The 115,343-nt window shown below is 58.9% G+C and carries 103 protein-coding genes (1 of these 103 running past the window's edge); 34 read left to right on the top strand and 69 right to left on the bottom strand.

The window, feature by feature from the left end; genetic code table 11:
* Together fghA and AC07UI_RS11250 are read right to left on the bottom strand one after the other, a co-directional pair.
* Positions 1 to 712, bottom strand: partial view of an S-formylglutathione hydrolase gene (fghA, locus tag AC07UI_RS11255; RefSeq protein WP_494992576.1) — the 5' portion only. It extends 134 nt beyond the left edge of the window; 712 of the gene's 846 nt are visible here — the first part of the coding sequence; its start codon is at positions 710 to 712; its stop codon lies off the left edge, out of view.
* Between the two features lie 8 nt (positions 713 to 720).
* On the bottom strand, positions 721 to 1,833 hold the full coding sequence (locus tag AC07UI_RS11250; protein ID WP_494992575.1) for an S-(hydroxymethyl)glutathione dehydrogenase/class III alcohol dehydrogenase: 1,113 nt from the start codon (positions 1,831 to 1,833) through the stop codon (positions 721 to 723).
* 106 nt (positions 1,834 to 1,939) lie between these two features.
* Between AC07UI_RS11250 and AC07UI_RS11245 the strand changes: the two genes are divergently transcribed.
* On the top strand, positions 1,940 to 2,836 hold the full coding sequence (locus AC07UI_RS11245) for a LysR substrate-binding domain-containing protein (RefSeq protein ID WP_494992574.1): 897 nt from the start codon (positions 1,940 to 1,942) through the stop codon (positions 2,834 to 2,836).
* A gap of 52 nt (positions 2,837 to 2,888) precedes the next feature.
* Here the strand turns inward: AC07UI_RS11245 and ispD are convergent, their stop codons facing one another.
* From ispD to rpsB, 23 genes are all read right to left on the bottom strand, one after another.
* Entirely contained in the window at positions 2,889 to 3,596 is a 708-nt protein-coding gene (gene ispD, locus AC07UI_RS11240) for a 2-C-methyl-D-erythritol 4-phosphate cytidylyltransferase (RefSeq protein ID WP_494992573.1), read from the bottom strand.
* Positions 3,593 to 3,871 (bottom strand): cell division protein FtsB, encoded by a 279-nt coding sequence (ftsB, locus tag AC07UI_RS11235; protein WP_494992572.1) that lies wholly within the window; start codon positions 3,869 to 3,871, stop codon positions 3,593 to 3,595. Before ftsB ends, ispD begins: the two co-directional genes overlap by 4 nt.
* A gap of 289 nt (positions 3,872 to 4,160) precedes the next feature.
* Positions 4,161 to 5,450 (bottom strand): phosphopyruvate hydratase, encoded by a 1,290-nt coding sequence (eno, locus tag AC07UI_RS11230; protein WP_494992571.1) that lies wholly within the window; start codon positions 5,448 to 5,450, stop codon positions 4,161 to 4,163.
* Between the two features lie 163 nt (positions 5,451 to 5,613).
* Entirely contained in the window at positions 5,614 to 6,459 is an 846-nt protein-coding gene (gene kdsA, locus AC07UI_RS11225) for a 3-deoxy-8-phosphooctulonate synthase (protein ID WP_494992570.1), read from the bottom strand.
* A gap of 17 nt (positions 6,460 to 6,476) precedes the next feature.
* Positions 6,477 to 8,108 (bottom strand): CTP synthase, encoded by a 1,632-nt coding sequence (gene pyrG / locus AC07UI_RS11220; protein WP_494992569.1) that lies wholly within the window; start codon positions 8,106 to 8,108, stop codon positions 6,477 to 6,479.
* A 273-nt stretch (positions 8,109 to 8,381) separates the two neighbouring features.
* Entirely contained in the window at positions 8,382 to 9,695 is a 1,314-nt protein-coding gene (tilS, locus tag AC07UI_RS11215) for a tRNA lysidine(34) synthetase TilS (RefSeq protein WP_494992568.1), read from the bottom strand.
* Between the two features lie 136 nt (positions 9,696 to 9,831).
* Positions 9,832 to 10,779, bottom strand: a complete 948-nt coding sequence (locus AC07UI_RS11210) for an acetyl-CoA carboxylase carboxyltransferase subunit alpha (protein WP_494992567.1) — start codon at positions 10,777 to 10,779, stop codon at positions 9,832 to 9,834.
* 151 nt (positions 10,780 to 10,930) lie between these two features.
* Positions 10,931 to 14,452, bottom strand: coding sequence for a DNA polymerase III subunit alpha (dnaE, locus tag AC07UI_RS11205; protein ID WP_494992566.1), 3,522 nt, complete (start codon positions 14,450 to 14,452; stop codon positions 10,931 to 10,933).
* 75 nt (positions 14,453 to 14,527) lie between these two features.
* The gene (gene rnhB, locus AC07UI_RS11200) at positions 14,528 to 15,154 is read right to left on the bottom strand and encodes a ribonuclease HII (protein WP_494992769.1); all 627 of its coding nucleotides are present in this window, start codon (positions 15,152 to 15,154) and stop codon (positions 14,528 to 14,530) included.
* 11 nt (positions 15,155 to 15,165) lie between these two features.
* Positions 15,166 to 16,296, bottom strand: coding sequence for a lipid-A-disaccharide synthase (gene lpxB, locus AC07UI_RS11195; protein WP_494992565.1), 1,131 nt, complete (start codon positions 16,294 to 16,296; stop codon positions 15,166 to 15,168).
* Between the two features lie 2 nt (positions 16,297 to 16,298).
* A complete protein-coding gene (gene lpxA / locus AC07UI_RS11190) occupies positions 16,299 to 17,075 on the bottom strand; it encodes an acyl-ACP--UDP-N-acetylglucosamine O-acyltransferase (protein ID WP_494992564.1) in 777 nt (258 codons plus the stop codon).
* Entirely contained in the window at positions 17,072 to 17,512 is a 441-nt protein-coding gene (fabZ, locus tag AC07UI_RS11185) for a 3-hydroxyacyl-ACP dehydratase FabZ (protein ID WP_494992563.1), read from the bottom strand. The genes lpxA and fabZ overlap by 4 nt, the downstream gene beginning before the upstream one ends.
* 109 nt (positions 17,513 to 17,621) lie before the next feature.
* Positions 17,622 to 18,677 carry a UDP-3-O-(3-hydroxymyristoyl)glucosamine N-acyltransferase gene (lpxD, locus tag AC07UI_RS11180; protein ID WP_494992562.1) on the bottom strand — a complete coding sequence of 352 codons (1,056 nt, stop codon included), beginning with the start codon at positions 18,675 to 18,677 and terminating at the stop codon, positions 17,622 to 17,624.
* 3 nt (positions 18,678 to 18,680) lie between these two features.
* Positions 18,681 to 19,184, bottom strand: coding sequence for an OmpH/Skp family outer membrane protein (locus AC07UI_RS11175; protein WP_017130863.1), 504 nt, complete (start codon positions 19,182 to 19,184; stop codon positions 18,681 to 18,683).
* A gap of 45 nt (positions 19,185 to 19,229) precedes the next feature.
* Positions 19,230 to 21,608 (bottom strand): outer membrane protein assembly factor BamA, encoded by a 2,379-nt coding sequence (gene bamA, locus AC07UI_RS11170; protein WP_494992561.1) that lies wholly within the window; start codon positions 21,606 to 21,608, stop codon positions 19,230 to 19,232.
* A gap of 74 nt (positions 21,609 to 21,682) precedes the next feature.
* Positions 21,683 to 23,035: an RIP metalloprotease RseP gene (gene rseP / locus AC07UI_RS11165; RefSeq protein WP_494992560.1), complete on the bottom strand. Its 1,353-nt coding sequence runs from the start codon at positions 23,033 to 23,035 to the stop codon at positions 21,683 to 21,685.
* Between the two features lie 54 nt (positions 23,036 to 23,089).
* Positions 23,090 to 24,280 carry a 1-deoxy-D-xylulose-5-phosphate reductoisomerase gene (ispC, locus tag AC07UI_RS11160; protein WP_494992559.1) on the bottom strand — a complete coding sequence of 397 codons (1,191 nt, stop codon included), beginning with the start codon at positions 24,278 to 24,280 and terminating at the stop codon, positions 23,090 to 23,092.
* Positions 24,277 to 25,083, bottom strand: a complete 807-nt coding sequence (locus tag AC07UI_RS11155) for a phosphatidate cytidylyltransferase (protein ID WP_494992558.1) — start codon at positions 25,081 to 25,083, stop codon at positions 24,277 to 24,279. The genes ispC and AC07UI_RS11155 overlap by 4 nt, the downstream gene beginning before the upstream one ends.
* Positions 25,083 to 25,838 carry a polyprenyl diphosphate synthase gene (uppS, locus tag AC07UI_RS11150; protein ID WP_494992557.1) on the bottom strand — a complete coding sequence of 252 codons (756 nt, stop codon included), beginning with the start codon at positions 25,836 to 25,838 and terminating at the stop codon, positions 25,083 to 25,085. Before uppS ends, AC07UI_RS11155 begins: the two co-directional genes overlap by 1 nt.
* Positions 25,839 to 25,851: 13 nt before the next feature.
* Positions 25,852 to 26,409 (bottom strand): ribosome recycling factor, encoded by a 558-nt coding sequence (gene frr / locus AC07UI_RS11145; protein WP_494992556.1) that lies wholly within the window; start codon positions 26,407 to 26,409, stop codon positions 25,852 to 25,854.
* Positions 26,406 to 27,149 (bottom strand): UMP kinase, encoded by a 744-nt coding sequence (gene pyrH, locus AC07UI_RS11140; RefSeq protein WP_003172271.1) that lies wholly within the window; start codon positions 27,147 to 27,149, stop codon positions 26,406 to 26,408. The genes frr and pyrH overlap by 4 nt, the downstream gene beginning before the upstream one ends.
* A gap of 210 nt (positions 27,150 to 27,359) precedes the next feature.
* Positions 27,360 to 28,223 (bottom strand): translation elongation factor Ts, encoded by an 864-nt coding sequence (gene tsf / locus AC07UI_RS11135; RefSeq protein ID WP_494992555.1) that lies wholly within the window; start codon positions 28,221 to 28,223, stop codon positions 27,360 to 27,362.
* Positions 28,224 to 28,426: 203 nt separating this feature from the next.
* Entirely contained in the window at positions 28,427 to 29,167 is a 741-nt protein-coding gene (rpsB, locus tag AC07UI_RS11130) for a 30S ribosomal protein S2 (protein ID WP_494992554.1), read from the bottom strand.
* Between the two features lie 381 nt (positions 29,168 to 29,548).
* Here rpsB and map point away from each other — a divergent pair, with 381 nt between their 5' ends.
* The 7 genes from map to AC07UI_RS11095 all read left to right on the top strand — a co-directional run bounded on the left by map (position 29,549) and on the right by AC07UI_RS11095 (position 37,875).
* Positions 29,549 to 30,331, top strand: a complete 783-nt coding sequence (map, locus tag AC07UI_RS11125) for a type I methionyl aminopeptidase (RefSeq protein ID WP_494992553.1) — start codon at positions 29,549 to 29,551, stop codon at positions 30,329 to 30,331.
* Between the two features lie 43 nt (positions 30,332 to 30,374).
* On the top strand, positions 30,375 to 33,077 hold the full coding sequence (locus tag AC07UI_RS11120) for a [protein-PII] uridylyltransferase (RefSeq protein WP_494992552.1): 2,703 nt from the start codon (positions 30,375 to 30,377) through the stop codon (positions 33,075 to 33,077).
* A gap of 34 nt (positions 33,078 to 33,111) precedes the next feature.
* Positions 33,112 to 34,311 carry a succinyldiaminopimelate transaminase gene (dapC, locus tag AC07UI_RS11115; RefSeq protein ID WP_494992551.1) on the top strand — a complete coding sequence of 400 codons (1,200 nt, stop codon included), beginning with the start codon at positions 33,112 to 33,114 and terminating at the stop codon, positions 34,309 to 34,311.
* A gap of 501 nt (positions 34,312 to 34,812) precedes the next feature.
* Complete coding sequence (locus AC07UI_RS11110; RefSeq protein WP_494992550.1) at positions 34,813 to 35,121, top strand: arsenate reductase; 309 nt, start codon at positions 34,813 to 34,815, stop codon at positions 35,119 to 35,121.
* A gap of 32 nt (positions 35,122 to 35,153) precedes the next feature.
* A complete protein-coding gene (gene dapD / locus AC07UI_RS11105; protein WP_494992549.1) occupies positions 35,154 to 36,188 on the top strand; it encodes a 2,3,4,5-tetrahydropyridine-2,6-dicarboxylate N-succinyltransferase in 1,035 nt (344 codons plus the stop codon).
* Positions 36,189 to 36,265: 77 nt separating this feature from the next.
* Entirely contained in the window at positions 36,266 to 37,471 is a 1,206-nt protein-coding gene (locus AC07UI_RS11100; protein WP_494992548.1) for an aminotransferase class V-fold PLP-dependent enzyme, read from the top strand.
* Entirely contained in the window at positions 37,468 to 37,875 is a 408-nt protein-coding gene (locus AC07UI_RS11095) for a SufE family protein (RefSeq protein ID WP_494992547.1), read from the top strand. The genes AC07UI_RS11100 and AC07UI_RS11095 overlap by 4 nt, the downstream gene beginning before the upstream one ends.
* Positions 37,876 to 37,974: 99 nt before the next feature.
* On the opposite strand, the gene tcdA is transcribed toward AC07UI_RS11095, so the two are convergent.
* The gene (gene tcdA, locus AC07UI_RS11090; RefSeq protein ID WP_494992546.1) at positions 37,975 to 38,784 is read right to left on the bottom strand and encodes a tRNA cyclic N6-threonylcarbamoyladenosine(37) synthase TcdA; all 810 of its coding nucleotides are present in this window, start codon (positions 38,782 to 38,784) and stop codon (positions 37,975 to 37,977) included.
* Positions 38,785 to 39,061: 277 nt separating this feature from the next.
* Here tcdA and AC07UI_RS11085 point away from each other — a divergent pair, with 277 nt between their 5' ends.
* The 4 genes from AC07UI_RS11085 to AC07UI_RS11070 all read left to right on the top strand — a co-directional run bounded on the left by AC07UI_RS11085 (position 39,062) and on the right by AC07UI_RS11070 (position 44,298).
* Positions 39,062 to 41,653 (top strand): glycosyltransferase, encoded by a 2,592-nt coding sequence (locus tag AC07UI_RS11085; protein ID WP_494992545.1) that lies wholly within the window; start codon positions 39,062 to 39,064, stop codon positions 41,651 to 41,653.
* Positions 41,654 to 41,875: 222 nt separating this feature from the next.
* A complete protein-coding gene (dapE, locus tag AC07UI_RS11080) occupies positions 41,876 to 43,027 on the top strand; it encodes a succinyl-diaminopimelate desuccinylase (RefSeq protein ID WP_494992544.1) in 1,152 nt (383 codons plus the stop codon).
* Positions 43,027 to 43,836 carry a putative RNA methyltransferase gene (locus tag AC07UI_RS11075; RefSeq protein ID WP_494992543.1) on the top strand — a complete coding sequence of 270 codons (810 nt, stop codon included), beginning with the start codon at positions 43,027 to 43,029 and terminating at the stop codon, positions 43,834 to 43,836. The genes dapE and AC07UI_RS11075 overlap by 1 nt, the downstream gene beginning before the upstream one ends.
* A gap of 84 nt (positions 43,837 to 43,920) precedes the next feature.
* The gene (locus AC07UI_RS11070; protein ID WP_494992542.1) at positions 43,921 to 44,298 is read left to right on the top strand and encodes a hypothetical protein; all 378 of its coding nucleotides are present in this window, start codon (positions 43,921 to 43,923) and stop codon (positions 44,296 to 44,298) included.
* A 58-nt stretch (positions 44,299 to 44,356) separates the two neighbouring features.
* Here the strand turns inward: AC07UI_RS11070 and AC07UI_RS11065 are convergent, their stop codons facing one another.
* The 15 genes from AC07UI_RS11065 to AC07UI_RS10995 all read right to left on the bottom strand — a co-directional run bounded on the left by AC07UI_RS11065 (position 44,357) and on the right by AC07UI_RS10995 (position 60,590).
* Positions 44,357 to 44,683 (bottom strand): PA3694 family proteiin, encoded by a 327-nt coding sequence (locus AC07UI_RS11065; protein WP_494992541.1) that lies wholly within the window; start codon positions 44,681 to 44,683, stop codon positions 44,357 to 44,359.
* Positions 44,680 to 45,594, bottom strand: a complete 915-nt coding sequence (locus AC07UI_RS11060) for an alpha/beta hydrolase (protein ID WP_494992768.1) — start codon at positions 45,592 to 45,594, stop codon at positions 44,680 to 44,682. The genes AC07UI_RS11065 and AC07UI_RS11060 overlap by 4 nt, the downstream gene beginning before the upstream one ends.
* An 83-nt stretch (positions 45,595 to 45,677) precedes the next feature.
* Positions 45,678 to 46,955, bottom strand: coding sequence for a flavohemoglobin expression-modulating QEGLA motif protein (locus tag AC07UI_RS11055; RefSeq protein ID WP_494992540.1), 1,278 nt, complete (start codon positions 46,953 to 46,955; stop codon positions 45,678 to 45,680).
* Positions 46,956 to 46,989: 34 nt separating this feature from the next.
* Positions 46,990 to 47,538, bottom strand: coding sequence for a hypothetical protein (locus AC07UI_RS11050; protein WP_494992539.1), 549 nt, complete (start codon positions 47,536 to 47,538; stop codon positions 46,990 to 46,992).
* Between the two features lie 27 nt (positions 47,539 to 47,565).
* The gene (locus AC07UI_RS11045) at positions 47,566 to 48,270 is read right to left on the bottom strand and encodes a TetR/AcrR family transcriptional regulator (protein ID WP_494992767.1); all 705 of its coding nucleotides are present in this window, start codon (positions 48,268 to 48,270) and stop codon (positions 47,566 to 47,568) included.
* A gap of 111 nt (positions 48,271 to 48,381) precedes the next feature.
* Complete coding sequence (gene lysS / locus AC07UI_RS11040) at positions 48,382 to 49,884, bottom strand: lysine--tRNA ligase (RefSeq protein ID WP_494992538.1); 1,503 nt, start codon at positions 49,882 to 49,884, stop codon at positions 48,382 to 48,384.
* A 126-nt stretch (positions 49,885 to 50,010) separates the two neighbouring features.
* Positions 50,011 to 51,106 (bottom strand): peptide chain release factor 2 gene (gene prfB, locus AC07UI_RS11035; RefSeq protein ID WP_494992537.1). Its coding sequence is split into 2 segments (ribosomal slippage): positions 50,011 to 51,033 and positions 51,035 to 51,106, totalling 1,095 coding nucleotides; the frame shifts between segments, so codons are not numbered across the junction.
* A 93-nt stretch (positions 51,107 to 51,199) separates the two neighbouring features.
* Positions 51,200 to 52,201: a diguanylate cyclase domain-containing protein gene (locus AC07UI_RS11030; RefSeq protein WP_494992536.1), complete on the bottom strand. Its 1,002-nt coding sequence runs from the start codon at positions 52,199 to 52,201 to the stop codon at positions 51,200 to 51,202.
* A gap of 48 nt (positions 52,202 to 52,249) precedes the next feature.
* On the bottom strand, positions 52,250 to 53,263 hold the full coding sequence (locus AC07UI_RS11025) for a chemotaxis response regulator protein-glutamate methylesterase (protein WP_494992535.1): 1,014 nt from the start codon (positions 53,261 to 53,263) through the stop codon (positions 52,250 to 52,252).
* On the bottom strand, positions 53,260 to 55,587 hold the full coding sequence (locus AC07UI_RS11020) for a hybrid sensor histidine kinase/response regulator (RefSeq protein WP_494992534.1): 2,328 nt from the start codon (positions 55,585 to 55,587) through the stop codon (positions 53,260 to 53,262). The genes AC07UI_RS11025 and AC07UI_RS11020 overlap by 4 nt, the downstream gene beginning before the upstream one ends.
* Positions 55,584 to 56,264: a chemotaxis protein CheW gene (locus AC07UI_RS11015; protein WP_494992533.1), complete on the bottom strand. Its 681-nt coding sequence runs from the start codon at positions 56,262 to 56,264 to the stop codon at positions 55,584 to 55,586. Before AC07UI_RS11015 ends, AC07UI_RS11020 begins: the two co-directional genes overlap by 4 nt.
* Positions 56,261 to 57,538 carry a CheR family methyltransferase gene (locus AC07UI_RS11010; RefSeq protein WP_494992532.1) on the bottom strand — a complete coding sequence of 426 codons (1,278 nt, stop codon included), beginning with the start codon at positions 57,536 to 57,538 and terminating at the stop codon, positions 56,261 to 56,263. The genes AC07UI_RS11015 and AC07UI_RS11010 overlap by 4 nt, the downstream gene beginning before the upstream one ends.
* Complete coding sequence (locus AC07UI_RS11005) at positions 57,535 to 58,071, bottom strand: chemotaxis protein CheW (protein ID WP_494992531.1); 537 nt, start codon at positions 58,069 to 58,071, stop codon at positions 57,535 to 57,537. The genes AC07UI_RS11010 and AC07UI_RS11005 overlap by 4 nt, the downstream gene beginning before the upstream one ends.
* The gene (locus tag AC07UI_RS11000) at positions 58,071 to 59,693 is read right to left on the bottom strand and encodes a methyl-accepting chemotaxis protein (protein ID WP_494992530.1); all 1,623 of its coding nucleotides are present in this window, start codon (positions 59,691 to 59,693) and stop codon (positions 58,071 to 58,073) included. Before AC07UI_RS11000 ends, AC07UI_RS11005 begins: the two co-directional genes overlap by 1 nt.
* Before the next feature lie 174 nt (positions 59,694 to 59,867).
* Positions 59,868 to 60,590, bottom strand: coding sequence for a tellurite resistance TerB family protein (locus AC07UI_RS10995; RefSeq protein ID WP_494992529.1), 723 nt, complete (start codon positions 60,588 to 60,590; stop codon positions 59,868 to 59,870).
* A 195-nt stretch (positions 60,591 to 60,785) separates the two neighbouring features.
* Between AC07UI_RS10995 and AC07UI_RS10990 the strand changes: the two genes are divergently transcribed.
* The 11 genes from AC07UI_RS10990 to AC07UI_RS10940 all read left to right on the top strand — a co-directional run bounded on the left by AC07UI_RS10990 (position 60,786) and on the right by AC07UI_RS10940 (position 73,627).
* Entirely contained in the window at positions 60,786 to 61,700 is a 915-nt protein-coding gene (locus AC07UI_RS10990; RefSeq protein ID WP_494992528.1) for a LysR family transcriptional regulator, read from the top strand.
* A 103-nt stretch (positions 61,701 to 61,803) separates the two neighbouring features.
* Entirely contained in the window at positions 61,804 to 63,294 is a 1,491-nt protein-coding gene (locus AC07UI_RS10985) for a gamma-aminobutyraldehyde dehydrogenase (RefSeq protein ID WP_494992527.1), read from the top strand.
* 87 nt (positions 63,295 to 63,381) lie between these two features.
* Positions 63,382 to 64,533, top strand: a complete 1,152-nt coding sequence (gene ydcS, locus AC07UI_RS10980; RefSeq protein ID WP_494992526.1) for a putative ABC transporter substrate-binding protein YdcS — start codon at positions 63,382 to 63,384, stop codon at positions 64,531 to 64,533.
* Between the two features lie 210 nt (positions 64,534 to 64,743).
* Positions 64,744 to 65,781, top strand: coding sequence for an ABC transporter ATP-binding protein (locus AC07UI_RS10975; protein WP_494992525.1), 1,038 nt, complete (start codon positions 64,744 to 64,746; stop codon positions 65,779 to 65,781).
* Positions 65,782 to 65,794: 13 nt separating this feature from the next.
* On the top strand, positions 65,795 to 66,727 hold the full coding sequence (locus AC07UI_RS10970; protein WP_494992524.1) for an ABC transporter permease: 933 nt from the start codon (positions 65,795 to 65,797) through the stop codon (positions 66,725 to 66,727).
* Entirely contained in the window at positions 66,717 to 67,544 is an 828-nt protein-coding gene (locus tag AC07UI_RS10965) for an ABC transporter permease (RefSeq protein WP_494992523.1), read from the top strand. The genes AC07UI_RS10970 and AC07UI_RS10965 overlap by 11 nt, the downstream gene beginning before the upstream one ends.
* A gap of 49 nt (positions 67,545 to 67,593) precedes the next feature.
* A complete protein-coding gene (locus AC07UI_RS10960) occupies positions 67,594 to 69,018 on the top strand; it encodes a gamma-aminobutyraldehyde dehydrogenase (protein WP_494992522.1) in 1,425 nt (474 codons plus the stop codon).
* A gap of 224 nt (positions 69,019 to 69,242) precedes the next feature.
* A complete protein-coding gene (locus tag AC07UI_RS10955; protein WP_494992521.1) occupies positions 69,243 to 70,727 on the top strand; it encodes an APC family permease in 1,485 nt (494 codons plus the stop codon).
* A gap of 271 nt (positions 70,728 to 70,998) precedes the next feature.
* Positions 70,999 to 71,262, top strand: a complete 264-nt coding sequence (locus AC07UI_RS10950; RefSeq protein ID WP_494992520.1) for a CopG family ribbon-helix-helix protein — start codon at positions 70,999 to 71,001, stop codon at positions 71,260 to 71,262.
* The gene (locus AC07UI_RS10945) at positions 71,225 to 71,515 is read left to right on the top strand and encodes a type II toxin-antitoxin system RelE/ParE family toxin (RefSeq protein ID WP_494992519.1); all 291 of its coding nucleotides are present in this window, start codon (positions 71,225 to 71,227) and stop codon (positions 71,513 to 71,515) included. The genes AC07UI_RS10950 and AC07UI_RS10945 overlap by 38 nt, the downstream gene beginning before the upstream one ends.
* A 492-nt stretch (positions 71,516 to 72,007) precedes the next feature.
* Positions 72,008 to 73,627 carry a glucan biosynthesis protein D gene (locus tag AC07UI_RS10940; RefSeq protein ID WP_494992518.1) on the top strand — a complete coding sequence of 540 codons (1,620 nt, stop codon included), beginning with the start codon at positions 72,008 to 72,010 and terminating at the stop codon, positions 73,625 to 73,627.
* A 192-nt stretch (positions 73,628 to 73,819) separates the two neighbouring features.
* On the opposite strand, the gene AC07UI_RS10935 is transcribed toward AC07UI_RS10940, so the two are convergent.
* The 3 genes from AC07UI_RS10935 to AC07UI_RS10925 all read right to left on the bottom strand — a co-directional run bounded on the left by AC07UI_RS10935 (position 73,820) and on the right by AC07UI_RS10925 (position 77,554).
* Positions 73,820 to 74,926: an NADH:flavin oxidoreductase/NADH oxidase gene (locus AC07UI_RS10935; protein WP_494992517.1), complete on the bottom strand. Its 1,107-nt coding sequence runs from the start codon at positions 74,924 to 74,926 to the stop codon at positions 73,820 to 73,822.
* 309 nt (positions 74,927 to 75,235) lie between these two features.
* Positions 75,236 to 76,945 carry a single-stranded-DNA-specific exonuclease RecJ gene (recJ, locus tag AC07UI_RS10930; RefSeq protein ID WP_494992516.1) on the bottom strand — a complete coding sequence of 570 codons (1,710 nt, stop codon included), beginning with the start codon at positions 76,943 to 76,945 and terminating at the stop codon, positions 75,236 to 75,238.
* 66 nt (positions 76,946 to 77,011) lie between these two features.
* Positions 77,012 to 77,554: a YaeQ family protein gene (locus AC07UI_RS10925; protein ID WP_494992515.1), complete on the bottom strand. Its 543-nt coding sequence runs from the start codon at positions 77,552 to 77,554 to the stop codon at positions 77,012 to 77,014.
* Positions 77,555 to 77,703: 149 nt separating this feature from the next.
* Here AC07UI_RS10925 and AC07UI_RS10920 point away from each other — a divergent pair, with 149 nt between their 5' ends.
* Complete coding sequence (locus AC07UI_RS10920; RefSeq protein WP_494992514.1) at positions 77,704 to 78,903, top strand: CaiB/BaiF CoA transferase family protein; 1,200 nt, start codon at positions 77,704 to 77,706, stop codon at positions 78,901 to 78,903.
* On the top strand, positions 78,884 to 79,846 hold the full coding sequence (locus AC07UI_RS10915) for a TIGR02285 family protein (RefSeq protein ID WP_494992513.1): 963 nt from the start codon (positions 78,884 to 78,886) through the stop codon (positions 79,844 to 79,846). The genes AC07UI_RS10920 and AC07UI_RS10915 overlap by 20 nt, the downstream gene beginning before the upstream one ends.
* Before the next feature lie 165 nt (positions 79,847 to 80,011).
* Here the strand turns inward: AC07UI_RS10915 and AC07UI_RS10910 are convergent, their stop codons facing one another.
* The 10 genes from AC07UI_RS10910 to ffh form a co-directional block, all read right to left on the bottom strand.
* Positions 80,012 to 80,299: a DUF3509 domain-containing protein gene (locus AC07UI_RS10910; protein WP_494992512.1), complete on the bottom strand. Its 288-nt coding sequence runs from the start codon at positions 80,297 to 80,299 to the stop codon at positions 80,012 to 80,014.
* 254 nt (positions 80,300 to 80,553) lie between these two features.
* Positions 80,554 to 81,963: a threonine synthase gene (thrC, locus tag AC07UI_RS10905; protein ID WP_494992511.1), complete on the bottom strand. Its 1,410-nt coding sequence runs from the start codon at positions 81,961 to 81,963 to the stop codon at positions 80,554 to 80,556.
* Between the two features lie 66 nt (positions 81,964 to 82,029).
* Complete coding sequence (locus tag AC07UI_RS10900; protein ID WP_494992510.1) at positions 82,030 to 83,334, bottom strand: homoserine dehydrogenase; 1,305 nt, start codon at positions 83,332 to 83,334, stop codon at positions 82,030 to 82,032.
* A gap of 136 nt (positions 83,335 to 83,470) precedes the next feature.
* On the bottom strand, positions 83,471 to 84,202 hold the full coding sequence (locus AC07UI_RS10895) for a thioredoxin fold domain-containing protein (protein WP_494992509.1): 732 nt from the start codon (positions 84,200 to 84,202) through the stop codon (positions 83,471 to 83,473).
* Between the two features lie 274 nt (positions 84,203 to 84,476).
* Complete coding sequence (gene xerD / locus AC07UI_RS10890) at positions 84,477 to 85,373, bottom strand: site-specific tyrosine recombinase XerD (RefSeq protein WP_494992508.1); 897 nt, start codon at positions 85,371 to 85,373, stop codon at positions 84,477 to 84,479.
* Positions 85,374 to 85,581: 208 nt separating this feature from the next.
* On the bottom strand, positions 85,582 to 85,932 hold the full coding sequence (gene rplS / locus AC07UI_RS10885; RefSeq protein ID WP_054593850.1) for a 50S ribosomal protein L19: 351 nt from the start codon (positions 85,930 to 85,932) through the stop codon (positions 85,582 to 85,584).
* Between the two features lie 45 nt (positions 85,933 to 85,977).
* The gene (gene trmD, locus AC07UI_RS10880; RefSeq protein ID WP_494992507.1) at positions 85,978 to 86,751 is read right to left on the bottom strand and encodes a tRNA (guanosine(37)-N1)-methyltransferase TrmD; all 774 of its coding nucleotides are present in this window, start codon (positions 86,749 to 86,751) and stop codon (positions 85,978 to 85,980) included.
* Positions 86,733 to 87,269 carry a ribosome maturation factor RimM gene (gene rimM, locus AC07UI_RS10875; RefSeq protein WP_494992506.1) on the bottom strand — a complete coding sequence of 179 codons (537 nt, stop codon included), beginning with the start codon at positions 87,267 to 87,269 and terminating at the stop codon, positions 86,733 to 86,735. The genes trmD and rimM overlap by 19 nt, the downstream gene beginning before the upstream one ends.
* A gap of 5 nt (positions 87,270 to 87,274) precedes the next feature.
* Positions 87,275 to 87,526: a 30S ribosomal protein S16 gene (rpsP, locus tag AC07UI_RS10870; protein ID WP_262114813.1), complete on the bottom strand. Its 252-nt coding sequence runs from the start codon at positions 87,524 to 87,526 to the stop codon at positions 87,275 to 87,277.
* A gap of 250 nt (positions 87,527 to 87,776) precedes the next feature.
* The gene (ffh, locus tag AC07UI_RS10865) at positions 87,777 to 89,153 is read right to left on the bottom strand and encodes a signal recognition particle protein (protein WP_494992505.1); all 1,377 of its coding nucleotides are present in this window, start codon (positions 89,151 to 89,153) and stop codon (positions 87,777 to 87,779) included.
* 210 nt (positions 89,154 to 89,363) lie between these two features.
* Here ffh and AC07UI_RS10860 point away from each other — a divergent pair, with 210 nt between their 5' ends.
* The 3 genes from AC07UI_RS10860 (at position 89,364) to AC07UI_RS10850 (ending at position 93,006) form a co-directional block, all read left to right on the top strand.
* Positions 89,364 to 90,176: a cytochrome C assembly family protein gene (locus AC07UI_RS10860; RefSeq protein ID WP_494992504.1), complete on the top strand. Its 813-nt coding sequence runs from the start codon at positions 89,364 to 89,366 to the stop codon at positions 90,174 to 90,176.
* A 12-nt stretch (positions 90,177 to 90,188) separates the two neighbouring features.
* Positions 90,189 to 91,430, top strand: a complete 1,242-nt coding sequence (locus tag AC07UI_RS10855) for a CNNM domain-containing protein (RefSeq protein ID WP_494992503.1) — start codon at positions 90,189 to 90,191, stop codon at positions 91,428 to 91,430.
* A 259-nt stretch (positions 91,431 to 91,689) separates the two neighbouring features.
* Positions 91,690 to 93,006, top strand: a complete 1,317-nt coding sequence (locus AC07UI_RS10850) for an MFS transporter (protein ID WP_494992502.1) — start codon at positions 91,690 to 91,692, stop codon at positions 93,004 to 93,006.
* Between the two features lie 86 nt (positions 93,007 to 93,092).
* On the opposite strand, the gene purT is transcribed toward AC07UI_RS10850, so the two are convergent.
* The 5 genes from purT to AC07UI_RS10825 form a co-directional block, all read right to left on the bottom strand.
* Complete coding sequence (gene purT, locus AC07UI_RS10845; RefSeq protein ID WP_494992501.1) at positions 93,093 to 94,274, bottom strand: formate-dependent phosphoribosylglycinamide formyltransferase; 1,182 nt, start codon at positions 94,272 to 94,274, stop codon at positions 93,093 to 93,095.
* Positions 94,275 to 94,373: 99 nt separating this feature from the next.
* A complete protein-coding gene (locus AC07UI_RS10840) occupies positions 94,374 to 94,841 on the bottom strand; it encodes a preQ0 transporter (protein WP_494992500.1) in 468 nt (155 codons plus the stop codon).
* A 90-nt stretch (positions 94,842 to 94,931) separates the two neighbouring features.
* Positions 94,932 to 95,147: a DUF1289 domain-containing protein gene (locus tag AC07UI_RS10835; RefSeq protein ID WP_494992499.1), complete on the bottom strand. Its 216-nt coding sequence runs from the start codon at positions 95,145 to 95,147 to the stop codon at positions 94,932 to 94,934.
* Positions 95,144 to 95,668 carry a gamma carbonic anhydrase family protein gene (locus tag AC07UI_RS10830; RefSeq protein WP_494992498.1) on the bottom strand — a complete coding sequence of 175 codons (525 nt, stop codon included), beginning with the start codon at positions 95,666 to 95,668 and terminating at the stop codon, positions 95,144 to 95,146. Before AC07UI_RS10830 ends, AC07UI_RS10835 begins: the two co-directional genes overlap by 4 nt.
* Before the next feature lie 55 nt (positions 95,669 to 95,723).
* A complete protein-coding gene (locus AC07UI_RS10825; RefSeq protein WP_494992497.1) occupies positions 95,724 to 96,323 on the bottom strand; it encodes a CoA pyrophosphatase in 600 nt (199 codons plus the stop codon).
* A 147-nt stretch (positions 96,324 to 96,470) separates the two neighbouring features.
* Between AC07UI_RS10825 and AC07UI_RS10820 the strand changes: the two genes are divergently transcribed.
* The gene (locus AC07UI_RS10820; RefSeq protein ID WP_494992496.1) at positions 96,471 to 97,028 is read left to right on the top strand and encodes an NUDIX hydrolase; all 558 of its coding nucleotides are present in this window, start codon (positions 96,471 to 96,473) and stop codon (positions 97,026 to 97,028) included.
* Positions 97,029 to 97,064: 36 nt separating this feature from the next.
* The gene (locus tag AC07UI_RS10815; RefSeq protein ID WP_494992495.1) at positions 97,065 to 97,574 is read left to right on the top strand and encodes a L,D-transpeptidase family protein; all 510 of its coding nucleotides are present in this window, start codon (positions 97,065 to 97,067) and stop codon (positions 97,572 to 97,574) included.
* Between the two features lie 162 nt (positions 97,575 to 97,736).
* Here AC07UI_RS10815 and AC07UI_RS10810 read toward each other — a convergent pair whose 3' ends face one another.
* Together AC07UI_RS10810 and purL are read right to left on the bottom strand one after the other, a co-directional pair.
* A complete protein-coding gene (locus tag AC07UI_RS10810) occupies positions 97,737 to 98,048 on the bottom strand; it encodes an NGG1p interacting factor NIF3 (RefSeq protein WP_494992494.1) in 312 nt (103 codons plus the stop codon).
* Between the two features lie 5 nt (positions 98,049 to 98,053).
* Entirely contained in the window at positions 98,054 to 101,950 is a 3,897-nt protein-coding gene (gene purL, locus AC07UI_RS10805; RefSeq protein ID WP_494992493.1) for a phosphoribosylformylglycinamidine synthase, read from the bottom strand.
* A 286-nt stretch (positions 101,951 to 102,236) separates the two neighbouring features.
* Here purL and mltF point away from each other — a divergent pair, with 286 nt between their 5' ends.
* Complete coding sequence (gene mltF / locus AC07UI_RS10800; protein ID WP_494992492.1) at positions 102,237 to 103,697, top strand: membrane-bound lytic murein transglycosylase MltF; 1,461 nt, start codon at positions 102,237 to 102,239, stop codon at positions 103,695 to 103,697.
* A gap of 69 nt (positions 103,698 to 103,766) precedes the next feature.
* On the opposite strand, the gene pdxJ is transcribed toward mltF, so the two are convergent.
* The 8 genes from pdxJ to lptF form a co-directional block, all read right to left on the bottom strand.
* On the bottom strand, positions 103,767 to 104,510 hold the full coding sequence (gene pdxJ, locus AC07UI_RS10795; RefSeq protein ID WP_494992491.1) for a pyridoxine 5'-phosphate synthase: 744 nt from the start codon (positions 104,508 to 104,510) through the stop codon (positions 103,767 to 103,769).
* A 223-nt stretch (positions 104,511 to 104,733) separates the two neighbouring features.
* Positions 104,734 to 105,423, bottom strand: coding sequence for a DNA repair protein RecO (gene recO, locus AC07UI_RS10790; protein WP_494992490.1), 690 nt, complete (start codon positions 105,421 to 105,423; stop codon positions 104,734 to 104,736).
* Positions 105,424 to 105,596: 173 nt separating this feature from the next.
* Complete coding sequence (era, locus tag AC07UI_RS10785) at positions 105,597 to 106,499, bottom strand: GTPase Era (RefSeq protein WP_494992489.1); 903 nt, start codon at positions 106,497 to 106,499, stop codon at positions 105,597 to 105,599.
* Positions 106,492 to 107,181, bottom strand: coding sequence for a ribonuclease III (gene rnc, locus AC07UI_RS10780; protein ID WP_494992488.1), 690 nt, complete (start codon positions 107,179 to 107,181; stop codon positions 106,492 to 106,494). The genes era and rnc overlap by 8 nt, the downstream gene beginning before the upstream one ends.
* 228 nt (positions 107,182 to 107,409) lie before the next feature.
* On the bottom strand, positions 107,410 to 108,264 hold the full coding sequence (gene lepB, locus AC07UI_RS10775) for a signal peptidase I (RefSeq protein ID WP_494992487.1): 855 nt from the start codon (positions 108,262 to 108,264) through the stop codon (positions 107,410 to 107,412).
* A 5-nt stretch (positions 108,265 to 108,269) separates the two neighbouring features.
* Positions 108,270 to 110,069 carry a translation elongation factor 4 gene (gene lepA, locus AC07UI_RS10770; protein WP_494992486.1) on the bottom strand — a complete coding sequence of 600 codons (1,800 nt, stop codon included), beginning with the start codon at positions 110,067 to 110,069 and terminating at the stop codon, positions 108,270 to 108,272.
* 226 nt (positions 110,070 to 110,295) lie between these two features.
* Positions 110,296 to 111,357: an LPS export ABC transporter permease LptG gene (gene lptG, locus AC07UI_RS10765; protein WP_494992485.1), complete on the bottom strand. Its 1,062-nt coding sequence runs from the start codon at positions 111,355 to 111,357 to the stop codon at positions 110,296 to 110,298.
* Positions 111,350 to 112,468: an LPS export ABC transporter permease LptF gene (gene lptF / locus AC07UI_RS10760; protein ID WP_494992484.1), complete on the bottom strand. Its 1,119-nt coding sequence runs from the start codon at positions 112,466 to 112,468 to the stop codon at positions 111,350 to 111,352. Before lptF ends, lptG begins: the two co-directional genes overlap by 8 nt.
* 322 nt (positions 112,469 to 112,790) lie before the next feature.
* On the opposite strand from lptF, the gene AC07UI_RS10755 reads away from it, so the two are divergent.
* The 3 genes from AC07UI_RS10755 to AC07UI_RS10745 are packed head-to-tail and all read left to right on the top strand — an operon-like array spanning position 112,791 to position 115,203.
* A complete protein-coding gene (locus tag AC07UI_RS10755) occupies positions 112,791 to 114,281 on the top strand; it encodes a leucyl aminopeptidase (RefSeq protein WP_494992483.1) in 1,491 nt (496 codons plus the stop codon).
* A 60-nt stretch (positions 114,282 to 114,341) separates the two neighbouring features.
* Positions 114,342 to 114,770: a DNA polymerase III subunit chi gene (locus AC07UI_RS10750; protein WP_494992482.1), complete on the top strand. Its 429-nt coding sequence runs from the start codon at positions 114,342 to 114,344 to the stop codon at positions 114,768 to 114,770.
* 7 nt (positions 114,771 to 114,777) lie between these two features.
* A complete protein-coding gene (locus AC07UI_RS10745; RefSeq protein ID WP_494992481.1) occupies positions 114,778 to 115,203 on the top strand; it encodes a DNA polymerase III subunit chi in 426 nt (141 codons plus the stop codon).
* Positions 115,204 to 115,343 lie beyond the last annotated feature (140 nt).

The following is a 115,343-nucleotide window of genomic DNA, read 5'->3' as shown; positions in this document are numbered from 1 at the left end:
GCGCTTCGGGCTTGAGCTGAGTGGCCAGAAAGTCATCTCGATCCCCCTGATCCACCAGTAACGGCAGCTTTTCACTGGCCTCGGCGATCAGCACACTGGCATCCCATTCGCGCCATTTCGAGCGCTCCTCACCCAGATAGCGGGAAAACGCCTTCTGCCCCCAAGGGCAATCCATCGGATTGTTGATCGGCGCAAAAGCCGACACCGACTGATAACGCCCGGGGTTGCGCAACGCACATACCAAGGCACCGTGGCCACCCATGGAGTGACCACTGATTCCACGCTTGTCGGACGCCGGGAAATGCGCCTCGACCAGTGCCGGCAACTCCTGCACCACGTAGTCATGCATCCGATAATGCCTGGCCCAAGGTTCCTGCGTGGCATTCAGATAAAAGCCCGCACCCAGTCCAAAATCCCAGGCGCCATCCGGATCACCCGGCACATCGACGCCGCGCGGACTGGTATCCGGTGCGACGATGATCAGACCAAGCTCGGCCGCCATGCGCATGGCACCAGCCTTGTGCATGAAGTTCTCGTCGGTGCAGGTCAATCCCGACAACCAGTACAACACCGGCAGATTGCCGCCCTGCTCCGCTTGCGGCGGCAGGTACACGGCAAACACCATGTCGCAGCCCAGTACTTCGGAATGATGTTTGTAGCGTTTATGCCAGCCACCGAAGCTCTTCTGGCATGAGAGGTTCTCCAGACTCATGACCGACCTCAGAAATGGATGACAGAGCGGATGCTTTTGCCTTCATGCATCAGGTCGAATGCCTTGTTGATGTCTTCCAGCCCCATAGTGTGGGTAATGAAAGTGTCCAACGGGATTTCGCCGCTCTGGGCCATTTCGACGTAGCTTGGCAACTCCGTGCGACCGCGCACGCCACCGAACGCCGAACCGCGCCAGACGCGGCCGGTTACCAGTTGGAACGGACGGGTGGAAATCTCTTGGCCAGCACCGGCAACGCCGATGATCACCGACTCACCCCAGCCTTTGTGGCAGCATTCCAATGCAGCGCGCATCAGCTGCACGTTGCCGATGCACTCGAAGGAAAAGTCCACACCGCCATCGGTCATGTCGACGATAACGTCCTGAATCGGGCGATCGAAGTCTTTCGGGTTCACACAATCGGTGGCGCCCAACTGCTTGGCGATTTCGAACTTGGCCGGGTTGATGTCGATGGCGATGATTCGCCCGGCTTTGGCTTTGACCGCACCGATGACCGCTGACAGGCCAATGCCACCTAGACCGAAGATTGCCACGGTGTCGCCCGGTTTGACCTTGGCGGTGTTGATGACAGCGCCGATCCCCGTGGTGACGCCACAGCCCAGCAGGCAGACTTTTTCCAGTGGTGCGTCTTTAGGGATCTTCGCGACAGAGATTTCCGGCAACACCGTGTATTCGGAGAAGGTCGACGTACCCATGTAGTGGAAAATCGGCTGACCTTTGTAGGAGAAGCGCGTGGTGCCGTCTGGCATCAGGCCTTTGCCCTGGGTCGCACGGATGGCTTGGCAGAGGTTGGTTTTGCCTGACTTGCAGAATTTGCACTGGCCGCATTCCGGTGTGTACAGCGGAATCACGTGATCGCCCACCGCTACCGAAGTCACACCCTCGCCGATGGCCTCGACAATCGCGCCACCTTCGTGGCCGAGGATCGACGGGAATATGCCTTCCGGGTCGGCACCCGACAGGGTGTAGGCGTCGGTATGGCAAACGCCGGACGCGACCACACGCAACAGGACTTCACCGGCCTTGGGCATGGCGACATCGACTTCAACGATCTCGAGGGGTTTCTTGGCCTCGAAGGCAACGGCGGCGCGCGACTTGATCATCCTGACTCTCCAGCGAATAAAAACGAGACAGGGAGTGTAAAACACCGCCAAGCGATGAATAATCCAGCCAAAAGCAAAACATTATTGCTGCACAGGGATAATCCTCATGTCCGAGAACCGCTGGGAAGGCATCGATGAGTTCGTCGCCGTCGCTGAATGCAACCAGTTCACGGCTGCCGCCGAACGCCTTGGGGTTTCGTCTTCGCACATCAGTCGACAAATCGTACGACTCGAAGAGCGCCTGCAAACCCGCCTGCTCTACCGCAGTACCCGCCGGGTGACGCTGACCGAAGCCGGGCAAACTTTCCTGCAACACTGCCAACGCTTGCAGGACGGACGCGAAGAAGCCTTACGCGCAGTCGGCGACCTGACCAGCGAGCCCAAAGGCATGCTGCGCATGACCTGCGCGGTGGCGTATGGCGAGCGCTTTATCGTGCCGCTGGTGACCAGCTTCATGGGGCTTTATCCGCAATTGCGGGTCGATATCGAATTGAGCAACCGCCCGCTCGATCTGGTGCACGAAGGTCTGGATCTGGCGATTCGGCTTGGCCGCCTGCAAGACTCACGACTGGTAGCCACGCGCCTGGCACCACGGCGCATGTACTTGTGCGCCTCGCCGTCCTATCTGGAACGTTATGGTCGTCCGCACAGTTTGTCCGAGCTGAGCCGACACAACTGTTTGATCGGCAGCTCGGACATCTGGCAACTGGAGCAGGGCGGGAGAGAGTTTTCCCAGCGGGTACAGGGCAATTGGCGCTGCAACAGTGGGCAAGCGGTGCTGGACGCTGCGCTACAAGGCGTTGGGTTGTGTCAGCTGCCGGACTATTACGTGCTGGAACACCTGAAAAGCGGCGCACTGGTGTCGTTGCTGGATGCTCATCAACCACCGAACACCGCCGTCTGGGCGTTGTATCCGCAGCAACGGCATCTGTCGCCGAAGGTGCGCAAGCTGGTGGATTATCTGAAGGAGGGACTGGCCAAACGGCCGGAGTATCTGGAGTAGTTGCAACTCCACCCGTAGCAGCAGGCTTCGCCAGCTGCTACGAAAAGCTCTTCTACCGGCGATTCGCCCAGCGCAGGCGTAGCCACTCCAGGTCTTCGGGACGGGTGACCTTGATATTGTCCGAGCGACCTTCAATCAAGCGTGGGGCCAAACCTGCCCACTCCATGGCCGAGGCCTCGTCGGTGATCACCACGTCAGCCACCAGACTGTCAGCCAAGGCCCGATGCAATGCGCCGAGACGGAACATCTGTGGTGTATAGGCTTGCCAGATCAAACTGCGATCAACGGTTTCAACCACCCGCCCCTGTTTGTCGACACGTTTCAGGGTGTCGCGCGCTGGCACAGCCAATAGCCCGCCAACAGGATCATCCGCGAGCTCAATCAGCAGCTTGTCCAAATCATCGCGAGAAAGATTCGGTCGCGCGGCATCGTGGACCAACACCCAGTCCTCGTCGGCAGCGCCTTGTGCATGCAAATGCAGCAACGCGTTGAGTACCGAGCCCGAGCGCTCCTGACCGCCATCCACCCGCTGAATTCGCGGATCATGGGCGCAAGCCAGAGTCGGCCAATAGGGGTCATCAATAGCAAGACTGACCACCAGCCCCTTCAAGGCGGGATGGTCGAGGAAACAGCCGAGGCTGTGTTCGAGAATTGTGCGCCCACCCAGTTGCAAATATTGCTTGGGGCGGTCCGCAGCCATACGGGCACCAACGCCCGCGGCAGGAATCACGGCCCAGAAGGCCGGTAGCGTCTGAATCATTGGGCCAACTGGTAGAGGGTTTCACCCTCCTTGACCATGCCCAACTCATGGCGAGCCCGCTCTTCAACGGTCTCCATACCTTTTTTCAACTCAAGGACTTCGGCATCCAGAACGCGGTTACGCTCCAGCAGTGCCTCGTTTTCGGCGTGCTGGTCAGCAATTTGCTGGGTCAGCTCGGCGACCTGCGCCAGACTGCCATTCCCCACCCACAGGCGGTACTGCAGGCCAGCCAGCAGCAAGAGCAAGACGAGGAACAACCAATTGGGACTGCGCATCGAATATCGGGTTTCCAGTGAAAAAAGACAGCCATGCCAACAATTTTGAATCGACCAATAGCACGAAGCCTGGAAGAACCAGGCTCGTACTCTAAGACGTCAGATTAGTGGCAAAAAAGCCGCTGTAGCGTTCTTTCCGACACAATCCGGTGTCTTTTTACCATCTAGTGTCTCGCCTCACAAACACGCTCATCTTTTGACGAGTGGCTGTTGTCGTCAGGCAACGCTGCATGAAGGCAACAGACGCCGTCAAAAAGGAGCAGCTATTTGCGAGGCAGGATACTTCAGCTTAGCCGCGAAACTCGCTGCGGCCGTTGTACTTGGCCTTGGCGCCCAGTTGCTCTTCGATGCGCAGCAATTGGTTGTACTTGGAAACACGGTCGGAACGGCACAGCGAACCGGTTTTGATCTGGCCAGCCGAGGTGCCCACAGCCAGGTCGGCAATGGTCGAATCTTCGGTTTCGCCGGAACGGTGCGAGATCACCGCAGTGTAACCAGCAGCCTTGGCCATCTGGATGGCTTCCAGGGTTTCGGTCAGGGTGCCGATCTGGTTGAACTTGATCAGGATCGAGTTGGCGATCTTCTTGTCGATGCCCTCTTTCAGGATCTTGGTGTTGGTCACGAACAGGTCGTCGCCGACCAGTTGAACCTTGTCGCCGATCTTGTCGGTAAGGATTTTCCAGCCATCCCAGTCGGACTCATCCAGGCCATCTTCGATGGAGATGATCGGGTAACGGCTGGCCAGACCGGCCAGGTAGTCAGCGAAACCGGCAGCATCGAACACCTGGCCTTCGCCAGCCAGATCGTACTTGCCATTTTCGTAGAACTCGCTGGCAGCGCAATCCAGAGCCAGGGTCACGTCGGTGCCCAGCTTGTAACCAGCGTTGGCCACAGCTTCGGAGATCACTTTCAAAGCGTCTTCGTTAGACGCCAGGTTCGGCGCGAAACCACCTTCGTCACCGACGGCGGTGCTCAGGCCACGAGCCTTCAGCACAGCTTTGAGGTGATGGAAAATCTCGGTGCCCATGCGCAGGCCATCGGCGAAAGTCTTGGCGCCAACCGGCTGAACCATGAATTCCTGGATGTCGACGTTGTTATCGGCGTGCTCGCCACCGTTGATGATGTTCATCATCGGAACCGGCATCGAGTAAACACCCGGGGTGCCGTTCAGGTTGGCGATGTGTGCATACAGAGGCAGGTCCTGGTCCTGTGCTGCTGCCTTGGCCGCGGCCAGGGAAACGGCGAGGATCGCATTGGCGCCCAGGGTTGCCTTGTTTTCGGTACCGTCCAGCGCGATCATCGCGCGGTCCAGTGCCTGCTGGTCAACCGGATCCTTACCCAGCAACAGGTCACGAATCGGACCGTTGATGTTGGCTACAGCCTTGAGCACACCCTTGCCCAGGTAACGGCTCTTGTCGCCATCACGCAGCTCGAGCGCTTCACGCGAGCCAGTGGAAGCACCGGACGGCGCACATGCACTGCCGATGATGCCGTTATCGAGAAGCACATCCGCTTCGACGGTGGGATTGCCACGGGAGTCGAGAACTTCACGACCTTTGATGTCGACGATTTTTGCCATTGTTGTAAACACTCCAAAGTTGACTAGAACGCTGTGGGAGCATGGCTTGCCAGCGAAGGAGCCCACAAGGACACCATCGCCGGCAAGCCGTACTCCTACAAGAGCAGTGCGGCCCGCAGGCCAGAGCGATAAATCGAGCGGTACTTTACCGGAGAAATCAGGTTTACGCGGTTTCTACTGTCGGAAAACTCTTCACTAGTTCATCCAGAGCCTTGAGCTGGGCCAGGAATGGCTCCAGCTTGTCCAGACGCAAGGCGCAAGGGCCATCGCATTTGGCGTTGTCCGGATCTGGATGCGCTTCGAGGAACAAGCCAGCCAACGACTGACTCATGCCAGCCTTGGCCAGATCAGTGACCTGGGCGCGACGACCACCGGCGGAATCGGAGCGACCGCCAGGCATTTGCAGCGCGTGGGTCACATCGAAAAATACCGGGTATTCGAACTGCTTCATGATGCCGAAGCCGAGCATGTCCACAACTAGGTTGTTGTAGCCGAAACTCGAACCGCGCTCACAGAGGATCAACTGATCGTTACCCGCCTCTACGCACTTGCTCAGAATGTGTTTCATTTCATGAGGGGCGAGAAACTGGGCTTTCTTGATGTTGATCACCGCGCCGGTCTTGGCCATGGCCACCACCAGATCGGTCTGCCGCGACAGGAAGGCTGGCAGCTGGATGATGTCGCAGACCTCGGCGACCACCGCAGCCTGTTCAGGCTCGTGGACGTCAGTAATGATCGGCACACCGAACGCCTGTTTAACGTCCTGGAAAATCCGCATCCCCTCTTCCAGGCCCGGGCCACGATAAGAGGTCACGGACGAGCGGTTAGCCTTGTCGAAGCTGGCCTTGAACACGTAAGGGATACCGAGTTTTTCGGTAACCCGCACGTACTCTTCACAGACCTGCATAGCCATGTCGCGGCTTTCCAGCACGTTCATGCCGCCGAACAGCACCATCGGCTTATCGTTGGCGATCTCGATGTTGCCTACGCGGATGATTTTCTGCGCCATGCGTTTTATCTCCGGGCTCAAGCTTTCTTCTGATGCTGAACCAAAGCAGCCTTGACGAAGCCGCTGAACAACGGGTGACCGTCGCGCGGTGTCGAGGTGAACTCAGGGTGGAACTGGCACGCGACGAACCATGGGTGATCCGGTGCTTCAACCACTTCAACCAACGCGCCATCACCAGAACGACCGGAGATTTTCAGGCCCGCTTCCATCAGGCTCGGCAGCAGCTTGTTGTTCACTTCATAACGATGACGATGACGCTCGACGATGACGTCCTTGGCATAGCAGTCATGGACCAGGGACCCGGCTTCCAGCAGGCAATCCTGAGCGCCGAGACGCATGGTGCCACCCAGATCGGAGGTTTCGGTACGGGTTTCGACTGCGCCGGTGGCGTCTTCCCACTCGGTGATCAAGCCAACGACCGGGTGACCGCTGTTGCGATCGAATTCAGTGGAGTTGGCGTCTTTCCAGCCCAGCACGTTACGAGCGAACTCGATCACGGCCACCTGCATACCGAGGCAGATACCCAGGTAAGGAATCTTGTTTTCGCGAGCGAATTGAACGGCGGTGATCTTGCCTTCCACGCCACGCAGACCGAAACCGCCTGGCACCAGAATCGCATCGACGCCATCAAGCAGCGCAGTGCCCTGGTTCTCGATGTCTTCGGAATCGATGTAACGCAGGTTGACCTTGGTGCGGTTGCTGATACCGGCGTGACTCATCGCTTCGATCAGCGACTTGTAGGCGTCCAGCAGCTCCATGTACTTGCCGACCATGGCGATGGTGACTTCGTGCTCCGGGTTGAGCTTGGCGTCAACCACAGCTTCCCACTCGGACAGATCGGCACCAGCACATTGCAGGCCGAAACGCTCGACGACGAAATCATCCAGGCCCTGGGAGTGCAGAATGCCCGGGATCTTGTAGATGGTGTCGGCGTCTTCCAGCGCGATGACCGCACGTTCTTCAACGTTGGTGAACTGCGCGATCTTGCGGCGCGAAGAGATATCGATCGGGTGGTCGGAACGGCACACCAGCACGTCTGGCTGCAAGCCGATGGAACGCAGCTCCTTGACCGAATGCTGAGTAGGCTTGGTTTTGGTTTCACCGGCAGTGGCGATGTACGGTACCAGCGTCAGGTGCATCAGCATCGCGCGTTTGGCGCCAACTTCGAAACGCAATTGACGGATCGCTTCGAGGAACGGTTGGGATTCGATGTCACCCACGGTGCCACCGATCTCGACCATGGCCACGTCGGCATCGCCGGCGCCCTTGATGATCCGGCGCTTGATCTCGTCGGTGATGTGCGGAATCACCTGGATTGTTGCGCCCAGATAATCACCACGGCGCTCCTTGCGCAGGACGTGTTCGTAGACACGGCCGGTGGTGAAGTTGTTGTTCTGGGTCATGGTCGTGCGGATGAACCGCTCGTAGTGGCCCAAGTCCAGGTCGGTTTCGGCGCCGTCGTGGGTGACGAACACTTCACCGTGCTGGAACGGGCTCATGGTGCCCGGATCAACGTTGATGTAGGGGTCCAGTTTGAGCATGGTGACCTTAAGTCCCCGCGCCTCCAGGATGGCTGCCAATGAAGCCGAGGCAATGCCTTTCCCCAATGAAGAAACAACACCGCCCGTGACGAAGATGTAGCGCGTCATGAAAAACCCTAGAAGTCTGCGTTAAAGCGGTCAGAGCCGCCGGGGAAAGCGAAGGAAGGCCGAAGCCCCCGATCACCTGCATTAATTACAGTGCATCTTTCGAAAAATTGCTGCGTTGGAACAGATCGGCACAGAACACCGATACGGTACGCGCTACACATTTTTTTGAGAATCGCCCAGCAAAGACTGCTTGGTAATCGGCAACTCCTGCAATTCATGGGAATCCACAGAAGTTGTATCAAGAAGGGAGCGTAGTCTACCGGAAAGCCCCTTTCAGCTCAAACCTTGATCGCTCGTCGGTGGCAGCCAATGCAATTGCCAACATTCATGGGCACTTGCGCTCAGTCCAGGGAGGTTCGCAACCGCTAGTAATTGCTCACCGCGGTACACCAGCGGCAATCTGCCACGGGCGAACAATGGCAGGCGGCTTTCGTTGAGCAAGCGCTTCAGGTCCCGGTGACCACGCCCCGGCAGGTGCATGACTTCACCGCCCTGACGGTAATGAACGTGTAATGGCCCTTCGGGGATTTGACCACTGAATCTCAGCCTACCGTTATCGGGCAACAGCAAAGCCGAGGCCGGATCCGTCCAGATCGGAGCCGGTTCCGGAGCTCGCAGCCAACTGCCAGACAGCCACCAGACTCGCCCTGCGGCCCGATGCAACTCTCCGTCTGCCAGACACCAGATGGGCCTTGCATCGCCCGCAGCGTCGCGCAAGGCCTGCCAGCCCGACCAGTGGTCGCTATCAGGCAAAAGGGTCCACGCGGCCAGCCAGTGACTCAAGGCATTGCGCTGGCGAGCCAACGACAGATTTTCCAGGGGGGGCAACGCCAGCGACGGTAATCCCAGCCAATCGAACTCGCTGACAGCGCAGGCATTAGCGAGATCCATTTCAGCCAGCTCATCGAGCAGCCCTTGCGCCTCACTCAGATGCGCAGCACTGCGAGCGATGGTCGTCACCGCCTGTGGCCAGCGCTCGGTCAGTACCGGGAACACCTGATGGCGCAAATAATTGCGGGAGAACTGCCGATCATCATTCGAGGGATCTTCGATCCAGTTCAACTGATGTTCAGCGGCATAAGCCTCCAACTCGGCCCGCGACACATGGAGCAGTGGTCGCAGCAAATGTCCGTGCCCCAGCGGGCGCTGTTCGGGCATCGCCGACAACCCTCTCACCCCTGCCCCACGCAACAAACGGAAAAGCAGTGTTTCAGCCTGATCGTCGCGGTGCTGAGCGGTCAACAGCAATTCATTGGCCCCGGTCGCCGCGATGAAGGCGCCATAACGCGCATCCCGGGCGGCACGCTCAAGACTGGCGCCGGGCCGGACCTCGACGCGAATCACCTGCAGCGGCACGCCCAACGCATCACAGACCGACTGACAATGTTCCGGCCACGCATCGGCCACAGCCTGAAGGCCGTGATGGACATGGATGGCAGAGAGTGTCGGCAGGGATTCGGTTTTAGCGAGTTGCGCGAGCAGATGCAGCAGAACGGTGGAGTCGAGCCCGCCGGAGAAGGCGATGCGCCAGGTCGAGGCGTTGCGCCAGGGGGCAAGTTGCTTGAGAAGTGTTGCGCAAAGAGTCATGAACGCACCAAAACCTGTAGGAGCCGAGCTTGCTCGCGATGAACAATAACGCGATCAGTCAGATTGACCGAGGCGCCTCTATCGCGGGCAAGCCGGATCGCCGCACCGCTCGCTCCTACAGTAGATCAGCGTCAAATCAGAGACCGTAGCTCATCAGACGCTCGTAGCGACGAGCCAACAGCTTGTCGTTATCCAGCTTCTTCAACATCGCCAGTTGCGAGCTGAGTTCGGCACGGATAGACGCTGCTGCGCCAGCCGGATCACGGTGCGCACCACCCAGCGGCTCATTGATAACCTTGTCGACAATACCCAGGCCTTTGAGGCGCTCGGCAGTAATGCCCATGGCTTCAGCCGCATCCGGTGCCTTCTCGGCAGTTTTCCACAGAATCGAGGCGCAACCTTCCGGAGAGATAACCGCGTAAGTCGAGTATTGCAGCATGTTCAGCTGATCGCAGACACCGATCGCCAGCGCACCACCGGAACCGCCCTCACCGATCACGGTGGCAATGATTGGGGTTTTCAGGCGTGCCATGACGCGCAGGTTCCAGGCAATCGCTTCGCTCTGGTTGCGCTCTTCAGCGTCGATGCCAGGGTACGCGCCCGGAGTGTCGATGAAGGTCAGGATCGGCATCTTGAAGCGTTCGGCCATCTCCATCAGACGGCAGGCCTTACGATAGCCTTCCGGACGTGGCATGCCAAAGTTGCGGCGAACTTTCTCGCGCACTTCGCGGCCTTTCTGGTGACCGATGATCATCACCGGCTGGTCGTCCAGACGGGCAACACCACCGACAATGGCAGCATCGTCGGAGAAGTGCCGATCGCCGTGCAGCTCATCGAACTCGGTGAAAATGTGTTCGATGTAGTCGAGGGTATACGGGCGACGCGGGTGACGCGCCAGGCGCGCGATCTGCCAGCTGGTCAGCTTGCCGAAGATGTCCTCGGTCAGTGTGCTGCTTTTGTCTTGCAGACGAGAGATTTCATCGCCGATATTCAGCGAATTGTCATTACCGACCAAGCGCAACTCTTCGATCTTGGCTTGCAGGTCGGCGATCGGCTGTTCGAAATCAAGAAAATTCGGGTTCATAGGCGTCCGTCTTGGGTCGACGTCCAAGAGAGCTTGGGCCGGCCAGTTGTCTATTCGCGCCCTACCTTAAGGGAGAGGCGCGTTCAGGTCGAGATTAAAAATTTGGTCGAGATCAGGGCGTGCTCAAATGACAAAGAGCGGCACCTCACCGTCAACGGTATTGGAGGAAGACGTTGTCTCGCCCGAACTGGTCACGCAGGGCTTGAATCAAGCTGTCTGCCGGGTCTATTCGCCAGGTTTCGCCAAACTGCAGCAACGCCCTGGCGTCCGGGCCGGTGTACTCCACGGTAATCGGGCACGCCCCGCGATGACGCTTGAACAACTCGCCCAGCCAACGAAGCCGATCACCTTTCAAGGCCTCGGTGTGCACCTTCAGGCGCAGGCTTTCGGCCAGATTGGTGCGAGCATCTTCCATGCTCATTACCCGCTTGACTCGCAGGCGCAGGCCGCCGGAGAAGTCGTCGTTGCTGACTTCACCTTCGACCACCACCATCGCATCGGTCTGCAACAAGGACTGTGCCGAGTGGAACGCCTCGGCAAACAGCGACGCTTCGATGCGCGCCGAGCGATCGTCGAGGGTAATGAAACCCATCTTGTCGCCCTTTTTGTTCTTCATCACCCGCAGTGCGATGATCATGCCCGCGACCGTCTGCGTATCCCGAGCCGGCTTCAGGTCGATGATGCGCTGACGGGCAAAGCGTCGGATTTCACCCTCGTATTCATCGATCGGGTGACCGGTGAGGTACAGGCCGAGGGTTTCCTTCTCCCCGCGCAGACGATCCTTGAGCGTCAATTCCTTGGCCTTGCGGTGGCTGGCGTAGACGTCGGCGTCTTCTTCGACGAACAGGCCGCCAAACAGGTCCGCATGACCGCTGTCATGGGTGCGAGCGGTTTGTTCGGCGGCCTTGATCGCCTCCTCCATTGCCGCCAGCAATACCGCACGGTTCTGGTCGATGCCGGCCTGATAGGCTTTCGGCTCGTCATGGAAGTACGGACCGAGGCGATCCAGCGCGCCGCTGCGGATCAAACCGTCCAGCGTGCGCTTGTTGATGCGTTTGAGGTCAACCCGGGCGCAGAAATCGAACAGGTCCTTGAACGGCCCCTCCTGACGCGCCTCGGTGATGGCTTCCACCGGACCTTCACCAACACCCTTGATCGCACCGAGGCCGTAAACGATGCGGCCTTCGTCGTTCACCGTAAACTTGAATTCGGAGGTATTCACATCCGGCGCGTCGAGGCGCAGCTTCATGGTGCGCACTTCTTCGATCAAGGTCACGACCTTGTCGGTGTTGTGCATATCCGCAGAAAGTACCGCGGCCATGAACGGTGCCGGATAGTGAGTCTTCAGCCATGCCGTCTGGTACGAGACCAGCCCATAGGCGGCCGAGTGGGATTTGTTGAAGCCATAACCGGCAAATTTCTCTACCAGGTCGAAGATGTTACCGGCAAGGTCGGCATCGATATTATTGGTCGCACAACCTTCAATGAAACCGCCGCGCTGCTTGGCCATTTCCTCGGGCTTTTTCTTACCCATGGCTCGACGCAGCATGTCCGCACCACCAAGGGTGTAACCGGCCATGACCTGCGCAATCTGCATCACCTGTTCCTGATACAGGATGATGCCGTAGGTCGGCGCCAATACTGGCTTCAAGCCTTCGTACTGGTAATCGGAGTGCGGGTAGGCGAGTTCGGCGCGACCGTGCTTACGGTTGATGAAGTCATCCACCATGCCCGATTGCAGCGGACCCGGACGGAACAACGCCACCAGTGCGATCAAGTCTTCCAGGCAGTCGGGCTTGAGCTTTTTGATCAGCTCTTTCATGCCGCGCGACTCGAGCTGGAACACCGCAGTGGTTTCAGCTTTTTGCAGCAGCGTGTAGGTCGGCTTGTCGTCCAGCGGAATAAACGCAATATCCAGCGGCGGCTCGTTGACCTTGGCGCGGTCGCGGTTGATGGTTTTCAGCGCCCAATCGATGATGGTCAGGGTCCGCAGCCCCAGGAAGTCGAACTTCACCAGACCGGCGGCCTCGACGTCGTCCTTGTCGAACTGGGTTACCAGACCGTCGCCTTCCTCATCGCAATAGATCGGCGAGAAGTCGGTGAGTTTGGTCGGTGCGATAACCACGCCACCGGCGTGCTTGCCCACGTTACGCACAACACCTTCAAGCTTGCGCGCCATCTCCCAGATTTCCGCGGCCTCTTCATCGATCTTGATGAAGTCCCGGAGGATTTCTTCCTGCTCGTAGGCTTTTTCCAGGGTCATGCCGACTTCGAAGGGAATCATCTTCGACAGCCGATCCGCCAAGCCGTAGGACTTGCCTTGTACCCGTGCCACGTCACGAATCACAGCTTTCGCCGCCATGGAGCCGAAGGTAATGATCTGGCTTACCGCGTTGCGACCATATTTCTCGGCCACATATTCAATTACGCGATCACGACCATCCATGCAGAAGTCGACGTCGAAGTCGGGCATGGAAACTCGTTCCGGGTTAAGGAACCGCTCGAACAGCAGGTCATATTCCAACGGGTCAAGGTCGGTGATCTTCTGCACGTAGGCCACCAGCGATCCGGCACCTGACCCTCGACCCGGACCGACCGGCACACCGTTACTCTTGGCCCACTGGATAAAGTCCATAACGATCAGGAAGTAACCGGGGAAACCCATCTGGATGATGATATCCAGCTCGAAATTCAACCGGTCGACGTAGACCTGGCGCTTGGCCTCATAATCTTCGGTAGTGTCCTTGGGCAGCAGGACGGACAACCGCTCCTCCAGGCCGTCGAACGAGACCTTGCGGAAATACTCATCGATGGTCATGCCATCGGGAATCGGGAAGTTGGGCAGGAAGTGCTTGCCCAGCTTCACTTCGATGTTGCAGCGCTTGGCGATCTCGACCGAGTTTTCCAGCGCTTCAGGCAAGTCGCTGAACAACTCAGCCATTTCATCGGCGCTTTTGAGGTACTGCTGGTCGCTGTAGTTCTTCGAACGGCGCGGATCGTCGAGGGCGCGGCCTTCGCCGATGCAGACGCGGGTTTCGTGGGCTTCGAAGTCTTCGCGCTTGAGGAAGCGCACGTCGTTGGTTGCCACCAATGGCGCGCCGATCTTCTCGGCCAGGGCGACGGCACCGTGCAGTTGCTCTTCGTCATTCGGGCGATTGGTGCGCTGTACTTCCAGATAGAAACGATCCGGGAACACCGCCATCCATTCACGGGCCAGCGTCTCCGCCTCATCCGGATTGCCGCCAAGCAGAGCAATACCGATCTCGCCCTCCTTCGCCGCCGACAGCATGATCAAGCCTTCGCTGGCCTCGGCCACCCACTCGCGCTCGATGATGATCTGGCCATTGCGCTGACCATCGATAAAGCCGCGGGAGATCAACTCGGTGAGATTGCGATAACCGACGCCATTCATTGCCAACAGGCTAATGCGGCTGAGCGGGTTTTCAGGATCCTTGTTCGACAGCCACAGGTCAGCACCGCAGATCGGCTTGATCCCGGCGCCCATGGCTGCCTTGTAAAACTTGACCAGGGAACACATATTGTTCTGGTCGGTGACTGCCACGGCAGGCATGTTCATGCCGACCAGCGTCTTGACCAGCGGTTTGATCCGCACCAGACCGTCGACCAGGGAATATTCAGTGTGCAGGCGTAGGTGAACGAATGAAGCCGGCATAGTGATCCTGTCATAAGCGTGAAGACAACAAGGCCCGGATTGTACCGGGCCCTGAGCAAAACATCAGCCTGTTGACTAAACCTCAGTCAACCCTTCCAGCGCCTCATACGCCAGACGCACAGGCGCGAACGAGCGTCGGTGAATCGGCGTCGGACCCAAGCGGGCCAAGGCCTCCAGATGTACGGGAGTCGGGTAGCCTTTGTGCCCGCCAATGCCGTAGCCAGGGTAAATCAATTCGAAAGCAGCCATTTCACGGTCACGGCTAACCTTTGCCAGAATCGAGGCTGCGGCAATCGCCGGGACCTTGCTATCACCCTTGACCACCGCTTCAGCCGGCATCGCCAGCTTCGGGCAGCGGTTGCCGTCGATCATCGCCAGTTTTGGGGTGATGCTTAGCCCTTCCACTGCGCGCTGCATGGCCAGCATGGTGGCGTGCAAGATATTCAGCTCGTCGATTTCTTCAACTTCAGCCCGGGCAATGCACCAGCTCAGGGCCTTTTCACAGATCTCGTCATAAAGCTTTTCGCGACGGGCTTCGGTGAGCTTTTTCGAATCGTTGAGCCCGAGAATCGGCCGATTCGGATCGAGAATCACCGCCGCGGTCACCACAGCACCGCATAAAGGCCCGCGTCCGACTTCATCAACACCGGCAACCAGGTCTTCAGCGTCGGCAACCAAGGTGAAATCCAGACCCATTTGCATCTTTACACCACTCATACTGGTTTGCCGATCAGGTTCAATACCGCTTCGGCGGCCTGATTCGAGGCATCGCGACGCAAGGTCCGATGAATCTCGTCAAAACCACGGGTTTGTTCTTCGCCGCCGTCGATCAATGGCAACACCGTCTGCGCCAGCGCCTCGGCAGTTGCATCGTCCTGCAACAACTCGGGCACCAGCAAACGCTGCGCCAGCAAGTTCGGCAGAGATATATAGGGGCTTTTTACCATGCGCTTGAGAATCCAGAACGTCAGCGGCGCCAGGCGATAAGCGACCACCATCGGCCGCTTGTACAGCAGCGCTTCCAGGGTCGCGGTGCCGGAGGCAATCAACACTGCGTCACAGGCAGCGAGAGCCTGATGGGAACGTCCGTCGAGCAGAGTCAACGGCAAGTCGCGGCCTGCCAGCAACTCTTCGAGCTGCACACGGCGCTCAGGACTGGCGCATGGCATGACAAAACGCACGCCTGGACGCAAGGCACGCAGACGCTCGGCGGTGTCAAGAAACAAACCTCCCAGACGACCGACCTCGCCACCGCGACTACCCGGCATCAAGGCAACCAGGGGTCCATCAGGCAACCCCAGCTCTGCACGGACTGCGGCGCGATCTGCCTCAAGCGGGATCGCATCGGCCAGGGAGTGACCGACAAAACGTACCGGCACGCCCTTCTCTTCGTAAAATTTCGCCTCGAACGGAAACAGCGTCAGCATCAGATCGCAGCCTTCACGAATCTTCAGCACGCGCTTCTGACGCCAGGCCCAGACAGACGGGCTGACGTAGTGCACGGTCTTGATCCCGGCCTGCCGCAGTTTGAGTTCGATATTCAGCGTGAAGTCCGGCGCATCGATACCGATGAATACGTCCGGCTTCTCCGCGATCAAGGTCTGAATAAGCTTTTTGCGTCGAGCCAGCAGCTCACGCAAACGCCCCAGAACCTCAACCAGCCCCATGACGGCCAGACGCTCCATCGGGAAATAGGAAGTCAAGCCTTCGGCCTGCATCAGCGGTCCGCCGACACCGATAAACTCAACCGCAGGATGTTGTGCCTTGAGGGCGCGCATCAAGCCAGCGCCCAAGATATCGCCGGAGGCCTCGCCCGCCACCAGTGCAACACGCAAAGTGGCCATGATTAACGAGTAATGCCGCGAGTCGAAGACTGGATAGAATCACGGAAAACCGCGACTTCCGGAAACTGTGCGGACGGCTCGGCCAGCTCGGCAAGTGCCTGATCGACAGTCAGCCCTTGACGGTAAACCACCTTGTAGGCGCGACGCAGAGCGTGGATCGCGTCGTCGCTGAAACCACGACGGCGCATGCCTTCGAAGTTCATGCTGCGCGCCTCGGCAGGGTTGCCGAACACCGTGACGTAGGCCGGAACATCCTTGCCGATAGCGGTACCCATGCCAGAAAAGCTGTGAGCGCCGATATGGCAGTACTGATGAACCAGGGTAAAGCCGGAGAGAATCGCCCAGTCTTCAACGTGCACATGACCGGCCAACGCGGTGTTGTTGACCAGAATGCAATGGTTGCCGATGACACTGTCGTGGCCGATGTGCGCATAGGCCATGATCAGATTGTGATCGCCCAGGGTCGTTTCGGCACGATCCTGAATGGTCCCACGGTGAATGGTTACGCCTTCACGGATGACGTTATGGTCGCCGATCACCAGACGTGTTTCCTCACCTTTGTATTTGAGATCGGGCGTGTCCTCACCTACCGAGGAAAACTGGTAGATGCGGTTTTGCTTACCGATTCGGGTCGGGCCTTTGAGAATCACATGTGGCCCGATCACTGTACCCTCGCCGATTTCCACACCAGCGCCGATGATCGACCAGGGGCCGACCTCGACGTCGTCGGCCAGAACGGCCGTCGGATCGATGATTGCGCGAGGGTCAATCAAACTCATAGTTTGCGTTCCGCGCAAATGATCTCGGCGGAGCAGACCGGCTTGCCATCGACCGAAGCCTGGCATTCAAACTTCCAGATCTGACGCTTGCAGCTCAAGAACCTGGCTTCAAGAATCAACTGATCACCTGGCAGTACCGGCTGGCGGAAGCGCAGCTTGTCGGAACCGACGAAATAGTAAAGGGTGCCATCGGCCGGTTTCACATCCAGCATCTTGAAACCAAGGATACCGGCAGCCTGAGCCATCGCCTCGATAATCAGCACGCCCGGCATGATCGGATGTGCCGGAAAGTGACCATTGAAGAATGGTTCGTTGATGCTGACATTCTTGTAGGCACGAATGCACTTGCCTTCAACATCCAGATCCACTACCCGGTCCACCAACAGGAAAGGGTAACGGTGAGGCAGGTATTCGCGAATCTCGTTGATGTCCATCATTTCGGGGGGAAGCCTGTAGTAAAGATTGGGAGCGCGCGACTGACGCGCACTCCTCTAGCAAATCAAGGAGGCAGTCTAGCGGCTGTGCACACTTGATATGGAAATGGTTTCAGCCATCTGATGAAGCATTACCGCCAGGGGTCACGTCACCTACACGCTTTTCCAATTGCCGCAGGCGTCGCGCGATATCGTCGAGCTGACGAATGCGTGCCGCGCTTTTGCGCCATTCGGCAGCAGGCTGCATCGCCGTACCGGAAGAATAGGAACCCGGCTCTGTAATCGAGTGAGTCACCATGGTCATTCCGGTCAGGAAAACGTTGTCGCAAATATCGATGTGCCCAACCAGACCGACACCACCGGCGAGCATGCAGTGCTTGCCGATTTTGGTACTGCCGGAGATCCCCACGCACGCCGCCATGGCGGTGTGATCACCGACCTGCACGTTGTGGGCGATCTGAATCTGGTTATCCAGTTTCACGCCATTACCGATCACGGTATCGGCCAGCGCACCGCGGTCGATGGCAGTGTTCACGCCGATCTCCACATCGTCACCGACCAACACGCCGCCGATCTGGGCAATCTTCTGCCAGACACCTTTTTCATTGGCGAAGCCAAAACCTTCACCACCAATGACAGCGCCGGACTGAATCACCACGCGCTTGCCGATCCGTACGTCGTGATAAAGCGTCACTCGAGGAGCCAGCCAACCGTCTTCACCGATTTCAGAGCGAGCACCAACAAAGCAGTGAGCGCCGACCGTGACACCAGCGGCAATGCGCGCGGCGCTTTCGATCACGGCAAATGCACCAATGCTCGCAGCCGGATCGACCACCGCATCCTCAGCCACAACCGCAGTCGGATGAATACCGGCACTGGCTTTAGGCTTGGGATCGAACAGATGGGAAATCCGCGCGTACGCAAGGTATGGATCAGCTACAACCAGCGCATCACCGGCAAAACCTTCGGCGTCAGCGGCCTTCAGCAACACGGCTGCGGCCTGGCTGCCGACCAGATATTTACGGTATTGGGGATTTGCCAGAAAGCTCAACTGAGCTGGGCCAGCCTCCTGCAAGGTGGCTAGCCCAGTAATTTCTTTCTCCGCGGAACCACGTAGCGTGGCGCCGAGGAACTCGGCCAACTGGCCGAGTTTTATAGTCGCAGTCATGGATTACTTCAGCTGATTCATGCGCTCGATAACCTGGCGAGTGATGTCGTACTGAGGTTTGACATCGATCACTGCGCCACGCTCGAAGACCAGGTCAAAAGCACCTTTCTTGATGACTTCTTCCACAGCGCTATCCAGTTTTGGCTTGAGCTGTTTCAGCATTTCACGGTCGGCAACGGCTTTGGCTTCGTTCAGTTCCTTGGACTGGAACTGGAAGTCACGGGCCTTTTGCTTGAACTCGAGTTCAAGGCGCTCACGTTCGCCTTGCTGCATTTTGTCGCCACCACTGACCAGACGGTCCTGGATGCCTTTGGCGCTGCTTTCAAGAGCCTTTAGCTTGGTCAGTTGTGGACCGAACTTCTTCTCGGCATCCACAGCGTATTTCTTCGCGGCGTCAGACTCCAGCAGAGCCATTTGATAGTTCAGTACCGCAATTTTCATTTCGGCAAATGCCGGGGTCGCTACCAGGACAGTCGCCAGGAGAACCAATTGAGTCAACTTACGCACGATGCACTCCTACAAAAACCATTGTCGTTATCTTGGATCAGACGATTAGAACGTCTGACCGAGGGAGAATTGGAATACCTGGGTCTCAGCATTGCTGTCCGGTTTCTTGACCGGCATTGCCAATGCGAAACTCAACGGACCAAGGGCAGTAACCCATGTCACACCAACGCCCACCGAACTGGCCATATTGCTCAGACTGACCTCGTTGCACTGCGTTTTAGACTTCGAACCATCGGCGTTAGTGCTCTGCGTGCAAGTCGAGTCGAACACGTTACCCACGTCCCAGAATACCGACGTGCGCAAGGAACGCTGATCTTTCACGAACGGCAGAGGGAACAGAACCTCTACACCACCCTGAATCAGGACGTTACCACCAAACGGCAGCGCATTCTGGTCCGGGTCGACGGAAGTTCCCGGGTTAACGCCACGACTCGGCGTACTGCGAGGCCCGAGAGTGCTGTCCTTGAAGCCGCGAACCGAGTTGAAACCACCTGCAAAGTAGTTCTCGTAGAACGGCAGGCTATTGGTCGAACCGTAACCATCACCATAGCCCAGCTCAGTGTGCAGACGCATGGTGTAGTTATCAGTCAATGGCTGGAACAGCTGACCACGGTAATCGAGCTTGAAGAACGAGAGATCGCTGCCAGGGGTCGTTGCTTCCAGAACCAGGCTCTGGGAATGACCACGGGTCGCCAGCACGCCTTTGTTCAGAGTCGACTCGGACCAACCGGCCGAAGCCTTGAAGTTCAGGTACTGGTCACCTTCACGGTTAACAAAGTCAAAAATCTCGTCAACGGTGAACTCACCGGTCTTGATCTTGTCTTGCTGTGCCGTCAGACCAAAGGTCAGACGCGAAGTTTCACTGATCGGGTAACCAACGCTGACACCTGCGCCCATGCTGTCTACGGCATAGCTCGCGACGTTGACATCAAGGTTTTTGTAGTCAGTGGTGCGATAGAAAGCGTTGTAACCCAGGCTGACGCCGTCAGCAGTCCAGTAGGGGTCGACATAACCGAAGTTATAACGGCTCTGGTACTGGCTACGGGTCAAGCCGATGCTGACCTTGTTACCGGTACCCAGGAAGTTGTTCTGGGTAATCGAGCCACCGAGGATCAGACCGGCGCTCTGAGCAAAACCGACGCTGGCGGTGATCGAACCGGACGCTTGCTCTTCAACGGCGTAGTTCACGTCAACCTGGTCATCGACACCCGGTACAGCCGGCGTCTCGACGTTGACCTCCTTGAAGAAGCCCAGACGTTCCAGACGGGTCTTGGACTGGTCGATCAGGTAGGTTGACGCCCAGCCTCCTTCCATCTGACGCATTTCACGACGCAGCACTTCGTCTTCCGACTTGGTGTTGCCACGGAAGTTGATACGGTTCACGTATGCGCGCTTGCCAGGATCGACCATGAAAGTGATATCTACGGTGTGATCTTCTTCATGGGGCTGCGGCACGCCGTTGACGTTGGCGAAGGTATAGCCTTCGTTACCCAGACGACGGGTGATCAATTCAGACGTGGTGGTCATCAGTTTGCGCGAGAAAACCTGACCTTTCTGTACCAGCAGCAACGACTTGACCTGGTCTTCAGGCACTTTCAAGTCACCGCTCAGCTTGACGTCACGAACGCTGTACTTCTCACCTTCGTTAACGTTGACGGTGATGTAGACGTGTTTCTTGTCCGGGGTGATCGAAACCTGGGTCGAAGCGATATCCATGTTGATATAGCCACGATCCAGGTAGTAGGAACGCAGGCGCTCCAGGTCACCGGACAATTTTTCACGAGCGTACTTGTCATCGTTCTTGAAGAACGACAGCCAGTTAGAGGTTTTCAGTTCGAACAGGTCGATGAGATCTTCGTCAGGGAAGACCGTGTTACCCACCACGTTGATGTGCTGGATAGCGGCGACAGTGCCTTCGTTGATATTGACCTTCAAGGCAACACGGTTACGCGGCTGCGGCACCACTTCGGTGTCGACGGTCGCCGAGTAGCGGCCCTGAGCAACATATTGACGCTGCAGTTCGTTACGCACGCCCTCAAGGGTCGCACGCTGGAAGATCTCGCCTTCGGACAGACCGGATTGTTTGAGGCCTTTCATCAGGTCTTCAGTGGAGATCGCCTTGTTTCCGTCGATCTCGATACTGGCAACAGATGGACGCTCGACTACAGTGATGACCAGGACATTGCCATCGCGGCCCAGCTGGATATCTTGAAAGTAACCGGTTTTGAACAATGCACGAGTGGATTCCGCCAGGCGACGATCATCCGCCTGTTCACCAACGTTCAACGGCAAGGCACCAAAGACGCTACCCGCGGACACCCGCTGGAGGCCATTGACGCGAATATCGGAGATAGTGAAGGACTCGGCGTGAACTTCGGCGATCATCAATACGGTGAGAACCGCAGTTAGCAGCAGACGTTTCATGAAGTCCTTTCTTATTCCAACTGGCAATAAACAAACTGCCGCAAAATGCGGCAGATTCGCAATTCAGCGAAGCGTTACAGTCGTCCCAGATCGTTGAGCAGAGCAAGCAACATCACCCCGACCACCAAACTGATACCGATCTGTATCCCCCAACCCTGCACCCGATCCGACAAGGGGCGACCACGCGCCCACTCAATCAGATAAAACAACAAATGCCCCCCATCCAGTACAGGAATGGGCAACAGATTGAGAACTCCCAGGCTAATACTCAGATAAGCAAGGAAATTCAAGAAATCAGCGACACCCGACTGGGCAGAAGCGCCCGCCACTTTAGCAATGGTTATCGGTCCACTCAAGTTTTTTACCGAGAGCTCGCCGAACAACATTTTCTTTAGTGAATCAAGGGTCAGCACACTCATGGTCCAGGTCCGCCGGGCACCCTCGCCGATCGCAGCCAGCGGACCGAAGCTGACCTCATGAATCATGCTTGGTGGCCAATCGACAGCCTTTACCCCGGCCCCCAGATAACCGCTCGCGACTTTCGACTTGCCACGGGCAGCCAAGGTCACAGGGACGTCGATTTGAGCACCATCACGCTCAACATGCAGCATAATTTTGGTATCAGGCCGTACACGGACCAAATCAACGACTTGCTGCCAATCGCTCAACGCCTGGCCATCGAGCGCCAGCAGACGGTCGCCCATCTTCAGGCCGGCAGCCTGCGCAGGCCCTTTGGGATCAAGCTCGGCCAGCACCGGCGGCAACGCTGGACGCCAAGGGCGAATCCCCAGCGCGTGAATCGGATCGGGCTCATCAACACCTTTAAGCCAATGATCCAGCATCAGCTCATGAGGTGAGTCGACAGTCGAGCCCTGTTCGCGCATCAGCAACTGCAAGGAGCCACTTTCACCCAATCGGCTCACCAGTTGCAGATTGACGGCCGCCCAACCAGAAGTCGGCTCACCATCGATCGCAACGATTTCCTGACCTGGGCTCAAGCCGGCCCTTGCAGCAAGACTACCGACCTCAACCGCACCGATGACCGGACGCACCTGCTCGCTGCCGAGCATCGCCAACGCCCAGAAAAACACCAGAGCCAGCAGAAAGTTGGCAACAGGACCGGCCACGACGATAGCGATACGCTGGCGAACAGTCTTGCGATTGAAGGCATGATCGAGCTGATCCGCCGGCACTTCACCTTCGCGCTCATCGAGCATCTTCACATAGCCACCCAACGGGATGGCAGCGATCACGAACTCCGTACCGCGGCGATCATGCCAACGCAGCAGGGGCATACCGAAGCCCACAGAGAAACGCAGAACCTTGACGCCACAGCGGCGCGCCACCCAAAAATGGCCGAATTCATGGAAGGTGACCAGCACGCCCAGAGCAACCAGGGTGCCGAAAATCATATAGAGCGCGCTCATCTACTTTCTCCGCATTCCTATCCAGTGCCGATACACTCGAATCCGCCGCAACATTTATCGCCCATGGCGACTCAGCCATTGCTCGGTCAGGGTACGGGCTTTGGCGTCCGCCGAGAACACCGCGTCGAGTTCGTCGACGGCAACCACAGGCTCGAGGCTTAATACTTCCTCGATGATACTCGCGATCTCCGGGTAGCGGATGCGTCGATCAAGAAAGGCTGCCACAGCCACTTCATTTGCAGCATTCAACGTGGCAGGCGCACTGTTACCCGCCTCCGCCGCCTGACGCGCGAGTCGCAGGCATGGAAAACGCTCTTCATCGGGAGCCTGGAAGTCCAGTCGCGCGATTGAGAACAGATCAAGAGGCGCCACCCCGGAGTCGATTCGCTCAGGCCAGGCCAGGGCGTTGGCAATCGGCGTACGCATATCAGGATTGCCCAATTGCGCCAACACCGAGCCATCGACATAGTCGACCAGCGAATGAATGACGCTCTGCGGATGAACGACCACTTCGACCTGGGCAGGCCTGGCATCGAACAACCAGCAAGCCTCGATCAACTCAAGGCCTTTGTTCATCATGCTTGCCGAATCAACCGAGATCTTGCGACCCATCGACCAATTGGGGTGCGCACAAGCCTGCTCGGGCGAAACTTGCGCAAGCTCTGACAACGGTGTTTGCCGGAACGGACCACCGGAGGCAGTCAGTAGAATCCGCCGAACCCCGACAGCGCCAAGCCCGCGAGCAAAGTCACTGGGCATGCACTGAAAAATCGCGTTGTGCTCGCTGTCGATTGGCAACAGGACCGAACCGCTCTTGCGCACAGCCTGCATAAACAACGCGCCGGACATCACCAGCGCCTCTTTATTAGCCAAGAGGATTTTTTTACCGGCCTCTACCGCCGCCAAAGTCGGACGCAAACCCGCCGCCCCGACGATCGCCGCCATCACCGCATCGACTTCAGGATCGGCCGCGATCTGACACAGCCCCTCCTCCCCCACCAGGACGCGGGTTTTCAGCCCGGCAGCCCGCAAGTCGTCCTGCAGGCTACGTGCAGCAGCGATCTCAGGAACGACTGCGAAGCGCGGCATGTGGCGAACGCACAACGCGAGCAGCTCGCTCAAACGACTGAAACCACTCAAGGCGAACACTTGGTAGCGCTCGGGATGACGAGCAATGACATCCAGGGTGCTCAGGCCAATCGAACCCGTCGCCCCCAGAACGGTAATCTGTTGTAGGCGACTCACAGTGCAGCCATCCACAAAAGGACAGCAAATACCGGAATAGCCGCTGTCAGACTGTCGATTCGATCCAGCACACCGCCATGGCCCGGCAGCAGGTTACTGCTGTCCTTGATCCCCGACTGACGCTTGAACATGCTTTCAGTCAGATCGCCGACCACCGAGAGCGATACGACAATCGCCGCGCCGAGCAACCCCAACAGCACCTGCACCCCACTCCAGTCTCGAACAAAGCCGACAACGGCAGTGATCAGCAAGCTAAGCAGTAAACCACCATAAACCCCTTCCCAGCTCTTGCCCGGACTGACTTGCGGAGCCAGTTTACGCTTGCCAAAAGCCCGGCCGGAAAAGTAGGCACCGATATCGGCCCCCCAGACCAACACCATTACCGCCATGATCAGCCAGTTACCCAAGGGTTGTTGCTTGATCAGGATCAAACCTTGCCAGGCAGGCAACAAGATCAACAGACCAATCACCAACTTGCTTGCCGCGCTAGCCCAATACTCACCGGTCCGTGGATAAGTCAGCACCAGGAAAGTCGCCAGTAACCACCAGAGAACAGCAGCACCCAGTACCCATGGAGCAAGACCGGGAAGTACATGCATGAAAAACAGCAGCAGCGCGACCAGGGTTGCGTAAACAATCCGGGCAGACTGAGCAGTGAAACCTGCCAATCGAGCCCATTCCCAGGCACCCAGAGTCACCACCAGCCCGATGAACAAAGCAAAGCCCGTACCTTCGAGCAGGAAAAACCCGCACAAGGCGATTGGCAGCAGGATCAGCGCAGTAATGATTCGTTGCTTAAGCATTAAACCCGGGCTCCAGCCTCGACCTGCTCGCTCGTTTTACCGAAGCGGCGCTGACGAGAAGCGTAATCGGCCAGCGCAGAACGCATGGCATCGTGTTTGAAGTCCGGCCAGAACAGGTCGGAGAAATACAGCTCGGCGTACGCCAACTGCCACAACAGGAAGTTGCTGATGCGGTGCTCACCGCCAGTACGAATGCACAAGTCCGGCAAGGGCAGATCGCCAGTCGCCAGACAGGTTTGCAACAACTCGGGCGTAATGTCTTCAGGTCGCAGATGCCCGGCCTGAACCTCGCGCGCCAGGCGCTGGGCAGCCTGGGCAATGTCCCATTGACCACCATAATTGGCAGCGATTTGCAGGATAAAACGATTGCTGCCCGATGTCATCGCCTCAGCTTCACGCATGGCCGCCTGCAGCTCCGGATGGAAGCGCGAGCGGTCACCAATGATGCGCAGGCTGATGTTGTTGTCGTTGAGGCGCTTGGCCTCACGACGCAATGCCCTGAAGAACAGATCCATCAAGCCACTGACTTCGTCTGCCGGACGCTGCCAGTTCTCACTGGAGAAGGCAAACAAGGTCAGCACTTCGACCTTGGCCTCGGCACACACCTCGATGACAGCACGAACAGCATCGACACCCGCTTTATGCCCGGCAATACCCGGCATAAAGCGCTTTTTTGCCCAACGATTATTGCCGTCCATGATAATCGCGACATGACGCGGCACCGAAGACGGTACAGCCTGCTTGGTCTTTTCCATGAAAACGCGACCCTTATACGGCCATCAGGTCTTTTTCTTTCTCCGCCAACTTAGCGTCGATTTCAGCTACGAACTTCTTGGTCAGATCGTCGATCTCGCCAGTGGCACGACGCTCTTCGTCTTCGCTGATTTCCTTTTCCTTGACCAGATCCTTCAGCGAGCTGTTTGCATCGCGACGGATGTTGCGTACGGCAACACGGGCATCTTCAGCCACATCGCGTGCCTGCTTGGTGAAACCGCGACGGGTTTCTTCGGTCAGGGCCGGCATGCTGATCAGCAGCAGCTCACCAAGGTTGGTCGGGTTCAGGTTCAGACCTGCGCTGCCGATTGCCTTGTCGACGGCGCCCAGCATGTTGCGCTCGAAGGCAACAACTTGCAGGGTACGGGCGTCTTTGACGGTGATGTTGGCAACTTGCTTGATCGGGGTGTCAGCGCCGTAGTACGGCACCATTACGCCCTCCAGGATGCTTGGGTGCGCCTGGCCAGTACGGATACGGCCGAAGTTGTGCGCCAGCGATTCCACAGATTTCTGCATGCGATCTTTAGCGTCTTTCTTGATTTCGTTGATCATTGTTGGCCTTCCTCGATCAGGGTTCCTTCAGCGCCGCCATGTACGATATTCAGCAGGGCGCCGGGCTTGTTCATGTTAAAGACGCGCAACGGCATCTTGTGATCACGGCACAGACAGATGGCCGTCAGATCCATCACACCCAGCTTGCGATCCAGCACTTCATCGTAGGTCAGATGATCGAACTTCTCGGCATGCGGGTCTTTGAATGGGTCAGCGGTGTACACACCATCAACCTTGGTCGCTTTCAACACGACGTCAGCATCGATCTCGATCGCTCGCAGGCAGGCTGCCGAATCCGTGGTGAAGAACGGGTTGCCGGTACCGGCTGCGAAGATAACGACTTCCTTGGCGTTCAGGTGACGCATGGCTTTGCGGCGATCATAGTGATCGGTTACGCCAACCATGGAAATAGCCGACATAACGATGGCGGAGATATTCGCACGTTCCAGCGCATCACGCATGGCCAGGGCATTCATCACAGTGGCCAGCATCCCCATGTGATCGCCGGTAACCCGATCCATCCCGGCAGCACTCAGGGCTGCACCACGGAACAGGTTGCCACCGCCAATCACCAGACCGACCTGAACGCCTATACCGACCAGCTGGCCGACTTCCAGCGCCATGCGATCCAGAACCTTGGGGTCGATCCCGAACTCTTCCGAGCCCATCAGGGCCTCGCCGCTGAGCTTGAGTAGAATGCGTTTATAGCGAGCCTGATAACCACTGCCCTGCTGAGCCATTGCGAATCTCTCCTGCGGCGTATTTTAAAAATTCTTTGCAAGCTGTTTGCAGCCTGCGTTCACTCTAACTGGACGCTATCACAACGCCATCGGAACACGGCTTTGTAAGCCAGTTCCGAAGGGAAGCCAAATAAATTGATCATCCCATTTGAAAAGAGGCTGCGCGCGTGAGCGGGCAGCCTCTTCAGGGCGACAGTTTAAAAAACCGTCTTACTGCTTGGCAGCAGCCAGCTGAGCAGCAACTTCTTCAGCGAAGTTGTCTACTGGCTTCTCGATGCCTTCACCTACCGCGAAGCGAGTGAAGGAAACGATTTCAGCGCCGCCTTTCTTGGCCAGGTCGCCAACAGTCACTTCAGGGTCCTTGACGAACTGCTGGTTGACCAGGCTGGCTTCGGCCAGGAACTTGCTGATACGACCGGCAACCATTTTTTCAACGATTTCGGCTGGCTTGCCTTTGATCTTGTCTTCGTTGAGGCTCATGAACACGGCTTTTTCGCGCTCGATGGCTTCAGCGGAAACTTCCGACGGCAGCAGGAACTCAGGGTTGCTGGCCGCGACGTGCATCGCGATGTCTTTAGCCAGTTCAACGTTACCGCCCTTCAGGACGACAGCAACACCGATCTTGTTACCGTGCAGGTAAGTACCGACCACGTCACCTTCAACGCGAACCAGACGACGGATGTTGACGTTCTCGCCGACTTTACCAACCAGAACCAGACGATCAGCTTCACGCGCTTCGATCAGCGGAGCAGCATCAGTCAGTTTGTCAGCAAAAGCCTGTTCGACGCTGGCAGCAACGAACACTTTGAAGTCGTCTTGCAGAGCCAGGAAGTCGGTCTGCGAGTTCACTTCCAGCAGAACTGCGGCTTTACCATTGTCCTTGATAGCGATTGCGCCTTCAGCAGCAACGTTGCCTGCTTTTTTGGCTGCCTTGATGGCGCCCGAAGCACGCATGTCATCAATGGCTTTTTCGATGTCGCCGCCAGCCTTGGTCAAGGCTTTCTTGCAGTCCATCATGCCTTCGCCGGTACGCTCGCGCAGTTCTTTGACCAACGCTGCAGTAATCTCTGCCATTTCAAAATTCCTCTTGGATAGGTTTTCAACCATTCCACCCGACCGAACGGGCGTTCAATTCTTGCGCTACTCCCGAAACACTTGTTAACCGCCGCTCATGACAAAAACTGCAGAGGGCATTTTTCAACAAACGATTTTCGAGGTGGCAAAAAGGGGGCCAAGCCCCCTTTTTGCGTACTGAGTAAACGCTAAGCGCTAGCTACTCAGCCTTCAACTACTGCTGCTGGAGCGTCTTCGACGAACACTTCGGTGCCGCCAGCAACGTGGTTGCGACCTTTGATCACAGCATCAGCCATCGCACCCATGTACAACTGGATGGCGCGGATTGCGTCATCGTTGCCTGGGATGATGTAGTCAACGCCTTCCGGGCTGCTGTTGGTATCGACAACGCCGATAACCGGGATGCCCAGCTTGTTGGCTTCGGTGATCGCGATGCGCTCGTGATCAACGTCGATAACGAACAGTGCGTCTGGCAGACCGCCCATGTCCTTGATACCACCCAGGCTACGATCCAGCTTCTCAAGATCGCGAGTGCGCATCAGCGCTTCTTTCTTGGTCAGCTTGGCGAAAGTACCGTCTTCGGCCTGAACTTCAAGGTCACGCAGACGCTTGATGGAAGCACGGATGGTTTTGAAGTTGGTCAGCATGCCGCCCAACCAGCGGTGATCGACGTACGGCGAACCGCAACGTGCTGCTTCTTCAGCAACGATCTTGCCAGCGGAACGCTTGGTGCCGACGAACAGAATCTTGTTTTTGCCCTGGGCCAGACGCTCTACGAAAGTCAGAGCTTCGTTGAACATTGGCAGGGTTTTTTCAAGGTTGATGATGTGAATCTTGTTCCGCGCGCCGAAAATGTACTTACCCATTTTCGGGTTCCAGTAACGGGTTTGGTGACCGAAGTGCACACCGGCCTTCAGCATATCGCGCATGTTGACTTGGGACATGATAGTTCCTTAATAAGTCGGGTTAGGCCTCCACGCATCCCAATGACCAACCAGCAGCGTCAAGCTGAAGGCACCCAGGTCATCGTGTCGACGCGTGTGTGGGTTTAAACTTTTCGAGGTATCCCCGGAAAGCGGCGCATTTTATACCACAAGAAAGGGAAAAACGAAACCAGGATTCACACGTTCCACGCGTCAGCTTTTACCCTGACCTTGGAATCGGATCAGAATGCACCATTACTATAGAGAGAAGCGATGGCAAGACGTTCATGATTTGCACCGACCGTCTGTTAGAATCGTGTTTTAGGGCTGCGAAGACGCAACATTTGGTCACGCAATCCATCTCCCGTGTTTATAGCGCCTTTGAGCGCCTAGAGAGCCTGTATGACCGTCACCCTCAAAACCCCAGAGGACATCGCAAAAATGCGTGTCGCCGGCAAACTGGCCGCCGACGTGCTGGAAATGATCGCCGAATACGTCAAACCCGGCGTCACCACGGACGAACTGGACCGCATCTGCCACGACTATATTGTCAATGAACAGAAGGCCATCCCTGCCCCTCTCAATTACAAGGGTTTCCCGAAGTCGATCTGCACCTCGATCAACCATGTGGTCTGCCACGGCATCCCGAACGAGAAGCCACTCAAGGATGGCGATACCCTGAACATCGATGTCACCGTCATCAAAGATGGCTATCACGGCGACACCAGCCGGATGTTCCACGTTGGCACCGTGCCTGTCTGGGCCGAGCGCCTGTCGCAAGTCACCCAGGAATGCATGTACAAGGCCATTGAACTGGTCAAACCTGGCTGCCGCCTTGGCGACATCGGTGAAGTCATCCAGAAACACGCCGAGAAAAACGGTTTCTCGGTGGTCCGCGAGTTCTGTGGCCACGGCATCGGCAAGGTGTTTCACGAAGAGCCGCAGATCCTGCACTACGGTCGTGCCGGCACCGGAATGGAACTGAAAGAAGGCATGACCTTCACCATCGAGCCAATGATCAACCAGGGCCGCGCCGACACCAAAGTATTGGGCGACGGCTGGACCGCGATCACCAAGGACCGCAAGCTCTCCGCGCAGTGGGAACACACGCTGCTGGTGACCGCCACCGGTTACGAGATCTTCACCCTGCGCAGCGATGACACTATCCCTCGCGTTTCGGCCTGATCCGTCCTGCTCTGCCCCTACATAAAGAAAGGAAAGCCAATCGATGCCGCAGGTGGATCCCGAACTCTTCGACCGCGGTCAGTTCCAGGCTGAACTGGCCTTGAAGGCAAGCCCGATTGCGGCCTTCAAGAAAGCTATTCGCCAGGCCCGCGAGGCGCTCGACGAGCGCTTTCGCGCCGGTCGGGATATCCGTCGACTGATCGAGGATCGCGCCTGGTTCATCGATAACATCCTGCAAAAGGCCTGGGAGCAGTTCAACTGGAACGAAGACGCCGACATCGCGCTGGTCGCGGTCGGCGGCTATGGTCGCGGCGAGCTGCACCCTTACTCCGACATCGACCTGCTGATCCTGCTCGACAGCGCCGATCACGAGACTTTCCGCGATTCCATCGAACGTTTTCTGACGTTGCTGTGGGATATTGGCCTGGAAGTCGGGCAAAGCGTGCGTTCGGTGGATGAATGTGCCGAAGAAGCCCGCGCCGACCTGACGGTCATCACCAACCTGATGGAAAGCCGCACCATTGCTGGCCCCGAGCGTTTGCGCCAGCGCATGCTGGAGGTCACCAGTACCGCTCATATGTGGCCAAGCAAGGACTTCTTTCTGGCCAAACGTGCCGAGCAAAAGGCCCGCCACCACAAATACAACGATACCGAATACAACCTGGAACCCAACGTCAAAGGCTCGCCCGGTGGCCTGCGGGATATCCAGACAATTCTCTGGGTAGCCCGCCGCCAGTACGGCACGCTGAACTTGCGTGCACTGGCTGGCGAGGGCTTCCTGGTGGAGAGCGAGAACACCCTGCTGGCTTCATCCCAGGAATTTCTGTGGAAGGTCCGTTACGCCTTGCACATGCTGGCCGGACGCTCCGAGGACCGCCTGCTATTCGATCACCAGCGCTCGATAGCCGGGTTGCTGGGCTTCGCGGGGGATGACGCCAAGCAGGCTATCGAAAGCTTCATGCAGCAGTATTACCGGGTGGTCATGAGCATTGCCCAGCTCAGCGACTTGATCATCCAGCACTTCGAGGAAATCATTCTCGCATCAGAAGATGAAGCGCCCTCGCAGCCGCTTAACTCGCGTTTCCAGCTGCATGACGGCTACATCGAAGTCACCAACGTCAATGTCTTCAAACGCACGCCATTCGCGATGCTGGAGATCTTCCTGCTGATGGCTCAGCACCCGGAGATTAAAGGAGTTCGCGCCGATACCGTCCGTTTGCTGAGGGAAAACCGTCACTTGATTGACGACGAATTCCGCCATGACATCCGCAATACCAGCCTGTTCATCGAATTGTTCAAGTGCGAGATCGGCGTCCACCGCAATCTGCGGCGAATGAACCGTTATGGCATTCTCGGGCGCTATCTACCGGAATTCGGCTTTATCGTCGGCCAGATGCAACACGATCTGTTCCACATCTATACCGTTGACGCCCATACCCTGAACCTGATCAAACACCTGCGTAAACTGCAGTACACCCAGGCTTCCGAAAAATTCCCGCTAGCCAGCAAACTCATGGGCAAGCTGCCAAAACCCGAGTTGATCTACCTGGCCGGCCTGTATCACGACATCGGCAAGGGTCGGCATGGCGATCACTCGGACATTGGCGCAGTAGATGCCGAGGCGTTCTGCGTACGCCATCAGCTGCCGCAGTGGGACAGCCGACTGATTGTCTGGCTGGTGCAGAACCACCTGGTGATGTCGACCACCGCCCAGCGCAAGGATCTGTCCGATCCGCAGGTTATCCACGATTTCGCACAAATCGTTGGCGATCAGACCCGGCTCGACTATCTGTATGTGCTGACCGTCTCCGACATCAATGCGACCAATCCGACCCTGTGGAACTCCTGGCGGGCGAGCCTGCTGCGTCAGCTCTACACCGAGACCAAGCGTGCCTTGCGCCGCGGCCTGGAAAATCCGGTGGATCGTGAACAGCAGATTCGCCAGACCCAGAGCGCTGCCCTGGACATCCTGGTACGCAGCGGCACCGATCCGGATGACGTCGAACAGCTCTGGGCACAACTGGGCGACGACTACTTCCTGCGCCATACCGCTGGCGACGTGGCCTGGCACAGCGATGCGATCCTGCAACAGCCCGCCGACGGCGGCCCCTTGGTGCTGATCAAGGAAACCACACAGCGAGAATTCGAGGGCGGAACGCAGATCTTCATCTACGCGCCAGACCAGCACGACTTCTTCGCTGTGACCGTGGCGGCAATGGACCAGCTCAACCTGAACATTCACGACGCCCGGGTCATCACCTCCAGCAGCCAGTTCACCCTCGACACGTATATCGTGCTCGACACCGATGGCGACTCGATCGGCGACAACCCTCTGCGCGTCAAGCAGATCCGCGACGGCCTGACCGAAGCCCTGCGCAATCCGGCTGACTACCCGACCATCATTCAGCGACGGGTGCCACGCCAGCTCAAGCACTTCGCTTTCCCGCCACAGGTCACCATCCACAACGACGCCCAGCGTCCGGTGACTGTCCTTGAGCTGAGCGCTCCGGACCGGCCCGGCTTGTTGGCACGGATCGGGACAATCTTCCTCGAGTTCGATCTGTCGCTGCAGAACGCCAAGATCGCCACCCTCGGCGAACGCGTGGAAGACGTATTTTTCATCACCGACGCAAACAACCAACCGTTGTCCGACCCGCAGCTGTGCAGCCGCTTGCAGGACGCCATCGTTGAACAATTGAGCGTCAGCCACGAACCGAATATCGAACTGTCGCGCCTGAGCTTCTAGTCGCGCGCCATGACCTGAGTGAGATCCGCCAGCAATGAACAACGCTCTGAACCAGTTGCAGCCCTACCCGTTCGAAAAACTCCGCGCTCTGCTCGGCACTGTTCAGCCCGCAGCAGGTAAACGCCCGATTGCCCTGTCCATCGGCGAGCCTAAACATCGCTCGCCCGACTTTGTCGCCCAAGCCCTGGCCAGCAACCTGGATCAGATGGCGGTCTACCCGACCACTCTGGGTATTGCAGCCCTGCGTGAAGCAATTGCTCATTGGTGCGAACGGCGCTTCAGCGTCCCCGACGGCTGGCTCGACCCTGCCCGTAATATTCTGCCGGTCAACGGTACGCGCGAGGCGCTGTTCGCCTTCACCCAGACGGTGGTCAACCGCAGCGATGAAGCACTGATCGTCAGCCCGAACCCCTTCTATCAAATCTATGAAGGTGCAGCCTTCCTTGCCGGGGCCAAGCCGCATTACCTGCCTTGCCTGGACGAAAACGGCTTCAATCCGGATTTCGACGCGGTAACGGCCGATGTCTGGCAGCGCTGCCAGATTCTGTTCCTGTGCTCTCCGGGCAATCCGACCGGCGCGTTGATCCCACTGCAAACCCTGAAAAAGCTGATCGCTCTGGCCGACGAGTACGACTTCGTGATCGCTGCCGACGAGTGCTACAGCGAACTGTATTTTGATGAACAGACGCCACCGCCCGGCCTGCTCAGCGCCTGCGTGGCACTGGGGCGCAAGGACTTCAAGCGCTGCGTGGTATTCCACAGTCTGTCCAAACGTTCCAACCTGCCTGGCCTGCGCTCCGGCTTTGTTGCCGGTGACGCCGAGATCCTCAAAGCCTTCCTGCTGTACCGCACCTACCACGGTTGCGCCATGCCGGTTCAGACGCAGCTCGCAAGCATCGCGGCCTGGAACGACGAAGAGCACGTGCGCGCCAACCGAACGCTGTACCGGGAAAAATTCGATGCGGTGCTGGAAATTCTGAGCCCGGTTCTCGATGTGCAGTGCCCGGATGGTGGCTTCTATCTGTGGCCGAATGTTGAGGGCGATGACGCCGAGTTCTGCCGCCAGCTGTTTGCCGAAGAACATGTAACCGTAGTTCCAGGCTCGTATCTGTCCCGTGAAGTCAAAGGCTTCAACCCAGGCGCCGGACGTGTACGTTTGGCACTGGTTGCGCCGCTGGCCGAATGCGTTGAAGCCGCCGAGCGGATTCGCGACTTCATTCAGCGTCGCAAGTAAGCGGCCGATCGCGAGCAAGCTCGCTCCTGCAATGAATCGCGCTTTTTGCAGGAGCGAGCTTGCTCGCGATAGCGTCACAGCATCACTTGAACTGCCACCTCTCGCAGCACGTCGCCCTAGAGCAGCCAAACCAGCGCATCAGAGACTTCCTCCGGCTGGCCGCACGCTGCGCCATTGCAAGGGCTGGGTACCGTGCCGCAACCGGCGATTCTGAAGCGCGATTGCCAATCAATCGAATGCTAATGGCACCCGCTTGGCAACTGTTCGCCATTGAAGTGCCACATTAGTCGTCTAAGCTGCTGGCTGACCGCCGCACCAATGCCGCAACGGGCCCGGAAATCTGTAATACATTGCGACAAAGCTCGGCCGCAGCCGACGCCGAACCTGCCCGGTCGTGGCATAATCCGTCACCTTTCGTTTCCAGCATCTCCAAAGGGGGGCAATTCCTTGACCGCTTCAAGCAAAACGTTGCACCTTTTCGGCATCAAAGCTTGCGACACCATGAAAAAAGCGCGCACCTGGCTCGATGAAAACGCTGCCAGCTATGAATTCCATGATTACAAAGCGGCCGGAATTGACCGAGAACACCTGACCCAGTGGTGCGATGAGCACGGCTGGCAAGTGCTGTTGAACCGCGCAGGCACGACCTTTCGCAAACTCGACGACGAACGCAAAGCCGATCTCGACCAGACGAAAGCCATCGAACTGATGCTCGCACAACCTTCGATGATCAAGCGCCCGGTGCTCGATCTCGGTGACAGAACCCTGATTGGCTTCAAGCCAGATATCTACGCGGCAGCGCTCAAGTAAGCCAGCCCGTTCAATTTTGTAGAGGTAATCCCATGTCCACTACCCTGTTCAGCCTGGCCTTCGGTGTCGGTACCCAGAATCGTCAAGGCGCGTGGCTGGAAGTGTTTTACGCCCAGCCGCTGCTCAATCCGTCGGCCGAACTGGTCGCCGCTATTGCCCCGATTCTGGGTTACACCGAAGGCAATCAGGCCATCGCGTTCAGCACTGCCCAGGCTTCGCAACTGGCTGAAGCACTCAAAGGCGTCGACGCCGCGCAAGCCGCATTGCTGACCCGCCTGGCCGAAAGCCACAAGCCGCTGGTCGCCACGTTGCTGGCAGAAGACGCGCAATTGAGCTCCACCCCTGAGGCCTACCTCAAACTGCACCTGCTGTCCCATCGTCTGGTCAAGCCTCACGGCCTGAACCTGGCCGGCATTTTCCCGCTGCTGCCGAACGTCGCCTGGACCAGCCAGGGTGCGATCGACCTCGCGGAACTCGCCGAGCATCAACTCGAAGCCCGTCTGCGTGGCGAGTTGCTGGAAGTATTCTCGGTAGACAAGTTCCCGAAAATGACCGACTACGTGGTACCGAGCGGTGTGCGGCTGGCTGACAGCGCGCGGATTCGTCTGGGCGCCTACATCGGCGAAGGCACTACCGTGATGCACGAGGGTTTCGTCAACTTCAACGCCGGCACCGAAGGCCCGGGCATGATCGAAGGTCGCGTTTCGGCTGGCGTGTTCGTCGGCAAGGGTTCGGACCTGGGCGGCGGTTGCTCGACCATGGGCACCCTGTCGGGCGGCGGCAACATCGTGATCAAGGTCGGCGAAGGCTGCCTGATCGGCGCCAACGCCGGTATCGGCATTCCGTTGGGCGATCGCAATACCGTCGAGTCCGGCCTGTACGTGACCGCTGGTACCAAAGTGGCGCTGCTGGACGAGAACAACAAGCTGGTCAAAGTGCTCAAGGCCCGTGAACTGGCTGGCCAGCCTGACCTGTTGTTCCGCCGTAATTCGGAGACCGGTGCCGTGGAGTGCAAAACCCACAAGTCGGCCATCGAACTGAACGAAGCGCTGCACGCTCACAACTAAGCAGCGACTCGATGCCAACGGAGCCTGTCGGGCGCTTATAATCAGCATCCGACAGGCTCAAACGAGTCTTGACCACCATGCTTGTGCCCTCTGCCTGGCGCGCCGATTTCCCGGCCATCGCCGCATTGCAACGGCAAGACCAGACCTATCTGGATAACGCCGCCACCACTCAAAAACCCCAAGCCCTGCTGGACGCCCTGACGCACTACTACGCCAATGGCGCGGCCAATGTCCATCGAGCCCAACACCTGCCCGGCGCCCACGCCACTCAGGCGTTCGAAGACAGCCGCAGCAAGGTCGCGCATTGGCTCAGTGCAGGCGAAAGCGGGCAGATCATCTTTACCCACGGCGCGACCTCCGCGCTGAACCTCCTGGCCTATGGTCTGGAACACCAATTCAATGCCGGTGATGAAATTGTCATCAGCGCCCTGGAACACCACGCCAACCTGCTGCCTTGGCAACAGCTGGCCCTGCGTCGCGGCCTTGAGCTGATCGTCTTGCCATTGGACGCCGACGGCTTGATCGATCTCGATGCCGCGGCAAGCCTGATCGGCCCGCGTACTCGCCTGCTGGCGGTCAGCCAGTTGTCCAACGTACTCGGCGCCTGGCAGCCGTTGCCGGCGCTTTTGGCGATGGCCAAGGCCCATGGTGCCTTGACCGTGGTCGATGGCGCTCAAGGTGTTGTCCATGGGCGACACGATGTGCAGGCTTTGGGCTGCGATTTCTATGTATTTTCCAGCCACAAGCTTTACGGACCGGACGGCCTCGGCGTGCTCTACGGCCGCAGTGAGGCACTGCACCAATTGCGCCACTGGCAGTTCGGTGGCGAAATGGTGCAAAACGCGGACTACCGGCACGCCTCCTTCCGACCCGCCCCGCTCGGTTTCGAAGCCGGAACACCACCGATTGCCAGTGTGATCGGCCTCGGTGCGACCCTCGATTACCTGAGCGGGCTCGATCTGGATGCGGTCAACGCCCATGAGGCCGCATTGCATGCCTATCTGCTGCAAGGTTTGCATGCGCGCAAAGGCATTCGCCTGCTGGGCAAACCTGAGGTGGCGCTGGCCAGCTTTGTCGTCGAGGGCGTGCACAACTCTGACCTCGCGCATCTGCTGACCGAACAAGGAATTGCCGTACGCGCCGGCCATCATTGCGCGATGCCGTTGCTCAAAGGCTTGGGTCTTGCGGGAGCGATTCGGGTGTCGTTGGCACTGTACAACGACTCCGAAGACCTGGAGCGCTTCTTTGAAGCGCTGGATCAAGCCCTGGAGTTGTTGCGATGAGTTTGCCCGCCGAAGCGCTGACGGCACTGGAAACCTTTCAGAGCGCCGCCGGATGGGAACAGCGAGCACGCCTGCTGATGCAGTGGGGCGATCGACTACCGACCTTGAGCGACGTGGAAAAGACCGAGGCCAATCGGGTGCAGGGCTGTGAAAGTCAGGTTTGGTTGCTGGGTACGTTGCAGGACGACCATTGGCAATTCACCGCCAGCAGCGATGCGCGGTTGATTCGTGGCTTGGTGGCGTTGCTGCTGGTACGGGTCAACGGTTTGTCTGCAGAGGATTTGCAGCAGGTCGACTTGCCGGACTGGTTCAACCAGTTGGGCCTGGCCCGGCAGTTGTCACCATCGCGCAGCAATGGCTTGAATGCCGTATTGCAGAGGATGCGGGAGTTGGCTGGGTACTGATGATCGTTCCCACGCTCTGCGTGGGAATGCCTCAATGGACGCTCTTGTGACGCAGAGCGTCACGGGCTGCATTCCCACGCGGAGCATGGGAACGATCTATCAGGCAGGTTTGACCCGATCCGCCGGCCGCCGTACCCCGGCAACAATCTTGTCCACAGCCTTGGTCGCGGCGACCATGCCGAAGGTCGCCGTTACCATCATCACGGCGCCAAAACCGCCCGCGCAGTCAAGTTTCACGCCGTCGCCGACAAAACTCTTCTGCAAGCAAATACTGCCGTCCGGTTTCGGGTAACGCAGTTGTTCCGTAGAAAACACGCAGGGCACGCTGTAATGGCGGGTCACTGTGCGGGAGAAGCCGTAATCACGGCGCAAGGTGGAGCGGACCTTGGATGCCAGAGGGTCATTGAAGGTACGGTTCAGGTCACAGACCTGAATCAGCGTGGGGTCGATCTGCCCCCCGGCGCCGCCGGTGGTGATGATCTGAATCTTGCGGCGTTTGCACCAGGCGATCAGCGCCGCCTTGGCGTTGACACTGTCGATGCAGTCGATTACGCAATCGATGTCTGGTGTGATGTACTCGGCCATGGTCTCGCGAGTGACGAAGTCGGCCACGGCATGCACCGTGCAGGCTGGGTTGATCCCGCGCAAGCGCTCAGCCATCACCTCGACCTTGGCCTGACCGACGGTGCTGTCCAATGCGTGCAACTGACGATTACTGTTGCTGACACAAACATCGTCCAGATCGAACAGCGATATCTCACCGACCCCGCAACGGGCGATAGCTTCCGCCGCCCAGGAGCCAACTCCGCCGACCCCGACGATCGCCACATGGGCCGCACGCAAGCGCTCCAGACCTTCGATGCCGTACAAACGGGCAACGCCAGCAAACCGCGGATCTTCTGTACTCATGACCATTACCCCAAAAACCGGCGCGCATTATAGGGCCGATGCTGGCCAAGAACACCTTTGCGCTATGAACGGTGGCCAAGCCTGCTTCAACAGGCTAATCAGCGCGGTTATTTGAGCTACAAAAACAGCCGATAAGAACTTAAGTGAAGAGCCGTTGCCCAACGGCGACCTTCTCTTCACATGCTGTACGGTAAGTTGAAGGTCAGTGTAGGATGCGCGCCGTTTGGCACCTGCCAACAGTTCCTTCGTTCCACACCCTTTGGAACCCGAAATCTCTATGTCATCGCGTAAATTTGGACTCAATCTGGTGGTGGTTCTGGCAATCGCCGCGCTATTCACCGGTTTCTGGGCGCTGATCAATCGCCCGGTCACGGCCCCCAACTGGCCTGAACAGATCTCCGGTTTTTCTTACTCGCCGTTCCAGCAAGGGCAGTACCCACAGAAAGACCAGTACCCATCCGACGATGAAATGCGTCGTGATCTGGAGATCATGAGCAAGCTGACCGACAACATCCGTACCTACTCGGTCGACGGCACGCTTGAGGACATCCCGAAGCTGGCTGAAGAGTTCGGCCTGCGGGTAACCCTGGGGATCTGGATCAGCCCGGATCAAGAGCGTAACGAGCGCGAAATCACCCGTGCCATTGCACTCGCCAACAGCTCACGCAGTGTTGTGCGCGTCGTCGTAGGCAACGAAGCGATCTTTCGCAAGGAAATCACCGCCAAGGAACTGAGCGTTCTGCTTGATCGCGTACGCGCGGCCGTCAAGGTTCCGGTCACCACGTCCGAGCAATGGCACGTCTGGGAAGAACATCCGGAGCTGGCCAGGCACGTCGACCTGATCGCGGCCCACGTCCTGCCTTATTGGGAGTTCATCCCGATGGACAAGGCCGGTCAGTTCGTCCTGGACCGTGCCCGTGACCTGAAAAAGATGTTCCCGAAAAAGCCGCTGCTGCTGTCCGAAGTGGGCTGGCCGAGCAACGGCCGCATGCGCGGTGGTGCTGATGCGACCCCGGCTGACCAGGCTATTTACCTGCGCACGCTGGTGAACAAGCTCAACCGCCAGGGCTTCAACTACTTCGTGATCGAAGCGTTTGACCAGCCATGGAAAGCCAGCGACGAAGGTTCGGTAGGCGCGTATTGGGGCGTTTACAACGCCGCGCGTCAGCAGAAATTCAACTTTGAAGGCCCGGTGGTTGCGATTCCGCAATGGCGAGTACTGGCCATCGGCTCGGTCGTCCTGGCGTTGTTGTCCTTGACCCTGCTGATGATCGACGGTTCGGCCCTGCGTCAGCGTGGCCGCACCTTCCTGACCTTTGTCGCGTTCCTTTGCGGTTCGGTGCTGGTGTGGATCGGCTACGACTACAGCCAGCAATACAGCACCTGGTTCAGCCTGACGGTAGGCTTCTTGCTCGCCCTAGGTGCGCTCGGGGTGTTTATCGTGCTGTTGACTGAGGCCCACGAACTGGCCGAAGCGGTCTGGACCCAAAAACGCCGGCGCGAATTCCTGCCGGTGGTGGGCGATTCCGACTACCGTCCAAAAGTCTCGATCCACGTGCCCTGCTACAACGAGCCACCGGAGATGGTCAAACAGACCCTCGATGCGCTGGCCAACCTTGACTATCCGGACTTCGAAGTCCTGATCATCGACAACAACACCAAGGACCCGGCAGTCTGGGAACCGGTACAGGCCTACTGCGAGACGCTCGGCCCGCGCTTCAAGTTCTTCCACGTCGCGCCACTGGCCGGCTTCAAGGGTGGCGCGCTGAATTACCTGATTCCGCGCACCGCGCCGGACGCCGAAGTCATCGCGGTGATCGACTCCGATTACTGCGTCGAGCCGAACTGGCTCAAGCACATGGTGCCGCATTTCGCCGACCCGAAAATCGCCGTGGTGCAGTCACCGCAGGATTATCGCGACCAGAACGAAAGCACGTTCAAGAAGCTCTGCTACTCGGAATACAAAGGCTTCTTCCACATCGGCATGGTCACTCGTAACGACCGTGATGCGATCATCCAGCACGGCACCATGACCATGACCCGCCGTTCGGTGCTCGAAGAACTGGGCTGGGCCGACTGGTGCATCTGTGAGGACGCCGAGTTGGGTCTGCGGATATTCGAAAAAGGTCTGTCGGCGGCGTATTACCACACCAGCTACGGCAAGGGCCTGATGCCCGATACCTTTATCGATTTCAAGAAACAGCGTTTCCGCTGGGCCTACGGAGCGATTCAGATCATCAAGCGTCACACCGCAAGCCTGTTGCGCGGTAAAGACACCGAACTGACCCGTGGCCAGCGCTATCACTTCCTCGCGGGTTGGTTGCCGTGGGTCGCGGACGGCATGAACATCTTCTTCACTGTCGGCGCTCTGCTGTGGTCGGCGGCGATGATCATCGTGCCGCAACGAGTCGATCCACCGCTGTTGATTTTCGCGATCCCGCCATTGGCGTTGTTCGTGTTCAAGGTCGGCAAGATCATCTTCCTCTACCGTCGTGCGGTCGGGGTCGACATGAAGGATGCGTTCGCGGCGGCACTGGCGGGTCTGGCGTTGTCCCACACCATTGCCAAGGCGGTGCTGTACGGCTTCTTCACCAGCAGTATTCCGTTCTTCCGTACGCCGAAAAATGCCGACAACCACGGCTTTTGGGTGGCGATCTCGGAAGCCCGTGAAGAGATGTTCATCATGCTGCTGTTGTGGGGCGCGGCGCTGGGGATATTCCTGGTGCAGGGCATACCGAGCAACGACATGCGCTTCTGGGTGACCATGCTGCTGGTGCAGTCGCTGCCGTATCTGGCCGCGCTGATCATGGCGTTCCTGTCTTCACTGCCAAAACCTGCGCCAGAGACAGAGCCGGCACCTGCCGCCTAAATCTGCGCAAACAACTAAACGGCGGCCTCTGGTCGCCGTTTTGCTTTAAGATATCCACCATTTTGCGCGCCCAGCCCCACGACCGCAGGAGCAGGGGGGGCGCCGAGCCCTTGCCCGCGATTGAAGCGACTCGGTGTAACAGACAAACCTCATCATCGTTCTTCGCGGGCAAGCGGAACGCCGCCCGGCCCGCTCCCACACCAATGCTTTCGGAGTTATTACATGACGGCCCACGCCGACCTTTCGCCGACCCTTCAACTGGCCATCGACCTGATCCGCCGTCCCTCCGTCACGCCGGTCGACGCCGATTGCCAGAAGCAGATGATGCAGCGCCTGGGCGATGCCGGCTTCAAGCTGGAGCCAATGCGCATCGAGGATGTGGATAACTTTTGGGCGACCCACGGCAAACACGAAGGCCCGGTGCTGTGCTTCGCCGGCCACACCGACGTGGTCCCGACCGGCCCGGTGCAAGCCTGGCAGACAGACCCATTCGACGCACTGATCGACGAACACGGCATGCTCTGCGGCCGTGGCGCGGCCGACATGAAAGGCAGCCTGGCCGCCATGACCGTGGCGGCCGAGCGGTTTGTCAGCGACTACCCGGATCACAAAGGCTCGGTGGCCTTCCTGATCACCAGTGACGAAGAAGGCCCGGCTCATCACGGCACTAAAGCGGTGATCGAGCGCCTCGTTGCCCGCAAGGAACGTCTGGACTGGTGCATCGTCGGCGAGCCGTCGAGCACCGCCCTGGTCGGTGATGTGGTGAAAAACGGTCGTCGCGGCTCCCTCGGAGCCAGGCTCACCGTACGCGGTGTGCAAGGTCACGTGGCCTACCCGCACCTGGCGAAGAACCCGATCCATCTCGCTGCCCCGGCACTGGCGGAACTTGCCGCCGAGCATTGGGACAATGGCAACAGCTTCTTCCCGCCTACCAGCTTCCAGATCTCCAATCTGAACTCCGGCACCGGTGCGACCAACGTGATCCCGGGTGATCTGGTTGCCGTGTTCAACTTCCGTTTCTCCACCGAGTCGACCGTCGAAGGCCTGCAACAGCGGGTCGCCGATATCCTCGACAAGCATGGCCTGGACTGGCACGTGGAGTGGGCGCTGTCCGGTCTGCCGTTTCTCACCGAACCGGGCGCGTTGCTCGATGCCGTATCGGACAGCATCAAGGCCATTACCGGCCGTGAAACCAAGGCTTCCACCAGCGGCGGCACGTCCGACGGGCGCTTCATCGCGACCATGGGCACCCAAGTGGTCGAATTGGGCCCGGTCAACGCGACGATCCATCAGGTCAATGAGCGAGTGCTCGCCAGCGACCTCGATGTACTGACCGAAATCTACTACCAGACCCTGATCAAGTTGCTCGCCTGATGCTCACCTGCCCTATCTGCACCGCGCCGCTGAGCGCGGTCGACAATGGAGTGGTCTGCCCCGTCGGGCACCGCTTCGACCGCGCGCGCCAGGGTTACCTGAACCTGCTGCCGGTGCAGCACAAGAACAGCCGCGATCCCGGCGACAACCAGGCCATGGTCGAAGCGCGCCGTGATTTCCTTAACGCCGGCCATTACGCACCGGTGGCCAGGCGCCTTGCCGAACTGGCCGCCGAACGTGCGCCACAGCGCTGGCTGGATATCGGTTGTGGTGAGGGTTACTACACCGCACAAATCGCCGAAGGATTGCCCAACGCTGACGGTTACGCCCTGGATATCTCCCGCGAAGCAGTGAAACGCGCCTGCCGGCGCAATCCGAAGCTGACCTGGTTGATCGCCAGCATGGCCCGCGTACCTTTGGCCGATGCCAGCTGCCAGTTCCTCGCCAGCGTCTTCAGCCCTCTGGACTGGCAGGAAGCCAAGCGCCTGCTCAGCCCCGGTGGTGGCTTGATGCGCGTCGGACCGACCAGCGGTCACTTGATGGAATTACGCGAGCGCCTGTATGACGAAGTCCGCGATTACGCCGACGACAAGCATCTGGCCCTGGTACCAGAAGGCATGCAGTTGCAACACAGTGAAACCCTGGACTTCAAACTCAGCCTGGTCGCGCCCCAGGACCGCGCCAACCTGCTGGCAATGACGCCCCACGGCTGGCGTGCCAGTGCCGAACGCCGGGCGAATGTCATCGAACAGGCCGAGCCGTTCGAGGTCAGCGTATCAATGCGCTACGATTACTTCGTTCTTCAATAACCCATTAATTTATGGTCTTGAGCATTAGTCTTGAGGCCGACTAAATCCGCGAATGGATTTTTCAGACCCGCAGTGAGGACATCCATGCGCCAACCCGATATCGAGATTTACCTGAAAGACGCCGACGTTGATCACAAGGCCATTGCGGCCTGGCTCGGCACGGCTCTGGGCCCTTGCTCCGACTGGGTGCAGAAAGGCCAGACTTACAAATGCAAGGCCGGCAACGTGCCGGTAACCTGGCTGCCGAAGGCTGTGGGCAAGTGGAACAGCCTGCACCTGGATAGCGACCAGACCCCATGGGACGACGACATCGCCTGCGCTCGCGCCGCTTTCGCCGCGTTGAACGTCGAGGTGCGTTGCGCACCGGGTAGCTGGGTTGAGGATGAAGGCGAGGAAACGGCTGATCGCTGGATTCGCATCAGCGTTGATGGTGAAGAAGAGATCACCTGGCATACGGCGTAATTCACTGCCATAAATCCGGAATCTGTTAAGGATTCCGGATTTATGGCTGACTGTAGCATCACTGCTCCAGCTGCGGCGTCTCCTGGCCCATGCAGCGCACAGCCTTCTTCTTGTTATTGACCAACACGCCGGTCAAGCCTTTCTGCTCGGTGTCGAACAGCACCAGCACACCATCAACGCATTGCGCCACTTCAGCAGCGGGCTCCAGGGAGATTTTGTAATCCTCGCCTGGCTGCGTCTTGAGCATGGTGAAATCGTTCAAAAGCAGCGCATCTTCCGGTTTGGCGAAGTGCAGGTAGCCGTAGTACCACAGGCATGCCACGGTGCCGAGGATGCTGCAGATACCGGTGATGATGAGGGGGATGGCGTTACGTTCTTCACTCATTGCGGACTCTCTGGAGGTTCAACTTCTGAATTCGGGGGTAGCGGGTAATTCGGGATTTCGCCCAGCCGGCGCAGGCCGTTGAAATGCTGCGGGTCATCCAGATAGCGCAGCATGACTTTTCGCCAGATCGGGTCGGCAAAGGTCTGCACATGACCTCCGCGGGTCAATTGCAGCACCCTGGGCGGCGGCGCAGCTTGATACAGACGGATAGCGCTGGAAAGAGGCACGATCGGATCATCGATGCTGTGGTAGATCAATTTCGGTACACCGCGCAGTTGCGGCATGGCGTTGATTGCGCTGTCAGCGTCCGGCACCAGCCAGGACAATGGCACCTGAAACGGCCAGGTCAGCCAGGAGGTGCTCAAGGCGGAGCGCCCGACATCACGGTAACTGGCCGGCACGCTGTCAAGAATGAGCGCCTTGAGCTGGTGCTGGCGCTCGGGATGTTCGACCAAATAGTGCACGGCCAGCGCACCACCGAGGCTCTGACCGAGAAGCACCAGCGGTTTGCCTTGAACCTCAGGGGCCTTGTCCAGCCATTGGAATGCTGCGTCGATGTCCCGATAAATCTCCGGCAGCCGCGGCTCACCTTCAGACAGGCCATAGCCGCGATAGTCCACCAGCAGCACCTGATAACCCTCCTTCGGCAGCCACCAACTACCCCCCAGGTGCCAGGCCAGATTGCCGCCATTGCCGTGCAGATGCAGCACCGTGCCTTTGAGCGCCACACCAGCCTTGGCCGGCAGCCACCAACCGTGCAGTTTGATGCCATCAGCCGTGGTCAGGGTGACGTCGCGGTATTGCAGTCGGGCTTTTTGCGGAGTGAACGGCAGACCGGGTTCGGGGTAGAACAGCAAGGAGCTGCAGCCGTTCAAGGTCAGTAACAGACAAAAAATGCCGAGGATTCTCATCCGTTTGAAACCTCGCAAAAAATGGTGGGACATCTGATCGTTCCCACGCAGAGCGTGGGAACGATCAATGCAATGGTGTGTTGTTACAGGATATTCGAGTAGTCCGCCTCGATCCGGTCCAGGCTCAAGTGATTGAGGAAGTTGGAGAAGCACATCCAGGCCGACAAAGCGTTCATGTCACGAAACTGGTCCGGCAAATACTTGGGCGGTACGATCAAGCCTTCGTCCAACAACTGGCGCAAGGTGCGCATGTCTTCCAGAGTGGTCTTGCCACAAAACAACAAGGGTATTTGCTCAAGCATGCCCTTACGCACGGCCAACTGAATGTAGTTGTAAACCATGATAAAGCCCTTGAGGTAGGACAAGTCTTTGGTAAATGGCAGACCATTAGGCACTGATCCGCGGAACACCCGACTGGCATTGCTATAGCTTTGCTCCGCCTCGAAGCCTTGTTCGCGGAAGAATTCGAAGATCTGCAAGAAATCTGCCCCCTCTTCCACCATGTGAATAGCGCGGGTGCGGTTGGTCAGTTTGCGCAGGCGGCTTGGATAGGAAGCAAAGGTAATGATTTCCATCAGGATCGCCAGGCCTTCCTGGGTCACGGTCGAGGACGGTGGGCCCTTGGACAGAAAGGTGCAGATCGGCTGGTTCAGGCCATTGAGCGTGGTACCGACGTGTACCAGCCCCTCATGGACCTCCAAAGCGCGCACGTCACGGTTGTTGAACATCGCATCGGTGCGGATCTTGATGTAGTCGGCACCGGCTGCCGCGTCAGCGACGATCCCGTCGGACTCGAACACCCGGATGGTGTCCTCGGCTTCGCCAAAGACTTTGTTCAAGCGGCATTGCAGCAGATGGACAGCCTCTTTGGAGGTCAAGGTCTTGGGTTCGTCCTTGAGGTCGCCACGGCCGTCGATGTTGTTCAGATAATCAGAGAGCATCAGGCCCAGGTCGGCCAAGGTCGGGTCACCGGCATGGAAGGCGTCGGACGCCGCGCCATAAAGCTCTTGGGAGATCAGACCGAAATCTTCGGTGCCGCGCGCTTCGAGCATGCGCACCACCATGCGGTATTCCTTGCACATACGCCGCATGATCTGCCCGACCGGGTTGAACTGACCCAGTTGACGGGTGATGTCACGCTCGATGTTCTGGAACTCCAGCTTCACCGCACTGGAGTCGAACGACAGTGGGCGATTGAGGTAGTAGTCACGGTCGACGGCAGGCATTTCCTTGCCTTTGGCCTTGAGGAATCCTTTGCGGATGTTCTCGTCCCACTTGACCGCATCCAGTACGCGGATTGGTGTTTGCGCCAGCACTATGCGATCGGACAAAGTGCGTATCGTCTGCTGGTAATCGTCCACCCGAAACTCCTATTAATAACGTTCTATGCCGCGTTTACTTGCCCAAACGCTGGAAGCGCGCCGCCTCGACGAATACGTCAGAGTTGGCGGGATCATCCAGATAGGCGAACACCTGTTCCAGCGGGTTGCTGATCAGAACACCATCGCCTTCTTTGGTTTCAAACGGCTCGCCACTCAAGGCCTCTTGCCCCAGCGCCTGGCGAATCTGCTCCAGGTCCAGGTTGTAGACCACCAATTCATGGTTATCGGTCAACTCGAAACCGGCGATAGTGAAGTGGCCGCCGAATTGATCCGGCACCGCCGCCGACAAGTACCAGCGGCTGCCATGGCGGGAAACGGTGAAGTCATAAGCCTCGCGCTGTTTCGGCTCGCCTTTGGGGTAGCTGACAGCCTTGTAGCGATTGGTCGCGACGCGGCTCAGCTCAAGGTTGAGCGCCCCGCCCCAGACGTTCTTGCTCGTCCATTTGCCGAGCAGCGCGGCAGGTGCCGCCTGATCAGCCGGCAGTGGCTGCTTGACACTCACCAGACAGCCACTGAGCAGCAGAAACGACATGGCGATCACGACCTCACGCCAGGACTTCATTCAACACTCCTTTGAACACCGCGGTCGTCACACGGAGGCCAGCACCAAATGCATGTAACGCGTAAGGATACCGAGCATTTCTTCCTCGGCCGCTGGTTCCGCGTCATTGAGCAGGCCCTGATATTCCATCCGTCCGATTATAGCCGTCAACACTTTGGCATCTTGTTGTGGCTCACGGGAACCCAATACCTGGAAAAAATGGCAAGTGCCCTGTAGGAGGATTTGCTGATGCGAACGCACCAACAGCGCCAGACGCGGGTTGAGTAGCGCCTCCTGGCGAAATGCCTGCTCGGCCATCAAGTGTTCACGGCGGTTGTGCAATTGGCGCTGCACATAGTCGGCGGTCAACCGGGCAATGTCGTCAGCCAGTTGTGAACGAGACTCCCGGCTGCCGTCACCGAAAGCGACCATCTCGCGCAGCAAGCCCTCGCTATTGGCCCAGAATTTGGCCATGTAGGCTGCACTGCGCTCCACATATTGAGCGAAGGTATCGGTGAGCAGGTCATCGATATCCTTGAAATAGTAAGTAGTCGCCGACAACGGCACATCGGCCTCGGCAGCCACTGCGCGGTGACGCACCGCACGCACGCCGTCACGCACGACGATACGCATCGCGGCATCGAGAATAACCTGTCGGCGCTGCTCGCTTCCCTGTCGGCTGGCCTTGCGGCCCTGGTACTGAACACTTTCAGCGACCGCAGTGGCGATTCCAGCTGCACCTTCTAGAGCAATTGCACCATTCACGACAGATATTCCTCTCACATCACTATGAATTAGAAGTACGTCAGTTCCACACAGACAATAAAAAGCCGCCTGATGTAGGCGGCTTCTTATTCATAACACTTATGCTTGCGGCCGCATATGCGGGAACAGGATCACGTCACGGATCGACGGAGCGTCGGTGAGCAACATCACCAGACGGTCGATACCGATACCTTCACCGGCAGTTGGTGGCATGCCGTATTCCAGCGCACGAACGAAGTCGGCATCGTAGTGCATGGCTTCGTCGTCACCGGCGTCCTTGTCGGCCACCTGGGCCTGGAATCGCTCCGCCTGGTCTTCCGCGTCGTTCAACTCGGAGTAGGCGTTGGCGATTTCGCGGCCTCCGATGAACAGCTCGAAACGGTCGGTGACGTTCGGGTTGGTGTTGTTGCGACGTGCCAGCGGCGACACTTCGAACGGGTATTCGGTGATGAAGGTCGGCTGTTCCAGCTTGTGCTCCACCAGCTCTTCGAAAATCATGGTTTGCAGCTTGCCCAGGCCTTCGAAGCCTTTGACGTCGGCGCCGGCCTTCTTGGCGATGGCACGGGCCGTGTCGATGCTTTCCAGGTCCGCGGCGGTGATTTCCGGGTTGTACTTGAGGATCGAAGCAAACACCGAGATGCGCTGGAACGGCTGGCCGAAGTGGAACACCTTGCCCTGATAAGGCACGTCGGTGCTGCCCAGAACCAGCTGCGCCAGTTCACGGAACAGTTCTTCGGTCAGGTCCATGTTGTCTTCGTAGTCAGCGTAGGCCTGGTAGAACTCGAGCATGGTGAACTCGGGGTTGTGCCGGGTCGAAACGCCTTCGTTACGGAAGTTGCGGTTGATCTCGAACACACGCTCGAAACCGCCGACCACCAGACGCTTGAGGTACAGCTCCGGCGCGATGCGCAGGTACATGTCCAGGTCCAGGGCGTTGTGGTGGGTTTCGAACGGTTTGGCCGCAGCGCCGCCCGGAATGGTCTGCAGCATCGGCGTTTCGACTTCGAGGAAGTCGCGCTTCATCAGGAAGCTGCGGATGTGCGCGATCACTTGCGAACGCACGCGGAAGGTCTGACGCACGTCTTCGTTGACGATAAGGTCGACGTAGCGCTGGCGATAACGGGTTTCGGTATCGGTCAGGCCGTGGTGCTTGTCCGGCAGCGGGCGCAGGGACTTGGTCAGCAGGCGCACGTTGGTCATTTCAACGTACAGGTCGCCTTTGCCGGAACGGGCCAGGGTGCCTTCGGCGGCAATGATGTCGCCCAGGTCCCAGGTCTTGACCGCTGCCAGGGTTTCTTCCGACAGGGTTTTACGGTTGACGTAGACCTGGATGCGCCCGGACATGTCCTGGATCACCATGAAGGAACCACGGTTGAGCATGAGACGACCGGCCACCTTGACCGGGATCGCTGCCTCTGCCAGATCTTCCTTGGTCTTGTCCGCGTACTTCTTCTGCAAGTCTTCGCAGTAGGCGTCGCGGCGGAAGTCGTTGGGGAAGGCCTGGCCCTTGGCGCGCTCGGCAGCAAGCTTTTCCTTGCGCAGGGCGATCAGGGAGTTTTCTTCCTGTTGCAGGGCTTGCGGGTCGAGTTGTAGGTCGCTCATGTCTTTAAATTTTCCATCACAGGTTCGTTGCCCCTGCCTTGCGGCAGGGTTCGCGGGCAAGGACTAGGCGTCCCCCCATGCTCCTACATGATCACCGCAGCTGCACAGTGATCATGTATGGCTGCTTTACAGCCCTTGCTTGAGGCTTGCCACCAGGTATTCGTCGATATCACCGTCAAGCACCTTGTCGCAATCGCTGCGTTCGACGCTAGTACGAAGATCCTTGATCCGCGACTGGTCGAGCACGTACGAGCGAATCTGGTGACCCCAGCCGATGTCCGACTTGGTGTCTTCCAGGGCTTGCGAGGCGGCGTTGCGTTTCTGCACTTCCTGCTCGTACAAGCGCGCCCGCAACATTTTCATCGCGGTGTCTTTGTTGGCGTGCTGGGAACGTTCGTTCTGGCAACTGACCACGGTGTTGGTCGGTACGTGGGTAATACGTACAGCCGAGTCGGTGGTGTTTACGTGCTGACCACCGGCACCGGAGGAGCGATAGGTATCGATCCGCAAATCCGACGGGTTGATGTCGATTTCGATGTTGTCATCAATTTCCGGCGAGACGAAAACTGCCGAGAACGAGGTGTGACGACGGTTGCCGGAGTCGTATGGGCTCTTGCGCACCAGACGGTGCACGCCGATTTCGGTACGCAGCCAGCCAAAGGCGTATTCACCCTTGATGTGCACGGTCGCGCCTTTGATCCCGGCAACTTCACCGGCGGACAGTTCCATGATGGTCGCCTCGAAACCGCGTTTATCCGCCCAGCGCAGGTACATGCGCAGCAGGATATTGGCCCAGTCCTGGGCTTCGGTGCCGCCGGAACCGGATTGAATGTCCAGGTACGCGTTATTGGCGTCCATCTCGCCACTGAACATCCGGCGGAATTCGAGCTTCTCGAGGGATTCGCGCAGACGCTCCACTTCAGCGGCAACGTCGTCTACAGCCGCCTGGTCTTCTTCCTCGGCAGACATCAGCAACAGGTCTTTGGCATCGGCCAGACCGCTGTGCATTTCATCGAGGGTATCGACGATCTGGGCCAGCAAGGAACGCTCGCGGCCTAGATTCTGGGCGTATTCAGGGTTGTTCCAGACACTCGGATCTTCAAGCTCGCGATTGACTTCGGTCAGACGCTCATGCTTTTGATCGTAGTCAAAGATACCCCCGAATAGTTTCGGAGCGCTCGGACAGGTCCTTGATACTGTTAAGGATCGGGTTGATTTCCATGGCGGGCAGCACTCGTTGGCGAACTTTTGAAAGCCGACGAGTATAACGCAATCAGGCTGTCAAGGCAGCCCGCTTGGCCGATGGGGCCCTACTTCATTCAATCCCCACCTGATTGCGACCATTGTTTTTCGCCAGGTACAAACCTTTGTCGGCTGCCGAGATCAATTGCCGGCAATCAGTGCCCTGCTGCGGCGTCATGGTCGACAGGCCGATGCTGATGGTCAGGCTCGAGCCTTCGGTCGGGGAGATATGCACAATTCCCAGCGCAGCCACAGTCTGACGCAGTTTCTCGGCCACCAGCCGCGCGCCACCCGGCGAGGTATTGGGCAGCACCAGGACGAATTCTTCGCCGCCATAACGGGCTGGCAGGTCGGACGGTCGACTGCTGGCGTCGCGAATGGTCGTGGCGACTTTGCGCAGGGCTTCATCGCCCTCCAGATGGCCGAAGTTATCGTTGTAGGACTTGAAGTAATCGACATCGATCATCAACAGTGAAAGTTGCGTCTGATCGCGCAGGGCTCGCCGCCATTCCAGCTCGAGGTATTCATCGAAATGCCGGCGATTGGACAGCCCGGTCAGGCCGTCGGAGTTCATTAACCGCTGCAGCACCAGATTGGTGTCGAGCAACTGCTGCTGGCTGACCCGCAACGCGCGATACGCCGCATCACGTTGCAGCAGGGTCATGTAAGAGCGCGAGTGATAGCGGATACGCGCGACCAGTTCGATATTGTCCGGCAGCTTGACCAGGTAATCGTTAGCGCCTGCGGCAAACGCCGCGCTCTTGATCAAGGGATCCTCCTTGGTCGACAGCACGATGATCGGAATATCCTTGGTCGCCGGATGGTTGCGGTATTCACGTACCAGACTCAGGCCGTCCAGACCGGGCATGACCAGATCCTGAAGGATCACCGTCGGTTTGATGCGGATCGCCTGAGCGATGGCCTGATGCGGGTCGGCGCAGAAGTGGAAATCGATATTCTCTTCATGGGCCAGCCCGCGCCGCACAGCCTCACCGATCATTGCCTGATCATCGACCAACAACACCATCGCGGCATTTTCATCGGTTTTGAAATCGTCGAGCTGCAAGTCATGCATGTGCGGTCACCTGAATTACTACCTGGTCAGGAAAGCTGTTTTTGTCAGTCATTTGGCAAATATCTCCAGCAATCGTGGCGCAATCTTGTTCAGTGGGCGGATTTCGACGGCTGCGTCGATGGCAGCTGCTGCCTTGGGCATCCCATATACCGCACTGCTGTTTTGGTCCTGAGCGATGGTCAGGAAGCCTTGCTGGCGCATCAATTTGAGCCCCTGAGCGCCATCACGGCCCATGCCGGTCAGCAATACGCCGACGGCATCGCCATCCCAGTAGCTGGCCACGCTCTCAAAAAAAACGTCGATCGACGGCCGGTAGATCTCGTTGACCGGCTCGGCGGTGTAGGCCAGTGTGCCGTCCTTCAAGAGTCGGATATGGTGGTTGGTGCCGGCTAACAGCACCGTACCGCTTTGCGGCGGCTCACCCTCTTGCGCCAGGCGCACCTTCAATCCGGACGCACTGCTCAGCCATTCGGCCATACCGGCAGCGAACACCTGGTCAACGTGCTGAACCAGCACGATGGCCGCGGAAAAATCAGTGGGCAGACCCTTGAGCAAGACTTCCAGCGCCGCCGGGCCACCAGCGGAAGAGCCGATGGCCACCAGGCTTTGGCGCTGCACCATGGTGCGCAGCGACGTCGGGGCCGAGCGCGTCCGGCTGCCGCCGCTCTGGCCGATCAGCCAGCCGATATTGAGGATCTTGCGCAGCAATGGCGCCGCGGCTTCTTTGGCATTACCCGCACCGACAGCCGGAGTGTCGACCACATCCAGTGCGCCATGGCCCATGGCCTCGAACACTCGATGGACGTTCTGCTGGCGGTCGCCGGTAACAATCACGATGGCGCACGGGCTCTCGGCCATGATCCGTCGGGTTGCTTCCACGCCATCCATCACCGGCATGATCAAGTCCATCAGGATCAGGTCCGGCGTCAGCCCGGCGCAGAGTTTTACCGCCTCGGCACCATTGCTCGCGACCCAGACCACTTCGTGCTCAGGTTCGAACGCCAGCGCGCGACGCAAAGCCTCTACCGCCAGTGGCATGTCATTGACGATAGCGATCTTCATGCCGGGGCTCCTCCAATGAGTTCCTCTACCGCATCGAGCAAAGCGTCGTCATGGAAACTGGCTTTGGCTAGATAATAGTCGGCTCCGGCGTCTAGTCCACGACGCCGGTCTTCTTCGCGATCCTTGTAGGAAACCACCATGACCGGCAGCGACTGCAAACGATTGTCGCGACGCAACAGGGTGACCAATTCAATGCCGTCCATTCGGGGCATATCGATGTCGGTGATCAGCAAATCGAAGTCTTCGGCACGCAAAGCGTTCCAACCGTCCATTCCGTCTACCGCGACGGCGACGTCGTAACCGCGATTGAGCAACAGTTTGCGCTGTAACTCGCGGACCGTCAGCGAATCGTCGACCACCAGAATGCGTTTGCGCGCGACTTCCACAGCCTGGTGGTTGTGCCGGGCGATGCGCTCCAGACGGCCAGTATTGAGCAGTTTGTCCACCGAACGCAGCATGTCTTCGACGTCGACGATCAGCACCACGGAGCCGTCGTCCAGCAGCGCTCCGGCGGAAATGTCCTGAACCTTGCCCAACCGATCATCCAGCGGCAGCACCACCAACGTGCGCTCGCCAATAAAGCGCTCGACGGCCACTGCGTACACCGCATCGCGCTCGCGGATCACCACCACTTTGAGGGTTTGATCGTTACTCTGAGCCGCCGGACGCTGCAACAGCTGGCTAGCCGCGACCAGACCGACATGCCGGCCTTCGTGCCAGAAATGCTGACGCCCTTCGACTTGTACGATCTCGTCCGGCTCCAGGTCGCACATGCGTTCGATGTGCGCCAGCGGGAAGGCATAAGCCTCTTCACCCACCTCGACTACCAGACTGCGCACCACCGACAGGGTCAACGGCACTTCAAGATGAAAGCGGCTGCCCTCGCCCGCTGTCTGCTCCAGTATCACGGCGCCACGAAGCTGTCGGACCATATGCTGAACCGCGTCCAGTCCAACTCCGCGCCCGGACACTTCAGTGACCTTGTCCCGCAGGCTGAAACCCGGCAAAAACAGGAATGTCAGCAGTTCTTCTTCGCTCAACCGGGCAGCGGTTTCGGCCGGAGACAATTGGCGCTCGACGATGCTGCGACGCAGGTGTTCGAGGTCTACTCCATTACCGTCATCGCTCAGCTCCAGTACCAATAGCCCAGCCTGGTGGGAGGCGCGCAGCCGGATCAAGCCTTCGGTGGGCTTACCCGCCAACAACCGTTGCTCCGGCATTTCGATGCCATGATCCACCGCATTGCGCAGCAAATGGGTCAGCGGCGCTTCGAGCTTTTCAAGCACATCACGGTCGACCTGGGTCTTGTCGCCTTCGATCTCCAACCGCACTTGCTTACCCAGACTACGACCCAGATCACGAACCATCCGCACCTGCCCGGCCAACACATCGGCGAACGGCCGCATGCGACAGGCCAGCGCCGTGTCATACAGCACCTGAGCGCGTTGACTGGCCTGCCAGCCGAACTCATCCAGCTCGGCGGTTTTCTCGGCCAACAGTTGCCGGGATTCGGCGAGCATGCGCCGGGCATCGCCCAGCGCTTCCTGGGCTTGCAGGCTCAACTCGCTCTCTTTGAGATGAACATTGAGATTTTCCAGGGCTCGCAAACTGTTGCTTTGCATGCGTTTGAGACGTTGCATGGTCGCCAGCCAAGGCTTGAGTCTCTGGGTTTCCACCAAGGATTTGCTCGACAGATCGAGCAAGCTGTTCAGCCGCTCAGCGGTAACCCGCAGCACCCGTTCGCCGCCTTCGGTAACGCGCGTGGCTTTAGGCGACATTTCGATGGGCGCGGCAAGCAACGGTTCCGGCTCCAGCAACGGCGCTTCGGACTCAAGCCCGGCACGGGGCAAATCGACTTGCAGCTCAGCCATCAGCAGCATGACCGAATCAAGGATTGGCGCGGCAGGCGGTGCCACGTTGACGGTCAATGCCGCGGGATCGAGCAACTGGCCCATCAAGGCGACGTAGGCCTCGATATCGCTCGGCCCCACATTGTCGCTACCCGGTGTAGCGATGCGCATCAGAACGTCTGTGCCTTGCAGCAAGGCGTCGATGTGTTCGGGTTGCAGGTGCAGGCGCCCCTCCTGGGCGCTGACCAGACAATCCTCCATCACATGCGCCACGCTGACTCCGGCATCCACACCGACAATCCGCGCGGCGCCCTTGAGCGAGTGCGCTGCACGCATGCAGGCTTCCAGTTGATCGGCCTGAGTCGGGTTGCGCTCGAGTGCCAGCAAGCCGGCGCTGAGCACTTGAGTCTGCGCTTCGGCCTCCAGACTGAAGAGTTCGAGCAGCGATGAGTCACGCATTTGATCGGGGGTCATGTGAGGCTCCGGGTCACGGCTGACAGCAACTGTTCTTCATCCAGCCAGCGCAAGCTGCGACCTCTGAACTGCAATACGCCACGGGTGTACCTGCCAGCGGTTTGTGAGCCGGAACTGGAGGCGGCGCTCAAGGTGCGTTCATCGATGGCATGAATCCCGTCCACCTCATCCACCGGCACCACCACCGGGCCGCCGTGGGCAGCAATGATCAACATGCGCGGCATGACCCGCGCCCCGGAGACAACGCCAGTGGTGGCGTCCAGCCCCAGCAGTTCCACCAGTGACAGGCAGGCGACCAGGGCGCCGCGCACATTCGCCACGCCCAGCAACGCTCGCGAACGCTGGTGCGGCAAAGAATGGATCGGCTGCAACGGCGCAACCTCCGCCAGGCAGCGGGTGACCAGCCCCAACCACTCTTCGCCCAGGCGAAACATCAACAGTGAACGGGTGACGACATCATTCTCGACTGCAATCGACTGTCGATGATCCTCTTGTTGCAACGCATAACGATCGAGCAGGCGGGTCGCGGCAGCGGAATACACCGCGCAGTTGCGACAATGAATATGTTCGGGCAGCAGCGGGCAGGACTTGTCACCGTGGATACCGATCCGGTTCCAGCAGTCATCGATGGCCTGCGCATCCTCATGGGTCACGTTCAACGAAACAGATCCGGTCATCGTTTACGCTCACTGTCAGCGGTGCGCTCGCTACGGGCGGCGCGTTCCTGCAATCGGCGGGCACCCGTGGCGTCGCCTTGGGAAGCCAGCAAGGCCGCCAGGTGCATCAGGGTTTCAGGGTGTTGCGGCTGCAAATACAGCGCCTTGCGATAGAAGCCCTGAGCCTCCAATACGCTGCCGGCGACATCGCAGAGCAAACCCAACCAATAAAACACTTGAGCTACCGGCTCATGGTTATGCAGGTAATGCTCACAGGCCGCTCGCGCCTCAGTGCTTTTGCCTTCATTGGCCAACGCCTCGATATTGGCGAGCAAGGCCGCTGCATCATTCACCGCAGCACAAGATTTGCCAGGGCTGATCACTGGTGCAACGCTGGTAAAGGGTCGGCTGCGAAGCGGCGGCTGCGCCACATTGCGTATTGGCTGACACACCGGCGACGGTGTCGGGTTAAAGACAGGCAACGGCTCGGGGTCAGACTCGCGGTGATGCCTGAAAGCAAAGGACTGTGCAATGGCGATCGAATGCATGCCCAATCTCCCCAGCAGGCCGCCTTCGGCCGGGCCGATAAACAGCACGCCGTCGACATGGGTCAGGCGCTTGATGACGTCAAGCACCTGCCGCTGAGTCGGCGGGTCGAAGTAAATCAGCAGATTGCGGCAGAACACAAAGTCATAGGGCGATTCATTGGCCAGCAATGCAGGATCAAGCAGGTTGCCCACCTGCAAGCGCACCTGCTCACGCACCCGTTCACTGAGAACGTAGCCCTCCTCCTGCGCGCTGAAGTGGTGCTCGCGAAAGTCGGTCTGTTGCCCACGAAAGGAGTTCTTGCCATACACCGCACGCTTGGCGCGCTCGACCGACAAGGCGCTGACATCCAGCCCTTCGACCTTGAACTGATGGGGCGCAAACCCGGCATCGAGCAAGGCCATGGCAATCGAATACGGTTCTTCGCCGGTAGAGCACGGCAAGCTGAGAATCCGTAAGGCACGCATGCCCTTGATCTCGGCCAGACGGCCCTTTGCCAACTTGGCCAGGGCGACGAAGGATTCCGGATAACGAAAAAACCAGGTTTCCGGCACGATCACGGCTTCGATCAGCGCCTGCTGCTCATCCTGCGATTGCTGCAGTGTGAGCCAGTACTCATTCACGGTCTGCGCTTGCTGCGCGATGCTACGCTGGCGGACGGCTCGCTCAATGAGCGCCGCCCCTACGGACGCCACGTCCAGGCCAATGCGTTCTTTGAGGAAGTCGAAAAAGCGCTGGTCGTTGCTCACGGGCGCTCCTCAAACAGGGCGAGATCCAGCGGCGGCGACGGAAACAGCAGTGCGCGGACCTGGGCATCGAGCAAATCATCGACCCGAATCCATTGCAGCAAGCCTTGCTGGTCTTCGCGCACCGGCCCCAGATAAGGCGCCTGGCGATTGTCCAGGCCGTACGGTTTAAAGTCCGCCGGATTGCAGCGCAGGGTATCGGTGGCCTGTTCAAGAATCAGCCCGAGCAATTGCCCGGGCCCAGACGCTTGCGCTCGATAGTGCACCAGCACCAGGCGAGTGCTGGTGCGCACTTGGGCCGGCTGGCCGAAGGTCAGCGCACTGAGGTCGATCACCGGCACCACCGCGCCACGGTAGGCAAACACCCCGGCGACCCAGGACGGCGCTTTCGCGATCGGCTTGAGTGGCAGGCGCGGCAGCACTTCGGCCACCTCGATGGCCTGCAGGGCATAGCGTTCGTTGCCGATACGGAACAGCAAAAACAACGAATGTTTCGGCGTCATTCCGGCGCCGCGTTTCGCCGCGAACTCGCTCATCAGACTTTGAAACGCGAGACGCCGCTACGCAGCCCCACCGCCACCTGGCTCAGCTCATCGATGGCGAAGCTGGCCTGACGCAGGGACTCTACCGTCTGGCTGCTGGCATCGCCCAGCTGCACCAACGCGTGGTTGATCTGCTCGGCACCGGTGGCCTGGGCCTGCATGCCTTCGTTGACCATCAACACCCGCGGCGCCAGCGCCTGAACCTGATGAATGATCTGCGACAGCTGCTCGCCTACCTGTTGAACTTCGGACATGCCACGGCGCACTTCTTCGGAGAACTTGTCCATGCCCATGACACCCGCCGACACCGCCGACTGGATCTCACGGACCATCTGCTCGATGTCATAGGTGGCCACGGCGGTCTGATCCGCCAGACGCCGTACTTCGGTAGCCACCACCGCGAAACCGCGGCCATATTCACCGGCCTTCTCGGCTTCGATCGCAGCGTTGAGGGACAGCAGGTTGGTCTGGTCGGCGACCTTGACGATGGTCACCACCACCTGATTGATGTTGCCGGCCTTCTCATTGAGGATCGCCAGTTTGGCGTTGACCAGATCGGCCGCCCCCATCACCGAGCGCATGGTGTCTTCCATGCGGGCCAGGCCTTGCTGACCAGAACCAGCCAGCACCGAAGCCTGGTCGGCGGCGGTAGAAACTTCGGTCATGGTGCGCACCAGATCGCGCGATGTCGCAGCGATTTCTCGCGAAGTGGCGCCGATTTCCGTGGTGGTGGCAGCGGTCTCTGTCGCAGTAGCCTGCTGCTGCTTGGAGGTGGCGGCAATTTCCGTAACCGAGGTAGTGACCTGCACCGAAGAGCGCTGGGCCTGGGAAACCAGAGAAGTAAGCTCGGTCATCATGTCGTTGAAGCCGGTTTCTACGGCACCGAATTCGTCCTTGCGCTCCAGATTCAAGCGCCTGCTCAAGTCCCCCGTACGCATGATGTCGAGGATCTGCACGATCCGGTTCATCGGCGCCATGATTGCGCGCATCAGCAGCAGACCGCACAGACCGGCAGCGATTACCGCGATCAGTAAAGAGACGCCCATACTGATTTTTGCTGCGGTTACCGCGGAACCGATAGCCCCGGTGGCATTACCCGCCTGATCACGATTGCGGTCAATCATGCCGTTCAAATGCTTGCGGCCAGCGATCCACGCAGGCGTCAGTTCATTCTCCAGCGCGAGGCGAGCCTGTTCGTATTCTTTGCGCTGATAGAGATCGATGACGTTCTTCAGTGTCTGATCGAACGCTTGATGACGCACTTCAAACTCGTCGAAAGAGGCACGATCGTCCGAGTCGAAGACGGTTCTGCGATAGTTATCCATCTCCGCCTTCAAGCGCTCTTCGAAGCTCTTGTACAACGCCTGGTCAGCAGCGCTGATGTCCCGATGTCCGGAGAGGCCAACGATCTGCTGGGTCAGGACGTAGCTGTCGACCCAGGCGCTGCGAATCATCGAACTGTAATACACCCCAGGAACAGCGTCCGTTCGGACCGTTTCCTCGCTGGTCTCGATCTTCAGCAGACTGGAGAACGAGACCATGACCATCAGCAACATGATGGCGATAATTACCGCAAAGCTCGCCAAAATGCGTTGGCGCAACGTCCAGTTCTTCACAGTCAATCCTCGGGGGGGCATTCAAATGGAGGGGAGTATAGCCGAGGGCGGCTCATCATTTAGCAGTGGGTTGCGCACCACGTCTCACCCAGGGTGAAGAAAGTCAGCATCTGCTCTGGATGGCTACTGTGGGGCAGAAAGTGACGATCCTTTCGATTCCCCCGCTTTCTCTGATCACAGCGAAACCTGGCGCACCTGTTTCTCCAGTTCGGCTTTCAAGCCTGGCTCAAGCTTGAGCTGGCGCGCCAGTTCATCCAGATAGGACTTCTCCATGAAGTTCTCTTCATCCACCAGCATCACGCTGGCGATGTACATCTCGGCGGCCATTTCCGGGGTGCTGGCGGCGCGGGCGACATCGGCCGGGTCCAGGGGTTTGTTGAGTTCGGCGTGCAGCCAGCGTTGCAGGTCCTGATCGTTGTCCAGCCTGGTGAATTCGCCCTCGATCAGCGCTCGCTCGCGTTCATCGACATGGCCGTCGGCCTTGGCGGCAGCGACCAGCGCCTTGAGGATCGCCTGGCTGTGCAATTCAACTTGCGCTGCCGGCAAGCGGTCGACGGTTTGCGGCTCAGCCTGTGGTGCGCCAGCCTGCTGTGCCTGCCAATTGCCGTATGCCTTGTAGGCCAAAACGCCCAACGCGGCGAGACCGCCGTAGGTCAGTGCCTTGCCGCCAAACTTGCGGGCTTTTTTGTTTCCCAGCAACAGCCCCATCGCGCCCGCCGCCAGCGCGCCGCCACCAACGCCTGAGAGCAAACTGCCAAGCCCGCCCGAACTGCCGCCGAGCAAGCTGCCCAGTGCGCCGTTATCCGATACCGATTTGTTCTGAGTGCCGCCGGCCTTGTTTTGCAATATGTCCTGACCGGACTTGAGCAACTGATCGAGCAATCTGCGTGTATTCATTTGCCACCTCCAAAACCGGGGGTTAACCAGATCATTGAGGCCCACAGCGTAGATCGAAGCGCCCTCCTCCACGTGGCGAGAATGCTTCCAGATGTTGCTTGGCCCTGACCGAAGCCCCGGTCCTGAACCAGACCATCGATTAAAAAGATATACACTCAAGCAAATCTATAAAACCGTCTAACCGGTAATTCCCCCATGATGACCTTGCGTCAAATCCGCCACTTCATCGCTGTGGCCGAAACCGGCTCGATCTCGGCCGCCGCCCAGGCGGTCTATATTTCCCAATCGACACTGACCCTGGCAATCCAGCAACTGGAACAGGAAATCGGCGTCAACCTGTTCAATCGACATGCCAAGGGCATGACCCTGACCCACCAGGGTCACCAGTTCCTGCGCCAGGCGCACTTGATCCTGGCCACGGTCGACAACGCCAAGCGTAGCTTGCAACAAAGCACCGACCAGGTGGCCGGGCAGTTGATTGTCGGCGTGACCAGCCTGGTGGCCGGTTACTACCTCGCCGATTTGCTCACCCGCTTCCAGCGTGCCTACCCGAACGTGGAAATCCGCGTGATGGAGGATGAGCGCCCGTATATCGAGCATTTGCTGGTCAGCGGTGAAATCGATGTCGGGGTGCTGATCCTCTCTAACCTGGAAGACCGCCACGCCCTGCAAACCGAGGTGCTCACCCACTCACCCCATCGCCTGTGGCTGCCGGCTCAGCACCCGTTGCTGGAGCACGACAGCATCAACCTCGCCGACGTCGCCCGCGAACCGCTGATACAGCTCAACGTCGATGAAATGGACCGCAACGCCCAGCGCATGTGGTCCAGCGCTGGGTTGCAGCCACGCATCACCTTGCGCACAGCCTCGACCGAAGCGGTGCGAAGCCTGGTGGCGGCCGGTCTTGGTGTGTCGATTCAGCCGGACATGACCTACCGCCCGTGGTCACTGGAGGGCGACATCATCGAGGCGCGGCCACTGGCGGACCTGAGCCAGACCCTGGACGTCGGCCTGGCCTGGCGTCGCGGCACCGCACGCCCCGCGTTGGTGGACCCATTCCTGACCGTGGCCCGCGAGCAACCCCACGCCGGGCGCAAGCCATCTATTTAATCGAACGTAGCCTTCAGTATTTAGTATTTGTCGACCGTAGCTCCGGCCACTAGTCTCTGTGCATCTATAAGAGAGGGCCGGGCTCCAGTCCCAGGGGAGCACCATGGCCACACAAGAAAAGAGAACCCGAAAAATGGCTGGCGTGCAGACCCCGTTGTTCACCGCTTTATTGATCGATGGTGAATTAGTCGCAGGCCAGGGTTTTGTCGAACCTATTCTCAACCCGACCACGGGTGAAGTGCTGACGCATATCGCCGAAGCCAGTACCGAACAAGTTGAAAGCGCCGTTCTGGCTGCCCATCGCGCCTTTGCCGGTTGGTCGCGAACCACCCCGCAGCAACGCTCGAACATTTTGTTGGCCATCGCCAACGCCGTTGAAAAACAGGCCGATCACCTCGCCCGCCTCGAATCGCTGAACTGCGGCAAGCCGCTGCACCTGGCGCGTCAGGACGACTTGAACGCCACGGTCGACGTGTTCCGTTTCTTCGCCGGCGCCGTGCGTTGTCAGACTGGCCAGCTCAGCGGTGAATACCTGCCGGGCTACACCAGCATGGTCCGTCGCGATCCGATTGGCGTGGTCGCCTCGATCGCCCCCTGGAACTACCCCATCATGATGGCCGCCTGGAAAATCGCTCCGGCCCTGGCGGCGGGCAACACCCTGGTGTTCAAGCCATCCGAACACACACCGCTATCGATTCTGGCCTTGGCCCCGGCGCTGGCCGAATTGCTGCCCCGCGGGGTGATCAACATCATTTGCGGCGGCGGTGAAGGCGTCGGCAGCCATTTGGTCAGCCACCCGAAAGTACGCATGGTTTCGCTGACCGGCGATATCGTCACCGGGCAGAAAATCCTCCAGGCCGCGGCGAAAACCCTCAAACGCACCCACCTCGAGCTCGGCGGTAAAGCGCCGGTGATCGTCTGCAATGACGCCGACATTCAAGCCGTGGTCGAAGGTGTGCGCAGCTACGGCTACTACAACGCGGGGCAGGACTGCACCGCGGCTTGCCGGATTTACGCCCAGGCCGGGATCCATGATCGCCTGGTCGCCGAGCTTGGCGCCGCCGTCAGCAGCCTGCGCTTTGCCGGCAAACGCGACACCGATAACGAGATCGGCCCGCTGATCAGCACCCGTCAGCGCGACCGCGTGGCCAGCTTCGTCGAACGCGCGCTTGGTCAGCCGCACATCGAGCGCGTCACCGGCGCCGCCGTGCATTCCGGCGCGGGTTTCTACTACCAGCCGACCCTGCTCGCCGGCTGCAAACAGAGTGATGAAATCGTCCAGCGTGAAGTGTTCGGCCCAGTCGTCACCGTGACCCGCTTCGAAGCACTGGAGCAAGCAGTGGACTGGGCCAACGACTCCGAGTACGGCTTGGCGTCGTCGGTCTGGACCCAGAATCTGGACAAGGCGATGCAGGTCGCGGCGCGTTTGCAGTATGGCTGCACCTGGATCAACAGCCATTTCATGCTGGTCAGCGAAATGCCCCACGGCGGCTTGAAACGCTCAGGCTATGGCAAGGATCTGTCCAGCGATTCGCTACAGGATTACAGCGTGGTGCGGCACATCATGGCGCGCCACGGCAATGACCTGAATTAACGCACTACTCCAATAAATAGCCTCAAAAGGCCTGGCTTCACCACGTTCACCAACTGCCCCGACCATAATTAAAGAAGAGGGAACCCCATGTTCGTGCACAAGACCGCACTGCTCAGTGCAATCACCACCGCACTGCTGGCCAGCGCCAGCATCCAGGCCGCCGAACCGCTGAAAGCCGTTGGCGCCGGCGAAGGACAACTGGATATCGTGGCCTGGCCGGGCTACATCGAACGTGGTGAGAGCGACAAAAACTACGACTGGGTGACCGGTTTCGAGAAAGAGACCGGCTGCAAGGTCAACGTCAAAACCGCCGGCACCTCCGATGAAATGGTCAGCCTGATGGCCAAGGGCGGTTACGACCTGGTCACCGCTTCCGGCGACGCCTCCTTGCGCTTGATCGCTGGCAAGCGTGTTCAGCCGATCAACACCGCGCTGATCCCGAACTGGAAGAACATCGATCCACGCCTCAAGGACGGGCCTTGGTACGTGGTCAACAAGCAGACCTACGGCGCGCCCTATCAGTGGGGCCCGAACGTGCTGATGTACAACACCACTGTGTTCAAGCAGGCGCCCACCAGTTGGGCCGTAGTGTTCGATGCGCAGAACCTGCCGGACGGCAAGTCCAACAAGGGTCGTGTGCAGGCCTATGACGGCCCGATCTACATCGCCGACGCGGCGCTGTACCTCAAGTCGAGCAAACCGGAACTGGGCATCAAGAACCCTTATGAACTGACTGAAACCCAGTACAAAGCCGTGCTTGATCTGTTGCGAGCCCAGCAACCGTTGATCCACCGCTACTGGCATGACACCACCGTGCAAATGAGTGACTTCAAAAACGAAGGCGTGGTGGCCTCCAGCGCCTGGCCGTATCAGGTCAACGGCCTGATGAACGAGAAACAGCCGATCGCTTCGACCATCCCTAAGGAAGGCGCAACTGGATGGGCCGACACCACCATGATGCACGCCGATGCCAAGCACACCAATTGCGCCTACAAGTGGTTGGACTGGTCCCTGCAACCCAAGGTCCAGGGTGACGTAGCCGCCTGGTTCGGCTCGCTGCCAGCGGTTCCGGCGGCCTGCAAAGAGAGCGAGTTGCTCGGTGCTGAAGGGTGCAAGACCAACGGTTTCGACCAGTTCGACAAGATCGCCTTCTGGAAAACCCCGCAGGCCGAGGGCGGCAAGTTCGTGCCATACAGCCGCTGGACCCAGGACTACATCGCGATCATGGGCGGTCGCTAAAAGTCATTCCGGTAGCTACTGACAACGCGTTCCCACGCTCTGCGTGGGAATGCAGCCAGTGACGCTCCGCGTTACATGCCGAAGCGATTGCTGCGCGTCCGGTGAGGCATTCCCACGCGGAGCGTGGGAACGATCGATCGATATTCAGATTTCTCAGAAGTCCAGGCAAGGGCCGCTGCGACGGCTTTCGCCTTTTTGGAGCACCGCACCATGACGCTTGCAGTCCAGTTTACCAACGTTTCCCGTCAGTTCGGCGAAGTGAAAGCCGTTGACCGGGTTTCCATCGACATCCAGGACGGCGAGTTCTTTTCCATGCTTGGCCCTTCCGGCTCGGGCAAAACCACGTGCCTGCGCCTGATTGCCGGTTTCGAACAACCAAGCGCCGGCTCGATCCGCATTCATGGCGAAGAAGCCGCCGGGCTGCCGCCGTATCAGCGTGACGTGAATACCGTGTTCCAGGATTACGCCCTGTTCCCGCACATGAACGTACGGGACAACGTGGCCTATGGCTTGAAGGTCAAGGGCGTCGGCAAGACCGAACGCCTGATGCGCGCCGAAGAAGCCCTCGACATGGTCGCCCTCGGCGGTTACGGCGAACGCAAGCCGGTGCAACTGTCCGGTGGTCAGCGCCAGCGAGTCGCCCTGGCCCGCGCACTGGTCAATCGTCCTCGGGTGCTGCTGCTGGACGAACCCCTGGGCGCCCTCGACCTGAAGTTGCGCGAACAAATGCAGGGGGAGTTGAAGAAGCTGCAACGCCAGCTCGGCATCACCTTTATTTTCGTCACCCACGATCAGACTGAAGCACTGTCAATGTCCGACCGTGTGGCGGTATTCAACAAGGGCCGCATCGAGCAAGTCGACACCCCGCGCAACCTCTACATGAAACCGGCCACCACATTTGTCGCCGAGTTCGTCGGCACCTCTAACGTTATCCGTGGCGAGCTGGCCCAACAGTTGAGCGGCAGTACCAAGCCCTTCTCGATTCGCCCGGAACATGTGCGTTTCGCTGACGGTCCTGCGGCCAGCCACGAAATCGAAGTCAGCGGCCTGCTTCACGACATCCAGTACCAGGGCAGCGCCACCCGTTACGAACTCAAACTGGAAAACGGCCAGACCCTGAACATCAGCCAGGCCAACAATCAATGGCTGGACAGCTGCGCCCAGCACCAGACCGGGCAACGGATCACCGCACGCTGGGCGCGCGAAGCCATGACCAACCTGACCGACACCGTTGCGAGCGAGGTGTGACATGAGCCCGGCCATGACCTCCTCCCCCGCCAGCGGTTCACCCTTGCGCAGGTTTTCCGACCTGCTGTATCGCCGACCCAATCTGTACCTGGCGATGTTATTGGTGCCGCCGCTGATCTGGTTCGGCGCGATCTATCTTGGTTCATTACTGACCTTGCTCTGGCAGGGTTTCTACACCTTCGATGACTTCACCATGGCGGTCACTCCCGACCTGACCCTGGCGAACTTCACGGCGCTGTTCCAGCCGTCGAACTTCGACATCATCGCCCGCACCCTGAGCATGGCCGTCGTCGTATCGATCGCCAGCGCCTTCGTCGCGTTCCCCATTGCTTACTACATGGCGCGCTACACCACGGGCAAGACCAAGGCGTTTTTCTACATCGCGGTGATGATGCCGATGTGGGCCAGCTACATCGTCAAGGCCTACGCCTGGACCCTGCTGCTGGCCAAGGGCGGCGTCGCGCAGTGGTTCGTTCAACACTTTGGGCTGGAGCCGGTGTTGCAGTTCGTGCTCGGCATTCCCGGCGTCGGCGGCAGCACCTTGTCCACCTCGCATCTGGGACGCTTCATGGTGTTCGTCTACATCTGGCTGCCGTTCATGATCCTGCCGATCCAGGCCTCGCTGGAACGTCTACCGCCATCGCTGCTGCAAGCCTCCGCCGACCTCGGGGCCAGACCACGACAGACCTTCATGCAAGTGACCCTGCCGCTGTCGATCCCGGGCATTGCGGCCGGGTCGATCTTCACCTTCTCGCTGACCCTGGGTGACTTCATCGTGCCGCAACTGGTCGGCCCGCCGGGCTACTTCGTCGGCAGCATGGTGTACGCCCAGCAGGGTGCAATCGGCAACATGCCGATGGCCGCCGCCTTCACCCTGGTGCCAATCGTGCTGATCGCCATTTACCTGTCCATCGTCAAACGTCTGGGGGCCTTCGATGCGCTCTGATTCAGAAAAGCATGGGGAAAAGGCCTCCCTGGGCCTGCGACTGGCCGCCTGGGGCGGGTTGGTGTTCCTGCACTTCCCGATCCTGATCATCTTCATATACGCCTTCAACACTGAAGACGCAGCCTTCAGCTTTCCACCCCAGGGCTTCACCCTGAAGTGGTTCAGCGTGGCCTTTTTGCGACCGGACGTGCTGGACGCGATCAAGCTGTCACTGCAGATCGCCGCTATTGCCACGCTGATCGCCATGGTCCTCGGCACCCTCGCTTCGGCCGCTTTGTACCGGCGTGACTTCTTCGGCAAACAAGGCATTTCGCTGATGCTGATCCTGCCAATCGCCTTACCGGGGATCATCACCGGCATCGCCCTGCTTGCGACCTTCAAGACCCTGGGCATCGAGCCGGGCATGTTCACCATCATCGTCGGCCACGCGACCTTCTGTGTGGTGATCGTCTACAACAACGTCATCGCCCGTTTGCGCCGCACCTCTTACAGCTTGATCGAAGCCTCGATGGATCTGGGCGCCGACGGCTGGCAGACCTTTCGCTACATCGTCCTGCCGAACCTCGGCTCGGCGTTGCTGGCCGGCGGCATGCTGGCGTTCGCCCTGTCGTTCGACGAAATCATCGTCACCACTTTTACCGCCGGCCACGAGCGCACCCTGCCGCTGTGGCTGCTCAACCAACTCAGCCGCCCACGCGATGTGCCGGTGACCAACGTGGTGGCGATGCTGGTGATGCTCGTGACCATGTTCCCGATCCTTGGCGCCTACTACCTGACCCGTGGCGGTGAAAGCGTGGCCGGGAGCGGCGGCAAATGATCGGTCTTACAAATCCAACAATGAATTCGCTGCAAGAGAGGACATAGCCATGCAAACCAAACTGCTGATCAACGGCCAACTGGTCGAAGGTGAAGGCGCCAGCCAACCCGTGTTCAACCCGGCGTTGGGCCGTGTGCTGGTGGAAATCAACGAAGCCAGCGAAGCCCAGGTCGACGCCGCCGTGTGTGCCGCCGATGCGGCGTTCGAAGGTTGGTCACAGACCCCGCCCAAAGAGCGTTCGCTGCTGTTGCTCAAACTCGCCGATGCCATCCAGGCCCACGGCGAAGAACTGGCCAAACTGGAATCGGACAATTGCGGCAAACCCTATAGCGCGGCGCTGCACGACGAAATCCCGGCGATTGCCGATGTGTTCCGCTTCTTCGCTGGCGCCAGCCGTTGCATGGGCGGTACGGCCGGTGGCGAATACCTGCCCGGCCACACCTCGATGATCCGCCGTGACCCGGTCGGCGTAATCGCCTCCATCGCGCCGTGGAACTACCCGCTGATGATGGTCGCCTGGAAAATCGCCCCGGCCCTGGCCGCCGGCAATACCGTAGTGCTCAAGCCCTCGGAACAAACGCCGCTGACCGCATTGCGTCTGGCGGAACTGGCCTCGGAGATTTTCCCGGCCGGTGTGCTCAACCTGGTCTTTGGCCGTGGCCCCAGTGTCGGCAGCCCGCTGGTGACTCACCCGAAAGTGCGCATGGTCTCCTTGACCGGCTCGATTGCCACCGGCGCGAACATCATTTCCAGCACCGCCGACAGCGTCAAACGCATGCACATGGAACTGGGTGGCAAAGCCCCGGTGATCATCTTCGACGACGCCGACATCGATGCCGCGGTGGAAGGCATTCGGACCTTCGGTTTCTACAACGCCGGGCAGGACTGCACCGCCGCCTGCCGCGTCTATGCCCAGGAAGGCATCTACGACAGGTTCGTCGAAAAGCTCGGCGCGGCCGTCAGCACCATCAAGTACGGCTTGCAGGATGACCCGCAAACCGAGCTGGGGCCGTTGATCACCGCTCAGCATCGCGACCGTGTGGCCGGGTTTGTCGAGCGTGCGCTGGCACAACCGCACATTCGCTTGATCACCGGCGGCAAGGCCGTGGAAGGCAACGGCTTCTTCTTCGAACCGACGGTGCTGGCCGACGCCCAACAGGACGACGAGATCGTCCGGCGCGAGGTGTTTGGGCCGGTGGTGTCAGTGACCCGATTCACAGACGAAGCGCAGGTGCTGGGCTGGGCCAACGCTTCGGACTACGGCCTGGCGTCTTCGGTCTGGACCGCCGACGTCGGCCGCGCCCACCGCCTCGCGGCGCGTTTGCAGTACGGCTGCACCTGGGTCAACACGCACTTCATGCTGGTCAGCGAAATGCCTCACGGTGGGCAGAAACTGTCCGGTTATGGCAAGGACATGTCCATGTACGGGCTGGAGGATTACACCACCGTGCGGCATGTGATGTTCAAGCACTAAAAGCATCGCGAGCAAGCTTCGCTCCTACAGGTCTGCGCAGCCCCGTAGGAGCGAGGCTTGCCCGCGATGGCGTCACCGCGAGTTCAAGGACGACTTCGCGATACGCACCACCAGGTTCCACACCAACGAAACCACAACAATAACCACCGAACCGGGTTGGGCCGTCATGGCCCCGCCACGGATTCGGACATCCGAAATCTGCCGATTTTCCGGAGAAATACCTTATGAGTGCATCACCCGAATTCTCTGCATTAGCCGCCGACAGCGATGCCGAGCAGCTACGCAAACTGGGCTACACCTCGAACTTCAATCGCAGCATGAGCCTGTGGGAAAACTTCGCCCTGGGCTTCACTTACCTGTCGCCGGTGGTAGGCGTCTACACCCTGTTCGGCCTGTGTCTGGCTGCCGGCGGGCCACCGATGTTCTGGGCCTACTTACTGGTCGGCTGCGGGCAATTGCTGGTGTGCCTGATCTTCGGTGAAGTGGTTTCACAGTTCCCGATTTCCGGTGGGGTTTACCCTTGGGCCCGCCGCCTGGTCGGCAAGCGCTGGGCGTGGATGGTCGGCTGGATCTACTCCATCGCCCTGTGCGTAACCATCGCCGCCGTTGCGGTCGGTGCCGGCCCCTATCTGGCGGCGATGATGGGCTTTGAACCAAGCAACAACACCAACATCATCATCGCTCTGGTGCTGACGTTGTTCGCCACTCTGGTCAACCTCAGCGGCACCAAAGTGCTGGCGCGTATCGCCATGTTCGGCTTCCTCTGCGAGCTGGTGGGCGCGGTGATCGTCGGGGTGTACCTGCTGGTATTCGAGCGTCATCAACCGCTCAGCGTGTTGTTCAACACCTTTGATATCCGCGTTGACGGCTCCTACCTGCCGGCCTTCCTCACCGCCTCGTTGGCAGGGATGTTTCTCTACTACGGCTTCGAGGCCTGCGGCGACGTGGCCGAAGAAACCCCGAACCCGAGCAAGCAGATCCCGGTGGCCATGCGCATGACCATCTACATCGGCGGCATCGCGGCGATGTTCGCTTGCCTGGCACTGATCCTCGCCGTGCCGGACATGCAAGCAGTGATCAATGGCTCCGACAAAGACCCGGTCACCACCATCCTCAGCAACGCCTTCGGTCCTGTTGGTTCGAAAGTAGTGATGGGTGTGGTGATGATTTCCTTCATCTCCTGCGTCATCAGCCTGCAAGCGGCGGCCAGTCGCCTGCTGTATTCCTACGCCCGGGACGAAATGGTCATCGGCAGCAGCCTGCTGAAACGGATTTCGCCGACCACTCAGGTTCCGGTTGCCGCATTGTTCGTATCCGGTATCCTGCCGGCGCTGATCATCGCTCTGGGCTTTTTCCTGCAAGACGCAGTGGCGACCATCGTCAGCTTCGCCGCCATCGGTATCTACCTGGCGTTCCAGATGATCGTTCTCGCCGCCCTCTACGCCCGTGCCCGCGGCTGGAGACCCAGCGGCAAATTCACTCTCGGGGCCTGGGGCCTGCCGGTGAACATCGGTGCGCTGGTCTACGGTGTCGGTGCAATCATCAACATGGCCTGGCCGCGTACGCCAGACGCTGCGTGGTACATCAACTACGCCATGGTGCTGAGCACCGCCATCGTTATCGGCCTGGGCCTGCTCTACATGTGGCTCGGCAAGCCGTACGACCACGGCACCGCCCCGGCCGGCGATGCCTGGAAAATCAGCCGGTAACTCCTTTCGCCCCGGTATCGTTTGGGTTGCCGGGGTGACTCAGATGCGCAATGGAGCCTATTTACCCATACAGCGATTGATGAAGCCTGGAGGGTAGTGGCGGAACGAATGACCACCCAAGCATTTGGCAACATATCGGTCACTCTCTTTCGACACAGCCCCGCTAAGGTTTGCTGACGACAGTGCACATAGCAACGGTTGACTGAAGTCTCGGCAAGGCCTACGGTGTTTACATCGTCTACAACGTATACACCTTTTCAGGAGAGCCAACATGGCCTCGCCCGTTTTGTCCTTTCGTGTCGAAGAGATCCTTGCCCAGCAACTGGATCAGCTTGCAGCCGCGACCGATCGCGACCGCCAGTATCATCTCAAGCGTGCACTGGTTCGTTATGTGGAAGCCGAGTCCTGGCATCTACAAGCCATCAGCGAAGGCATAGCCGATGCCAACGCTGGCAAACTGACCGATCTGGACGCCGTAAAGGCTAAGTGGGCAAACCGTGCCGAAAGTCGTACTGACCGAAAAAGCGGAGAGTGATCTTGATGCTATCCATGAGTATTACCGCGACTTGATTGGCTTTTCTGCAGCCAACGATGTGATAACAAACATTCTGGAATTATTCGGTCAACTTGAACTGTTCCCCGGCTCAGGCAGACCTTCCGTGATGCCTGATCTGCGTGAACTCGCCATAACTGAGTATCCGTTTATTGCTCCTTATCGCCCGATGCACGGACAAATTCATGTATTGCGGGTTTTGCATCAGAGAACAGAGCGAATACAGGATTGGTAATGCTGGCTGAATTGAACAAAGGCCTGCTGCTCGATCCCTGCTCCGGGTAACTGCATCAGGCCACTCCGCATTCTGCAACGCCTGGTGGTTCATCTTCTGCAAGGACGTTAACGATGACCGCGAACCGCTGTCCGGCAGCGCCGCAACTGATTCAAAGGCCCGCCTGTGATCATGCTGATGGTGATCGTAACGTACGCCGTATAAGTGTGGTTGAGCACACGGTGGATGCGCTGCCATCCATATGGCCCGCTTGAATGCTTGCTGCGGTCTGTGACTATCATGGCCTTGCCCGCCTGGCGGCGGATTGCCTGATCATTTGTGCAGGCTTGCCCCTGAGCCCTCAGTGTTTTTTTCAATTCATTGCGAACGGCTGGCGCTCTTTGTTATCTGTTAAGCGTCCGTTGCGTTTGGCCCAAGACATGTCCGAACCTCAATTTCTGATTCATCACGCAGCCAGTAACGGCGCGGGATCATCCAAGACAGGTTTTATTTATGCACCGCAGGAATCTCCTGAAAGCCTCCATGGCCATCGCCGCCTATACCGGTCTGTCGGCCACTGGCCTGCTGGCCGCTCGCGCCTGGGCCGGCACCGCCGATGGCGAGGCTCAGACGTTCGACTTCGAAACGTTGAAGGCCCAAGCCAGGCAACTGGCAGGCAATCGTTACCTGGATGCCAAGCAGGTGTTGCCGCCGACCCTCGCCAACATGGCGCCGCAGCAATTCAACGCGATCCAGTACGACGCCAATCATTCGCTGTGGAATGAGCTGAATGGCCAACTGGACGTGCAGTTTTTCCATGTCGGCATGGGTTTCAAGCAACCGGTGCGCATGTACAGCGTCGACCCCAAGACCCGCCAGGCGCGGGAAGTGCACTTCCGGCCATCACTGTTCAACTACCGGAAGACCAGCGTCGACACCTCGCAGCTCAAGGGAGACCTGGGTTTCGCCGGGTTCAAGCTGTTCAAGGCCCCGGAGCTGGACAAGCACGATGTGCTGTCCTTCCTCGGCGCCAGCTATTTCCGTGCAGTGGATGCCAGTGGCCAATACGGTTTGTCTGCGCGTGGGCTGGCGATCGACACTTACGCCAAACGCAAAGAGGAGTTTCCTGACTTCACCAGGTTCTGGTTCGAAACACCAGACAAGGACAGTACCCGATTCGTGGTGTACGCCTTGCTCGACTCGCCCAGCGCAACCGGCGCTTATCGCTTCGATATCGATTGCCAGGCCAATCAGGTGGTGATGGCCGTCGACGCGCATGTCAATGCGCGCACCGCCATCGAGCAGTTGGGCATCGCGCCGATGACCAGCATGTTCAGCTGCGGCACCCATGAACGGCGCATGTGCGACACCATTCATCCGCAAATCCATGACTCCGACCGTCTGGCCATGTGGCGCGGTAACGGCGAATGGATCTGCCGGCCACTGAACAACCCGGCGACGCTGCAATTCAATGCCTTCGTCGATAAAGACCCGAAAGGTTTCGGTCTGGTCCAGACCGATCACGAGTTCGTCAGCTATCAGGACACCGTGGACTGGTACAGCCGCCGTCCGAGTCTATGGGTCGAGCCGACCACTGCCTGGGGTGAAGGCTCTATCGATCTGCTGGAAATCCCGACCACGGGCGAGACCCTCGATAATATCGTGGCCTTCTGGACACCCAAGCAGCCCGTCGCAGCAGGCGACTCGCTGAACTACGGCTACAAACTCTACTGGAGCGCTCTGCCACCCGTCAGCACACCGCTGGCGCAGGTCAATGCGACGCGCTCGGGCATGGGTGGCTTCATCGAGGGATGGGCACCGGGCGAGCATTATCCTGAGGTCTGGGCGCGGCGTTTTGCTGTCGACTTTACTGGCGGCGGTCTGGATCGCCTGCCCGAAGGAACTGCCATCGAGCCGATCGTCACGGCGTCGAACGGCCAGGTGAAAGACTTCAACGTCCTGCAGTTGCCGGACATCAAAGGCTATCGAGTGACTTTCGACTGGTACCCCACCGACGATAGCGTAGCTGCGGTGGAGTTGCGGCTGTTCATTCGTACCCATGACCGGACGTTGAGCGAGACCTGGCTGTATCAGTATTTCCCGCCAGCACCGGATAAGCGCAAATACACCTGACAGGGTCAGCCTTGAGATCGTCGGTGCCTGGACTGACCTCATCGCGAGCAAGCTCGGCTCCCACAAGGATGACGCGGTACCTGTAGGAGCCGAGCTTGCTCGCGATGACGGCAGCAAGCCCCATAAAACGTTCAGCTGGATAAGCAAAAGCTCCAGTCTCGCGACCGGGGCTTTGGCTTTTTACAAATGCGTTTATTCACGCAAATCCGACTCATGAATCGGCTGATCGCGGTGAGTCGCCCGTTGGTATTGCGCCGGCCAGATGGCTTTGTGTCCGCCCAGGTCGTCATCGGCATGCAGCGGCCAGTAAGGATCGCGTAGCAGCTCCCGAGCCAGCAGGATGATGTCAGCCTGACAGGTACGCAGAATGTGCTCGGCCTGAGCGGGCTCGGTGATCAAACCGACAGTCCCGGTGGCGATACCCGACTCCTTGCGCACACGCTCGGCAAAGCGCGTCTGGTAACCCGGCCCGGTTGGAATCTCCGCGTTGGCCGCGGTGCCGCCCGAGGACACATCAATCAGGTCTACACCCAAGGCTTTCAGACGTCGCGCCAGCTCCACGGTTTCATCCGGGTTCCAGCCATCTTCGACCCAATCGGTGGCCGACACCCGCACAAACAGTGGCAACTCTTCAGGCCAGACCGTGCGCACCGCTTCGGTCACTTGCAGCACCAGACGAATGCGGTTTTCGAAAGAGCCACCGTATTGATCGCTTCGCTGGTTGCTCAAGGGCGACAGAAACTGGTGCAGCAGGTAACCGTGTGCAGCATGCACTTCGACTACTTTGAATCCGGCGACCAAGGCGCGTTTGGCGGCATCGACGAAGGCCTGGATGACGTCGGCGATCTGTCCTTCATTCAGTTGTATCGGTGCGCTGTGTTCGGGGTCAAAGGCAATCGGCGATGGGCCGACCGGAGTCCAGCCGCCGTCGGCCGGTTTCACGCTGCCATGCTTGCCCAGCCATGGCCGATGGGTGCTGGCCTTGCGCCCGGCGTGGGCCAGCTGGATACCGGCGACAGCGCCCTGGGCGGTGATAAAACGAGTGATGCGTTGCAAGGGTTCGATCTGTTCATCGTTCCACAGACCAAGGTCTTGAGCGGTGATGCGCCCGTTGGCAGCCACCGCCGTGGCCTCGGTAAAGACCAGACCGGCACCGCCCACGGCACGACTGCCGAGATGAACAAGATGCCAGTCATTGGCCAGCCCATCGACGCAGGAGTATTGGCACATTGGCGAGACCGCGATGCGGTTGAGCAGCGTCAATTGACGAAGGGTATAGGGTTCAAGCAGCAGACTCATGGGGCACCTCTCAATCAGTGGTCAGGCTCCAGGGTTCTGTTTGAAAAGTCGACGAGTGACAAGAAGGATGCAGCACCCGCCCCCGCGGGCAAAAAATGAGAAGACGTCACAAGGCACAATCAGACAGTGTTTAGAGCCTAGTCGACAACCGAGAATGAGGGAGGGTTCAGAAAACTAAAGAACCCGATTTTGATCGTTCCCACGCTCCGCGTGGGAATGCCTCAATGGACGCTCTGCGTCCGCCTCTGTGACGCGGAGCGTCACGGGCTGCATTCCCACGCCGGAGCGTGGGAACGATCTGCGATCTGACTACCGCGGTTCGATGTGGGCAATCATCAACTGCACGGTTTCCTGCCCGCGGAACTCGTTGAGGTCAAGCTTGTAGGCCAGCTCGACCCAACGAATGGTCGGGTTCGGCCAGATCTCGCGATCGATGCCAAATGCAATACCATCGAGTTTCAGCGAGCCGCATTCACTTTTGAGCACCACTTTGAGATGCCGCTCACCGACGATGCGCTGCTCGACCAACTGAAACACGCCATGGAACAACGGTTCAGTAAAGTGCTGGCCCCAAGGACCGGCGTGGCGCAAGGCGCGGGCGAGTTCCAGATGGAACTCCTCGACTGCCAGCGTACCGTCAGACAGCAGCCGCCCGGTCAAATCGTCCTCACGCAGTTGCCGACGAACCTCGGTGTCGAACGCCTCGGCAAACGCCGGGAAGTTCTGCTCCGGCAGCGACAGCCCCGCCGCCATGGCGTGGCCACCGAACTTGCTGATCAACTCAGGATGTTTCGCCGCCACTGCATCCAATGCGTCGCGGATATGAAACCCCGGCACCGAACGCGCCGAGCCTTTGAGCATGCCTTCACCCGCATCGGCAAAGGCGATGGTCGGGCGGTGGTAGCGCTCTTTCATACGCGAAGCGAGGATACCGATGACGCCTTGGTGCCAATCGGCTTCGAACAGACACAAGCCGAACGGCATCGACTCCAGCGGCAAGTCCTTGAGTTGAGCCAGGGCTTCGCGCTGCATGCCTTGCTCGATGGATTTGCGATCCTGGTTCAGCTCATCGAGCTGGGTCGCCATTTCCCGCGCTGAAGCGTTGTCTTCGCTGAGCAGGCATTCGATGCCCAGGCTCATGTCATCCAGTCGCCCTGCCGCATTCAGACGCGGGCCGATAATGAACCCAAGGTCGGTGGACGTAATTCGCGAATGGTCGCGCTTGGCGACTTCAAGGATTGCCTTGAGTCCCGGCCGTGCACGCCCGGCGCGAATCCGCTCAAGCCCTTGATGCACCAGAATGCGGTTATTGGCGTCCAGCGGCACCACGTCGGCCACACTGCCCAGCGCCACCAGATCCAGCAACTCACCGATGTTCGGCTGCGGTCTACTCTCGTACCAACCCAGGCTGCGTAGACGAGCGCGCAGCGCCATCAGTACATAAAAAATCACCCCGACGCCGGCCAGCGCTTTGCTCGGGAACTCGCAACCCGGTTGATTCGGATTGACGATGGCGTCCGCGGCAGGCAACTCGTGCCCCGGCAAGTGGTGATCGGTGACCAACACGGTCAGCCCCGCCGCTTTCGCCGCCGCCACGCCTTCGACGCTGGAGATACCGTTGTCCACGGTAATCAGCAATTGTGGTTCGCGCTGCAAGGCCACCGCGACAATTTCCGGGGTCAGTCCGTAGCCGTATTCGAAGCGATTGGGCACCAGATAATCGACGTGGGCGGCGCCCAGCAGGCGCAATCCGAGCATGCCGACCGTGCTGGCGGTCGCGCCATCAGCATCGAAGTCACCGACGATGAGGATGCGCTGGCGCTGCTCCAGTGCCACCACCAGCAAATCCACCGCCACCTCAATGCCCTTGAGCTGCTGATAGGGAATCAAACGCGCCAGGCTCTTGTCCAGTTCAGCCTCGGACTGCACACCACGCGCCGCGTAGAGACGCGTCAGCAGCGGCGGCAGGTCACCGAGAAACGGCAGGGTAGCGGGCAGCAGGCGGGGTTCGATACGCATGGGGCGAGGGGTGCTTCTCTTCAAGAAAAGGGATGAAACAGAATGATGCAGACGAGCGGCGAAGAATCAGCCGCGCTCGCCCGTCAGCCACTGCAGCTGGACTTCGTGCTGGCCGCGATCATCGGTCACGAAAATCGTGCCTTCGCTGATCATCACGTCCCACTTGATAGCGCGCGGCATGTCCTTGGCCAGCACTTCCAGAATCTCTTGCGGCACGGCGGCGATGTTGACGTTTTTCAGGTTTTTCACGGCTGGGACCACTTTGGTTTCCCAGACACGCAGGCTGCCATAGGCCAGCAAACTGGTGCGTTCAGTACGACGCGAGCACCAGGTCAGGCGATCGGCATCCGGCTGGCCGACTTCGATCCAGTGCAGGACACGGTCATCCAGACTTTTTTCCCACAAGGCAGGTTCGTCTACTTCTGACAGACCACGGCCAAAGGACAGCTGCTCGTTGTACCAGAAGGCATAGGCCAACAGGCGCACGGTCATCCGCTCTTCAGTCTCCGAAGGATGACGGGCGATGGTCTGTTTGACGCTTTCATACACCCCACGATCGAGGTCAGTAAGGTTCAGTTCAAATTTGTAGGTCGTGGACGGCTGGGCCATGAACGCGCTTCTTGATACGAGGAAAGGCGGCAAGTCTAACCGATGCGAAGGCTAATCAACGACTCCCGCGACTCATCATCCTTTAGCCAGATGGCCGGGCTATGTTAAAACGCTCTCTCCGCTCAGCCGTTTGCCCTACAGGATTTCCCATGCCGCTCACCGCCAAACCTCTTGCCGGGGTAAAAGTCATCGAACTCGGCACCTTGATCGCCGGCCCTTTCGCCTCACGCATCTGCGGCGAATTCGGCGCCGACGTGATCAAGGTCGAATCCCCGGATGGCGGTGACCCGTTGCGCAAATGGCGCAAGCTCTATGAAGGCACGTCGCTGTGGTGGTTCGTCCAGGCGCGCAACAAGAAATCCCTGACTTTGAACCTGAAACACCCGGACGGTCTGGCGATTCTCAAACAGTTGCTCAGTGAAGCGGACATCCTGATCGAAAATTTCCGCCCAGGCGTGCTGGAAAAACTCGGCCTCGGCTGGGAGGTTTTGCACGCATTGAACCCGAAACTGGTGATGGTGCGCCTGTCCGGCTTCGGTCAGACCGGGCCGATGAAGGATCAGCCCGGCTTCGGTGCGGTCGGCGAGTCCATGGGCGGCCTGCGCTACATCACCGGCTTCGAGGACCGGCCACCCGTGCGCACCGGCATTTCCATCGGTGATTCGATCGCCGCGCTCTGGGGCGTGATTGGCGGGCTCATGGCGCTACGTCACCGCGAGGTTAATGGTGGTCAGGGGCAAGTGGTGGACGTTGCGCTGTATGAGGCGATCTTCGCCATGATGGAAAGCATGGTCCCGGAGTTCGACGTCTTCGGGTTTATCCGTGAGCGCACCGGCAACATCATGCCAGGCATCACGCCCTCCTCCATCCACACCAGCGCCGACGGGAAACATGTGCAAATCGGCGCTAACGGCGATGCGATCTTCAAACGTTTCATGCAGGCGATCGGTCGCGAGGATCTGGCTGACGATCCGTCCCTGAGCAGCAACGATGGTCGCGACAGCCGCCGCGATGAAATATACGGCGTGATTGATCGCTGGGTCAGCTCACTGCCGCTGGACGCGGTGATCGAGCGATTGAACCTTGCCGAAGTACCGGCCAGCCGGATTTTCAGCGCCGAAGACATGTTCAGTGATCCGCAGTTTCTGGCCCGGGAAATGTTCCTGCAGGCCAAGCTACCCGATGGCAAGGCCTTCAAGATGCCGGGGATAGTGCCAAAACTTTCGGACACACCGGGCACATCCGAATGGGTCGGGCCAGCGCTCGGTGAACATAACGTGCAAGTGCTGAACGACCTTGGCTACGACGCCGTGCAGATCAACCGGCTACGTGAAGTCGGGGCTATCTAAGCTGAAACCACTGTCTTTGGCTCGCCGGAGGCCGACGCTGGCAAGCAGCGCAATGCTTCGTCGCGCCTGGTGGCGAACGCTTCGCATGCTGGGGATTTTGCCGATGCTGGTGTGGCTATTGGCCGCACCAAGGGCGGCTCAAGCCAAGGAGACGCTGATCTGGCTGCTGCGCGACCTGCCACCGTTGACGATTCTCGAAGCACCAGAAAAAGGTCAAGGCGCCATCGATCGGCTGATGCCGCTGTTGATCGCCAGCATGCCGCAATACCAGCACAACATCATGCGGGTCAACCGCGCGCGCGGCATGCAAATGCTCCATGAACCCTCATTTACCTGCGATCCTTCATTGCTCTGGAGCAAAGAGCGCACGCAGTGGATCGAGTTTTCGATTCCCGCCTTGAGGATCCTGAGTAACGGTCTGGCAGTGCGCCATCAAGACCGCGCCACCCTGGAGCCGTTCATCGTCGGCGGCAAGGTCGATCTGACGGCACTTCTGGCCAGCAGCCAGAAGCTCGGAGTGGTTGCCGAACGCAGCTATGGCCAACGGATCGATGCTCAACTGCAACACGCTCCGGTCGACACATTGGCTGCGCACTATGGCAATGACGCGCTGGGTAGCTTGTTGCAAATGCAGCGCCTGGGACGCTTGACCGCGTTATTGGGCTACTGGCCGGAAATCCGGTACCAGGCACAACGGCAAGGCATATCGCCCGCTGAGCTGGAGTTCTACCCGATCAAGGATACGGAAAAGTACCAGTCGATCCATGTCGGTTGCTCGAATACGGCAGAGGGCCGTCAGGCCATTGCCAGCATCAACAAAGCCTTGCGCGACCTGCGTCAGAACACACTGATCGATTTTTATACCGCTTGGCTTGATCCAGAGATGCGCCGCGATTACCTGGAGGACGCCAGGGCATTTTTTCAGCGCCCTCAAGAGCAATGACAAACGCCAGGCAAAAGAAACCCCGAGAAGTGGGGAAACGACTCGGGGTTAAACGTGGCCTACAAAGACCCGTACAACAAGCTGCAAGCACCGGAGCACAATGCTTGGTCCCGTTGTACAAAGTCTGACTTACCAGACGGTATTAAGGTTCAAAAATAAATAGAATCAATTTCTGCTGGCAAAAGCCTTGTCCTGCGCGGCATTACGCAAAGCAGCGATGACGCTGGGCTCAAGACGCCCCTCGGCAATCAGCACATCACGGTGCAGGCCGTCGACTACGTCTGTCAGCAAACGTTTATCGGTCAACTGAGCCTGATTGAACGCCCGCTCGACCACGATGGACCCGGCCGCATTCTTCAACGTCACCAGGCATACGCCACCGGCACCCGAGGGGCCCAGTGCGACCTGATACGGGCTCAAAGCCTCACCCAGCAATAGGCTGATACTTTCCATCTCGATCACCACTCAATAGTTCGAAAACAAAGTGCCTAAGGACCTGTCCACTGCAAACGACCACCAGCCCGAGAAGAAAGCCCTTCACGTCAACGAAGAGCGAACCTCGTCAACCTGAGTACATGGAGCATGCATGGAAAAGATGACAGAGAAAAAACAGCCACGTCGAATCGTCAACCTTCCGGTGATTCTGGTGCGGCACAAATAAAAAACCCGTCATGAGACGGGCTTCAATATGTGACGGGTCCAGTCAATCAAAGTGGCTTGCCGCGGTTACCATGTTGACTGACAAAGGCCTGCACGGCTTTCAAGTCATTTGCCAAAACGGTGCAGCGTTCATCCCGTTCAAACAAATCAGAAAGATGAGCGGGCAGTTCAAGCGCTTTTCCTACACCAGCTTTCTCCACGGCTTCAGGGAACTTGACCGGGTGGGCCGTCCCCAGAATCACCATCGGTATATCCAGGCTGCGGCGGCACTCACGCGCGGCCTTGACGCCGATGGCGGTATGCGGATCCAGCAACTCGCCACATTGTGCGAAGACTTCGGCAATGGTTTCGCAGGTTTGCTCATCGTCGACCGCCAGCGAATCGAACAGCTTGCGTGTTTCAGTCCAGCGATCCTCGTCGACGCTGAAACCGCCACCCTGCTTGAAGGTCTCCATCAGGCCGGCCAGCGCCGCACCATTGCGACCGTGCATATCGAACAACAGACGTTCGAAGTTCGAGGAGACCATGATGTCCATCGACGGCGACAGGGTCGCGTGCAGGGTTTCCTTGACGTACTGATTGCCGCTCATGAAGCGGTGCAGGATGTCGTTGCGGTTGGTAGCGACAATCAATTGATTGATCGGCAGACCCATGTTACGCGCCAGGTAGCCAGCGAAGATATCGCCGAAGTTGCCGGTTGGCACCGAGAACGATACCGAACGGGCCGGGCCGCCCAGCTGCAGGGCTGCATGGAAGTAGTAAACGATCTGGGCCATGATCCGCGCCCAGTTGATCGAGTTCACCGCCACCAGGCGAGTGCCCTTGAGGAAGCTCTGGTCGGCGAAGCTGGCCTTGACCATTTCCTGGCAATCGTCGAAGTTACCTTCAACGGCGATGTTGTGAATGTTCTCGCCGAAGATGGTCGTCATCTGCCGACGCTGAACTTCAGAAACGCGGTTGTGCGGATGCAGAATGAAGATGTCGACGTTGTCGCAACGACGGCACCCTTCGATGGCGGCAGAACCGGTATCACCCGAGGTGGCACCGAGGATCACCACGCGCTCGCCACGCTTCTCCAGCACGTAATCGAGCAAGCGACCGAGCAGTTGCAGAGCAAAATCCTTGAACGCCAGCGTCGGGCCGTGGAACAGCTCGAGCACCCATTCGTTACCGTTGAGCTGACGCAACGGCGCAACAGCGCCGTGGGAGAACGCACCGTAGGTTTCTTCAAGGATGTTCTTGAAGTCCACATCCGGAATGCTACCGCTGACAAACGGGCGCATCACCCGGAATGCCAGCTCGTGGTATGGCAGGCCGGCCCAGGAGGCAATTTCTTCCTGAGTGAAGCGTGGCAGGTTTTCTGGCACGTACAGGCCGCCATCGCTGGCCAGACCGGTCAGCAGGACATCTTCGAAATTCAGGGCCGGTGCCTGGCCGCGGGTACTGATATAACGCATGACTGGCTCCTCTAAAAAGAGTTCTCAAACGAGGGCTTGGCAAACAGCCCTCGGAACAATAACGGCTTAGTTCAAGTGCTCGACCCGGATCCGCACGACAGGACCGACCACATCCTGCAACGCTTCCAGAGCGGTGATCGCATCGTTCATGTGCTGCTCCAGCACACGGTGGGTCAGCAGGATCATTGGTACCAGACCGTCGTGCTCTTCAACTTCTTTTTGCATGATCGATTCGATGTTGATGCCACGCTCCGACAGGATGCTCGCAACCTGGGCCAGCACGCCCGGGTGGTCCTTGGCCTGGATACGCAGGTAGTAGGCACTTTCGCAGGCTTCGATCGGCAGGATCGGATGGGCCGACAGCGAGTCCGGCTGGAAGGCCAGGTGCGGTACGCGGTTTTCCGGGTCCGAGGTCATGGCGCGAACCACGTCCACCAGATCCGCGATCACCGACGAAGCCGTTGGCTCCATGCCAGCACCGGCACCATAGAACAGCGTTGAACCCGCAGCGTCGCCGTTGACCATGACGGCGTTCATCACGCCATTGACGTTGGCGATCAGACGATCAGCCGGGATCAGCGTCGGGTGTACGCGCAGCTCGATGCCGCTTGGCGTGCTGCGTGCCACACCCAGGTGCTTGATGCGATAGCCCAGCGCTTCGGCGTAGTTCACGTCAGCGGTGGTCAGCCTGGTGATGCCTTCTGTGTAGGCCTTGTCGAATTGCAGCGGGATACCGAAGGCGATGGACGCCAGAATCGTCAGCTTGTGCGCCGCATCGATACCTTCAACGTCGAAGGTCGGATCAGCTTCCGCGTAGCCCAGGGCCTGCGCCTCGACCAGCACGTCTTCGAAGGTCCGGCCTTTTTCACGCATTTCGGTGAGGATGAAGTTACCGGTGCCGTTGATGATCCCGGCGACCCAGTTGATGCGGTTCGCCGACAGGCCTTCACGGATCGCCTTGATTACCGGGATGCCACCGGCCACGGCAGCTTCGAAGGCGACGATTACGCCCTTCTCACGAGCCTTGGCGAAGATTTCATTGCCGTGAACGGCAATCAGTGCCTTGTTCGCGGTGACCACGTGCTTGCCGTTCTCGATGGCCTTGAGTACCAGCTCACGGGCCACGGTATAACCACCAATCAGCTCGATGACAATATCGATTTCAGGGTTGGTCGCGACAGCGAAGACATCGTTAGTAATGGGGGTACCGGTAATCTCACACTGAGGGTTAGGCGTACGCATGGCAATTTGAGCCACTTCGATTCCACGCCCGGCACGGCGGGCAATCTCCTCGGCGTTACGCTGAAGTACGTTGAAGGTGCCGCCACCGACGGTACCTAACCCACAGATGCCTACTTTGACCGGATTCACTCTGAACTCCCCATAAAACGGCCGACTCAAGGTCGGCCGTGGAAAACAGCCGCAAGCACGCGGCTCTCTATTTAACGGAACGACGACTGCTGTCGCCGAACCATGATCGCCAAAGGCTTACCGTGACGACGCAGGATTATTTCGCGCCCAACGCCAGTTTGGCGACTTGTGGCGCAGGCTGATAGCCTGGAATCACTTGGCCGTCGGCCAAAACGATGGCCGGTGTACCGTTCACACCGATAGACTGACCGAGAGCGAACTGCCTGGAAACCGGGTTGGCGCACTTGGCAGCCTTGATTTCCTTGCCATCGACCATACTGTCCATGGCCGCTTTCTTGTCTTTCGAGCACCAGACCGCTTGCAGCTGCTCGTCACCCGGCGAGCCCAGACCCTGACGCGGGAAAGCAACATAGCGCACTTCGATGCCCATTTTGTTCAGCTCAGGCACTTCGGCGTGCAGCTTGTGGCAGTACGGGCACGTGGTGTCGGTGAATACAGTAATGTGCGTTTTGGTTTCGCCGATGGCCGGATAAACCACAGTTTCTGCGACGGGGATGCCGTTGATCAACCTGGAAATGCCCAAACGTTCGGCTTTTTCAGTCAGGTTTACCGGTTTGCCATCCTTGAGCTGGAACAGATAACCCTGCATGACGAACTGGCCATCAGCACTGGCGTACAGCACACGGCTGCCCTTGAGTTTGATTTCGTACAGACCGGCCAACGGGCTGGCAGTGATGGTCTCGACGGGCACTTCGAGATGCAGGCTTTCGAGGCTCTTGCGAATCGCTTGCTCGGCGGCGTCATCGGCCACAGCAAAGGTGCTGACCAACGCAATGGCTGCAGCGGCAATAATCTGGGTCACACGCATGGGAACTCCTGAAGGCGGACAAATGGAACGGGTACAACGCCGGTACTGAAACATCGGGTTTTAGCCGCCCACTGTGCAAACCGACAAAGCCTACCACAGTTGGCCTGCGGGGCCGACTGCCGCTCAGACAACACATCAAAATCGCCCCTTGCAGGAGCAGCCAGTCGACGCTCGATTGCTCGCGATTAACGCAAGGACGACGCGCTCACTCAGACAACACGCGTTATCGTTCGCGACCATCGCGAGCAAGCTCGCGCCTACACAGAGCCGGCAATCATCCTCGAGGGTGGTGTTTGGCGTGCAGGTCTTGCAACCGGGCTCGCGCCACATGAGTGTAGATCTGCGTGGTCGACAGGTCGCTGTGACCGAGCAGCATCTGCACCACCCGCAGATCGGCGCCATGGTTGAGCAAGTGGGTGGCAAAGGCATGGCGCAAGGTGTGGGGGGACAGGGATTTTCCGATCCCGGCGACTTTTGCCTGGTGCTTGATCCGGTGCCAGAACGTTTGTCGGGTCATCTGTTCACCTCTCAGGCTGGGGAACAACACGTCGCTAGGTCGCCCGCCCAGCAGCTCGCCACGAGCGTCGCGCATGTAGCGCTCGACCCAGACAATCGCCTCCTCGCCCATCGGCACTAGCCGCTCCTTGCTGCCTTTGCCCATCACCCGCAGCACGCCCTGGCGCAGATTGACTTGCTCCAGGGTCAGGCTGATCAGCTCGGTCACGCGCAAACCACAGGCATACAGCACTTCGAGCATGGCGCGATCACGCTGACCGATAGCCTCACTCAGGTCCGGTGCCGTCAGCAGCGCCTCAACGTCGGCTTCTGACAGGGATTTGGGCAATGGCCTGCCCAGCTGCGGCATATCAATTTGCAACGTCGGGTCGACCGCAATCAATTTTTCCCGCAGCAGGTAACGATAAAAGCCACGTACACCCGAGAGAAAACGCGCTGTGGAACGTGGTTTATAGGCCTGCTCCAGACGCCAGGCCAGATGATCGAGAATCAGCTCGCGACCGGCGTTGACCAGCTCCAGGCTTTGCTCGCGCAGCCAGCCGTTGAACAGTGCCAAGTCACTGCGATAGGCGTCACGGGTATTTTCGGCAAGACCCTTTTCCAACCATAGGGCATCGAGAAACTGGTCTATCAGGGGATGATCGATGGCAGGCATGAGCACTCAGGATTCGCAAGCTCAAGGCCGCGTATAAATAAATAGCGAACAGTGGTGATGATCACTAGTCTTTCATAGCACGCCATTTCAAGGAACAGGGCAACAGCGAGTCCACAGTTTTAGCCGATCTCCAGTGGGATCGGGGGCAAAAAACAGGCAACAAAAAAGCAGCCCGCAGGCTGCTTTTTTCGCATCGGAGAAGCTGGACTTAAACCAGTTTTTCCTTGATGCGAGCTGCTTTACCGGACAGGTCGCGCAGGTAGTACAGCTTGGCTTTACGTACGTCACCGCGACGTTTAACGGCCATGCTGTCGATTTGCGGGCTGTAGGTCTGGAAAGTACGCTCTACGCCAACACCGTTGGAGATTTTACGAACAGTGAAAGCACTGTTCACACCACGGTTACGCTTGGCGATTACAACGCCTTCGAACGCTTGCAGACGCGAACGGTCGCCTTCCTTCACTTTCACCTGAACGACAATGGTGTCGCCCGGGGCAAAGGTAGGGATCTCTTTGGTCATCTGCTCTGCTTCGAGTGCAAGGATGATTTTGTTAGTCATGCTGTGCTCCTAAGGTAAATCGTCGGATCTACCATCGATACGTTGTTAACTATCGTCCCGCTCGCGGATGTATTCCTCGAGCAGCTTCTTCTCTTCTCCAGAAAGCGAGCGGCTTTCCAGAAGATCGGCGCGTCGTTCAAAGGTCCTGCCAAGGGACTGCTGTAAACGCCATCGCCGGATATGTGCGTGGTTGCCACTTAGCAACACGTCGGGAACACGCTGATCCACATACACCTCCGGTCGGGTGTAATGCGGGCAATCCAGCAAACCATCCGTAAAGGAATCTTCCTCGGCGGAGTCCGCATGCCCTAAAGCTCCGGGCAGCAGTCGTGTAACCGCATCTATCAGGACCATCGCCGGCAGCTCGCCACCGGAAAGTACATAGTCGCCAATCGACCACTCTTCATCGACATGAGCTTCAATAAACCGCTCGTCAATGCCTTCATAGCGGCCGGCAATCAGGATTAATGCTTCCTCATTCGCCAACTCGCGTACCGCCGACTGAGTCAATCGACGGCCTTGGGGCGACAGGTAAATTACCTTCGCCGCCTCCCCGGCTGCCTGCCTGGCCTGAACCAGAGCATCTTCCAGGGGCTTGATCTTCATCACCATGCCCGGACCACCGCCAAATGGGCGATCATCCACAGTGTGATGTCGATCCGTTGTGTAGTCTCGCGGATTCCAACAGGTCAGCTGCAAGAGCCCCTGTTTCACCGCGCGGCTGGTAATGCCGTAGTCGCTGATGGCGGAAAACATCTCGGGAAACAAACTGATCACTTCTACGCGCAAATTAGCCACGTTTAGAAGTCCGCGTCCCATTCCACCTTCATCTCGCCCGCTGCCAGGTCGACGGCCAACACGCATTGCCCGGTATACGGCAATAGGCGTTCGCGATCATCCAGGCTGCCAGCGCAAGGCTTGACCACCATTACATCATTGGCGCCGGTTTCCAGAAGATGATCGATTTTCCCGAACAATTGCCCGTGAGTGTCGATAACCTTCAGACCTTCCAGCTGGTACCAGTAGTACTCGCCGTCGGTCAGTTCAGGGAACAGGTTGCGCGGCACGCAGATCTCGTAACCGGCCAGAAGACGAGCTTCTTCACGATCATCAAGATCCTTGAGCTTTGCGACCAGGAACTTGTCGTTCCCGCGTCCGCTGACCAGCTCAACCTGTTTCACATTGCCTTCGCGCCGCAGCGTCCAGGTTTTGTAGTCCAACAGGTTTTTAATCGGATCAGTAAAGGAATACACCTTCACTTCGCCGCGAACGCCGTGAACAGAATAAATCTTGCCGATAACGATCAAATCATCAGCGATTGCTGGCGTCGCGTTCATATTGCTCAGGCCGCAGCCTTAGCAGCATCCTTGAGCAACTGAGCAACACGCTCAGAAGGTTGTGCACCAACGCTCAGCCAGTAGGCTACGCGCTCTTGGTTCACGGACAGGCGGACTTCTTGACCACGAGCGATCGGGTTGAAGAAACCAACTTGTTCTTTGTGCGAACCGTCGCGTGGGTTGCGGCTGTCGGTCACGGTCAAGTGGTAAAACGGGCGCTTTTTGGAGCCGCCAAGGGCAAGACGGATTGTTAGCATGTGAACATCGTTCCTGTAGTCGGTGCTGCAAATCTAAATGCACAGCGGGCATAGGTGCCCGAAAGGCCGCATATTCTAAGGAATATCCGGACTTTTGCAAATGTCTTTTTCCGGCGCCTATCGGCATGCCATCAAGATTTGCTATAGAGCCGTCGCGAACGACGGCGGGTCAGCTCCCGCCAAGTGCGGGTTTGCTGGAGATCCCACGTCCGTGTGGGGTAGCGCCGACATAACTGCCGGCGCGAAAACTTTACATTTTCGGCATACCGCCGCCGGGCAACATTCCGCCCATGCCGCGCATCATTTTCGCCATTCCGCCTTTGGCGGAGAATTTTTTCATCATCTTCTGCATCTGCTTGTGCTGCTTGATCAAGCGACCGATGTCCTGCACCTGGGTACCGGAACCCATGGCGATCCGACGTTTGCGCGAACCACTGATCAGCTCAGGGTCACGGCGCTCGGCCGGGGTCATGGAGTTGATGATGGCTTCCATTTGCTTGAACTGCTTCTCTGCTGCGCCCTGGGCATTGCCCATTTGCGCCAGATTCACACCACCGATATTTGGCAGTTTGTCCATGAGACCGCCGAGGCCGCCCATGTTCTTCATCTGTTGCAGTTGATCGCGGAAGTCTTCGAGATCGAAACCTTTACCTTTCTTGAGCTTTTTCGCCAGTTTTTCGGCTTTGTCTTTATCAAGGGTCTGCTCGGCCTGCTCGATAAGGCTGAGCACGTCGCCCATGCCGAGGATCCGCGAAGCGATCCGCTCAGGGTGGAACGGATCGAGCGCATCGCTCTTCTCGCCCATACCGATGAACTTGATCGGCTTGCCGGTAATCGCACGCACAGACAGCGCAGCACCGCCACGGGCGTCACCGTCGACCTTGGTCAGAATCACACCGGTCAGCGGCAGCGCATCACCAAAGGCCTTGGCGGTGTTGGCGGCGTCCTGACCGGTCATGGCGTCGACCACGAACAGTGTTTCTACAGGTTTGATCGCCGCATGCAGGGCCTGTATCTCGCCCATCATCTCGGCGTCGATGTGCAGACGACCGGCGGTATCGACGATCACCACATCGATGAATTTGAGTCGGGCTTCTTTAATAGCCGCCTCAGCGATCGCCACCGGCTTCTGGCTGAGATCAGACGGGAAGAAGGTTACGCCGACTTCACCGGCGAGCATTTCCAGCTGTTTGATCGCCGCCGGACGGTAGACGTCCGCCGAAACCACCATGACGCTTTTCTTTTTGCGCTCTTTAAGGAAGCGCGCAAGTTTACCGGCGGTGGTGGTTTTACCCGCACCTTGCAGACCGGCCATCAGCACCACGGCCGGCGGCACAGCACTCAGGTTCAGGTCTTCGTTGGCGGCGCCCATCAGGCTTTCGAGTTCGGCCTGAACGATCTTCACGAAGGCCTGGCCCGGCGTCAGACTGCGCGACACCTCTGTGCCGACAGCGCGCTCCTTGACCGCATGGACGAAGTCTTTGACCACCGGCAAGGCGACGTCGGCTTCGAGCAACGCCATGCGCACTTCTCGCAGGGTGTCTTTGATATTGTCTTCGGACAGCTTGGCCTTGCCGGTGACATGGCGCAGCGTCTGCGAGAGACGGTCGGTTAGGTTTTCAAACATGCGCGATCCTTTCAGGCCCTATTGTAGACCGAGGTAATGGCGGCCCAGCCCGTGAAAAACGAACGCTCGGCGAGCCTGCGGCGTGGGCAGGTCGCGGATTATAGCGAAGACTGGGCCCGGCGCACACCTCGCCGTCTGGTTGCGTGGTCTTTCGTGATATGTGGGTTCTATGCCAAACTCAGTTCCTTTCGGGCTTGCCTAACAGGATTTATGCTCCCCTTGTCACCCAGCTTGCTAACCACCCTCGCCGCCGCCTGCCTATACGCCGCTGCGACTATCTATCAAGGCACCCGGCTGGCCAACGGCGCCAAGGCAAACAAACGCCTGCTGGTCACGCTCGGCATCCTCGCGGTGCTGGCTCACAGCGCCAGCCTCTTCACCCATCTGATGACGCCGGGCGGCCTGGGCCTGGACTTCTTCAGCGCCGCCAGCCTGATCGCCGCAGCGGTAATTGCCCTGACCCTGCTGGCTTGCTCGCGGATCCCGGTGGAAAACCTTCTTTTATTACTATTCCCGTTAGGAATGGCGACGGTGTTACTGGCGCAGTTCGCACCTTCGGGCACCGTGCAGGTAATCGATGAAGAGCCAGGAATCCTTGCACATATTCTGTTGTCGATCCTGGCCTATGGCATGTTCACCATCGCGGTGTTCCAGGCCTTGCTGCTGCTGGTGCAGGATCATCAGCTCAAGCACAAACACCCCTCCGGCCTGATCAAGAATTTCCCGCCACTGCAAACCATGGAAAGCTTTCTGTTCAGTTTCCTCTGGGCTGGCTGGACGCTGCTGTCGCTGTCGCTGATCTCCGGATGGCTGTTTGTCGAGAACCTGTTCGCCCAACACCTGGTGCACAAGACCCTGCTGGCGTGCCTGGCCTGGATCGTCTTCAGTGTGCTGCTGTGGGGCCGTAACCGCCTCGGCTGGCGCGGACACAAGGCCATTCGCTGGACCCTTGCCGGTTTCTGCCTGCTGATGCTGGCGTACTTCGGCAGCAAGCTGGTCCGTGAATACATCCTGCATATCTGACGGGCAACCATAATGGACAACTTGCCCTTGGGGCCTATGCTCGCGGTACTGGCCCTGCTGGTTTTATGGTCGGGACTATTTACCGCCATCGAGATCGCTCAACAGCATCTGCTGGCCCAGCGCACCGCGTCGCGTTCGGGTGACAAGCCACTGGCCAGACTGAGCTTCCCGCGCGAGAGCCTGATCTTTTGCAACACGCTGAGCCGGGTGCTGGCGGTGATTATCGGCACGTTGCTAGCCGTAGGTTACTGGCAAGAGAAAGGGCCGTTGCTGGCCTTCCTGAGTGCCACCGCGATCCTGTTGGTGTTCGCCGACTACCTGCCGCGAACCCTCGCCACACGTTATCCCGAAGCAATCCTTGGATTGGGCAATACCCTGCTTGGCGTGCCACTGAAGATCCTCTATCCCGCCGCATGGCTATTGAACAGCATCGCCCGATTGCTTCTGCGCCCGCTCAGCGTCAAATCCGCCAGCGTCAAACTGAGCGATGATGAGTTACCGCCAGCCCTTGACCACGAACCGAACCACGAACACGCCGCCTGCCGCCCACACCTGTTGTCCGGCATTCATGCACTGGACAACATCACGGTCAACGACATCCTGGTACCACGCAGCGAAGTCGACGGGATCAATCTGGACGATCCGATCGAAGAGATCATCGAACAGCTGCGACTCTCCAAACGCACTCGGCTGCCGGTGTTCCACAGCGATATCAACCAGGTCGAGGCGGTGCTCAACACCCGCCAGATTCGCCACTTGTTGCCAGACGCGAGCCTGACCAAGAACGCATTGCTGGATGCCTGTCACGAACCTTATTTCGTTCCGGAAAGCACCCCTCTACAGCTGCAGTTACTCAATTTCCACAAACAGCAGCGCCGTCTGGGCATGGTGGTTGATGAATACGGTGAAGTGCTCGGCATAGTCACTCTGGAAGATATTCTCGAAGAAATCGTCGGCGAGTTCGAAAGCGAGCAACGCATCGACAATCCACACATTCATCCCCAGGCCGACGGCCGCCTGGTGATCGACGGCGCTGCATCGATTCGCGATCTGAACAAGAGTCTCGGCTGGCACTTGCCCAGCGACGGCCCGAAAACCCTCAACGGGCTGGTCACCGAAGCTCTGGAAACCATCCCGGACAGCGCGGTATGCCTGAAGATTGGCCGCTATCGCCTGGAAATCCTCGCCACCGAAGACAATCGCGTCAGCCGTGTACTGATCTGGCACACCGGCTCCGTTCCAGTGTCTTTATAAAACGCAGCTCCCTAGCAGCTGTATTTAGGCTGCTCTACTCCTTGTTTGATCGATAAGCGGCTTCCTATAATCGAACCCGCTTACCCAAGCCCCGCCGGACCACGTGCTACCCGCACTCAGCGAGTTCTGGCCCCGCATTGCCTGCACCTGTCCGGCGCCGACTCCCATCCCGAGTCGCGCCTGCGTAAAACCCACATCCCTGGGTGTTCGACCATAATAATTCGCTCCAACGGAGCACATGACTGTCAGGGATAACCGCATGACTACCAGCACCACGTATAGTGACACTGCACCCGCCCAACCGACGAACTCCGCCACCCGCGTGGCCACTGCCAGCTTCATCGGCACCGCCATCGAGTTCTACGACTTCTACGTTTACGCCACTGCGGCAGCGCTGGTCATCGGCCCGGTGTTCTTCCCGCAGTCCTCCGGCACTGCGCAAATGCTTTCGGCATTCCTCACGTTCGGTATCGCCTTTCTGGCCCGACCTCTGGGTTCGGCGCTGTTCGGTCACTTCGGTGATCGCATCGGCCGCAAATCGACGCTGGTCGCATCCTTGCTGTTGATGGGCGTCTGCACCACGCTGATCGGCGTGCTGCCCGGCTATGACAGCATCGGCGCCTGGGCCCCGATCCTGCTGTGCGTGCTGCGCTTCGGTCAGGGGCTTGGTCTGGGCGGCGAATGGGGTGGCGCGGCGCTGCTCGCCACCGAGAACGCACCGAAGGGCAAACGCGCCTGGTTCGGCATGTTCCCTCAGCTCGGCCCCTCGATCGGTTTCCTCGCCGCCAACGGCCTGTTCCTGACCCTGGCAATGACCCTGAACGACGAACAGTTCCGCTCGTGGGGCTGGCGAATTCCGTTCCTGCTCAGCGCAGCACTGGTAATGGTCGGCCTCTATGTGCGCCTGAAACTGCATGAAACTCCAGTTTTCGCCAACGCCATTGCCCGTCAGGAGCGGGTGAGGATCCCGGTCGTTGAACTGTTCAGCCAGCATTGGGCGCCGATGCTGCTCGGCGCGGCTGCGATGGTGGTCTGCTATGCACTGTTTTATATTTCGACAGTATTCTCGCTGAGTTACGGTGTCTCCACCCTCGGCTATAGCCGTGAAACCTTCCTTGGCCTGCTGTGCTTCGCCGTACTGTTCATGGCCGCGGCCACACCACTGGCAGCCTTGGCCAGCGACCGTTACGGGCGCAAACCGGTGTTGATTGTCGGCGCTGTACTGGCGGTTCTTTCCGGTTTTACCATGGAGCCGTTGCTGACTCAGGGCTCGACCTGGGGTGTTGCACTGTTCCTGTGCATCGAGCTGTTTTTGATGGGCGTGACCTTCGCGCCCATGGGCGCCTTGCTGCCGGAACTGTTTCCCACACACGTGCGTTATACCGGCGCATCAGCGGCCTACAATTTGGGCGGCATTGTCGGTGCATCGGCGGCACCGTTCTTTGCGCAGAAGCTGGTGGCAATGGGCGGTTTGAGTTGGGTCGGCGGCTATGTGTCAGGCGCAGCGCTGCTCAGCTTGATGGCTGTGCTGTGCTTGAAAGAGACCAGAGGAAATGATTTGAATCGAGTCGACTGATAGATCGCATCGCGAGCAAGCTCGCTCCCACAGGGAAATGCATCGTCCTTGTGGGAGCGAGCTTGCTCGCGATGGCCGCGACTCGGTTACAGCTCTACAACAACCGCTTGCGAAGCACGGGTCGCCTTGGCCCTTGCGGCCTCGATCGACTCGTCACGCGCCAGGGCAACACCCATGCGGCGCTGGCCATTCACTTCTGGCTTGCCGAACAAACGCAGGGCAGTATCCGGTTCGCTCAACGCAGCGCCCAGGTTGGCGAATGCAGTCTGGGTGGACTGCCCTTCCACCAGAATCACCGCCGAGGCCGATGGGCCGAACTGACGGATCAACGGGATTGGCAAACCAAGGATTGCCCGGGCATGCAGGGCGAACTGCGAAAGATCCTGGGAAATCAGGGTCACCAGACCAGTGTCGTGCGGGCGTGGCGACACTTCGCTGAACCAGACCTGATCGCCTTTGATGAACAGCTCAACACCGAACAGACCACGGCCACCCAAGGCCTCGGTCACTGCCTTGGCAACACGCTCGGATTCAGCCAGCGCGATCGGGCTCATGGCCTGCGGCTGCCAGGACTCCTGGTAGTCACCCTTCTCCTGACGATGGCCGACCGGCGCGCAGAAGGTGGTACCGCCGATATGACGCACCGTCAGCAACGTGATTTCGTAATCGAAGTCGATAAAGCCTTCGATGATCACCCGCCCTTTGCCGGCACGGCCGCCTTCTTGTGCGTAATCCCAGGCTTTCTGCACGTCATCGACGCTGCGTAGCAGGCTCTGGCCTTTGCCCGACGAACTCATCACCGGCTTGACCACACACGGGAAGCCGAGATCTTCGACCGCCTTGCGGTAGTCTTCGACGGTATCGGCGAAATGGTACGGCGAGGTCGGCAGGTCCAGCTCTTCAGCGGCCAGGCGACGGATGCCTTCGCGGTTCATGGTCAGCTGAGCGGCACGGGCGGTTGGAATCACCGTGAAACCTTCGGCCTCGAGCTCAACCAGGGTGGCGGTGGCGATGGCTTCGATTTCCGGCACGATGAAGTGCGGCTTCTCGGCTTCGATCACTGCACGCAGCGCCGCACCGTCGAGCATGTTGATCACATGGCTGCGGTGAGCCACTTGCATGGCCGGCGCATTGGCGTAGCGATCCACGGCAATCACTTCAACGCCCAGGCGTTGCAGCTCGATTACCACCTCTTTGCCCAGCTCACCGCAGCCACACAGCAAAACGCGGGTCGCGGTTGGCGACAATGGAGTTCCGATACGGGTCATCTCAGGTCCTCAAAGGAGCGGATCATCGAGGGTCGCACGCTGAGCGGGCTTCCCATGGGGAGAAAGCGCGGCATTTTACATGAACCGGGCGGTTTGGCTTTAACCCAGGACCGCGTTCTTGCGCAAACGCCAGGCCATGGCCAGCCAAACGACGGTCACGCCAGCGAATTTCGAACCCAGAGCGGTGAGAACCACACCCGGAGTCAGTGCGCCGATCAGGCCGAAAAAGATGACGGTATCCAGCGGAATGCTCAGCGCCGAACTTATCCACAGGCGGTCGTGCAACGGCCGCCTGGTGATGCTGAACACCAGCCAGTCAATGCATTCGGAGACTGCGAAGGCGATCGCGCTGGCCAGCGCGATCGACGGATCCGAAGTGACGTAGGACAGCACCAGCGCAGCCAGCATCGCAAGAATGGCGCCGTGGCCAAAACGGGTTTGCACCATGTCTCGCAACACGAACACCAACCCGCCCCAGGCCGACCAGATAATGTCCAGCTGCGGGGCGGTGGAAAAGGCGTAGTTGATCAGCACGACGCTGGCGATGTAAGCGATCAGGAAGAGCATGGCGCGCAGGGGAACCTGGAAACAAGGCACACAGGGTACGTCAGGCGATGGGGTTGGGCCAAGGAAGTCACACCAAACCTGTGGCGAGGTTCAGATATTCGGCTTGGCCCCGATCATCCACACCAACCCGCTGGACTTCGCCCGTTCATGACACAACCCCAGCACCTTACGGCGCTCGTCGTTGTCCATCCGGCTCCAGCGGGTGATTTCATCGACGGTGCGTTGACAGCCGGTGCAGACGTCATCCTCATCGAGTGCGCAAATGTTCACGCAGGGCGAGACGACTGGTCTTTCGGTCGTGCTCATTCTTGCTGCTCAACGAGATCCCGGGCGTAACGCTGGGAGTTGTGGACATAGTGCGCGGCGCTGGCTTCGAGCATTTTCTTCTGCGATTCGGTCAACTCGCGCACTACCTTGCCCGGCGAGCCCATCACCAGCGAACCATCGGGAATTTCCTTGCCTTCGCCAATCAGCGAATTGGCGCCGATGATGCAGTTCTTGCCGATTTTCGCGCCGTTAAGGATCACTGCATTAATACCGATCAGGCTGAAGTCGCCGACGGTGCAACCATGCAGCATGGCGTTATGGCCGATGGTCACACCGGTACCGATGGTCAGCGGATACCCCATATCGGTGTGCATGACGGTGCCATCTTGCACATTGCTGTTCTTGCCGATCAGGATCAGTTCATTGTCACCGCGCAATACCGCGTTGAACCAGACGTTGGCGCCCTCCTCCAGTTTGACCTTGCCCACCAGCGTGGCGTTGGGTGCAACCCAGCTCTGTGGATGGGTTTCGACTCGGGCGTCGCCCAGGCGGTATTTCATCTAGTTATCCTCAAGGCTTACGGTGCCACGGGTTCAGGCCATGTGAGCAATGGCTTCAAATATTGATAAAGCTTTTGGGCGGGTGATGCAGGCTGATTTTTGCGTCATAGAGCAGGTTGATCAACTCGACGATCATAATCGCTGTCAGCCCCCAAATCTTGTACTCACCGAAACGATAGCTGGGCACATACCAACTGCACCCCTGATAGTCGATACGGTGGGTATGTTCACGTGGGTCCTCGCGGAAGAACTCCAACGGCACGCTGAACACCGCAGCAATCTCGGCATCGTTGGCCCGGTACTCAACGAAATCCGGGATCACCCCGACGTAAGGTGTGACCTTGATGCCGTGCAGGGAGATCAGCGGACTGAGTGGCCCGATCACTTCTACCAGACCAGGCGGCAAGCCGATTTCTTCTTCGGCTTCGCGCAGGGCGGTAAAGATCAGGTCGGGATCTTCCGGATCGCGCCGCCCCCCCGGAAAAGCCACTTCGCCGCCATGGGTCGAGAGCCCGCTCGCGCGCAGGGTCAATACCAGCTCTGGCTCGTCACTGCGGGTGATAGGCACCAGCACTGCGGCTTCGGGGAAACGTCGGTCAGTCTCCAGCGTACGCGGAATGTGATTGCTTACGCGATGAAGTAGCTCGTCCAGCATGAGTCATCTCGATCTGTTGGCTACTTTGCATCATGCACCAAAGAAATCCCTCGCCCAACCCCCGATCCACTGCATGTCGCTTAACGACAACTTGCCGACACAGGGCCCCGCACGCCAAGATAGGCACAGCATTTACGGAAACCCAGCATGAAATTCTGCAGCCACTGCGGCAACCCGGTTACCCAGCGCATTCCCGAAGGCGACTCGCGCCTGCGTTTTGTCTGTGATCACTGCCAGACCATTCATTACCAGAACCCGAATATTGTCGCCGGTTGCCTGCCGACCTGGGGCACTCAGGTACTGCTCTGCCGTCGCGCCATCGAACCGCGACGCGGTTACTGGACGTTGCCGGCGGGCTTCATGGAGAACGGCGAAACCGTCGAGCAAGCCGCGATTCGCGAGACCAGCGAGGAGGCCTGCGCGCGGGTACGTAACCTGAGCATCTACACCTTGATCGACGTGCCGCATATCAATCAGGTGCATGTGTTCTTTCGCGCAGAGCTGGCGGACCTCGACTTTGCTGCCGGCGAAGAGAGCCTGGAAGTGCGACTTTTCGAAGAAGCCGACATCCCTTGGTCCGAGCTGGCTTTCCGCACCGTCGGGCGTACTTTAGAATGTTTCTTCGCTGACAGACAGACACAGGTTTACCCGGTCCGGTCCGAATCGATTCCACCACTCGCGCAACCTGCGATTACACTTAAATAATAGAAAGTACACCGTACTCTTAGGGATATCGCTGTAATGCGCTGGTTGCTTGCCCTCTTCTGCCTGTTGTTCGTTACTGCCTCCCAGGCCACCGCCTCCACGGTGGTAACCCTGGATGGCAAAGTCATCGAAAAAGTGCTGGTACTCAAATCAGCCCGCCAACTGCAATTGCTCAACGGCGGCAAGCCGGTCAGGACCTATCGCATCTCCCTGGGCAAACAGCCCAGAGGCGCGAAGCTCATGGAAGGCGATAAACGCACGCCGGAAGGTATTTATTGGGTGGACTGGCGCAAGATCAGTGACCGCTTCAACCTGGCCATGCACATCTCCTACCCAAACGTCAGCGACTCGGTGCGCTCGCGTCGTGAAGGGGTAGAGCCCGGGGGCATGATCATGATCCACGGCACCCCGGATACCCTGGATTACCCGGAGCAGCTTTTCCATACCCTGGACTGGACCGACGGCTGTATTGCCTTGCGCAACATCGACATGCGCGAAATCTGGGGCCTGGTCCCGGACGGCACGATGATCGAAATTCGTCCGTAATTTAAAAGAAGATCAAAAGATCGCAGGCTGCGCCAGTTCCTACCGGGAAATGCGATCAACTGCAGGAGCCGCCTGGTTCTAGCCCGCGAGGCGCCAGAACGAACAACAAAAAACCCGCTGACCGTTACCGATTCAGCGGGTTTTTCATTTTACGGCGTCAGATCATAAATTTTCCAACCGCCACACTTCATAAGCCGGCGTCTCATAGGGATGGCTTTGCTTGAGCGCCATCACCACCGAGTGGATCAACTCATCGGCCACCACCAGCTCAACCTTCCATTCCGCCACTTGCTCAACCAGACCGGTTTGCCCGAGAAACGGCTGACTGCCGTCCAGTGGACGAAACTGGCCCTGGCCCAGCACCTGCCACGAACACTGATCATAAGCACCGATCCGCCCGCCACCGGCGGCGAATACGGCGCTTTTGACCACGTCGACGTGGCTGGGCGGCACAAAAAAGCTGAGCTTGTACACGGCCTTTAGTTAACCCAGACCCGAGCGTTACGGAACATGCGCATCCATGGCGCGTCTTCGTTCCAGTCTTCCGAGCGCCAGGAGTTTTGCACGGCACGGAACACCCGCTCAGGGTGCGGCATCATGATGGTCACACGACCGTCGCGGCTGGTCAGCCCGGTGATCCCGCGCGGCGAGCCGTTCGGGTTGGCCGGGTAGTTTTCAGTGACCTTGCCGTGGTTGTCGACGAAACGCATCGCCACGCAACCGGACAGATCGGCCTGGAGCAGTGCCTCTTCGCTCTCGAACTCAGCATGGCCTTCACCGTGGGCGATGGCGATTGGCATACGCGAACCGGCCATGCCTTGCAGGAAGATCGAGTTCGATTCCTGCACCTGAACCATCGCCACACGGGCTTCGAACTGCTCGGAACGGTTACGCACGAAGTGCGGCCAGAACTCGCTGCCCGGGATCAGTTCGTGCAGGTTGGACATCATCTGGCAACCGTTGCACACACCGAGGGTGAAGCTGTCGTTACGTTCGAAGAAGCCCTGGAAGGCATCCCGTGCACGGCTGTTGAACAGTGCCGACTTGGCCCAGCCCTCACCCGCGCCGAGAACGTCGCCATAGGAGAAACCACCGCACGCCACCAGACCTTTGAACTCGTTGAGGTCGACACGACCGGCAAGAATGTCGCTCATGTGCACGTCGATCGCGTTGAAGCCGGCACGGTCGAACGCCGCAGCCATTTCCACCTGACCGTTGACGCCCTGCTCACGCAGTACCGCCACCTGAGGACGAATACCTTTCTTGATGTACGGCGCAGCGATGTCCTGGTTCACGTCGTAGCTCAGCTTGACGCTCAGACCCGGGTTGTCTTCTTCCAGCAGTACGTCGAACTCTTGCTCGGCGCAATCAGCGTTGTCGCGCAGACGCTGAATCTGGTAGCTGGTTTCGGCCCACTGACGTTGCAGCAGACGACGCTGGCCTTCAAAAACGGTTTCACCATTGAAGCTGATGGTGACTTCGCCGTTGTTGAGCGGCTGACCGATCACCGAAACGCAGTCGCCCAGGCCGGCAGCGCTGAACTGCGCGAGGATGTCCGCAGTGGCGTCCTGACGAACCTGAATCACGGCACCCAGCTCTTCGTTGAACAGGATCGCAGCGATATCGGCCGAGGTTTCAGCCAGACCGTCGAGGTTCAGGCTCAGACCGCAGTGGCCGGCGAAGGCCATTTCCAAGGCGCTGGTCAGCAGACCACCGTCGGAACGGTCGTGGTAGGCCAGCAGGTGACCGTCGGCGTTGAGGCCCTGGATCACCGCGAAGAAGGCTTTCAGGTCTTCGGCGTCGTCGACGTCCGGAGCCTGCTTGCCGAGCTTGCCGTGAACCTGTGCCAGGATCGAGGCGCCCATGCGGTTCTGGCCACGGCCCAGGTCGATCAGGATCAGATCGGTGGTGCCCTTGTCCATGCGCAGTTGCGGGGTCAGGGTCTGACGGATGTCGGTCACCGGTGCAAAACCGGTCACGATCAGCGACATTGGCGAGGTTACACTCTTGTCCACGCCTTTATCGTTCCAGCGGGTGGCCATGGACATCGAGTCCTTGCCCACCGGAATGGTGATACCCAGTTCCGGGCACAGTTCCATGCCGACCGCTTTGACGGTGTCGTACAGACGCGCGTCTTCGCCCGGGTGACCGGCTGCGGACATCCAGTTCGCTGACAGTTTGATGTCGGAGATCTTGCCGATGCGCGACGCGGCGATGTTGGTCAGGGTTTCGCCGATGGCCATGCGGCCCGACGCCGGAGCGTCCAGCAGCGCCAGCGGAGTGCGCTCGCCCATGGCCATGGCTTCACCGGTGTAAACGTCGAAGCTGGTGGCGGTGACGGCAACGTCGGCCACCGGAACCTGCCACGGACCGACCATCTGATCACGGGCCACGAGGCCGGTGATGGTGCGGTCGCCGATGGTGATCAAAAAGCTTTTGCTGGCCACGGCCGGGTGATGCAGAACGCGCTCGACGCAGTCGGCGATGTTCAGCGTCGACGGATCGAAATCGTCGCCCAGCTCGCTTTCACGAACGACCGAACGGTGCATGCGCGGGGCTTTGCCCAGCAGCACTTCGAGCGGCATGTCCACCGGGCTGTTGCCGAAGTGGCTGTCGGTGACAGTCAGCTGTGGCTCGGCAGTGGCTTCGCCGACCACGGCGAACGGGCAGCGCTCACGTTCGCAGATCGCCTTGAAGCGTTCGAAGTCGGCCGGGCCGACGGCCAGAACGTAGCGTTCCTGGGATTCGTTACTCCAGATCTCGTGCGGGGCCATGCCCGGCTCGTCGTTTGGAATGTTGCGCAGCTCGAAGCGGCCACCACGGTCGCCGTCGTTGACCAGTTCCGGGAAGGCGTTGGACAGACCGCCCGCCCCCACGTCGTGGATAAAGCTGATCGGGTTGTGTTCACCCAACTGCCAGCAACGGTCAATGACTTCCTGGCAACGGCGTTCCATTTCCGGGTTTTCGCGCTGTACCGAAGCAAAGTCCAGGTCTGCCGAGCTGGTGCCGGTGGCCATGGAAGAAGCTGCGCCGCCGCCCAGGCCGATGAGCATTGCCGGGCCGCCGAGCACGATCAGCTTGGAGCCAACGACGATTTCACCTTTCTTCACGTGTTCTTCACGGATGTTGCCCATACCACCCGCCAACATGATCGGCTTGTGGTAACCGCGCACTTCATCGCCATGCGGGGTGGTGATGGATTGTTCGAAGGTACGGAAATAACCGGTCAGCGCCGGACGGCCGAATTCGTTGTTGAACGCAGCGCCGCCCAATGGGCCTTCGATCATGATGTCCAGCGCGGTGACGATGCGCTCGGGTTTGCCGTATGGCACTTCCCACGGTTGTTCGAAGCCCGGGATCTGCAGGTTGGACACGGTGAAACCGGTCAGGCCAGCCTTTGGCTTGGCACCGCGACCCGTGGCGCCTTCGTCGCGGATCTCGCCACCGGAACCGGTGGAGGCGCCCGGAAACGGGGCAATCGCGGTCGGGTGGTTGTGGGTCTCGACTTTCATCAGGATGTGCACCGGTTCCTGCACCGCGCCATACTGGCGGGTTTCAGGGTCCGGGAAGAAACGGCCGGCAACGTTGCCGACAATCACCGAAGCGTTGTCCTTGTAAGCCGACAGAACGCCTTCGCTGTGCATCACGTAGGTGTTCTTGATCATGCCGAACAGGCTTTTTTCCTGGTTCTCGCCGTCGATGTCCCAACTGGCGTTGAAGATCTTGTGACGGCAGTGCTCGGAGTTCGCCTGGGCGAACATCATCAGTTCGATGTCGTGCGGGTTGCGCGCAAGGCCTACGAAGGCGTTGACCAGGTAATCGATTTCGTCTTCCGCCAGGGCCAGGCCCAGCTCGACGTTGGCTTTCTCCAGCGCGGCGCGACCGCCACCCAGCACGTCGATAGCAGTCAGCGGCTTGGGTTCGGAGTGACTGAACAGACCGGCAGCCTGCTCGAGGTTTTCCAGCACGATCTGGGTCATGCGGTCGTGCAGCGCATCGGCGATCAGCTGTGCTTGCGCGTCGGTGAATTCACCGGCCACGTAGAAAGCGATACCGCGCTCCAGGCGCTGGATTTTCGCCAGGCCGCAGTTGCGGGCGATGTCGCTAGCCTTGCTCGACCATGGCGAAATGGTGCCGAAACGCGGCAACACCAGGAACAGACGGCCGGTCGGCTCTTGTACCGGCACACTTGGGCCGTACTTCAGAAGGCGCGCCAGCACCTGCTGTTCGTCGCCGGTCAGAACGCCGGTGACTTCGGCGAAGTGAGCGAATTCAGCATACAAGCCACTGACAGCCGGGACGCATCGGCTCAGTTGCTCAAGAAGTTTGCTGTGGCGAAAGGCAGAAAGGGCAGGAGCGCCGCGCAGGATCAACATCTTCGGGACAGCCTCGGGAAGGGGTGTGCTTTGAGGCCGTGCATTCTAGCCTAAACCGCCCGCGACGGCACCCGAAACGGCACGCCAGCCTTTGGCCGAACGTCGGCCCGTGGCCCAGCACCTTTAACCAATGGCTATCAAGGCGCGTGCGACGGGTTATTTTTGCCGTCACATTCGCGCCACAGAGCCTGTTTTTCAGGGCCTCAGCCGGTTTTTTCTCTCGCTAGCAGACATGCCCTTCGCTGTCGAGATATGGCGGTCGTGGTCCTTTGCGTATACTGCGCGAATGTTTTCCAAAACGGCTTTCCGTCCGCGCTGTGTCAAATGGCTCATCGCAACCGGACTCTTCCTGATGCTCAGTGCCTGTGTTGATAAACCCAGCACACTCGAGCGCGTAAAGGAGGATGGCGTGCTGCGGGTGGTCACCCGTAACAGCCCCGCCACCTACTTCCAGGATCGCAATGGCGAAACCGGCTTCGAATACGAGCTGGTGAAACGTTTCGCCGAGGACCTGGGCGTCAAGCTGAAGATCGAAACCGCTGACAACCTCGATGATCTTTTCAGTCAGATAGGCAAACCCAATGGCCCGGTGCTGGCGGCTGCCGGTCTGGTCAGCAGCGAGAAGCGCAAACAGCAGGTCAGGTTTTCCCACACCTATCTGGAAGTCACTCCACAGATCATCTACCGCAACGGCCAGTCACGCCCGACCAACGCTGCCGACCTGGTGGGCAAGCACATCATAGTGCTCAAGGGCAGCACCCACGCCGAACAGCTGGCGGATCTGAAACTTAAATATCCCGGTATTGAATACGAAGAGTCCGACGCCGTTGAAGTCGTCGACCTGCTGCGCATGGTTGATGAGGGCCAGATTGATCTGACGCTGGTCGACTCCAACGAAGTGGCGATGAACCAGGTCTACTTCCCCAATGTGCGGGTCGCCTTCGACCTGGGTGATGCCAGCAACCAGAGCTGGGCCGTGGCCGCTGGCGATGACAACAGCCTGCTCAACGAGATCAACACTTTCCTCGACAAGGTGGAGAAGAACGGCACCTTGCAACGTTTGAAGGATCGCTATTATGGGCATGTGGACGTACTTGGCTATGTCGGTGCCTACACCTTCGCCCAGCATTTGCAGCAACGCTTACCCAAATACGAAAAGCACTTCAAAGCGTCGGCCAAGGATGAAAAAGTCGATTGGCGACTGCTTGCCGCGATTGGCTATCAAGAGTCGTTATGGCAATCGGCAGTCACTTCCAAAACCGGCGTTCGCGGCATGATGATGCTGACTCAGAACACCGCGCAGGCCATGGGCGTGTCCAACCGCCTGGACGCCAGGCAAAGCATCAGCGGCGGGGCCAAGTACCTGGTGTATATGAAGGATCAGCTGGACGACAAGATCGAAGAGCCGGATCGCACCTGGTTTGCACTTGCGGCCTACAACGTCGGTACCGGCCATCTTGATGACGCTCGAAAACTGGCCGAAAAAGAAGGCCTGAATCCGAACAAATGGCTCGATGTGAAGAAGATGCTGCCGCGCCTGGCGCAGAAGCAGTGGTACAGCAAAACCCGCTATGGCTATGCCCGTGGCGGTGAGCCGGTGCACTTTGTCGCCAACATCCGTCGTTACTACGACATCCTGACCTGGGTCACGCAGCCGCAGCTGGAGGGCAATCAGGTGGCTGAAGGCAATCTGCACGTACCCGGCGTGGACAAGACCAAGCCGACCGAAGAAATGCCACCGCTGTAGATCATGACTGAAAACGGACGCGGAGCGTCCAGTGAGGCATTCCCACGCGGGAGCGTGGGAACGATCTTCTTAGGCCTTTGCTGCCGCCAGAATCAACGCCTTCATTTCCGCCACTGCCGACTTGAATCCGACGAACAGCGCATGTGCCACCAACGCGTGCCCGATGTTCAATTCGTTGATGCCTTTAATCGCGGCAACGGCTTCGACGTTGTGGTAATGCAGGCCGTGACCGGCGTTGACGATCAGACCTTGGGCCAGACCGCAGGCCACGCCATCAGCGACTCGCAGCAATTCTTCTGCAACTTCGGTCGGTGTCTGCGCATCGGCGTAACGGCCGGTGTGCAATTCAATCGCCGGTGCGCCGACCCGGCTGGACGCTTCGATCTGCCGCTCATCGGCATCGATAAATAGCGAGACCTCACAGCCGAATTTGGCCAGGCGCTCTACCGCAGCCTTGATCCGCGCTTCTTGCCCCGCGACATCAAGACCGCCTTCGGTGGTCAGCTCTTGACGGGTTTCCGGGACCAGACAGATATGCGCCGGGCGAATGCGCTCGGCGAAAGCCATCATCTCTTCGGTGACGCCCATTTCGAAGTTCATGCGGGTTTGCAACACATCCTTGAGCAGCAGCACATCACGCTCCTGAATGTGTCGGCGGTCTTCACGCAAATGCACGGTAATCCCGTCAGCCCCCGCCTCTTCCGCATCCAGCGCCGCCTTGACCGGATCAGGATAACGAGTGCCCCGGGCCTGGCGCAGAGTGGCAACGTGGTCGATGTTCACGCCAAGAAGAATGCGATTGCTGGTGGTCACGGAAGCGCTCCTGAAGAATGGAAGATTCGGCGCACAGCATATAGTGTCCGGTCACGAAAATAACTGTTCGCTTTTGACGGCGTCTTTCGTTCGGTCCGACACTTCGGCCATGTTGCGTTGCCGCTCCTCGCCACAGCGGGCGATGACTCGTCGCGGCGCCTTGCCTGACTTCGAGATCCACTCGTCAAAACTCGAACGTATTTCCGAGACCGGAAACCGCTCGCTACGGCTTGCGAAACAACTCGCGACTGACCAATGGCCGACCACCGAGATGCACAGCCAGCGCTTGACGCATCAGACGCTTGGCAGCGGAGAGCGCGCCGGGGGCAGTCCAGTCGGCTTCAGCCATGGCCAGCAGCTCAGTGCCGTTGAACAATCCCGGTTGCAGTAAGTAGACCCGCTCAAGCCCGGCATCGACTTGCAAGCGATACATACCGTCCGCAGCTATCGGATCGCCATGAATGTCGGTGTCCAGCGCGAATCCGTAACCGAGATCATCCAGCAGGCGCCACTCGAAGGCCCGCAGCAAAGGTTCGAGCGGACGCCCTTCAGCAAGGGCCAGCAAGGTCGCGGCGTAGTGATCGAAAACGGCTGGGTGAGGATCTTCGGCAGGCAGCAGGCGGATCAACAGCTCATTGAGGTAGAGCCCGCTGAACAGCGCCTCACCGTTGAGCCAGGTGGAAACACCGGCGCTTTCCATTCGCCCGACATTTTTCAGCTCGCTGCGCCCACGAAATTCGACTTCCAGCGGCACGAACGGCCGTGCCAATGTCCCGGCCTTACCCCGCGCACTTCGCAACACCGCCCGCAGCCGACCTTGAGGCGTGAGGAAATCCACCAGCGCACTGTTTTCGCGGTAAGCCCGGCTGTGCAGTACGTAGGCGGGTTGGGCGATGGGTGGGGTTGGGGGCATGGAAGTCGAGTATCTCTAAGAGAATACAGCCAGTGAAAACGGCACATACCTAATGTGGGAGCGGGCTTGCTCGCGAAAGCGGTTCAACATTCAACATCTCTGTCGACTGTGACACCGCCTTCGCGAGCAAGCCCGCTCCCACATTAGATCTTTGTTGCATCCAGCCTTGGCGATTACAGGTCGCCGTAACCCAGGGAACGCAGGGCGCGTTCGTCGTCGGACCAGCCGCCTTTGACCTTGACCCACAGGTTGAGCATGATCTTGGAGTCGAACAGCAGCTCCATATCCTTGCGCGCCTCGGTACCGATGCGTTTGATCCGCTCGCCCTTCTCGCCAATGATGATTTTCTTCTGACCGTCGCGCTCGACGAGAATCAAGGCGTGGATATGCAAGGTCTTGCCCTGCTGCTTGAACTCTTCGATTTCCACGGTGATCTGGTACGGCAATTCAGCGCCCATCTGACGCATGATTTTCTCGCGCACCAGTTCCGCTGCAAGGAAACGGCTGCTGCGATCAGTGATCTGGTCTTCCGGGAAGAAGTGATCGTTTTCCGGCAGGTGCTCGGCGATCACACGCTCCAGGGCGTCGAGGTTGTGACCGTGCTGCGCCGAAATCGGCATGATCTGCGCGTTTGGCAACTGTTCTTGCAACCAGCTCAAATGCGGCATCAGTTCAGCTTTGTCTTCGATGCGGTCGGTCTTGTTCAATGCCACGATGACCGGGCCTTGAACGTACTGAACACGCTCGAGCACCATCTGGTCTTCATCGGTCCAGCGGGTGCGGTCGACCACGAAGATCACCACATCGACGTCTTTCAACGCCGCTGACGCGGTTTTGTTCATGTAACGGTTGAGCGCTTTTTCGCCGCCCTTGTGCATACCCGGGGTGTCGACATAGACAGCCTGAACGGTGCCTTCAGTCTTGATGCCGAGCATGTTGTGGCGGGTGGTTTGCGGCTTGCGCGAAGTGATCGCCAGCTTTTGCCCGAGAATGTGGTTCAGCAGCGTGGATTTGCCCACGTTGGGACGGCCGACGATGGCGACATAGCCACAGCGAGTTGCAGTTGAATCAGTCATGGCCATTCTCCACGCCCAGGGCTATCAGTGCTGCGGCGGCCGCTACCTGTTCGGCAATACGACGACTCACACCCTGACCTCGGCTTTTTTCATTCAATAAGGTGATTTCGCATTCGACGAAGAACGTCCGGCAATGGGGCTCACCCTGGATATCTACCACTTCATAACGTGGCAGGTCACAGGCACGCGACTGCAGGAACTCTTGCAGTCGGGTCTTTGGATCTTTGTTGGTGTCGACCAGCGTCAGGCCTTCGAACTCGGACGTCAGCCAGGCCAGTACGCGCTCGCGCGCCACCTCCATGCCCGCATCCAGGTAGATGGCGCCGATCAGAGCTTCCAGGGCATCAGCGAGGATCGACTCGCGACGAAAGCCCCCGCTCTTCAACTCGCCGGAGCCCAGACGCAGGTACTCGCCCAGATCGAAACCACGAGCCAGCACCGCCAGGGTTTCGCCTTTCACCAGCCGTGCGCGCAAACGCGACAACTGGCCTTCGCGAGCGAGCGGAAAGCGATCGAACAGTGCTTCACCGGCGACGAAGTTGAGAATGGCATCACCGAGAAACTCCAGGCGTTCATTGTTGCGCCCGGCAAAACTGCGATGAGTCAGGGCCAGGACCATCAGTTCCTGATCCTTGAAGGTATAGCCGAGCTGACGCTCGAGACGGCTTAAAGAGACGCTCACGGTTTACCCACACTGAGTTCGTGGTCGAATATCGCCACCATTGGGACAAGGCACCGCTGGCCCTCGACAATTAACGCTGTGTTCAAATCCACATCCTGAATATTGTTGACTGCATGCTTCTGGCGACATCGCTGTAAAGATCACTGACGACGGCGGAACCGGCGTCGTGAAGCGTTCTACAAGACCCAGAAAAGCATTCGGCGCTGTGTTCAACAGCGCCGCGTGTGATTACTTGATCAGGCCAACCCGCGAGAAATTCGGCAGGCGGCTGAGTTTTGGTTCGGGCCAACTCATCCAGACTGCAAAGGCCTTGCCGACAATATTCTTGTCGGGAACCATGCCCAGAAGATCCTTGGGAATACTCGGGTCATCCCAGTAGCGACTGTCATTGGAGTTGTCGCGGTTGTCGCCCATCATGAAGTAATGCCCGGCAGGCACGGTCCACTGATGGTCCGGAGTTGCACGAAAGCGGCTCATTTCCTTGCGGATCAGGTGCTCGACAGCGCCGAGTTTTTCCTTATAGAGCTCTGCACTGCCCAACGTACCTGGCTCGGAACCCACCAACTGCTCGGCCACCGATTGCCCATTGACGAACAGTCGCTTGTCGGCGGTGTAACGAATTTCGTCGCCTGGCAAGCCGACTACGCGCTTGATGTAGTTGACGTTCGGATCGCTTGGGTAGCGGAACACCATCACATCGCCGCGCTGCGGATCACCGACTTCGATGACTTTCTTGTCGATCACCGGCAAGCGGATCCCGTAAGAAAACTTGCTCACCAGAATGAAGTCGCCGACATCCAGGGTCGGCTTCATCGAGCCCGAAGGAATCTGGAACGGTTCCACCAGGAACGAACGCAGTACCAGCACGATGAACAACACCGGGAAGAACGATTTGCCGTATTCAACCAGCAACGGCTCTTTGTTCAGCTTCTCGACCACGACTACATCGGGCTGGCTGACGCTGCCCTGATAAGTGGCGATGGCTGCACGCCGGCGCGGTGCCAGAAAGAGCAGATCGAGCAACGCCAACAAACCGCAAACGGCGACAGCGATGACCAGCAACAGCGGGAAATTTAGTGACATAGGACCTAACTATCCAACCTGAGCACAGCAAGGAAGGCTTCTTGTGGAATTTCCACGTTACCCACCTGCTTCATGCGTTTTTTACCGGCCTTCTGCTTTTCCAACAGCTTGCGCTTACGGCTAACGTCACCACCGTAGCATTTGGCCAGTACGTTCTTTCTGAGCGCCTTGACGGTTGTCCGCGCCACAATCTGCCCGCCAATGGCGGCCTGGATTGCCACATCGAACATCTGCCGCGGAATCAGTTCTTTCATCTTCTCGGTCAACGCACGGCCTTTGTAGTGTGCGTTGTCACGGTGCACGATCAACGCCAGGGCATCGACTTTCTCACCGTTGATCAATACATCCAGCTTGACCAGATTAGCTGATTGATAACGATCGAAATGATAATCCAGCGAAGCATAGCCGCGACTGGTGGACTTCAGACGGTCAAAGAAGTCCAGAACCACTTCGTTCATCGGCAAATCGTAGGTCACCTGGACCTGGCTGCCCAGGAACAGCATGTCGTGCTGTACACCACGTTTTTCGATGCACAGGGTAATGACGTTGCCCAGGTGCTCTTGCGGCACAAGAATATTGGCCCGCACGATCGGCTCGCGCATGTCTTCGATGGCCGACAGATCCGGCAGCTTGGACGGGTTATCGACGTAAATCGTTTCACCGCTCTTGAGCAACAGCTCGAAAATTACCGTCGGCGCCGTGGTGATCAGGTCCAGGTCGTACTCGCGCTCCAGGCGCTCCTGGATGATTTCCATGTGCAGCATGCCGAGGAACCCGCAACGGAAGCCGAAGCCCAGCGCGTCAGAGCTTTCCGGGGTGTACTGCAAGGAGGAGTCGTTCAGCGTGAGCTTTTGCAGGGCCTCACGGAAATCTTCGAAGTCATCGGAGCTGACCGGGAACAGACCGGCGTATACCTGCGGCTGAATGCGTTTGAAACCTGGCAATACGTCGACGTCCGGCGTCGAGCTCAAGGTCAGGGTGTCACCGACTGGCGCGCCGTGAATGTCCTTGATACCGGCGATGATGAAGCCTACTTCACCGGCTTTCAGATCAACGGTAGCGGTGTGTTTCGGGTTGAATACGCCGACGCTGTCCACCAGGTGGATCTTGCCGGTGGATTTCACCAGAATCTTGTCGCCCTTCTTCACGCGGCCGTGGCGCACGCGAACCAGGGACACAACGCCCAGGTAGTTGTCGAACCAGGAGTCGATGATCAACGCTTGCAGCGGATCTTCGATGTTGCCGGTCGGCGCAGGAATGGTGTGAACCAGACGCTCAAGCACTTCATCGACGCCCAGACCGGTCTTGGCACTGCAGGTGACCGCGTCGGTGGCATCGATGCCGATGATTTTTTCGATTTCTTCTTTAACGCGGTCTGGATCGGCCTGTGGCAGGTCGATCTTGTTCAGTACCGGCATGACCTCCAGGCCCTGCTCGATCGCCGTGTAGCAGTTGGCTACCGACTGGGCCTCAACGCCTTGGCCGGCGTCGACCACCAGCAGCGCGCCTTCACAGGCCGCCAGCGACCGGCTGACTTCATAGGTGAAGTCAACGTGGCCCGGGGTGTCAATGAAGTTCAACTGGTAGTTGATGCCGTCTTTGGCCTTGTAATACAGGGTTACGCTATGTGCCTTGATGGTGATCCCGCGTTCACGCTCAAGGTCCATGGAGTCCAGTACCTGGGCTTCCATTTCGCGCTCGGCCAAGCCGCCGCACATCTGGATGAAGCGATCGGCCAGAGTCGACTTGCCATGGTCAATGTGGGCGATGATGGAGAAATTGCGGATATGACTCAAATCACTCACGGATCAACACTCAAAAAGGCTGCAGGCATAGCCCGCCGAAAAATAGCCGGGAATTGTACCTGATACACCGAGCAAGCGTCACGTTTGCCTGCGCTCGGCTGCGTAGCAGTTGTAACTTCAGTTCCTTTGATCAGCCCGCAGCGGGGTAGCAAGGCTTTACAAAAAAAACGCCCCGATCTTTCGACAGGGGCGTTTTTATTCAGCCAGCGCAGGGCAAAGCCCGCTATCAACCGGCTCGGCGTAACAACCAGGCCCCGGCCAGCGCACAGATACCGGCCGGCACCAATACCGCGAACAATGGCGAGAAACCGAACACCAGACTCGATGGCCCCAGCAGATCCTGAGCGATACGGAAGGTAAAGCCCACCAACACACCAGTGAATACCCGTTGACCAAGGGTTACCGAGCGCAACGGGCCAAAAATGAACGAAATAGCCATCAGCACCAGCGCGGCGGTGACCAAGGGTTGCAACACCTTGACCCAGAACGCGAGCCAGTAGCGACCGTTGTTCAAGCCCTGATCGGCCAGATAGTGGATATAACTCCACAACCCGGTGATAGACAGCGCTTCCGGCACCATCACGACCGTATTAAGCAGTTGCGGGCTCAACGCCACGTCCCAGCGCTCCTCGGGAGCCGTGACGACCTCGGTGCTGCCATCATGGAAAAGCGTCGTGGTCACACCACTCAACTGCCAATGGTCCTTATCGAATTCCGCGCGCTTGGCGAAGCTCGAAGTGAGCATATGACGTTGATCGTCAAAACGATAACGGGTCACGCCATATAGCAGACCATTGGGCTGCACGGCATTGACGTGAATGAACTCATCGCCCTGACGGTGCCACAAACCATGTTTGGCACTTTGCGCATCACCGCTACCCTGAGCCAGGGAGCGATTGGCCTGTGCCTGGCTTTCAGTGGCCGGCGCAACGTATTCGCCGACCAGAACCCCAACCAGCATCAACACCAGCATTGGCTTCATCACTGCCCAGACGATACGACCGATGGACACGCCAGCGGCGCGCATGATGGTCAATTCGCTGGCGCTGGCCAGGCTGCCCAGCCCGATCAGGCAGCCGATCAAGGCTGCCATTGGCAACATGTCGTAGACACGCCGCGGCGCGGTCAGCAATACGAAGCTCAAGACGTCGACCAAGGTGTAGGTATCAGTGACGTCGGTCATCTCGTCGATGAAGGCAAACAATGACGCCAGACCGAGAATGACCCCCAACACTCCCACAATGGCTACGAACACGCTTCTACCGATGTAGCGATCCAGCTTATCCACGGGCCATCTCCAGCACACTACGGCGACTCGCCAGCTTCAAGCGCAACGGTTCCCAGTACAGCAACCCCAGACCAACGGTCAGGAAGATCGCGTGCACCCACCACAACCCCAGCGCCGCCGGGATCTTGCCTTTTTCCAAGGCGCCACGGGCCGCAATCAGGATGGTCAGATAAGCCATATAAAGAAGAACCGCCGGGAGCAGCTTGAGGAAACGACCTTGCCGCGGATTGACTCGTGACAACGGCACCGCCATCAGGGTCACGATAAACACCAGCAACGGCAGGGAGACTCGCCACTCCAGCTCGGCACGCGCACGAAGATCCGGATTACCCAGCAGATCGCGGGTCGCCATCGCATCGCGATCGGTCACTTCTTCGCTCACATCCGGCTTGGACAGTAGCACTCCATAGGTGTCGTACTTGATGGCGCGGTAGTCGGCCTGCCCCGGATTACCGTCGTAGCGATAGCCATTGTCGAGGATCAGGTAGCGGCTACCATCCTCTTTGACTTCCTGACGCCCCTTCTGCGCAACCAGCACGGAAATGCCACGATCCTTCTTGTCAGTGGACATGCGCTTTTCCGAAATGAATACGCCGCCCAAATTGGCACGATCATCGGACAGTTGCTCGGTGTAGGTCACACGCGTCTCGTCACGCAAGGCCTGAAAGCGACCCGGCACCAGCGTGTCGAACTCGGTCATCGCATCCTGCTTATTGAGCAGCAACTGAAACTGCTTCGCACCCTGCGGCGCCAGGCTAAGGCTCAGCCATGCAACCACCAGCGCAACCAGGACGGCCGGGACCATGGTCATGCCCAGCAGACGCTGCTGGCTCATGCCCGTGGCCGAGAGCACTGTCATTTCGCTTTCAAGGTACAGACGGCCGTAAGCCAGCAGGATCCCGAGAAACAGCCCCAAAGGCAGAATCAGCTGCAGGAAGCCGGGCAGGCGAAAACCCATGATCAGGAACAGCGAACCCGGGTCAAGGGCGCCGGAAGCTGCCTGAGCCAGGAATTTGATGAAGCGCCCGCTCATGATGATGACCAACAACACAGCGCTGACGGCGCTCAAGGTCAACAGGACTTCGCGGGACAAATAACGGAAGACGATCAAACCAGACACTCCAGGGTTGTCAGGCTAAGGCGGCCAAACAAGCAAACGTATCGAGCTGGCTCGTGAAGCTGAGCCGCTGAAAAAGCTGGCGCATTATCCTGTGATTGAGCACGCCTGTCACTGCGCAAGCTCAAGCTGGCACGCAAAGCGCTGGAGATCGCTCATGGGAGGGTTGTCAGCCTCGGGCAGCGAGGTTCAAACTGGCGGCTTTGTCGCTGGTACGTACTGGCGCACTTCTCTTTATAAGCAAGCTTTATATAGATAAGCCAAGCGCACACCATTGAGCGGTGCGCACTTTGACCATTTATTCAGGGACCCGGACATGGAACTGGTTGTAAAAAGCGTTAGCCCAGAAACGTTGAAAACCGCCACTCTGGTGGTCGCCGTCGGCGAAGACCGCACGCTCGGCACTGTCGCCAAACAACTCGACGAACTCAGCGGCGGCGCCATCAGCGCAGTCCTCAAGCGCGGCGACCTGGCCGGCAAAGTGGGCCAGAGCCTGTTGCTGCATAGCCTGCCGAACCTCAAAGCCGAACGCGTGCTGCTGGTGGGTATCGGTAAAGATGCCGAATTGGGCGACCGTCCTTTCCGCAAAATCATCAGCGGCGTGCTGAACACCCTCAAAAACCTGGGCGGCAGCGACGCGGTACTGGCCCTGGACGAAGTGATCGTCAAAGGCCGTGACAGCTACGGCAAGACGCGCCTGCTGGCCGAAACTCTGGTGGATGGTGAATACCTCTTCGAGCAATTCAAGAGCCAGAAAACCGAACCGCGCGCCCTGAAAAAAATCACCCTGCTGACCATCAAGGCGGCACAAGCCGAAGTCGAACGCGCCGTAACCCACGCGCAAGCGATCGCCACCGGCATGGCTTTTACCCGCGACCTGGGCAATCTGCCGCCAAACATCTGCCACCCAAGCTTCCTCGCCGAACAAGCGAAAAACCTCGGCAAGGCGCACAAAGGCCTGAAAGTCGAGATTCACGACGAGAAGAAAATCAAAGAACTGGGCATGGGCGCGTTCTACGCCGTAGGCCAGGGCAGCGATCAACCGCCTCGCCTGATCGTCATGAACTACCAGGGCGGCAAGAAGTCCGAGAAGCCATTCGTACTGGTCGGCAAGGGCATCACCTTCGACACTGGCGGTATCAGCCTCAAGCCTGGCGCCGGCATGGACGAGATGAAGTACGACATGGGCGGTTCGGCCAGCGTTTTCGGCACCCTGCATGCCGTGCTCGAACTGAAACTGCCAATCAACCTGGTGTGCATCCTGGCCTGCGCCGAGAACATGCCGAGCGGCGGCGCGGCCCGCCCGGGCGACATCGTCACCACCATGAGCGGCCAGACAGTGGAAATCCTCAACACCGACGCCGAAGGCCGTCTGGTGCTGTGCGACGCCCTGACCTATGCCGAGCGCTTCAAGCCACAAGCGGTGATCGACATCGCAACGCTGACCGGTGCTTGCGTCGTCGCTCTGGGGGCTCACACTTCCGGCCTGCTGGGCAACAACGACGAGCTGATCGGCCAACTGCTGAGCGCAGGCGTTCAGGCCGACGACCGCGCCTGGCAACTGCCGCTGTTCGATGAGTACCAGGAACAGCTGGACAGCCCGTTCGCCGACATCGCCAACATCGGCGGCCCGAAAGCCGGCACCATCACGGCCGCCTGCTTCCTGTCGCGCTTCACCAAGCAATACAACTGGGCGCACCTGGACATCGCCGGGACTGCCTGGACCAGCGGTGGCAAGGACAAGGGCGCCACTGGCCGTCCAGTTCCGCTGTTGACCCAGTACCTGCTGGACCGCGCCAAAGCCTGAAACTGAAGACCCTGCGCTGCGTCATCCCTGGATGACGCAGCGCAGGCGTCAGGACCCGCAATGACCAAAGTCGACTTTTATATTCTGCCCAGCGCCGATCCGTCCGCGCGCCTGGACTTCGCCTGCAAACTCACCGAAAAAGCCTGGCGCCTTGGGCACCGGGTCTATCTGCATTGCAGCGACGCGGCCCAGCGTGAGGATCTCGACGCCCGCTTGTGGAGCTTCAAAGGCGAAAGCTTTGTGCCTCATGGCCCCGCTGAAAACGAGCCGGACGGGCTGATTGTTCTCGGCTTGGGCCAAGACTGCGGACAACATCACGACCTGCTGGTCAATCTGGACCTGAAAGTCCCGGCATTCGCTCAGCGCTTCGCCCGTGTGGCAGAAGTCGTGGTCGAAGACCCTACTATTCGTCTGGCCGCGCGGGAGAGTTTCCGTTTCTACCGCGAACAGGGCTATCCTCTGCAAGATCACCGTCTACAGCGACTCTGAGCACCCGATGGACACTCCAAATCCGCTGCAAAAGTCCGCGCACCTGCTGGACGACCTCGAGTCGATCCGCCAACTGCTCGGCGATGACAACCTGCAACCACCGCTGCTGACCGAAACGGTTGCCAGCGATGTACAGATCCCCATGCTGTTTGACATGGTCGCAGGCAAGAAACCTGCCGAAACCATCGAAAACTCCACGGCACCACCGACGCCGGTATCGATCGCAGAGCCAGAGCCCGCCCCTGCATTGGCAGCAGCGCCGGTCGCCAACAAAGGCCCTGATGCCCTGCTGCATCTGGACAGCGAACTGCGTGCCGCCGCACTGCTGATCATGCAAGACGTGATCGACGACTTCGCCCCGCACATCGAAACCGAAATCAAACGCCGGCTCGACGCACGGATGGAACGGTTGTTGAGCCAGTATCAGTTCTGACCCCAAACACATCTCTTTTGTGGCGATAGGGCAAACCCCAATGCCCCCCTGTAGGAGCGAGCTTGAACTGGCCTAATAATTCCGGACACCTCTTAAGGGCGATATGATTTCGCCAACTTGGAGGTTTCATGAACGAAAGA

The sequence above is a fragment of the Pseudomonas sp. GW821-FHT04C07 genome, assembly GCF_059420325.1.
The sequence above is the reverse complement of the archived record's forward strand: the minus strand, read 5'-3'. Positions and strand labels throughout refer to the sequence as shown.

What these genes read in the sequence shown, in the direction of transcription:
- AC07UI_RS11250 (WP_494992575.1), bottom strand. Translation starts at nt 1,833, where the DNA reads ATGATCAAGTCGCGCGCCGCCGTTGCCTTCGAGGCCAAGAAACCCCTC.
- AC07UI_RS11245 (WP_494992574.1), top strand. Translation starts at nt 1,940, where the DNA reads ATGTCCGAGAACCGCTGGGAAGGCATCGATGAGTTCGTCGCCGTCGCT.
- ispD (WP_494992573.1), bottom strand. Translation starts at nt 3,596, where the DNA reads ATGATTCAGACGCTACCGGCCTTCTGGGCCGTGATTCCTGCCGCGGGC.
- ftsB (WP_494992572.1), bottom strand. Translation starts at nt 3,871, where the DNA reads ATGCGCAGTCCCAATTGGTTGTTCCTCGTCTTGCTCTTGCTGCTGGCT.
- eno (WP_494992571.1), bottom strand. Translation starts at nt 5,450, where the DNA reads ATGGCAAAAATCGTCGACATCAAAGGTCGTGAAGTTCTCGACTCCCGT.
- kdsA (WP_494992570.1), bottom strand. Translation starts at nt 6,459, where the DNA reads ATGGCGCAGAAAATCATCCGCGTAGGCAACATCGAGATCGCCAACGAT.
- pyrG (WP_494992569.1), bottom strand. Translation starts at nt 8,108, where the DNA reads ATGACGCGCTACATCTTCGTCACGGGCGGTGTTGTTTCTTCATTGGGG.
- tilS (WP_494992568.1), bottom strand. Translation starts at nt 9,695, where the DNA reads ATGACTCTTTGCGCAACACTTCTCAAGCAACTTGCCCCCTGGCGCAAC.
- AC07UI_RS11210 (WP_494992567.1), bottom strand. Translation starts at nt 10,779, where the DNA reads ATGAACCCGAATTTTCTTGATTTCGAACAGCCGATCGCCGACCTGCAA.
- dnaE (WP_494992566.1), bottom strand. Translation starts at nt 14,452, where the DNA reads ATGCCGGCTTCATTCGTTCACCTACGCCTGCACACTGAATATTCCCTG.
- rnhB (WP_494992769.1), bottom strand. Translation starts at nt 15,154, where the DNA reads ATGCAAATGGGTCTGGATTTCACCTTGGTTGCCGACGCTGAAGACCTG.
- lpxB (WP_494992565.1), bottom strand. Translation starts at nt 16,296, where the DNA reads ATGGCCACTTTGCGTGTTGCACTGGTGGCGGGCGAGGCCTCCGGCGAT.
- lpxA (WP_494992564.1), bottom strand. Translation starts at nt 17,075, where the DNA reads ATGAGTTTGATTGACCCTCGCGCAATCATCGATCCGACGGCCGTTCTG.
- fabZ (WP_494992563.1), bottom strand. Translation starts at nt 17,512, where the DNA reads ATGATGGACATCAACGAGATTCGCGAATACCTGCCTCACCGTTACCCT.
- lpxD (WP_494992562.1), bottom strand. Translation starts at nt 18,677, where the DNA reads ATGACTGCGACTATAAAACTCGGCCAGTTGGCCGAGTTCCTCGGCGCC.
- bamA (WP_494992561.1), bottom strand. Translation starts at nt 21,608, where the DNA reads ATGAAACGTCTGCTGCTAACTGCGGTTCTCACCGTATTGATGATCGCC.
- rseP (WP_494992560.1), bottom strand. Translation starts at nt 23,035, where the DNA reads ATGAGCGCGCTCTATATGATTTTCGGCACCCTGGTTGCTCTGGGCGTG.
- AC07UI_RS11155 (WP_494992558.1), bottom strand. Translation starts at nt 25,083, where the DNA reads ATGCTTAAGCAACGAATCATTACTGCGCTGATCCTGCTGCCAATCGCC.
- uppS (WP_494992557.1), bottom strand. Translation starts at nt 25,838, where the DNA reads ATGGAAAAGACCAAGCAGGCTGTACCGTCTTCGGTGCCGCGTCATGTC.
- frr (WP_494992556.1), bottom strand. Translation starts at nt 26,409, where the DNA reads ATGATCAACGAAATCAAGAAAGACGCTAAAGATCGCATGCAGAAATCT.
- pyrH (WP_003172271.1), bottom strand. Translation starts at nt 27,149, where the DNA reads ATGGCTCAGCAGGGCAGTGGTTATCAGGCTCGCTATAAACGCATTCTA.
- tsf (WP_494992555.1), bottom strand. Translation starts at nt 28,223, where the DNA reads ATGGCAGAGATTACTGCAGCGTTGGTCAAAGAACTGCGCGAGCGTACC.
- rpsB (WP_494992554.1), bottom strand. Translation starts at nt 29,167, where the DNA reads ATGTCCCAAGTCAACATGCGCGATATGCTGAAGGCCGGTGTGCACTTC.
- map (WP_494992553.1), top strand. Translation starts at nt 29,549, where the DNA reads ATGACCGTCACCCTCAAAACCCCAGAGGACATCGCAAAAATGCGTGTC.
- AC07UI_RS11120 (WP_494992552.1), top strand. Translation starts at nt 30,375, where the DNA reads ATGCCGCAGGTGGATCCCGAACTCTTCGACCGCGGTCAGTTCCAGGCT.
- dapC (WP_494992551.1), top strand. Translation starts at nt 33,112, where the DNA reads ATGAACAACGCTCTGAACCAGTTGCAGCCCTACCCGTTCGAAAAACTC.
- AC07UI_RS11110 (WP_494992550.1), top strand. Translation starts at nt 34,813, where the DNA reads ATGAAAAAAGCGCGCACCTGGCTCGATGAAAACGCTGCCAGCTATGAA.
- dapD (WP_494992549.1), top strand. Translation starts at nt 35,154, where the DNA reads ATGTCCACTACCCTGTTCAGCCTGGCCTTCGGTGTCGGTACCCAGAAT.
- AC07UI_RS11100 (WP_494992548.1), top strand. Translation starts at nt 36,266, where the DNA reads ATGCTTGTGCCCTCTGCCTGGCGCGCCGATTTCCCGGCCATCGCCGCA.
- AC07UI_RS11095 (WP_494992547.1), top strand. Translation starts at nt 37,468, where the DNA reads ATGAGTTTGCCCGCCGAAGCGCTGACGGCACTGGAAACCTTTCAGAGC.
- tcdA (WP_494992546.1), bottom strand. Translation starts at nt 38,784, where the DNA reads ATGAGTACAGAAGATCCGCGGTTTGCTGGCGTTGCCCGTTTGTACGGC.
- AC07UI_RS11085 (WP_494992545.1), top strand. Translation starts at nt 39,062, where the DNA reads ATGTCATCGCGTAAATTTGGACTCAATCTGGTGGTGGTTCTGGCAATC.
- dapE (WP_494992544.1), top strand. Translation starts at nt 41,876, where the DNA reads ATGACGGCCCACGCCGACCTTTCGCCGACCCTTCAACTGGCCATCGAC.
- AC07UI_RS11075 (WP_494992543.1), top strand. Translation starts at nt 43,027, where the DNA reads ATGCTCACCTGCCCTATCTGCACCGCGCCGCTGAGCGCGGTCGACAAT.
- AC07UI_RS11070 (WP_494992542.1), top strand. Translation starts at nt 43,921, where the DNA reads ATGCGCCAACCCGATATCGAGATTTACCTGAAAGACGCCGACGTTGAT.
- AC07UI_RS11065 (WP_494992541.1), bottom strand. Translation starts at nt 44,683, where the DNA reads ATGAGTGAAGAACGTAACGCCATCCCCCTCATCATCACCGGTATCTGC.
- AC07UI_RS11060 (WP_494992768.1), bottom strand. Translation starts at nt 45,594, where the DNA reads ATGAGAATCCTCGGCATTTTTTGTCTGTTACTGACCTTGAACGGCTGC.
- AC07UI_RS11050 (WP_494992539.1), bottom strand. Translation starts at nt 47,538, where the DNA reads ATGAAGTCCTGGCGTGAGGTCGTGATCGCCATGTCGTTTCTGCTGCTC.
- lysS (WP_494992538.1), bottom strand. Translation starts at nt 49,884, where the DNA reads ATGAGCGACCTACAACTCGACCCGCAAGCCCTGCAACAGGAAGAAAAC.
- AC07UI_RS11030 (WP_494992536.1), bottom strand. Translation starts at nt 52,201, where the DNA reads ATGCATGACTTGCAGCTCGACGATTTCAAAACCGATGAAAATGCCGCG.
- AC07UI_RS11025 (WP_494992535.1), bottom strand. Translation starts at nt 53,263, where the DNA reads ATGAAGATCGCTATCGTCAATGACATGCCACTGGCGGTAGAGGCTTTG.
- AC07UI_RS11020 (WP_494992534.1), bottom strand. Translation starts at nt 55,587, where the DNA reads ATGACCCCCGATCAAATGCGTGACTCATCGCTGCTCGAACTCTTCAGT.
- AC07UI_RS11015 (WP_494992533.1), bottom strand. Translation starts at nt 56,264, where the DNA reads ATGACCGGATCTGTTTCGTTGAACGTGACCCATGAGGATGCGCAGGCC.
- AC07UI_RS11005 (WP_494992531.1), bottom strand. Translation starts at nt 58,071, where the DNA reads ATGAGCGAGTTCGCGGCGAAACGCGGCGCCGGAATGACGCCGAAACAT.
- AC07UI_RS10995 (WP_494992529.1), bottom strand. Translation starts at nt 60,590, where the DNA reads ATGAATACACGCAGATTGCTCGATCAGTTGCTCAAGTCCGGTCAGGAC.
- AC07UI_RS10990 (WP_494992528.1), top strand. Translation starts at nt 60,786, where the DNA reads ATGATGACCTTGCGTCAAATCCGCCACTTCATCGCTGTGGCCGAAACC.
- AC07UI_RS10985 (WP_494992527.1), top strand. Translation starts at nt 61,804, where the DNA reads ATGGCCACACAAGAAAAGAGAACCCGAAAAATGGCTGGCGTGCAGACC.
- ydcS (WP_494992526.1), top strand. Translation starts at nt 63,382, where the DNA reads ATGTTCGTGCACAAGACCGCACTGCTCAGTGCAATCACCACCGCACTG.
- AC07UI_RS10975 (WP_494992525.1), top strand. Translation starts at nt 64,744, where the DNA reads ATGACGCTTGCAGTCCAGTTTACCAACGTTTCCCGTCAGTTCGGCGAA.
- AC07UI_RS10970 (WP_494992524.1), top strand. Translation starts at nt 65,795, where the DNA reads ATGACCTCCTCCCCCGCCAGCGGTTCACCCTTGCGCAGGTTTTCCGAC.
- AC07UI_RS10965 (WP_494992523.1), top strand. Translation starts at nt 66,717, where the DNA reads ATGCGCTCTGATTCAGAAAAGCATGGGGAAAAGGCCTCCCTGGGCCTG.
- AC07UI_RS10960 (WP_494992522.1), top strand. Translation starts at nt 67,594, where the DNA reads ATGCAAACCAAACTGCTGATCAACGGCCAACTGGTCGAAGGTGAAGGC.
- AC07UI_RS10955 (WP_494992521.1), top strand. Translation starts at nt 69,243, where the DNA reads ATGAGTGCATCACCCGAATTCTCTGCATTAGCCGCCGACAGCGATGCC.
- AC07UI_RS10950 (WP_494992520.1), top strand. Translation starts at nt 70,999, where the DNA reads ATGGCCTCGCCCGTTTTGTCCTTTCGTGTCGAAGAGATCCTTGCCCAG.
- AC07UI_RS10940 (WP_494992518.1), top strand. Translation starts at nt 72,008, where the DNA reads ATGCACCGCAGGAATCTCCTGAAAGCCTCCATGGCCATCGCCGCCTAT.
- AC07UI_RS10935 (WP_494992517.1), bottom strand. Translation starts at nt 74,926, where the DNA reads ATGAGTCTGCTGCTTGAACCCTATACCCTTCGTCAATTGACGCTGCTC.
- recJ (WP_494992516.1), bottom strand. Translation starts at nt 76,945, where the DNA reads ATGCGTATCGAACCCCGCCTGCTGCCCGCTACCCTGCCGTTTCTCGGT.
- AC07UI_RS10925 (WP_494992515.1), bottom strand. Translation starts at nt 77,554, where the DNA reads ATGGCCCAGCCGTCCACGACCTACAAATTTGAACTGAACCTTACTGAC.
- AC07UI_RS10920 (WP_494992514.1), top strand. Translation starts at nt 77,704, where the DNA reads ATGCCGCTCACCGCCAAACCTCTTGCCGGGGTAAAAGTCATCGAACTC.
- AC07UI_RS10910 (WP_494992512.1), bottom strand. Translation starts at nt 80,299, where the DNA reads ATGGAAAGTATCAGCCTATTGCTGGGTGAGGCTTTGAGCCCGTATCAG.
- thrC (WP_494992511.1), bottom strand. Translation starts at nt 81,963, where the DNA reads ATGCGTTATATCAGTACCCGCGGCCAGGCACCGGCCCTGAATTTCGAA.
- AC07UI_RS10895 (WP_494992509.1), bottom strand. Translation starts at nt 84,202, where the DNA reads ATGCGTGTGACCCAGATTATTGCCGCTGCAGCCATTGCGTTGGTCAGC.
- xerD (WP_494992508.1), bottom strand. Translation starts at nt 85,373, where the DNA reads ATGCCTGCCATCGATCATCCCCTGATAGACCAGTTTCTCGATGCCCTA.
- rplS (WP_054593850.1), bottom strand. Translation starts at nt 85,932, where the DNA reads ATGACTAACAAAATCATCCTTGCACTCGAAGCAGAGCAGATGACCAAA.
- trmD (WP_494992507.1), bottom strand. Translation starts at nt 86,751, where the DNA reads ATGGGACGCGGACTTCTAAACGTGGCTAATTTGCGCGTAGAAGTGATC.
- rimM (WP_494992506.1), bottom strand. Translation starts at nt 87,269, where the DNA reads ATGAACGCGACGCCAGCAATCGCTGATGATTTGATCGTTATCGGCAAG.
- rpsP (WP_262114813.1), bottom strand. Translation starts at nt 87,526, where the DNA reads ATGCTAACAATCCGTCTTGCCCTTGGCGGCTCCAAAAAGCGCCCGTTT.
- ffh (WP_494992505.1), bottom strand. Translation starts at nt 89,153, where the DNA reads ATGTTTGAAAACCTAACCGACCGTCTCTCGCAGACGCTGCGCCATGTC.
- AC07UI_RS10860 (WP_494992504.1), top strand. Translation starts at nt 89,364, where the DNA reads ATGCTCCCCTTGTCACCCAGCTTGCTAACCACCCTCGCCGCCGCCTGC.
- AC07UI_RS10855 (WP_494992503.1), top strand. Translation starts at nt 90,189, where the DNA reads ATGGACAACTTGCCCTTGGGGCCTATGCTCGCGGTACTGGCCCTGCTG.
- AC07UI_RS10850 (WP_494992502.1), top strand. Translation starts at nt 91,690, where the DNA reads ATGACTACCAGCACCACGTATAGTGACACTGCACCCGCCCAACCGACG.
- purT (WP_494992501.1), bottom strand. Translation starts at nt 94,274, where the DNA reads ATGACCCGTATCGGAACTCCATTGTCGCCAACCGCGACCCGCGTTTTG.
- AC07UI_RS10840 (WP_494992500.1), bottom strand. Translation starts at nt 94,841, where the DNA reads ATGCTCTTCCTGATCGCTTACATCGCCAGCGTCGTGCTGATCAACTAC.
- AC07UI_RS10835 (WP_494992499.1), bottom strand. Translation starts at nt 95,147, where the DNA reads ATGAGCACGACCGAAAGACCAGTCGTCTCGCCCTGCGTGAACATTTGC.
- AC07UI_RS10830 (WP_494992498.1), bottom strand. Translation starts at nt 95,668, where the DNA reads ATGAAATACCGCCTGGGCGACGCCCGAGTCGAAACCCATCCACAGAGC.
- AC07UI_RS10825 (WP_494992497.1), bottom strand. Translation starts at nt 96,323, where the DNA reads ATGCTGGACGAGCTACTTCATCGCGTAAGCAATCACATTCCGCGTACG.
- AC07UI_RS10820 (WP_494992496.1), top strand. Translation starts at nt 96,471, where the DNA reads ATGAAATTCTGCAGCCACTGCGGCAACCCGGTTACCCAGCGCATTCCC.
- AC07UI_RS10815 (WP_494992495.1), top strand. Translation starts at nt 97,065, where the DNA reads ATGCGCTGGTTGCTTGCCCTCTTCTGCCTGTTGTTCGTTACTGCCTCC.
- purL (WP_494992493.1), bottom strand. Translation starts at nt 101,950, where the DNA reads ATGTTGATCCTGCGCGGCGCTCCTGCCCTTTCTGCCTTTCGCCACAGC.
- mltF (WP_494992492.1), top strand. Translation starts at nt 102,237, where the DNA reads ATGTTTTCCAAAACGGCTTTCCGTCCGCGCTGTGTCAAATGGCTCATC.
- recO (WP_494992490.1), bottom strand. Translation starts at nt 105,423, where the DNA reads ATGCCCCCAACCCCACCCATCGCCCAACCCGCCTACGTACTGCACAGC.
- era (WP_494992489.1), bottom strand. Translation starts at nt 106,499, where the DNA reads ATGACTGATTCAACTGCAACTCGCTGTGGCTATGTCGCCATCGTCGGC.
- lepB (WP_494992487.1), bottom strand. Translation starts at nt 108,264, where the DNA reads ATGTCACTAAATTTCCCGCTGTTGCTGGTCATCGCTGTCGCCGTTTGC.
- AC07UI_RS10755 (WP_494992483.1), top strand. Translation starts at nt 112,791, where the DNA reads ATGGAACTGGTTGTAAAAAGCGTTAGCCCAGAAACGTTGAAAACCGCC.
- AC07UI_RS10750 (WP_494992482.1), top strand. Translation starts at nt 114,342, where the DNA reads ATGACCAAAGTCGACTTTTATATTCTGCCCAGCGCCGATCCGTCCGCG.
- AC07UI_RS10745 (WP_494992481.1), top strand. Translation starts at nt 114,778, where the DNA reads ATGGACACTCCAAATCCGCTGCAAAAGTCCGCGCACCTGCTGGACGAC.